Origin of the sequence: Paraoerskovia marina (genome assembly GCF_900105445.1) — a bacterium.
GTDB lineage: Bacteria > Actinomycetota > Actinomycetes > Actinomycetales > Cellulomonadaceae > Paraoerskovia > Paraoerskovia marina.
Map to the genome: position 1 here is coordinate 1,539,089 of NZ_LT629776.1, position 115,343 is coordinate 1,654,431.

The window sequence follows — 115,343 nt, forward strand, 5'->3', positions numbered from 1 at the left end:
GGCGGTTCCTCGAAGTCCCGTGGGTCCGGCTCGCGTGCCTCCGACGGCGCCACGGCGTCGGACGACGGGTCGACCGACGCCGAGGCGAACACGGACGAGGACGACGAGTCGTCGAACGACGACGGCTCCGGCGAGGGCTCGCGCCGTCGCCGCCGTCGCCGCCGCGGCGGGAGCGGCCGCAGCTCGGACTCCGGCTCACGGTCGGCACGGTCGACGAGCAGCGACGAGGTCACGGCGCTGAAGGGTTCTACGCGTCTCGAGGCCAAGCGTCAGCGACGTCGTGACGGTCGTGACGCCGGCCGCCGCCGCCAGATCATCACGGAGGCCGAGTTCCTCGCGCGCCGGGAGTCCGTCGAGCGGTCGATGATCGTGCGTGAGGTCGACGGCCGGACCCAGATCGCGGTCATCGAGGACGACATCCTGGTCGAGCACTACGTCTCCCAGCAGTCGCAGGCCTCGATGGTCGGCAACGTGTACGTCGGCCGCGTGCAGAACGTGCTGCCCAGCATGGAGGCGGCGTTCATCGACGTCGGCAAGGGGCGCAACGCGGTCCTCTACGCCGGTGAGGTCAACTGGGACGCCGCGGGGCTCGACGGGCAGCCGCGTCGGATCGAGCAGGCTCTCAAGTCGGGCGACTCCGTCCGGGTCCAGGTGACCAAGGACCCCATCGGTCACAAAGGTGCCCGACTCACCTCGCAGGTGACGCTCGCTGGCCGCTACCTCGTCTTCGTCCCCGGTGGCGGGATGACCGGGATCAGCCGCAAGCTTCCGGACACGGAGCGTGCACGTCTGAAGAAGATCCTCAAGGAGGTTGTCCCCGAGGGCTCGGGCGTGATCGTCCGCACCGCCGCCGAGGGTGCCTCCGAGGCCGAGCTCCGCGCCGACGTCGAGCGCCTGCAGAAGCAGTGGGAGCGGATCGAGAAGAAGACGAAGACCGCCTCCGCGCCGGCCCTCCTGCAGGGCGAGCCGGACATGGCGATCCGCGTGGTGCGCGACATCTTCAACGACGACTTCTCCCGCCTCGTCGTCTCGGGCGACTCGGCCTGGGACGAGATCTCGAACTACGTCGCCGAGCTCGCCCCGGACCTGCGGGACCGCGTCGAGTCGTGGACCTCCGAGCAGGACGTCTTCTCGGTCTACCGTGTCGACGAGCAGCTCGCGAAGGGCATGGACCGCAAGGTCTGGCTCCCGTCGGGCGGGTCCCTCGTGATCGACCGCACCGAGGCGATGACCGTCATCGACGTCAACACCGGCAAGTTCACGGGTGCCGGTGGCACGCTCGAGGAGACGGTGACGCGCAACAACCTCGAGGCCGCGGAGGAGATCGTCCGTCAGCTCCGGCTGCGCGACATCGGCGGGATCATCGTCGTCGACTTCATCGACATGGTCCTCGAGTCCAACCGAGACCTGGTGCTCCGGCGCCTCGTCGAGTGCCTCGGCCGTGACCGGACCCGTCACCAGGTCGCCGAGGTGACGTCGCTCGGACTCGTCCAGATGACCCGCAAGCGCGTGGGCCAAGGCCTGGTCGAGGCGTTCTCGGAGACCTGCGAGCACTGCCACGGTCGCGGGTTCATCGTCCACGACCAGCCGATCGAGAAGTCCGGCGGCTCAGACCACGACCACGGCCGCAAGGACCACAAGGACCACGGCAAGCAGGGGCGCAAGGGCGACGACGAGTCGCGCGGGCGTTCGCGACGGCGACGCTCGGGCAGCTCGGACGGGGCCGGGGCCGGGGACGAGTCGACGTCCGACGCTCCGACGGAGACCGTCCCGGTCCTGCCGGAGGACAGCGCACGGGCCGCGGTGAAGGCCACGCTGGCGACGATCGCCGCAGCCGCGGCGCACGCCCACGAGCACGAGAACGAGGCCGAGTCCGCGTCGGAACCGACGCGGGCGCAGGCGCCGGAGCCCGTGTCGGAGCCGGCCGCCGCCGGCGAAGACGCCCCACCGGCCGGTGCCGAGGGCGCCTCCTCGGGCGAGCCCGTGGCAGCACCTGCGGAGGACGAGCCGGCCGCGACCAGGCCCGCCCTCGACCTGCCCCGGGCGAGCGCGCCTGCGGAGCGCGAGCCCGCGGCAGACCTCAGCGGAGACTTCGGGATCGTCCTGCCGGACCGCTCGAGCGGCACCGCTCCGCGCAAAGGAGCCGAGGCCCGTGCGGCCTCGAAGCCTGTGGCAGAAGCTGACGGGTCGGCGGGAGAAGTAGACGGCTCCCCGGCGGGGCCATCCTCGGACGACTGACGCTGCAGACCTGAGGGCCCCGGAACCGCAATGGCGGTTCCGGGGCCCTCGTGCATCAGGACGCGGTCGGAGCCTCGGTGAGGCGGCTCGGCGTCGCGGTGCGTGCGACGGACGGCCGGCCGGGTGTCGCACCGAAGAGTCGTTCGGCGCGACCGAGCCAGGCGGCTCGACGGGCGTCACCGACGCCGCGCGGGCGGCCGTGACGGAGATGTCGGACGTGTCGCACGCCGAGCTGCCGGAACGTGCCGCGCCCGAGCATGCGGCCCACGGGGTCTCCGTACCACCACCGGAAGACCGGCACCGGCGTGGTCATGGTGGTCATCACCGTCACACCGCGCAGATGCCCGAGGCGGCCGACGAGCGTGTCGAGCGGTCCGTCGTCGTACGCGAACCCTGGCACCAGCACCTTGTCGAGGAACCCCTTGAGCCGTGCGGGCAGCGAAGCCCACCACACGGGGCTCACGACGACGAGGTGGTCGGCGTCGAGAATGCGGCGCTGGTAGTCCACGACGCGCGGGTCCGCGGTGGCCTGCCCGCGCCACGCCGCGAGATCCGCCAGTCGCATGACGGGGTCGAAGTCGTCGGCGTCGAGGTCGATCACGTCGACGTCGTGCCCGTGCGCGTCGGCTCCCCGGGCGACGGCCTCGGTCAGGGCGCGGGTGAGGCTTCCGGGGTAGGGGTGGTCGACGACGAGAAGAATCTTCACAGCGGCTCCTTAACAACGTTCAACTGAACAGTGTTCAGGCTCCTTGATCGTTGCTAGGATGTCAACTGTCCCGATCACGCGTCCGGCAGACGCTCACCCGATACCAGGCAGGCAGCAGAGGAGGGTCATGGCCGAGAGGCTCGACCGCTCCCGGGTCGCGCGTCGCGCGCTCGAGCTGCTCGACGACGGCGGTCTCGACGCCCTCACCCTGCGGCGACTCGCGGCGGACCTGGGCGTCAAGGCTCCGGCCCTGCTGTGGCACTTCCGGGACAAGGGCGACCTGCTCGACGAGATGGCCGCCATGATGCTGGCCGACCTCGTGGAGGCAGCGGACTGGACCGACGTCGGCGCGGGCTGGGAGGCCTGCATGCGGGAGTCTGCCGAGACCATGCGGGGCGAGATCGCCCGGCGGCCGGACGGTGCTCGGCTCTTCGCCCGGACCTTTGCCAACCAGGAACTCGGGCGTGCCGCGATCACGCAGCCCGTGCAGCTTCTCGTCGAGGCCGGGTTCGCCATCGAGGACTCGGTCCGGGCCTGGCGGACTCTCCTCGGGTTCGTGCTGGGGTTCGTGGTCCAGGAACAGGCCGGGGGCTCGGCGGACTCCGACGCGCAGTTCGCCTTCGGTGTCGACGTCGTGGTGGACGGTGTGGCTGCCAGGGTCGACCTTGCCGGCATTTGACCCTGGGGAGTCTGAACCGTAGTCTTGAACGTCGGTGCGTCACGTGCGCGCCGTTCCAGTGTGCCCACGTCTGGTACCGCACTCACATGCCGCGGCATGCACGAGTCGACAAGCCGGTCCGTCGTGGTGAGCACGCCGCAGATCTAGAGAGATGAGCAGCAACGTGGTGTACGCAGTCGTCAAGGCCGGTGGCCGTCAGGAAAAGGTGTCCGTCGGGGACATCGTCGTCGTCGATCGCCTGAAGGCGTCCGAGGGCGAGTCGGTCGACCTGCCCGCGCTCCTGCTCGTCGACGGGGAGAAGGTGACCACCGACGCCGAGAAGCTCGCGAAGGTCAAGGTCACCGCCGAGGTCGTTCAGGACGAGAAGGGCCCGAAGATCACGATCCTCCGGTACAAGAACAAGACGGGCTACCGCCGTCGCCAGGGTCACCGTCAGCAGCTCACCCGCCTGAAGGTCACTGGCATCAAGTGATCCGGCCCGGGTTCTCCCGGTAGACCGACTCCTCGTACTGAAAGCAGGTATCTCAGATGGCACACAAGAAGGGCGCGAGCTCCTCGCGCAACGGTCGTGACTCGAACGCTCAGCGTCTGGGCGTCAAGCGCTTCGGCGGCCAGGTCGTTGGAACGGGCGAGATCATCGTCCGCCAGCGCGGCACGCACTTCCACCCGGGCAACAACGTCGGCCGCGGTGGCGACGACACCCTCTTCGCTCTCGCCGACGGCGCCGTGCAGTTCGGCACCCGTCGCGGCCGCAAGGTCGTCGACATCGTCGCAGTCGAGGGCTGATCAGCCCTCAGGCTGAGAAACACCTCTCGGGAGGGGCGCACCTGACGGGTGCGCCCCTCCCGTGTTTCGTCTCACCACTTCCTGGGTCCGCGCGACCCTGAGAGGATCTCCTCATGGCAGCATCATTCGTCGACCGTGTCGTCCTGCATGCCGCGGGCGGTGACGGAGGCAATGGCTGCGCCTCGATCCGCCGCGAGAAGTTCAAGCCGCTGGCGGGCCCCGACGGCGGCAACGGTGGTGACGGCGGGACGGTCCGTCTCGTCGTCGACCCGCAGGTCACGACCCTCCTCGACTACCACCACGCCCCGCACCGTGACGCTCCGAGCGGATCCCAGGGGATGGGAGACAACCGGCACGGTGCGGCCGGCGGCGACCTCGTGCTCCCGGTCCCGGACGGCACCGTCGTCAAGGACACCGACGGGACCGTGCTCGCCGACCTCGTCGGAGCGGGCACCGAGTTCATCGTCGCCGAGGGTGGGCGTGGTGGTCTCGGGAACGCGGCCCTCTCGTCGCAGCGGCGCAAGGCACCGGGTTTCGCCCTGCTGGGCGAGCCGGGTGACGCCGCGGACATCGTGCTCGAGCTCAAGTCGCTCGCCGACGTCGCGCTGGTCGGCTACCCGAGTGCCGGCAAGTCCTCGCTCGTGGCGGCGATCTCGGCCGCACGGCCCAAGATCGCCGACTACCCGTTCACCACTTTGGTGCCGAACCTCGGTGTGGTCCAGGCCGGGGAGACCCGCTTCACCGTCGCGGACGTCCCCGGACTGATCCCCGGTGCGAGCCAGGGCAAGGGTCTGGGTCTCGAGTTCCTCCGGCACATCGAGCGCACCGCCGTGATCGTCCACGTGCTCGACTGCGCGACGCTCGAGCCCGGGCGTGACCCGGTGAGCGACCTCGACACGCTCGAGGAGGAGCTCGCCACCTACGCGCAGGACCTGGAGATCGAGGGCGGGCGCGTGCCCATCGCGGACCGGCCCCGCCTCGTCGTCCTGAACAAGATCGACGTGCCCGAGGCGCGTGAGCTCGCCGACCTCGTCCGCCCGGACCTCGAGGCGCGAGGTCTGCGCGTCCTCGAGATCTCGACGGCGAGCCACGAGGGGCTGCGTCAGCTGACCTTCGACCTGGCCAAGGTCGTCCGCCACGCCCGCGCCTCCGCCCCGGCACCGGAGGCGACGCGCACGGTGATCCGGCCGAAGGCGGTCGACGAGTCCGAGTTCACCGTCAAGCGGATGGAGCAGGCGGGGGAGCCGTACTTCTGGGTACGCGGGCGCAAGGTCGAGCGCTGGGTCCGCCAGACGGACTTCTCGAACGACGAGGCCGTGGGCTACCTCGCGGACAGGCTCGACCGTGCAGGGGTCGAGGACGGTCTGTTCAAGGCCGGCGCGGTCGCCGGTGACGAGGTCCGGATCGGGCCCGAGCAGAACCAGGTGATCTTCGACTGGGAGCCGACCATGCACGCGGGGGCCGAGCTGCTGACGGGCCCGCGCGGCACGGACCTGCGGATCGACGAGTCCAACCGCCCCACGCGCAAGGACAAGCGCCGCGAGTACACCGAGCGGATGGACGCGAAGACCGAGGCTCGACAGGAGCTCTGGACCGAGCGCGAGGCCGGCCAGTGGACGGATCCGAACGACGACTGAGCGCCGGTGCCGTCGCGCCGGGCGGCCGTGAGTATCCTCACGTCTGCCCGGCGCGTCGCGCTCTCGGCGTGTCACGTCGTGAAATCTGACAGGTCTGAGGGCGACTTGGGTGGATGATGGTGCGGTGACTCTCGCAGACAGATCCCACATGCCCGACGCCGAGCGCGTCGTGATCAAGATCGGCTCGTCGTCGCTCACCGGCCCCGACGGCCGGCTCGACGTCCAGGCGGTGAGAGCTCTCGTCGACGTCATCGCGGCCCGACACCTTGCAGGTGGTCAGGTCGTGCTCGTCACGTCAGGCTCCGTCGCCGCTGGCATCGACCCGCTCGGCCTTGCATCCCGACCACGCGACCTCGCGACCGCCCAGGCGGCAGCCTCCGTGGGGCAGGGAATGCTCATCGCCCGCTACTCCGAGGCGTTCGCGGCCCACGGCCTGCGCTCCGCGCAGGTGCTTCTCACCGCAGAAGACACGGTGCGCCGTGGCCACTACCGCAACGCCCAACGTTCGCTCGAGCGCCTGCTCGAGCTCGGCGTCGTCCCGATCGTGAACGAGAACGACGCCGTGGCCACCAACGAGATCCGGTTCGGGGACAACGACCGGCTTGCCGCGCTCGTCTCCCACCTGGTCCGCGCCGACGCCATGATCCTGCTCACCGACGTCGACGGACTCTACGACGGCCCTCCCGACCGCCCCGGCGCGTCGCAGATCAGCGTCGTGAACTCTCCCCAGGAGATTGAGCACATCGACATCGGGGGCACCGGAAGCGCCGTCGGCACCGGTGGCATGGTGACGAAGATCGCCGCCATGTCGATCGCCACGACCTCGGGAATCCCGACCATCCTGACGAAGGCGACGAACGTCGCCGGCGCGCTGGCCGGTGAGCAGGTCGGCACGTGGTTCGCCGTGACCGGCAAGCGCACCACCCGTCGGCGTCTCTGGCTGGGGCACGCCGCACGCGTGCGCGGTCGCCTCGTCCTCGACGACGGCGCGGTCCAGGCCATCAAGCGCGGGGGAGCGTCGCTCCTTCCCGCCGGGATCACCGACGTGAAGGGGGAGTTCGACGCAGGTGACCCGGTCGAGCTCGTGGACCCCGCCGGTGGCGTGGTGGCGCGCGGACTGGTCGCCTTCGACTCGACAGAGCTGCCCGAGCTGATCGGCCGTTCGACGCACTGGCTGCGTGAGCGCCTCGGTGAGGGGTACGACCGCGAGGTGGTCCACCGAGACGACCTCGTGCTTGCCCGCGTCCGCCTCTGACGGCGTTCCGACCGACGGAACGCCGTGACGTCGGCGGGGTCGGGCACGTACCCTCGAAGCATGACTTCGTTGGACACGACCGCCCGCCCCGCCGACAGCACGACCGCCCAGGCCCCCGGCCAGGGTGCTGTGCCACAGGATGTCCGCGCCGGTGTCGAGGCCATCGCCCGACGCGCGCAGGTCGCCTCTCGCTCGCTCGCGACCGCGACCCGAGCCACGAAGGACTCCGCACTCCTCGCCCTCGCGGATGCACTCGACGCGTCCGCCGAGCGGATCGTCGAGGCGAACGCCGAGGACCTGGAGCGTGGCCGCTCCAACAACATGAGCGAAGGTCTGCTGGACCGGCTCGCCCTGACGACCGAGCGTGTCGGCGCCATTGCCTCCGCCCTGCGCGACCTCGCCGCGCTTCCCGACCCCGTGGGCGAGATCGTCCGCGGCTCCACCCTCCCGAACGGCCTGCGCCTTCGCCAGGTCCGCGTCCCGATGGGCGTCGTCGGCATGATCTACGAGGCACGGCCGAACGTGACCGTGGACGCCGCCGGCCTCGCGCTGAAGTCGGGCAACGCCGTCATCCTGCGCGGAGGCTCGGCCGCCGCCAGCTCGAACGCCGTCATCGTCGAGGTCCTCGGCGAGGCGCTGGAGGCGCAGGGCCTGCCCGCCGACCTCGTCCAGTCGATCGACGCGTACGGCCGTCCCGGGGGCGTCGCGCTGATGCACGCGCGCGGTCTCGTGGACGTCCTCGTGCCCCGTGGCGGCGCGAGCCTGATCCAGACCGTCGTGACCGAGTCGACCGTGCCCGTCATCGAGACCGGCGTGGGCAACTGCCACGTCTTCGTCGACGAGTCGGCCGACGTCGCGACGGCCCTGCCGATCGTCCTCAACTCCAAGACGCACCGCGTCGGCGTCTGCAACGCCGCGGAGACGCTGCTCGTCCACGCGGGTGCCGCGGAGGACTTCCTGCCCGCCGCCCTCGACGCCCTCGACGCGTCCGGCGTGGTGATCCACGGCGACGCACGCGTGCAGGAGCTGGCGCCTGACGAGGTCACCGTCATCCCGGCGACCGACGAGGACTGGGGCAAGGAGTACCTCGCCCTCGAGATGGCCGTGCGGGTCGTCGACGACATCGACGCCGCGATCGAGCACGTCCGCACCTGGACGTCCGGACACACCGAGGCGATCGTCACGCGCGACGTGACGTCGTCGGAGCGTTTCATCGCCGACGTCGACGCCGCCGCCGTGATCGTCAACGCGAGCACGCGGTTCACCGACGGCGCCGAGTTCGGGCTCGGTGCCGAGATCGGCATCTCGACGCAGAAGCTTCACGCGCGCGGACCCATGGGGCTCGCGGAGCTCACGACCACCAAGTGGATCGTGACGGGGGACGGCCACGTCCGTCCGTAGGCCGGGGTCTCTCACGACGGTCGTCGTGAGAGACTAAAGTCCCTCCGGGCCCGATCGGGTCCGGTACAGATCGAACACTCCATGGAGGACACCGTGGTTGCTGCCGCTCTCGTCATTGCCCAGGAAGGCGCAGAGGCCGTCAACGAGCTCCCGATCTCGCCGATCATGTTCGGTGTGCTCGGGTTCACCGCGCTCGTCTCGCTGCTGCTGGTGACGTACGCGTTCCGCAGCGTCGGCACACGCCACTGACCTTCCCGGCCCCCATGGAGCGCAGGCCACGCATCGGTGTCATGGGTGGGACGTTCGACCCGATCCACCACGGTCACCTGGTCGCGGCGAGCGAGGCAGCTGCGCACTTCGACCTCGACGAGGTCGTGTTCGTGCCGACCGGCAGTCCGACCTTCAAGCAGGACCGTGACGTCACGGACGCCGAGCACCGGTACCTGATGACGGTGATCGCGACGGCGTCGAACCCCCGGTTCACGGTCAGTCGGGTCGACGTCGATCGGCAGGGTCTGACCTACACCGTGGACACGCTGCGCGATCTGCGTGCGCTGCGCCCCGATGCGGAGTTCTTCTTCATCACGGGCGCGGACGCCGTCGCACAGATCCTGGCCTGGAAGGATGCGTCCGAGCTCTGGGGGATGGCACACTTCGTGGCTGTGACCCGTCCGGGGCATCCTCTCGACCTTGAGGGGATCCCCGCGGACGTCGTCACGAGCGTCGAGGTTCCGGCACTGTCCATCTCGTCGACGGACTGCCGCGAGCGTGTCGCTGCGGGTCACCCCGTGTGGTATCTCGTCCCCGACGGGGTCGTCCAGTACATCGCGAAATATGGCTTGTATCGAGGTTTGAACGATGAATGATCGGCCCGGAGAGCCGGTGCGTCCGCTGACGCGCCGCGAGATCCGCGAACGGGAGCGCGCTGCTGCGGCTGCCGCAGAGGGTGCTGCGCCCGCCCCGAGCTCGACGCCGTCGCGCGGGCCGACCCCCGTCGGCCCGCAGCCCGTGGCCCCGCGCGAGTCCCGGGCGACCCCGCCCACAGCGTCGAGCACGTACTCGGCACCGTCCCGGCGCTCGTTGCGCGAGCCGGAGTCCGCGGCGACGCCTGCTCCGTCGCGCGGGGTTCGCCCCCCGGCCTCGACGGCCGGCACGCGTCGCCTCGACGAGACGGGTCACCTGACGCCCGTGCAGGCGACCGGTGAGCAGGTCGTCCGTCCGCAGCCGACCGGCGCGACCCGTGCGCCCGCGTCATGGGACTCCGCACCGGCCCCACGACCGTCGTCCTCGACGCGACCGGCCTGGCAGTCCGTCCCGACCCCGCCGCCCTCCGCACAGTCGGTGCAGTCGGCGCCGGCCGCGCCGCCGAGCGCACCATCGGCACCGGCACCCACGCCGTCACCGGCACCGCAGTCCATGCCGCAGTCGGCGCCCGGGAGGCGTGCCTCGACGGGCGTCCGGCCCGGCGCTGCCGTGCAGAGCGACGCGACGGCCTATCAGCAGCCCGTGGGGTCGACGCAGGTCTTCGGGGCAACGCCACCGGCACCGGCATCGACCCCCGCGGAGCCTTCGGCCGGGCAGGCACCCGCGGCCCCCGCGCCGTCCCTGCCCTGGGGTTCGGGCGCTCCGGCGAGCTCGCCGACGCAGGGTGCTGCGGCCCCCTCGCTGCCGACTGCTCCGCCGTCCGTCGCCCCGCCCGCCGACGACTCCGACCTGCCGTGGGCGACGACCTCGACGGAGGCGAGCGCTCCGGCCTCGATCCCCGCGTCCCACCGCCCCGCCCCGGCACGCGACCTCGACGACGAGGACGACTGGGACGAGGACGAGCCCCAGTACTCGTACACGTGGCTCCACTACCTCATCCTCGTCGCCGTCGCCTTCGTGCTCGGGCTCCTCATCTGGGAGCTGGTGCTTCGTCCCGACGAGCCCGCGGCGGCCCTGAACGCCGGAGATCTCCTCCGGACCCTGGCGACCGGCGCCGTCGGCCCGCCATCCGCCTGACTGAGAGGAAGCCGCCGTGACTGCAACCGATCGCGCTGTCGAGCTCGCCATCATCGCCGCACGTGCGGCGTCCGACCGCAAGGCCGCCGAGATCATCGCCCTGGACGTGAGCGACCAGCTCGTCCTGACCGACGTGTTCCTGATCGCCTCGGGATCGAGCGAGCGACAGGTCTCCGGAATCGTCGACGCCGTCGAGGAGGCACTCTTCGCCGTCGGCGCCAAGCCGATCCGCCGCGAGGGCAAGAGTGCGGCACGGTGGGTGCTCATCGACTTCGGCGACATCGTCGTCCACGTCCAGCACGCCGAGGACCGCGTCTACTACGCGCTCGAGAAGCTCTGGAAGGACTGCCCGGCGATCGAGCTGCCCGAGGACGCTCGCGGCGGCGACGGAGTCGTGCCTGACGACGACGAGGACGAGGACGCCTGGTTCACCGGAGCAGCGTCCGAATGACCGCGGGCACGATCGTCCTGCTCCGCCACGGACGCACCGCCTACAACGCCGCGATGCGCCTGCAGGGGCAGGTCGACATCGAGCTCGACGAGGTGGGTCGGTGGCAGGCGGAGCAGGGCGCTCGTGCGCTCTCGTCCGCGCACCGCGCGACCACCGTCGTCGCGTCCGACCTCTCCCGGGCGGCAGCGACGGCGCAGGCATACGCCGCGCAGCTCGGGGTGGAGCTCGTTCTCGATCCCCGGGTCCGCGAGCGGAGCTTCGGTGACTGGGAAGGGCTGACCGGCCCCGAGATCCGCGAAGGATGGCCCGAGGAGTACGCCGCGTGGCGTCGCGGCGACGACCCGCTGAGCGTGGGCGCCGAGGCGAAGGTCGACGTGGCCGCACGTTTCCGCGAGGCCGTCCTCGAGCACGCCGACGCCTTGGACGAGGGCGACACGCTCGCCGTCGTCTCGCACGGTGCTGCGATCACGCTCGGCATCACGGCACTCCTGGGACTCGACGCCGGGCACTGGCGCGGTGTCGCGGGCCTTCACAACGTGCACTGGTCGCACCTGCACCGCTCCGGGCCGGGCGTGACGCCGGACTGGCGCCTCGTGGCCCACAACGTCGGCGCCGGCTACCCGCTCGATGAGTGGAACGCGGGGCCGGACTGGAATTTGGAGCCTGGGCAAGAACCTGCGTAGACTAGCGGTGCTCGGGACGAGGGATTCCTCGAAACCTGAGTGCCAATCATCTGGTTTCCAGGTGTTCGGGGCTGTGGCGCAGCTGGTAGCGCACCTGCATGGCATGCAGGGGGTCAGGGGTTCGAGTCCCCTCAGCTCCACCGAAGACAAAGACGCGGGACCTCACCGAGGTCCCGCGTTTTTGTCGTCTGCTCGCGTCTGCGATTGCCGGATCTCAGCGTCGAGGCAGGATGAGCCCGAGGGGAGGAGCCCGACGTCGGGCTCGAGGGATGACAGAGACGGTGGACTTCAAGAAGGGCGACGAGTTGCGGGCGCCCCGCGGCGACTTCCGTCTGCTCGACGTGCCACCGACGCGATACCTGATGATCGACGGGGGCGGTGACCCGAACACGTCGAGCCGGTACGCGGACGCTCTCGCCACGCTCTACCCGGTCGGCTACGCCCTCAAGTTCGCGAGCAAGGACGAGCTGGGACGGAACTACGTCGTGCCACCCCTGGAGGGGCTCTGGTGGGCGGACGACATGACGACGTTCACGACGGCGCGGGACAAGTCTCGATGGCGGTGGACGATGATGCTCCTCGTTCCCCGGTGGGTTCCCGACGCGATGGTCACGGATGTCGTGCAGCGGGTGCGGGATCGCAAGGCGCCCCCGCGGATCGACGAGCTCCGCTGGGAAACGCTCGCCGAGGGCAGGGTCGTTCAGACGCTCCACGTCGGTCCGTTCGACGACGAAGGGCCCGTGCTGGCGCGGATGCACGACGAGTTTATGCCCGGGCAGGGCCTGCGACCCCGGGGACGGCACCACGAGATCTACCTCGGGGACCCGCGTCGGGTGGCTCCGGAACGGATGCGCACGGTACTGCGGCAACCTGTCGAGCCGGTCTGACGCCGGTTTCGACAAGCTCAACCGGCGTGGGTCGAGCTCAACCGGCGTGGGTCGGGCTCAACTGGCGTTGGTCGAGCCTGTCGAGACCCGGTTTCGACAAGCTCAACCGGCGTGGGTCGAGCTCAACCGGCGTGGGTCGAGTCTGTCGAGACCTGGTTTCGACAAGCTCAACCGGCGTGGGTCGAGCTCAACCAGCGTGGGTCGAGCCTGTCGAGACCCGGTTTCGACGGGCTCAACCGGCGTGGGTCGGGCTCAACCGGCGCAGTGCTGCGGCTACCGTGCCCCTATGGTGACGACGGATGTGCCCGAGCTGCTCGTGGACGATGTGGCGGCATGGCGAGGTTGGCTCGACGTGAACGAAGACTCGCACGACGGTGTCTGGCTTGTCCTGGCGAAGAAGGGCACGGTCGACCCCACGCGTCTGACCTACGCCGAGGCGCTCGACGAGGCACTGTGCAGCGGGTGGATCGACGGGCAGAAGCGGAGCCGTGACGCGGCGACGTTCCTTCAGCGGTTCACCCCGCGACGTCGGGCGAGCATGTGGTCGGCGCGCAACGTCGAGCACGTCGCGCGGCTCGTCTCCGAGGGGCGGATGCGCGCGCGGGGGACCGGCGAGGTGGACCGGGCGCGTGCGGACGGCCGGTGGGATCGTGCCTACCCGGGTTCGGCGACGATCGAGGTGCCCGCCGATCTCGAGGCGGCACTGAAGGACTCGCCCGGTGCGGCAGCTGCGTTCGGGCGGCTCAATCGGCAGGAGCGCTACAGCGTGCTGCACCCCGTGGTGTCGGCGTCGACGGACGACCTTCGCGCGGCGAGGATCCGTGTGCAGGTGGCGCGACTGGCAGAGCGGGCGCAGCAGCCGGACGCGTGACATGTCTCACGTGTGCGTTCCGAGGTGGATTTGTGAGTGAGGCGTGCCTTACCTTGGCAAGGTAAACCTCACCTGAGGGGGCGTGCACCTGCTGCGCGCCGTCCGTCACCCGGAAGGACCCCATGTCCCGCATCTCCCGGCTCGCCGCCGTCCCGGTCGCCGCTCTTCTCTCCCTGGGCCTCGCCTCGTGCGCCTCCGACGAGCCCGCGGGCGAGACCGAGGCCGCCTCGAACACGTGGGAGCCGGTGACGGTCGAGCACGCCTTCGGGACGACGACGATCGAGACCGAACCCGAGCGCGTCGCCACCGTGGCCTGGGCCAACCACGAGGTGCCGCTCGCCCTCGGTGTCGTGCCGGTCGGCATGGCGGCCTCGACGTTCGGTGACGACGACGCGAACGGGGTGCACCCGTGGGCCGAGGAGGCGCTCGCCGACCTCGACGCCGAGACGCCGGTGCTCTTCGACGAGACGGACGGCATCGACTTCGAGGCCGTCGCCGACAGCCAGCCTGACGTGATCCTGGCCGCGTACTCGGGGCTGACGCAGGAGGACTACGACACGCTCTCCGAGATCGCACCGGTCGTCGCCTACCCCGAGGCCCCCTGGTCGACGCCCTGGCGGGAGATGATCGAGGTCAACGCCGCCGGCCTCGGCATGGCGGAGGAGGGCGACGAGCTTGTCGCGGACCTCGAGCAGCAGATCGCCGACGTCGTCGCCGAGTACCCGCAGATCGAGGGTGCGACAGGGATGTTCCTCACCCATGTCGACCCGAGCGACCTGAGCCAGGTCAGCTTCTACTCCGCGAACGACACGCGCGTCCAGTTCTTCGAGGATCTCGGCATGGAGATCCCGGCGAGCATCGAGGAGGCCTCGGCCGACACCGACTCCTACTCGGTCACCATCAGCGCCGAGCAGGCCGACATGTTCGACGACGTCGACGTGATCGTCACCTACGGCGGCGAGGAGCTGCGGGACGCGCTCGAGTCTGACCCGCTCCTGTCCCAGATCCCCGCCGTCGAGAACGGCGCGATCGTGGACCTGCCCGGCGACCAGCCGCTCGGCACCGCCGCGAACCCGACGCCCCTGGCGATCTCCTGGGTGCTTGACGACTACGCCGGGCTGATCGCGGACGCCGTCGACAAGGGCGAGTGACCGCCACCGTCCTCCAGCAGCCCTCGGGCGTCGCCGCGCTGCGACGCCCGAGGGCTCGTCGTGCTGCGGGCCTTCTCGGGCTCGGGGCGCTCGTCGTCGCCGTCGTCGTCCTCTCGGTGACGGTCGGCTCTCGCGATGTCGCGTGGCAGGACGTCTGGGCGGCGCTCGGCGGGGCCAGCGACGGGTTCGACCGTGGAGCCGTCGCCAAGCGGATCCCACGCACCTTCCTCGCCGTGCTCGCCGGTGCCGCGCTCGGGGTCTCCGGCGCCGTGATGCAGGGCGTGACCCGCAACCCGTTGGCCGACCCGGGCATCCTCGGTGTCAACATGGGCGCGTCGCTGGCGGTCGTCACGGGGATCGCATACTTCGGGCTCAGCACCGCCACCGGGTACATCTGGTGGGCGATCGCCGGGGCGTGCGTGACCGCCGTCGTCGTCTACGCCATCGGGTCCGCCGGACGCGGCGGGGCGACGCCTCTCAAGCTGGCGCTCGCCGGTGCCGCCGTCTCGGCCGCGCTCGCCTCGTTCGTCAGCGCGGTCGTCCTCGGACGCAACGACATCGCCGGGGGAGTGCGGTCGTGGCAGATCGGGGGCGTCGGGGGTGGGACCGCCGAGTCCGTCTCGACCGTCCTGCCGTTCCTCGTCGCCGGGTTCCTCCTGTGCCTGCTCAGTGCTCAGGCGCTCAACTCGTTGGCGCTCGGGGACGACCTCGCCGCAGGTCTTGGGGAGCGTGTCGCCGTGGCCCGGGGCTCCGCGGCGCTCGGTGCCACGGTCCTCTGCGGCGCGGCGACCGCGGTGACGGGACCGATCGGCTTCGTCGGGCTCGTCGTCCCGCACGCGTGCCGCATGCTGATCGGACCCGACCACCGATGGTTGCTGCCGTACTCCGCGCTCACCGGTGCGGTCCTGCTCACGCTCGCCGACGTCGTCGGACGGGTCGTCGCCCGCCCCGCCGAGATCGACGTCGGAATCATCACCGCACTGATCGGTGCCCCCGTGTTCATCGCGATCGTCCGCCGGCAGAAGGTGCGCGCCCTGTGACCACCACACTCACCGCACCGCCCACCACGGCGAGCGGCCCGGACGTCGCGCGAGGCCGGGCCCGCCGCGCCGCACGACGTCGCACGGTGCTCCTGGTGCTCGTGGCGCTGCTCGTCCTCGCGTTCGCCACGACCCTCACGGTCGGCAACACCTTCTACACGCCGTCGGAGGTCGTCCGGGTGCTCGTCGGCCAGGACGTGCCGGGTGCCTCGTTCACGGTCGGCACCCTGCGGTTGCCGCGAGCGGTGCTCGGCGTCCTGGCGGGATTCGCCTTCGGGCTCGCCGGCGTGACCTTCCAGACCATGCTCCGCAACCCCCTCGCGAGCCCGGACATCATCGGGATCAGCTCCGGCGCGTCCGCCGCCGCCGTGATCGGGATCGTCGTCCTCGGCCTCGGTTCGACGCAGGTCTCGATCCTCGCCGTCGTCGGCGGGCTCGGTGTGGCGCTCGCGGTCTACGGGCTCTCGGCCACGCGGGGAGGCGTCGCGGGCACACGCCTGATCCTCGTCGGGATCGGGGTCGCCGCCATGCTCGACTCGGTGACCTCCTACGTGCTCTCGCGCGCATCCGAGTGGGACCTCCAGGACGCGATGCGATGGCTCGCGGGCAGCCTCAACGGTGCCCGGTGGGGTCAGATCCTCCCGCTGCTGGTCGCCCTGGCCGTGCTGGGCCCGCTCCTGCTCGCGCAGGCACGGAACCTCGCCGCGCTCCAGCTCGGGGACGACACGGCGGCCGCCCTCGGTGTTCGGGTGGGAGCCACCCGGCTCCTGCTCGTGGTCGCGGCGGTCGGACTCGTCGCCTTCGCGACGGCTGCCACCGGGCCCATCGCGTTCGTCGCCTTCTTGGCGGGGCCCATCGCGGCGCGGATCGTCGGGTCCGGCGGGTCGTTGTTGCTGCCCGCCGCGCTCGTGGGCGCACTGCTCGTCGTCGCCGCCGACCTGGTCGGTCAGTTCGCCTTCGACACCCGGTGCCCCGTCGGTGTCGTCACGGGTGTCCTCGGTGCCCCCTACCTCGTCTACCTCATCGTCCGCACCCACCGATCGGGAGGGTCGCTGTGACCACCGACCACCAGCTCACCGTCGACCACCTCACCCTCGGCTACGGGGACCGCACCGTCGTCACCGACTTGCAGGTGGACGTCCCACCCGGCCGGATCACGGCGATCGTCGGTGCGAACGCCTGCGGCAAGTCGACGCTCCTGCGGTCGATGTCGAGACTCCTCGCCCCGCGTGCGGGTCAGGTCCTGCTCGACGGCAAGGACGTCCACCGCATGCCCGCCAAGCAGCTGGCCCGTACTCTCGGTCTCCTCCCGCAGTCGCCGGTGGCGCCCGAGGGGATCGCCGTGGCCGACCTCGTCGGGCGCGGACGGCACCCGCACCAGAGGATCCTGAGCCGGTGGTCGCACGACGACGACGTCGCGGTCGCCGCGGCGCTGGACGCCACCGGTACCGCCGAGCTCGCCGACCGACCCGTGGACGAGCTCTCGGGCGGGCAGCGGCAACGGGTGTGGATCGCCATGGTGCTCGCCCAGCAGACGGACCTGCTCCTCCTCGACGAGCCGACGACGTTTCTCGACGTCGCCCACCAGGTCGAGGTGCTCGACCTGCTCGCCGACCTCAACGCCGCCCGAGGGACGACGGTCGTCATGGTGCTGCACGACCTGAACCTGGCCGCCCGGTACGCCGACCACCTCATCGCGCTCGCCGACGGTCGCGTCCATGCGGCCGGCGCGCCTGGCGACGTGCTCACCGAGGAGACCGTCCGAGCGGTCTTCGACCTCGAGAGCAGGGTGATCGTCGACCCCACGTCCGGCACACCGCTGATGCTGCCCGTCGGTCGGCATCACGCGGTCGCCAGGATCTAGTTGTCCGTGCGGGCGTGGACGGCTCGGCTGAGTGCCTGCCCGCGCGGGCGAACTCGTCGCACGGCCGACACCAAGAAGCCCGGCTCAGCAGCGATGCTGCTGAGCCGGGCTTCTTTCGGAGACGCGCGAGCGTCGCCAGCGATCAGAGGTTGATCATGTGCCCCTCGAGGCCGTGGAAGCCCTCCTGCAGCGCCTCCGACAGCGTCGGGTGGGTGTGCACGTTGCGGGCGAGCTCGGCCGAGGTGAGGTCCCACTTCTGCGCGAGCGTCAGCTCCGGGAGCAGCTCGGAGACGTCCGGGCCGATCATGTGCCCGCCGAGGAGCTCGCCGAACTCGGCGTCGGCGATCAGCTTGACGAACCCGGTCGGCTCGCCGAGTCCGTGCGCCTTGCCGTTCGCCATGAACGGGAAGTTCGAGACCTTGATCTCGTGGCCCTCGTCCTTGGCCTGCTGCTCGGTGAGGCCGAAGCTGGCGACCTGCGGCTGGCAGAACGTGGCCCGCGGCATCATCCGGTAGTCGCCGAGCTCCTGCGTCTCCGCGCCGGCGATGGTCTCGGCGGCGACGACGCCCTGTGCCTCCGCGACGTGAGCCAGCATGAGTTTGGCGGTCACGTCGCCGATCGCGTAGACGCCGTCGACGTTGGTGCGCATGCGCTCGTCGATCTCGATGGCGCCGCGCTCGGTGAGCTGGACTCCGGTCTTTTCCAGGCCGAAGTTCTCGACGTTCGGGGCGAACCCGACGGACATGAGGACGCGGTCGACCTCGAGGGAGGACTTCGAACCGTCCTTGGCGGTGTACTCGACGGTGACGGACGAGCCGTTGTCGGTCACGGTCTCGACCTTGGTCGAGGTGAGGATCGGGATACCGATCTTCTTGTACTGCTTGGCGATCTCCTTGGAGACGTCCGGGTCCTCGTTCGGCAGTGCGCGGTCGAGGAACTCGATGATCGTCACCTCGACGCCGTAGTTGCGCATGACGTAGGCGAACTCCATGCCGATGGCACCGGCACCGACGATCGCCATCTTCTTGGGCAGCTCGCGCTCGAGGATCTGCTTCTCGTAGGTCACGACGTTCTCGGAGAGCTGCACGCCGGGCAGCAGGCGGACCTTCGAGCCGGTGGCGATGATGACGTTCTCACCCGTGACGGTCTGCGTGGAGCCGTCGGAGCCCTGGACCTCGATCGTCTTCGCGTCGACGAACGTCCCGCGGCCGTCGTACTCGGTGATCTTGTTCTTCTTCATCAGGAAGTGCACGCCCTTGACGCGCCCGTCGGCGACCTGGCGGCTGCGGTCGAAGGCTGCGCCGTAGTCGAACGTCGCCTCCCCGCTGATACCGAAGGTCTTCGCCTGGTGCGTGAAGATGTGCGCGAGCTCTGCGTTGCGCAGCAGCGCCTTCGACGGGATGCAGCCCACGTTGAGGCAGACACCGCCCCAGTACTTCTCCTCGATCACGGCCACGGAGAGTCCGAGCTGTGCGGCGCGGATCGCAGCCACGTACCCGCCGGGACCGGCACCGAGGAGGACGACGTCATAGTGGTTCTCAGCCATGTCCACCACCTTAGTTGCCCCGGGGCGGTCGGCGCGCACTTGGGCGCGCGACGTGAGCAGACGAACACCCGGTACGTTGGGGGCGATGGCTGTGACGACGACGATGGACCTCAATGCCGACCTCGCCGAGGGGTTCGGCCGGTGGACCCTGACCGACGACGCCGCGCTGCTGGACGTGGTGACGAGCGCGAACGTCGCCTGTGGTTTCCATGCAGGTGACGCCCCGACGATGCGGCGGGTCTGCGACCTCGCGGTCGAGCGCGGGGTGAGCATCGGGGCACACGTGGCGTACCGGGACCTGGCGGGGTTCGGTCGCCGGTCGATGGATGTCCCGGCGGGCGACCTCGCGGCGGAGGTCGCCTACCAGATCGGGGCGCTCAACGTCTTCGCGCGCGCCGCCGGTGCGCGCGTCGCCTACGTCAAGCCGCACGGCGCGCTCTACAACCGGGCGGCGTGGGACGTCGAGCAGGCGGTGGCCGTCGTCGAGGGCGTGGGGCTGGCGGGAGGCGGCGGACCGCTCCCGGTTCTCGGCCAGCCCGGGTCGGCCCTGCTGGTGGCGGCCGAACGCGCCGGGCACGAGTCCGTGCCCGAGGGCTTCACCGACCGCGGCTACCGCGCCGACGGCACGCTGGTCCCGCGCTCGGAGGCGGGAGCTCTGCTCACCGACGAGAAGATGATCGTCGCCCGGACCGTCGCGTTGGCCACGGGGCAGCCCGTCCCCGCCGCGGACGGGACTCCCGTCCGCGTGGACGCCCGGTCGCTCTGTGTGCACGGGGACTCGCCGGGGGCCGTCGATCGTGCCGTCCGTCTGCGCGAGGCGCTCGAGGCGGACGGCGTCGCGCTGCGAGCCTTCGCATGACTGGTCCTCGTGCCCTGCGCGAGCGGAAGGCATGACCGTGCACGTGCACCGGGTCGGGACCGACGCGCTCCTCGTCGAGGTCGACACCGTCGCGCGGGCCGAGGCCCTGCACGCCGAGGTCCTGCGCCGGGTCGAGACCGGCCGTCTGACGGCCGTGGACGTCGTCCCGGCCGCACGGACCGTGCTCCTCGACGGGCTCGCCGATCGGGAGCGGCACGCACGGGAGATCCCCTCGTGGTCGGTCCCGGACGTTGGGGAGGCGTCCGGTCCCGTCGTCGAGATCCCGGTGCGCTACGACGGGCCGGACGTCGGCGACGTCGCGGCGGCCTGGGGTGTCGACGTCGCGGACGTCGCGCGGCTCCATCAGGAACCGACCTATCGCGTCGCCTTCGGGGGGTTTGCGCCGGGGTTCGGCTACCTGACCGGCCTTCCGCCGGACCGCTCGGTCCCGCGCAGGGCCTCGCCACGGACCGAGGTGCCGGCGGGGTCGGTGGCCCTGGCGGGCGAGTTCACGGGGGTCTACCCGCGGGCGTCGCCGGGCGGGTGGCAGATCGTCGGCACCGCGGTCGGCGTCACGCTCTGGGACGTCGCCCGGACGCCCCCGGCGCTGCTGGTCCCCGGAGCACAGGTCAGGTTCCGGGAGGTCCGATGAGCTTCGTCGTCGTGCGGGCCGGTGCGCTGGCGACCGTGCAGGACCGCGGACGCCCGGGGTACGCGCACCTCGGGATCGCGCGGTCGGGGGCGCTCGACCTCGACGCGCTGACTCTCGCGAACCGCGCGGTGGGCAACGACGACGGCGCGGCCGTCCTGGAGACGACCCTGAGCGGGGTGGGCCTGCGGGCGGTCGAGCCGATGGTCGTGGCTGTCGCCGGCGCGCACTGCGCCGTGCGTGTCGACGGGCGTCCCGTCGCCTGGGGTGCACCGGTGCTCGTCCGTGCGGGGCAGGTGCTCGACGTGGGGCCCGCGGCCCGTGGCGTGCGGAGCTACGTGGCCGTGCGCGGGGGAGTTGACGCGGCGCCCGTGTTGGGATCGCGCTCGCGCGACGTCCTGGGTTCCGTGGGCCCGGAGCCCTTGCGGGACGGTGAGCGGTACGACGTCGGTGCGGAGCCCGCGACGGACGGCGGGTGGCCCGGGCCCCTGGCCGCCCGCGACGTACCGGACGAGATCACGCTCCCGCTCGTGCTCGGCCCTCGCGCCGACTGGTTCACCGCCGGGGCGCGCCGCGCCCTGTGGGCCGCGACGTACGTGGTCGGGTCGGCCTCCAACCGTGTGGGGCTGCGGCTCCAGGGGGCGCCGCTCGAACGGCGTGGCGGGGCCGAGCTGCCCAGCGAGGGGATGGTGCTCGGGGCGGTCCAGGTCCCGCCGGACGGTCAGCCGGTCGTCTTTCTCGCCGACCATCCGGTGACCGGCGGGTACCCGGTGATCGGGGTCGTGACGGCGGAGGGGGTCGGAGCGGCGGCGCAGGCTGTCCCGGGCTCCACCGCCCGGTTCGTCCGGGCCGTCGGCCCGTGACCGGGCGGACCGGTCAGACGACGCCCTGGGCGAGCATCGCGTCCGCGACCCGGGTGAAGCCGGCGATGTTGGCTCCGACGACGTAGTTGCCGGGGGAACCGTAGGTCTCGGCAGCCTCGAGGCAGCGCCCGTGGATGTCCGTCATGATGCTCGTGAGGCGTTCCTCGGTGTACTCGAACGTCCACGAGTCCCGACTCGCGTTCTGCTGCATCTCGAGCGCACTGGTCGCCACACCGCCCGCGTTGGCGGCCTTGCCCGGGCCGAACGCGACGCCTGCCTCGGAGAACGCCCGGACCGCCTCCGGCGTGCAGGGCATGTTGGCACCCTCGGCGACGGCGGTGCACCCGTTCGCGACGAGCCTCGCGGCCGCCGCGCCGTCGAGCTCGTTCTGCGTGGCGCTCGGCAGGGCGATGTCGCACGCCACGTCCCAGACGGACCCGCCGGAGACGTGCGTGACGTCGGAGCCCCGCTCCTCGGCGTAGGCCGAGAGCCGTGCGCGGCGCACACCCTTGACGTCCTTGAGGAGGTCGAGGTCGATGCCCTTCTCGTCGACGACGTAGCCGCCTGAGTCCGAGCAGGCGACGACCGTCCCGCCGAGCTGGTGGACCTTCTCGATCGCGAACGTGGCGACGTTGCCGGACCCGGAGACGACGACGCGCTTCCCCTCCAGGTCCTCGCCACGGGCACGCAGCATCTCGCGGGTGAAGATCACCGCCCCGTAGCCGGTGGCCTCGGTGCGGACCTGGGAGCCGCCCCACGTCAGGCCCTTGCCCGTGAGGACGCCCGACTCGTAGCGGTTGGTGATCCGCTTGTAGTACCCGAACAGGTACCCGATCTCGCGGCCGCCCACGCCGATGTCGCCGGCCGGGATGTCGGTGTGTTCACCGATGTGACGGTAGAGCTCGGCCATGAACGACTGGCAGAAGCGCATGATCTCGGCGTCGGAACGGCCCTTGGGGTCGAAGTCGCTCCCTCCCTTGCCGCCGCCGATCGGCAGGCCGGTCAGAGCGTTCTTGAAGATCTGCTCGAACCCGAGGAACTTGACGATGCCGAGATAGACCGAGGGGTGAAACCGCAGCCCACCCTTGAACGGTCCGAGTGCCGAGTTGAACTCGACGCGGAAGCCACGGTTGATGTGGACGACGCCGGCGTCGTCCACCCACGGCACCCGGAAGATGATCTGGCGCTCGGGCTCGCAGAGGCGGGCGATCACGTTGGCCTCCGTGTACTCCGGGTGCTTGGCCACGACCGGTCCGAGGGTCTCGAAGACCTCACGGGCCGCCTGGAGGAACTCGAGCTCGCCGGGGTTGCGGTCGACGACGGCGTCGTACGTCTCCTGCAGGGCGGCGTGCAGCTGTGGCATGGGACTCCTCGTGCGGATCTGACGGTCGTGGGGTGCGGGACGTCGTTCAGTGAGTCGTGGTGACCGGGCACGAGTGGCGGCGGGTCCCGTTGAGGGTACTCACGGTAGAACCTATGACAGGAAAAACGAAAAGAAGGGAGATGTGTCAGGGTTTCGCAAAGCAGAAGTCTATGAGGGCCCGGGGTGGCGCGGTGAGTTCGCACCTCTCTGACCGCGCTCGAGGTGGTCGACGAGGGTCGCCTCCCTGTCATCGCCCCTGACTGCTGCGGCATCCTGACCGAGATGTGGTCCCAGGGTTCCACTATCTGTGAGGTTCGCCTAACCTATTCTCGTGACCGCATCCGACGGGCGACCCGCCTCCGACCTCGCCGCGCTGCTCGACATGCGCGACGTCGCGGTTCGCCACGTCCTGGAGGACGGTGAGACGGTCGAGGTGTCGCCGCGTGCCACTCCCGATGGTGTCAGCCTGCGCGTCGACGTCGGTGAGGTGGTGCTTCTCCTCGGCCCCTCGGGCAGCGGCAAGTCGACGCTTGCGCTCGCGGCCAACGGCCTGGTCCCGCACGTCGTCCCGGCCCGGATGGACGGCACCGTCCAGGTCGGTGGCCGCGACACCCGCACGCACGAGGTGCCCACGCTCAGCTCCGCGGTGGCGACCGTCTTCCAGGACCCCGACGCGCAGGTCGTGACCGGGTCGGTCCTCGACGAGGTCTGTTTCGGTCCGGAAAACCTCCTGCTCCCCGTCGCGGAGATCGAGCGGCGGGCCGAGCTCGCGCTGCGACAGGTTGGGCTCTGGGAGCGGCGGGCCGAGGCCCCCGAGCGACTGTCCGGTGGCGGCCGTCAGCGTCTGGCGATCGCCTGCGCGCTCGCGCTCGGGTCGCCGCTCCTGGTCCTCGACGAGCCGACCGCCAACCTCGATCCCGCCGGCAAGGAAGAGGTCTACGACGTCGTCCGCGAGATCGCCGCGTCGGGCCGCCACGGTGTTCTTCTCGTCGAGCACGACCTCGACGCGGCGGCCGACCTGGTCGACCGGGTCGTCGTCCTCGACGGGTCCGGGCGTCAGGTGGTCTCCGGCCCGTTGCGCACTGTGCTGAGCGAGCACATCGATGAGCTCGTCGCGCTCGGGGTATGGCTCCCGGTGGCCACGCTGGCCGCGGTGCGGCTGGGACTGCGCGACCGGCAGGGAAATCTCCCGGTCACCCCGGACGAGCTGGCGACGCTGCTTTCCTCCCGCTCCGCCGCGGGCCGGCTCCCCGAGCCGCGGGTCGACGCCGCGCGGTCGGTCGCTCCCGGTGCGACGGTCATCGACGTGGACGGCCTGACCGTCCGCGCCCGACGCCGCACGATTGTCGACGACGTCTCGTTCCGCGTGACGGCGGGAGAGCTGCTCGCAGTCGTCGGCGCAAACGGGGCGGGGAAGACGACACTGCTCAAGGCGGTCGCCGGGGTCACCCGTCCGCCTCGACGCACGGTCCGCATCGCGGGGCTCGACCCCGCCCGTGCCGACGTGGCCGACCTGGCCTCGCGCGTCGGGTACGTCTTTCAGAACCCCGAGCACCAGTTCGTCACGGGGAGCGTCCGCGCAGAGCTGCGGCACGGCCTGACCGTCCGGGGCATCGCTCCGGACGAGTCCGAGGTCCGGGTCGAGGAGATGCTCGAGCGTTTCGGTCTGACGGACCTCGCGGCCCGGCACCCGTTCCTGCTCTCCGGCGGCCAGAAGCGACGACTCTCGGTGGGCACCGCGATGATCTGCCGACCCGAGGTGCTCGTCCTCGACGAGCCGACCTACGGGCAGGACCGCGAGCGCGCGGCCGAGCTGCTCGGCCTCCTGGACGCCCTGCACTCCGAGGGGACGACCGTCGTCCTCGTCACCCACGACATGCAGGTCGTCGCCGACCATGCCACGCGTGTCATCGCCCTCGCCGACGGGCGGATCGAGGCCGACGGACCGCCCGGTCTGGTGCTGAGCGACCAGCCGCTGATGCGCCGGTGCCACCTGCGCGCACCGCATCTGGCGCGCGCGACGTCGCACCTGCCCGCCCCGTGGAACACCGTCACCCGACTCGCCGACGTCCCGCTGTCCTCACCCACCGCACCGCAGACCGTGGAGATCTCCGCATGAGCGCCGCCACCGTCCAGGCTCCCGTCGTCGCCGAGCACGCCGTCGTCGCCGCACCCGCCCGCGCGTCCGCGCCGAGGCGTGCACTTCTGCGGACGGCCAACCCGCTCGTCTCGCTCGCGGGGCCGTTTCCGCTGATGGTCGTCGTGTTCTTCGTCGCCGACCTGCGGGTGCTCGCCGCGATCGGGGTCGCGACGGCGGTCCTCGTGGTGGCCGGCACGCTGCCGGGGCCTCGGATGAGCGCGGCCGTCCTGCTCGGTGCGCCCCTGACGGCAGGGATCGTCACCGTCAGCTTCGGGTTCTGGGTGGACGCGGCCGCCGTCGCCTCGACACCGGTGCTGGTGCAGGCGGGCCCGTGGGCCTACCACGCAGGTCAGCTGGAGATCGGTCTGCTGACGGGTCTGCGCGTCGTCGACCTGATGCTCCTCGCCCTGCTCGGTGCCCTCGCGACGACCGGCCCCGACGTCGTCCGGGCGAGCATCCAGCACCTGCGGATCCCGTACCGGCTCGGGTACGCGGCGCTCGCCGCGGTCCGGTTCGTGCCCCGGTTCGGGCACGAGCTCGAGGTGATCCGCAGTGCGCACCGTGTCCGCGGGGTGGCGCGCGGTCGAGGTCCGGTCGCGGCCACGCGGCGCCAGGCGGGCTACGCCGTCCCGCTCCTCGCCGGCGGGATCCGCCACGCCGAGCGCGTCTCGTACGCGATGGACGCACGGGCGTTCGGCGCACACAGCACGCGGACCGAGCGCACCACGCATCCGTGGAGGCTGCGCGACACGGTCCTCGTCCTCAGCTTTTGGGCGGCGTGCGTCGCCGCCCTCGTCCTCGCCGCCGGCGTCTGAGACGTCCGACCCACCTCCTGGAGAACCGATGAAGTCCGTCACCACCCGCTACCTGATGACCTGCGCCGCGATCGGCGCGGCGGCCGGCGTCCTGCTGATCCCCGTGAACTTCCTCGCCTTCGCTTTCACGGCCACGGCCCCGATGCTCGTCGCCGTGATCGTGGGGTTCTGGCTGGTCGGGCCGGTGACGGCGCTCGCACTGGTCCGTCGGCCCGGTGCAGCCCTCCTGACGAGCGGCGTCTCGGGCGTCATCTCGATGGCGAGCCCCGCCGGGCCGAGCGCCATCGTCACCACGCTGATGGTCGGAGCAGCGCTCGAGCTCGGGTTCCTGATCACGTTCTACAAGGTCTGGAAGCCCTGGATCTTCTACGCCACCGCCACCGCGTTCCAGCTGTACTACCTCTACACCGCCTTCACGTTCTACGAGATGGAGACCACCTCGACCTGGACGCAGGTGCTCTTCTGCACGCTGATGATGGTCAGCGCCTGGGCTGCGGTCTGGGCCGGCCTGCGGCTCGCGGCCCGGCTCGCGGACACCGGTGTCGCACGCGGCCTCGCACCACGGCGGACGGCGGCCACGGCCGACACGGCCCGGGCGGACGTCTGATGGGGCGGGCGCGCGCGACGAAGCCCGTCGACCCGCAGGTTCTCATCGTCGAGGTGGTCCGTACGGCGCGGATCTCCCCGAGCATCGTCCGGGTGACACTTGGAGGCGACGGTCTGGGACAGCTCACCGCGTTGGGGCGTGACCAGTGGTTCCGCCTCTTCCTGCCCCGTGAGGGCCAGGACTCGCTGCGGCTGCCGACCCGGACGTCGGCGCTCTGGTACGCCCAGTACCTGACCACGCCCAAGGCGCAGCGCCCGCACGTCCGTGCCTACACCGTGCGGGCGGCACGCCCCGAGGAGCGCGAGCTCGACGTCGACTTCGTCGTGCACGTCGACGCCGACGGGACGAGCGGTCCGGCCGCGACGTTCGCCCTGACCGCCGCGCCGGGCGACCAGGTCGGGATCCTCGACCAGGGGATCTCGTACTACCCCGAGCACGAGCACGACTGGACCCTTGTGGTGGCGGACGAGACGGGCCTGCCCGCGGTCGCCGGCATCTGTGCGTCGCTGCCCGAGGACGCGCGGGGCCTCGTCCTGGCGGAGATCCCGACCGCGGCGGACGCCCAGGAGTTTCCCGTGCCTCCCGGGGTCGAGCTGCGCTGGGTCGTGCGGGACGAGGCCGGGCACCAGGCGGACGACGGGGTCCCGGGGCGGGCGGTGCTCGCTGCCCTGCACGCCGCGGAGCTTCCCGCCGGGACGGTGTACGCCTACACGTGCGGCGAGTCGGCCCTCGCGACGGGCGCCCGACGACACCTCGTGACCGAGCGCGGGGTGCCGAAGAACCACGTGGACTTCGTCGGGTACTGGCGCCACGGGCACGCCGCGGCCTGAGCTCGCGACGCTAGAGGTCGCTCGAGCGTGACGCCCAGAGGTTGATGCCCGGGTCACCCTCGACGCTGTCGACGGCTGCCTCGATCGCGTCCAGCTCGGCCGCGGAGACCGGGGGATCGTCCAGGGCCGCCAGACTGTCGTCGAGCTGGTCCACGGTCCGCGCACCGACCAGGACCGTGGTCACCCGCGGGTCGCGGAGCACCCACCGCAGGGCGAGCCGGGGCAGGCTCGTGCCGCTCTCCCGCGCAACGGCGTGCAGCGCCCGGATCCGGGTGAGGTTCGCCTCCGAGAGGTACTCGGGCCGCAGCGAGACGCCGGTCGCTGCACGAGAGTCCGCCGGTACGCCGTCCAGATACTTGGTCGTGAGCATCCCCTGCGCGAGGGGAGAGAAGGCCACCAGGCCCATCCCGCGCCGCTCCGCGACGTCGAGCACCGAGTCGCCCTCGTCGTCCGGCTCCTCGATCCAGCGGTTGAGGACGGAGTACGAGGACTGGTGGAGGGTGAGCGGCAGGCCGAGGTCGTCCGCCACGGCCAACGCCTCCCGGGTCCGCCGCGCCGAGTACGAGGAGATCCCCGCATACCGCGCACGCCCTGTCCGCACGGCGTGGGCAAGCGCGCCGATCGTCTCGGTCAGCGGTGTGCTCGGGTCGAACCGGTGGCTGTAGAACACGTCGACCGAGTCGGTGCCGAGGGCGCGGAGCGAGCGGTCCAGGGACGCGAGGAGGTACTTGCGGGAACCGCCGTTGCCGTAGCGGCCCGGCCAGGCGTGATATCCCGCCTTGGTCGTCAGCACGATCTCGTCCCGACGCCCGCGGAGCTCCGACCGCAGGACGTCGCCGACGAACTCCTCGGCCGCGAACGGCGGCGGCCCGTAGTTGTTGGCGAGGTCGAGGTGGACGACACCGCGCTCGACGGCGTGCAGCAGCACCCGCCGTCGATCCGCACGCGCCGTGGTCTCGCCGAAGTTCTGCCAGAGGCCCAGCGAGATCGCCGGGAGGTCGAGGCCGGAGCGGCCGGCCCGTCGGAGGGGAAGCGTCATGCCCCGACGCTAGACCAGGGTCAGGACCCCGAGCACGCCGACGGCGAGTCCGAGGACGAGCGAGACGCCGATCAGCACGGCGTGGACCGTGAGGAAGCGCGTCGCGCGTCCACTCGCGTCGCGCGACCGAGGGTCCTTGGCGATGCGCTGCCAGAAGCGCGGCCAGATCAGCAGGTTCCACGCACCGGTGACGACGAGAAGGACGGACCAGATCAGGGGGAGTTCCACGGCACCAGTATCCCGCGTCGCCAGGGTCCGAGGGGCACATGTGAGGATGAGTGCATGACAGAAGACCTCGCCGCTCTGATCGCCGACGTCGAGCAGCAGGAGTGGGACCTCGTCCTGACCTCGTTCACGTACGACGACGCATGGAACCTCGGGTGCCTCGTCGCCGAGATCGCGCGTGACCGCGGCCTCCCGATCGTCGTCGACGTCCGGCGGGGGCGGCAGCAGATGTTCCACGCCGCACTGCCCGGCTCCACCCCGGACAACGACTCCTGGGTCGAGCGCAAGGTGCGTGTCGTCGAGAGGTTCGGCGCGTCGTCGTACCTGCTCGGCCTCCGCGCGCGTCTGCGCGGCCAGACGTTCAGCGAGCAGCATCAGCTTCCGTTCCAGGAGTACGCCGCCGCCGGCGGTGCGTTCCCGGTCCGCGTCGACGGCGTCGACATCGTCGGCGTGCTGTCGGTCTCGGGCCTCACGCAGCAGGACGACCACGCGCTCGTCGTGGAGGCGCTCACCAGGTTCCGGGCCATGTCGGCCGACGCGTGAGCCGTCCGCTCACCCCGACGGTGCCGGCGCAGTACGCCGACGCCCGCGCAGGACGCCTTCCCGAGCCGTGCGAGGTCCGCGAGGGGCTGTGGTCGATTCCCGTGCCGATGCCAGGGGCCCGGCTGCCCTACAGCCTCGCCTACGCGCTGACGGACGACGGCGGGGGAGTGCACGTGGTGGACCCGGGCACGGCGTCGGACGACGGATGGGACCGGCTGGTCGCGGGTATCGCCCGTCTTGGGAGGTCGGTCGACGACGTCGCGTCGGTGACCTGCACGCACATGCACCCGGACCACCTCGGGCAGGCGACCCGCCTCGCGGACGCGTCGGGCGCCGTCGTCGCCGTGCACCGCGCAGAGGTCGCCGGGATGGAGGCACTCCGGTCCGGACGGCGCGGGATCGTCGGATCGATCGACCCCGCCTGGGGCGTGCCCGACGAGCACCGGGCGGACCTGGAGGCCGCGCACCAGGTGAGCGGCACGGCCCCCTGGATCGACGTCGACCGGGAGCTCGAGGACGGCGACCGGCTCGACATCCCGGGTCGCCGGGTCGAGGTCGTCTGGACGCCGGGACACACCGGCGGGCACGTCTGCCTGCGCGAGAGCGAGGAGAAGGTGCTGCTGACCGGAGACCACGTACTCCCCGTCATCAACCCTGGCCTCGGGCTCGGTGGCCAGACGGCGAGCAACCCGCTCGCGGACTACCTTGCGTCCCTGGACCGGGTCGCTGTCTGGGACGAGGACGAGGTGTGCCCAGGGCACGGATACCAGTTCGTCGGGGTGGCGCAGCGGTGCGCCGAGCTCGCCGCGCACCAGCGGCAGCGCCTCGACGAGGTCGAGCGGGCACTCGCGGCCGGGGTCAGGACGGCGTGGGACGTCGCGGGACGACTGACGTGGACCGGTGGGTGGGAGCGGCTCGCAGGCTTTCGCCGTGCGTCCGCGATCGCCCAGACCGCGATGATGATGCAGCACGTCCGCGGCGCCCAGGTGTAGGTGACCCCGGACGCCGCGGACGGAGACTCAGACGGTGGCCGAGACCTCGTCGGCACCAGGACCGGTCTGCTGTGCGGCCAGCTGGTCCGCCTCGTCCTCGGCGGCCCACGGCGCGAGGCCGAGGCTCGGCACCATGTGCGCCAGCGACCCGCGCCACTGCTCGAACTCGGAGGGGAAGCAGCGCTCGAGGACGGAGACCATCGCCGAGACCGCGGTCGACGCCCCGGGGGAGGCGCCGAGCAGACCCGCGATCGAGCCGTCGGCGGCGGTGATGACCTCGGTGCCGAACTCCAGCGTGCCGCCCTTGTCAGGGTCCGTCTTGATGACCTGGACGCGCTGGCCAGCGGTGATGCGCTCCCAGTCCTTCGGGTGAGCCTCCGGGTAGAAGGCCTGCAGTGCGCTGAACTTGGTCTCGGGGCGAGCTGCGAGCTGCTCCAGCAGGTATCGCGTGAGCGGGATGTTCTTGAGTCCCGCGCCGATCATCGCGCCGAGGTTGTGCGCCTTGATCGAGGTGACCATGTCGGTCATGCGGCCGCGCTTGAGGTACTTCGGCGAGAAGCCCGCGTAGGGGCCGAACATCAGGTACGACCGGCCGTCGACCACGCGCGTGTCGAGGTGCGGGACGGACATCGGCGGCGAGCCCACGTCCGCCTTTCCGTAGACCTTCGCCTGGTGCTTCGCGACGATCTCCGGGTTGCTGGTGCGCAGGAACTCGCCGGAGATCGGGAAGCCGCCGTAGCCCTTGATCTCGGGGATCCCGGACTTCTGCAGCAGCGGGAGCGCCCCGCCGCCGGCGCCGACGAAGACGAAGCGGGCGTTCACGGTCCGCTGGTGGCGGCTGGCGTTCCACGAGACGTCGCGGACGCGCAGGCGCCACGAGCCGTCCGCACGCTTGGACAGGTCGGTGACCTCGTGCTGCAGGTGCAGGTCTGCCGTGTGCGCGGTCGCGTGGTCGACGAGTCCGCGGGTGAGTGCGCCGAAGTCGACGTCGGTGCCGGACTCGGCACGCGTCGCCGCGACGGGTACCTCGGGGTCGCGGCCCTCGACGAGCAAGGGGGTCCACGAGCGGATGACCTCGGGGTCGTCGCTGAACTCCAGGTCGCTGAACAGCGGGTGGGCGCTGAGAGCGGCGTGGCGACGACGCAGGTAGTCGACGTTCTCCGCGCCGCGGACGAACGTCATGTGCGGCGTGCGGGAGATGAACGACTGGCTCGGGTCGAGGTGGCCGGCCGCGGAGAGGTGGTGCCAGAACTCGCGCGAGGCCTGGAACTGCTCGTTGATCGCGACAGCCTTGTCGGTGTTGATCGTGCCGTCGGGCATCTCGGGCGTGTAGTTCAGCTCGCAGAGCGCCGCGTGCCCCGTGCCCGCGTTGTTCCACGGGTTCGAGGACTCCAGCGCGACGTCGTCCAGCTTCTCGAAGATCGCGATCTTCCAGGTGGGCTCGAGCTCGGTGAGCATCGCGGCAAGAGTGGCGGACATGATGCCACCGCCGACGAGTGCGACGTCGACGTTCTCGTGGTTCGCGGCAGAAGACATAGGGACGAGGGTAACCCTTGTGAAGGTCTGCACTTTTGTGATGCGCATCACGCGCTCGGGTCACATCCCGGGATCTGACGCCGTGTCTGTGCAGGTCAGGCGCGCGCCCTGCGCTCGTGCCGTGATCGTCCGGCGCCGTGTGCGATGCGTCACGTCCGGCAGGGCGTGCCGGAAGGAGGTCGGAGGCGGACGAGTTCTGCCCGCCGATGGCTGCGGCGGCCCGTCGGGCCTAGCGTTCCTCCTATGCGAACCGAGATGACCCCGGAGCGCCGGGTGCTGCTCGTCGCCGTACTCGCCTCCTTCGTGTCGTTCCTCGACGGGACCGTCGTCAACGTCGCGCTGCCGGCGATCGCCGACGAGTTCGTGGGCGCGGGCGGCGACGCGCTCGCACTCCAGCAGTGGGTGGTCGACGCGTACCTCATCACCCTGGGCGCGTTCATCCTCGTGGCCGGGTCGGTGGCCGACGTCTACGGACGCCGTCGCGTGATGATGTGGGGGTTGATCGGGTTCGGCGTCACGTCCGTCGCCTGTGCTCTCGCGCCGACCGGACCCGCGCTCGTGCTGGCCCGCGCCGCGCAGGGGGTCGCCGGTGCGCTGCTCGTCCCGAGCTCGCTGGCGCTGATCGTCGGCACGTTCTCGGGCCCGGCGCAGGGCCGGGCGATCGGACGCTGGACCGGGTGGACGGGAACCGCGATGATCGTCGGTCCGCTGCTCGGCGGACTTCTCGTCGACACCGTGGGCTGGCGATGGGTCTTCGGGATCAACGTCCTGCCGATCGCCGTGACGCTGTGGCTGCTGCGGGGCGTGGAGGAGTCGAGGCCCGCCACCGGGCGTCGTGTCGACGTCGTCGGTGCGGTCCTGGCCGCCGTCGGCCTCGCAGGCCCGGTGTTCGCGCTCATCGAGTCGGCACGCTTCGGGTGGTCGTCCCCGGTCATCTGGGTCCCGCTCGCCCTCGGGACCGCGTGCCTGGTCGGGTTCGTCCTGTGGGAGCTGCGGAGCCCCGACCCGATGCTCCCGCTGCGACTCTTCCGGGAGCGCAACTTCGCCGTCGGGAACCTCGCGACCGTCGCGGTGTACGGCGCGCTCGCCCTCGGACCCTTCCTCGTCACGCTCTTCGTCCAGCAGGTCGGCGGGTACTCGGCGACCGCGGCCGGGCTCGCACTGCTGCCGGTCACCCTCGTGATGCTGGTGATGTCCGGGCGGTTCGGCGATCTCGCCGCCCGTCACGGGGCGCGGTGGTTCATGGGCGTCGGACCCCTGGTCGCGGCGGCCGGGTACCTGCTCATGCTCCGGACCGACGCGGACGCCGACTACTGGACGGACCTGCTGCCGGGCGTCCTGGTCTTCGGTCTCGGACTCGCGTGTACCGTCGCGCCGCTGACCTCGACGATCCTCGCGGCGGTTCCCGAGGCGGACGCCGGGATCGGCTCGGCGGTCAACAACGCGGTGTCGCGGATCGCAGGGCTCGTGGTCATCGCCTTCGCCGGGCTGATCGTCGGCGACGCCCTCGACGTCGACGGCCTGCACCGGGGTCTGCTGGTGACCGCCGTCCTGCTCGTCTGCGGCGGTGTCGTCAGCCTGGTCGGGATCCGCGACGACGTCCGGCAGGAGCGCTAGCCGCGATCGCGCGCCACCCGCTCGACCTCCCAGACCGGTTCGGGCGTCTCGACGACGTGCCCGTCGGCACCGAAGACGAAGAACCGGTCGAAGGAGCGGGCGAACCAGCGGTCGTGCGTGACGGTGACGACCGTGCCGTCGAACCCGGCGAGGCCCGCCTCGAGCGCCTCGGCCGAGTGCAGGTCCAGGTTGTCGGTCGGCTCGTCGAGGAGAAGCAGGGTTGCGCCCCCGAGCTCGAGCAGGAGTATCTGCAGCCTGGCCTGCTGGCCGCCCGAGAGCGTCTCGTACCGCTGCTCGGCCTGGCCCACGAGGCCGTAGCGGTCGAGCACCTTCGAGGCTTCCTCCCGTCCCATGCCGCGGCGGTGTCCCTCGCCGCGGTGCAGGATGTCGAGCAGCGTGCGTCCCTCGAGCTCGGCATGCCCGTGGTTCTGCGCGAACCAGCCGGGCCGGACCCGTGAGCCCAGCGCAGCGCGACCCGTGTGCGTCACGGGGTCGATCGCGGGCGAACCCTCGGCGGGCTCGTGCTCCCGGTCGGGGCTCGAGCCCCCGCGGGCGAGGAGCCGCATGAAGTGGCTCTTGCCGGAGCCGTTGGACCCGAGCACGGCGACGCGCTCGCCGTAGAAGAGCTCGAGGGAGAACGGCTTCATCAGACCGGAGAGCTCCAGGTCCTCGCACGTGACGGCCCGCTTGGCCGTCCGTCCGCCGGTGAGCCGGACGCGGACGTTCTGCTCGTGCGCGAGCTGCGGGGGAGGGCCGACCTCCTCGAACTTGCGGAGCCGGGTCTGTGCGGCCTGGTAGCGCGAGGCGAGGCCGTCGTTGAACGCCGACTTGTTCTTCAGCGTGTTGACGAGCTCCTTGAGCTTGGCGTGCTCCTCGTCCCACCGGCGCAGCATCTCCTCCGAGCGTTCGCGCCGGTCCTCCCGCGCTGCGGCGTAGGTGCTGAATCCTCCGCCGTGGACCCAGACCTGCGCACCGTTCGTCCCGGGCTCGAGCGTCGCGACGTGCGTCGCGGTGTTGGCGAGCAGCTCGCGGTCGTGCGAGACGTAGAGGATCGTCTTCGGCGACGCGGTCATCTCGGCCTCGAGCCACCGTTTGGTGGGCACGTCGAGCGCGTTGTCCGGCTCGTCGAGCAGGAGCACCTGCTCCGGGCCGCGCAGCAGCGACGTCAGGACCAGGCGCTTGCGCTCGCCTCCGGACAGGGTGCGCAGCTCGCGCCACTGCGCCTGCTCGAAGTCGACGCCGAGGACCTCGCTGCAGACCTTGTCCCACTCCAGCTCGGCGTCGTATCCGCCCACGTCCGCCCAGTCCGCGATCGCCTGGGCGTAGCGCATCTGCGACGGCTCGTCGTCGACCGTCATGATGAGGTGCTCCGCCGCCTGGATCTCGGCGGCGGCGGCGCGCAGGGCGGGCGGGGAGACCTCGACGAGCGCGTCGCGGACGGTGGTGCTCTCGTCGGCGCGGACGACCACCTGGCGCATGACGCCCAGGCCCCCGGTGACGGTGGCTCCGCCCCGGTGGGCGGCGAGGTCGCCGGTGACGATGCGGAGGAGGGTGGTCTTGCCCGCACCGTTCGGGCCGACGAGTGCCACGCGAGAGCCCTCGCCCACGCGGAGCGAGACGCCGTTGAGAAGCGTCCGCCCGTCGGAGAGCTCGTGGCCGACGTCGGAGATGTCGATATGACCCATGGGGTCATCATCCCCGACGCCGGCGACGCGACCGAACGATTATCGGCCGGGCGCTCCTCGCGGTCAGACCCGGACGACGATCTTCCCGACGGCGTGACCCGTCTCGGACGCCCGGTGGGCGTCGGCCGCGTCGGCGAGGTCGAAGACCTGGTCGACGCGGACCGAGAGAGCCCCGGCCTCGGCCATGCGGCCGAGCTCGTCCAGGTCGTCCGACGACGGACGCACCCAGGCGTAGATGCCGTCGTGCTCGGTGCGGGCGGTCGGGTCGGCGACGGAGACGACGACGCCGAGGTCGGAGAGCAGCTCGCTGGTCGTGTCCATCACGCCGCCGACGTAGTCGAGGATCACGTCCACCCCGTCGGGCGCGAGCTCGTCGACCCGGGCGAGCAGTCCGTCGCCGTATGCGACGGGCTCGCCGCCGAGCGAGCGCACGTAGTCGTGGTTCTTCTCCGACGCCGTACCGATGACACGCGCGCCGCGGGCCGTGGCGATCTGCACGGCGAACGAGCCGACACCACCCGCGGCGGCGTGGACGAGGACGGTGTCGCCCTCCGAGACACCCGCACGGTCGATCGTCTGCAGTGCCGTCAGGCCGGCGAGCGGAACGCCCGCCGCCTCCTCGAAGGACCACGCAGCGGGCTTCTTGGCCAGCGTGCGCACCGGGGCCGCGACGTACTCGGCGAACGTCCCGGCCTGCATCCAGTCCTTGCGGACGTAGCCGAAGACCTCGTCGCCGACCTCGAACTCAGGAGTGTCGAGGCCGACCTGCTCGACGACGCCGGCCACGTCCCAGCCCGGCACGACGGGGAAGACGGTGTCCATGAGGCCGTCGAGGTATCCCTCGCGCACCTTCCAGTCGACAGGATTGACGCTCGCCGCCTTCACGCGGACGAGGACCGAGTCTGGGCCGACCTTGGGGACCGGGAGCTCGCTGAGCTCGAGGTTGTCGGCGCTTCCGTAGCTGCTGTAGGTGATTGCTCGCATGCCGGGCCAACGGTGCGGGCGCCCGTGGCATTCCAGTTTCACCCGTCGAGGTGGACGGTGTGACGTGACGAACACGCACAGGGTGCGTTCGGGTTCGAGTCGTATCCTCCACCGGTGGACACGCCAACTTCTGAGGTCGCTGCGACGTCGGCCCGCATCCGGGACATGCGACGCCTCTTGATGACTTATCGATTCGGGCTGGACGAATTGATGACCAAGATCGTGGTCCTGCGCGACGAGTTCCGGGAGATCCGGGACTACAACCCGATCGAGCACATCGGCTCCCGGGTCAAGTCGATCGAGTCGATCATCGGCAAGGCGCAGCGCAAGGGCATCCCGCTCACCCCCGACGGGCTGCGCGAGGGGATGTTCGACATCGCGGGGATCCGGATCACCTGCGGGTTCGTCTCCGACATCACGCGCGTCCGTGACCTCCTGGTGGGGCAGAGCGACCTCACGCTCGTCGAGGAGCGCGACTACATCACCCACGGCAAGCCCAACGGGTACAAGAGTCTGCACCTGATCTTCCAGGTGCCGGTCTTCCTGTCGGACCGGGTCGAGAACGTCACCGTCGAGGTGCAGATCCGCACGATCGCGATGGACTTCTGGGCGAGCCTCGAGCACAAGATCCACTACAAGTACGGGCACGACGTGCCGAAGCACCTCATCACGGAGCTCAGGCTCGCCTCCGACGTCGCGTCGCAGCTGGACCGCTCGATGGAGCGGATCCACGACGAGGTCCTCGAGTACACGCGCCTGCAGCAGGCGAGCGGTGTTGACCCGTACGACGAGGCCTTCCCGATCCCGACGATGGCGCTCGAGGCGCTGCGTGAGATGACCGACGTCCAGCGCGAGGGGGGTGCGGGGGAGCAGTAGGGCGCGGGCGAGGTGGTGTGGCTCACCCGTCGGCCGGGCGTCGCCACCGCACCAGATCCGAGCGGTTGCTCTAGTCTTTATCAAGACTTGGTCGCACAATGGGACGATCGGGACGATGGAGTCCTGGCTGAGCTTCCGTCGGCACTCGCCGTCACTGGGGTCGGGACCGGCGGGATCCGCATCGAGGTATGCGGGAGTGAAGGGAGGCGTCGGTCGCTGTGGGAGCGGCCGGCGCTTCTGCCTTCTAGTTGCCGCCCTGGACCGCCGGCGCAGGTTCGGTGAGTCGGCCGACGAGCTCGAGAAGTTCGTCCACGCGCGCGTCCTTGGTCCTCCGCGAGCGTCGGTCCGGGTCCCAGTCACCGGTTCGTGATGCCTCGAGGTACAGCCCGTCGCCCATGAGGACGATCGCCCGGGCGATCACGGGGTCGCCGACCGCCTCCTCGACCGCGGCGTGCCACCCGGCGTGGGCGGCGGCGAGCGCATCCCGTGCCTGCGGGTAGATGTCCTGGGGGAGTCGGGTCACCGCGACGTACACGCGGTCGAACGCGGTGTCCGACTGTGCCGAGGTTCGCAGGAAGTGGTCGACCGGACCCTCGGGGACGCTCCGCATGTCGGCCACGTCCGCCGCGGCGAGCTCGCCGAGCAGCTCGAGGAGACCGTCGACGAGGGCCTGCTTGGAGGCGAAGTGGTAGAGGAGGCCGCCCTTCGAGACGCCGGCCTCCGCGGCCACGGCGTCGAACGTCGCGGCGCGTTCCCCCTGAGTCACCAGAATGCTGGCGAAGGCGTCGAGGACCTTGTCACGGGCAGCAGGTTGCGCGGGCATCTTGCCACCCTACCGTCCGGACGTTACTGTACCGTCCAGACGGTTTTACTAGACCGTCCGGACGGTTTGAAGCATCGACCGTCCCGGTCAGAAGTCTCGGCGCCACCGCGTCGTCCTGATCCGCCCCGAGAGGAGTCGCCCCATGGCCATCACCCTGCCCGCCAACCCGCTGCGCCGTCGGACCGAGGCGGCCCCCTCGCGATGGGTGGCGCTCGCCGTCCTGATGCTTCCCGTGCTGCTCGTCTCCATCGACAACACGGTGCTCAGCTTCGCCCTGCCGCAGATCTCCGTGGCGCTCGAGCCGAGCGGCACTCAGCTGCTCTGGATCATCGACGTCTACCCGCTCGTCCTGGCGGCGCTGCTCGTGCCCATGGGGTCGCTCGCCGACCGCATCGGCAGGCGGCGGCTGCTGCTCACCGGTGCGACCGGGTTCGCGGTGCTCTCGGCCGTCGCCGCGTACGCACCGAGCGCCGAGGCGCTGATCGTCGCGCGCATCGGGCTCGGGGTCTTCGGCGCCATGCTCATGCCCGCCACGCTGTCGCTCCTGCGCAACATCTTCGTCGACCGTGAGGAGCGGCGGCTCGCGATCGCGATCTGGGCGGCAGGGTTCGCGGCCGGGGCGGCGCTCGGCCCGATCGTCGGCGGGTTCCTGCTCGAGCACTTCTGGTGGGGCTCCGTGTTCCTCCTGGCGGTACCCGTGCTGCTCGTCCTCCTCCTTGCCGCGCCCGCCTGCGTGCCGGAGTCGGCGGACCCCCACCCGGGCCCGGTCGACGTGCCGTCGATTCTGCTCTCCGTCGCCGCGATGGCCCCCGTCGTCCTCGCGATCAAGTCCTTCGCCAAGGACGGCGCCACCTGGGTGGCGTTCGCGGCACTCCTCGTCGGCGTCGTCGCAGGCGTCGCCTTCGTCCGTCGCCAGCTGCACCGTCCCCGGCCGATGCTCGACGTCCGACTCTTCGCGATCCCCGCGTTCTCGGGGTCGGTCCTGATCAACCTCCTCTCGATCCTCGGCTACACCGGGTTCCTGTTCTTCGCGTCCCAGGACCTCCAGCTCGTCATGGGACTCAGCCCGATGACCGCCGGCACCGCGCTGCTGCCGGGCCTGCTCGTCATGGTCGTCGCCGGCCTCGCTGTCGTCCCGATCGTTCGCACGATCCGTCCGGCCTACGTCGTCGCCGGCGCCCTCGGTCTCTCGGCGCTCGGGTACACGATCATCGCGGTGGCGGGGGACTCCGCGGCCCTGTGGCCGATCGTGCTCGCGTTCGTCTTCGTCTCCGCGGGGATCGGCGGGGCCGAGACGGTCTCCAACGAGCTGGTCGTCTCCACGGCCCCGGCGCGTCAGGCAGGTGCCGCCTCGGCGATCTCGGAGACCGCGTACGAGGTGGGGGCGGTGCTCGGAACGGCTCTGCTCGGTGGCGTGCTCACGGCGCTCTACTCCTCGCGTCTCGTCGTCCCGGCCGGCGTCAGCTATGCGGACGCCGGGGCGAGCCGAGAGACCCTGGGCGGCGCCACCGAGGTGGCCGCCACGCTCCCGGCGGAGCAGTCGGACGCACTTCTCGCCTCCGCGCACGCCGCGTTCGGTTCCGGCGTGGTCGTCGTCGCGGCTCTCGCGGCCGTGGCCATGGTCGTCGCCGCGGTCATGGCGCTCGTCACGCTGCGTCACGCGAGGGTCTGAGCGCGCCGGTTCGCTTCGGGCGGCCAGTTCGTCCACTCTGTCCCCATGAGCACGCGACGAGTCCCGCCCCGTTGGGTCCGCTGGACCCTCGTGACGGTCCTCCTGCTCGCGTCGTGCGTGACGTTCGGGATCACGACGGCGCGGGCCGACCTGGCGCTCGGCCCTCACGAGGCGAGATACGACGTCACGTCGGACTCCCAGGTCGTCGTCGACGTCGGCCCGATCGGGACGCTCGAGATCGACTCGCCGCTGCCGTTCGGTCTCGGTATCCGGGTCACCGTCGGAGAGATCCCGGCCGACCTGCGCACGGTCGACGGCGACGACCCGCTCGGGGCGCTCGCGGGCGACGCGGAGAGCTACCTGCAGCTCTTCTCGGACCCCGAGACGACGGTCCGGCGTGTCGCCGAGGAGCTCGTCGCGGACGCCGTGCAGCGCACGATGGCCGCGGCACTCGTGGTCGCGGGTGTCGGCGTGGGCGGCTACCTGCTGCTCGGTGTCCGGCGTCGTGAGGAGCTCGCGTCGCGCCTCGTGCCGCGCACGTGGGAGATCACGGCAGGGGTCACGGTCGTCGTCCTCGTCGCTGCCGTCGTGCCGCGCGTCGTCGTGAGCTCGACGGAACAGGCTCCACCCGCCCAGGTCTTCGCCGGGACCCCGCTCGAGGGGGCGCGGATGACCGGACGCCTTGCCGGCGTCGTCGACACCTACGGCTCCATGGCCATCGACCTCTACGACGAGAACGAGGCGTTCTACGCCGGCGCCGACGCGGAGCTCGACGACGCGTGGGCGGAGCGGTTGCACGACCAGGAGATCGACGACATCGCCCGGTCGGTCGGGCTGAAGGAGCCCGACGGCGCCCCCGCGGACGACGACGTCCTCACCTTCGTCGTCGTCACGGACCTGCACTGCAACACGGGGATGTCGCCCTTGATCAGGACGACGCTCGAGCGCAGCGGTGCGCAGGTCCTCCTGAACGCGGGGGACACGACGACCAACGGCACCTCGGTCGAGGACGTCTGCGTCAGCTCGTTCGCCGACGCGGTGCCCGACGGCGTCGACGTCGTCGTCGCGGACGGGAACCACGACAGCGTGGTGACGTCCGAGCAGGAGGCCGCCCAGGGATGGCGGGTGCTCGACGGCTCGGTCGTCGACGTTCACGGCATGCGCGTCCTCGGTGACCGCGACGCGCTCGAGACACGGGTGGGCTCGGGGTCGTACACCTCGACCGACGAGACCTCCGACGAGCAGGCGGCACGGATCGAGCAGACGGCGTGCGAGGACGACGACGTCGACCTGCTCCTGATCCACACGCCGAGCGCCGGGACCCCCGCGATGAACGCCGGCTGCGTCCCGTTCCAGATCTCGGGACACCTGCATCGGCGCATCGGACCGGTGCAGATCGGTGCGGGCTTCCGCTACGTCAGCTCCTCGACGGCCGGGGCGGCCAGCGACCAGCCGACGGTCGGCCCCCTCAACGGGATCGCCGAGATGACCGTGTTCCGGTTCGACACCGAGGCGCGCCGCATGATCGACCTGCAGCTCGTCGAGGTCACGCCCGCGGGGACGGCCGCCGTGGGCGAACGTGTGCCGGTGCCCGCTCTGGCGGGCCCGGGTGCGGTCCCGGTCGAGGAGTCGCTGGAGGACCCTGCACCCGAGGTCGAGGCTGACGCGGACGGCGCGTAGCGGCACCTGCCCCGGGAGCCCGCGGATCGAGCGAAGGCAATCAGTCCGGAATAACACTATTTCGCACTGAGTGTTCCCTCGCTCGTTGTTCTCGCGAAGGGCTCCCGAGCGGGAGTTCGTCGGGCATCATTGTGAAGACAGAAATTATCGGTCTTTCCCGACAGAAAGCAACGATATCTGGGTTTCCTGTTGCGGACCTGAAAATTCGATGTGGCAATGGTGTGCATGGTGCTTGTCAGGGCTGACGGGCGCGCCGTCCACCGATGGGGGAAAGACCGTGACCAGATCGATGACTGCACGCCGTGGCGGGAGTGACCAGACCGGGCTCAGAGCGGTGCGCCGCCAGGGTCTGGCCGGCGCCGTCGGCAGCTCACTGGTGCTGACGCTCGGCCTCGTCGCCGCGCCCGTGGTCTACGAGCCGCTGGCGAACGACCTCCCGGCGGCCGAGGCCGTCCCGGGCAGCCCGGGCGTCATGGAGGCGCCGACGAACTTCTACGCGGAGAACTTCGAGAACGTCACGTGGCAGGAGCCGGTGGGCGCCGGGGGCGGGTCGGACGAGGCGGCGTGGGACGCCGACGACTACGTCCAGTCCCTGACGGAGTACCCGTTCGGTGACGACGGGACGGCGGCCGACTTCCAGCCCGGGTATGTCAACGAGAACGGTACGACGACGTACTCGGCAGACAGTCCATGGGCAGCGGGGAACAACTGCAACGGGTTCATCGTCGCCCAGCACACGAACGGGGTCGGTTTTCAGAACCTCAGCGGCGACTTCCCGATACCAACCTCGGGCCCGGCCGCGGCGTGTGGCGAGCCGCGTTCCTTCAACGGGGTGCTGCTGATGGCGAACGTGATGGGTCAGTATCACAACAACGCGAACCAGTACCCGTACTTCGACCAGGATCTCGGAAACCCTGAGAGTCAGTTCGACAACCACGTCGTCAGTTCGTACACCTCGGGATCGGCCATCGAGCCTGGGACGATGCTGGAGTTCGACGAGCCGATCGACGTGGACCCGGGGCGCTATTACCAGGCGTCGGTCGATATCGCGGCGATGAGTTGCATTCCGACGGGGAACGGCGCGATCCCGCAGATCTACCTCACGCAGTCCGACGGTACCGAGTCTCCCGTGTTCTCGAACGCGATCAACACCTGCAGTCCCGGGAGCCTGGGCGAGATCTACCAGTACGGGCCGGGCGGTGGAGCCACCATTCCTCAGGTTGGCAAGCAGCGGACGACGCGCGTCGGGACGTTCCTCGGTGATCAGGCGCTGCGGTCGACCGGCGATACCCTCGGGATCCGGATCAACAACGACCAGTCGGCCACGAACGGCAACGACAGCGCGTTCGACAACCTCGTCGTGCTCGACACCACGCCGAAGATCGACAAGGAGTTCACCCCGGAGCAGGCCCCCGTCGGGACGCCGGCCGAGCTGACCTTCACGATCACGAACACCTACGACCCGGTGTTCGGTGAGGACACACCGTCCGGCCCCAAGGAGGACTTCGGTTTCACGGACACGATCAACGACTCGAACCTGCAGCTCACCGGCACCTCGGAGACGACGTGTGGCGACGGCACGGTCACGGTCGATCCCGCGACGGGCACGGTCGATCTGGTGGGTGGCGACCTCGTCGACCCCAACCTCGTCAGCTGCACGGTGACGGTGGGCGTCACCTCCGACGTCGAGGGCACGTTTACCAACGGCCCCGATGACATGGAGTTGATCGGCCTCAACCCTCCGGGTGACACGGACATCACGTTCTTCGAGGACGGGCTCTCGTGCGATTCTGACGCCTACCTGCTGCAGAACAACCCTGCCGACCTGTCGACGGTCAATCTCGTCAACGGCGACTCGGAGGAGATTCTCTCCGACTTCTATCCCAACAACGTCAATGCGGCCGGGTACAACCCCGTCGAGGACTTCATCTACGGGATCGACAACACGGCCAGCCCTCACGAGATCGTCCGCCTCGGAGCATCCGGGCAGGCGGTGAGCATCGGGGCCCCCGACGATCCGCTGGGCATCGGTTGGCCGAACAGCGCGGGGTGGCAGACCGGTGACTTCGACACCGCCGGATACCTCTGGATCCTCGACGGCCAGCTCAACTCAGGGACACCGTGGCGGCAGATCGACCTCGTGCCGGGGTCCCCGACCTACGGCTCGATCGTCGACGGCGGGCAGGTCGCACGGCCCAGTTCGGTCAGGACGATCTCGGACTGGACCTACAACATCAATGACGGTCTCTTCTACACCTTCTCGGAGAACAGCAATCAGGTCGGGGTGTCTCTGGTGACCTTCGATCCGGCGAACCCGGGCCTGACCGTGGTGGAAGGCCTCGGAACACCGACGGCTCCGGACGGGACCAGCGGACTGATCTTCGGCGCGATGTACTCGGACGCGGATGGAAACATCTACGGGTCGCTCAACAACAACGGCGACATCTTCCGGTACTCACCCGATGGCGAGTTCAGCTTCTTCGCCTACGGTCCTCCCTCGGCCGGGAACGACGGCGCACGGTGTGTCCTCGCTCCGCTCCCGCTGGACTTCGGTGACGCGCCCGACAGCTACAACACGCTCCTGGGGTCAGAAGGTCCGTTCCACTCGGTAGTCGATGACGTCGACGACCCGCTGCTGACGATCGGTGACACGGTGACGGTCGAGTCTGATGGTCAGCCTGATGTGTCGGCGGGGCTGGATGAGGATGATGCGTTTGCGGAGGATCCGACGGTCAATATTGATGCTGCGGAGTCGACGTTGACGATTCCGATCACGAATAACTCGTCTGATGGTGCGGCGTTGGCGGGGTGGATCGACTTCGACCTCAGCGGCACGTTTGACGAGGATGAGCGGTCGGTGATCGACACGGGTCTGGCGACGGGTGATGCGGTGTTGACGTGGTCGGTGCCGGCGGATGCGGTTGTGGGTGATTCGTATCTGCGTCTTCGTGCGGCGCTGGTGCCGGGTGATGATCTCCCGACGGACACGTCGGACATCGGTCCGGGTGTGGATTCGGGTGAGGTCGAGGACTGGCCGATCACCCTCGAAGAGCTCCCGCGCGACTTCGGTGACGCCCCGGATTCGTTCGGGACGTTGGATGCCTCGGGTGGTGCGAGCCATGGGGTGATCGATTACGACGACACGACGAACACGGCTCCGTTGATGCTGGGTGACTCGACCACGGTGGATGTGGAGGAGGACGGGGTTCCGACGGTCGGTGCTGACGGGGACGACCTCGCGGACGTCGACGACGAGGCCGCGATCGCCGAGCCCGTCGTGGCGGGCCTGGACAGCCCGTTCGTGACGAGTGTGACGGCGACGAACGACAGCCTGACGGACGCGACGTTGGTCGGGTGGCTGGATGTGAACAACAACGGTGTCTTCGACACCGGTGAGATCAGCGATGTCGTGGCGGTGCCGGCCGAGTCGGGGGCGGCGGACTATGCGTTGACGTTGCCCGCTCCGACGTCGACGGATGACACGTATCTGCGTCTGCGCCTGTTCGCGGGCGGTAATGACACGCCGTTGCCGACGGGTGCGTGGACCGGTGGTGAGGTGGAGGACTATCTGGTCACGGTGGTCGAGCCGGAGCTGGCGGTGGAGAAGACCGCCTCGACGGACGAGGCTGCCCCGGGCGAGGACGTGACGTACACGATCACGGTGGAGAACACCGGTGCGGTCGACTTCACGGAGTCCAACCCGGCGACGGTCTCGGATGACCTGTCGGGTGTGATTGATGATGCGACGTATAACGACGACGCGGCCGCGACGTCCGACGTGGACGGCAACACGCCGCCTGCCCCGTCGTACACGGAGCCGGAGCTGTCCTGGTCGGGTCCGCTCGCGGCAGGGGAGACGGTGACGATCACGTACACGGTGACCGTCGCGGACCCCCTGTCCGAGACGGGGGACGGGGTGCTGGACAACGTCGTGAGCGCACCGTTCTCGAACTGTGAGGACACCCCGGACGCGCCGGAGTGCAACCCTCAGGTGCCGATCAAGTCGCTGGAGATCACGAAGTCTGCCGACCCCGGTGATGAGGTGCTGGCCGGTGAGACGGTGACGTACTCGATCACGGTCGAGAACACCGGCGGGTATGCCTACACCGCCCTGGACCCGGTCACGGTGACCGATGACCTGACGGACGTGCTGGACGACGCGACGTACGTGGACGGCAGCGAGGACGCGACGTCGAGCATCGTGGCGAACACTCCGCCGGTGCCGTCGTACAGCGATCCGGTCCTGTCGTGGACGGGTCCGTTGGATGTGGGTGAGACGGTCACGATCACGTATCAGGTCACGGTCGACGACCCGCTGTCCGAGACGGGTGACGGGATCTTGGACAACGCGGTCACGGGCCCTGAGGAGTCGACGTGTCCGCCGGACTCGACCGACCCTGAGTGCAACCCGCAGGTTCCGGTCAAGGCGCTGGACATTACCAAGGCCTCGGACGCTGATGGTTCGGTGGCTGCTGGTGACGTGGTGACGTACACGGTGACGGTGGAGAACACCGGGCAGGTGGACTATGTCGACCCGGATCTGGTGGAGATCTCTGACGACCTGTCGGCGGTGCTGGATGATGCGACGTACAACGACGACGCGGCCGCGGTGTCTTCGGACGGTGTGACGGTCGACGATCCGACGTTCGCGGACCCGACGCTGAGCTGGTCGGGCCCGTTGGCTGCGGGTGAGACGGTCGAGATCACGTATTCGGTGACGGTCGACGACCCGCCGGGCGACGGTGCGGACGGTCTGCTCGACAACGCGGTCGTGGGTCCGCCGGAGTCCAACTGTGACCCCGACCAGGACCCTGCGGACCCGGACTGCACCACGTCGGTGGCCTCGCGCTCGCTCGACATCACCAAGTCGGCCGACCCCGCCGGGGAGGTCCTGGCCGGTGAGAGCGTGGAGTACACGATCACGCTGGAGAACACCGGGGAGGCGGACTACACGGTGGCCGACCCGGCGGACATCTCGGACGACCTGTCCGGGGTGCTGGATGATGCGACGTACAACGACGACGCCGCAGCGGTGTCCTCGGACGGTGCCTCCGTTGACGACCCGACGTTCGCGGACCCGACGCTGAGCTGGTCCGGTCCGATCGCGGCCGGGCAGACGGTGACGATCACGTACTCGGTGACGGTCGACGACCCGCCGAGTGCGGGTGCGGACGGCAACCTGGAGAACGCGGTGGTGGGCCCGCCCGAGTCGAACTGTGACGAGGATCAGGACCCGGCCGACCCGGACTGCACCACGCAGGTGCCGGTCAAGTCCGTCGACATCCTCAAGACTGCTGACGGGCCGGAGACCCTGCAGCCCGGCGACACGGTCGAGTACACGATCGAGGTCACGAACACCGGCGGCGTCGACTACGTCGACCCGGATCTGGTGGAGATCTCCGACGACCTGTCGGACGTGCTCAACGACGCCGACTATGACGGCAACGCCGTGGCGACGTCGAACATCGGCGGCAACACGCCGCCGGCGCCGACGTACACCGCCCCGGAGCTGAGCTGGGCCGGTCCGTTGGAGGTCGGGGAGACGGTCACGATCACCTATTCGGTGACGCTCACGGACCCGCCGGGCCCGGATGCGGACGGTCAGCTCGACAACGCGGTGGTGGGTCCGCCGGAGTCCAACTGTGACGAGAACCAGAGCCCGCCGGACCCGGCGTGTTCGGAGACGGTCCCCGAGCCGCTGCTCGAGCTCACCAAGGAGTCCGACGCGGTGGGTGAGGTGCTGCCCGGTGACACGGTGACGTACACGGTCACGGTCGAGAACATCGGTGACAGTGCGTACACCGACGCGGTGCCGGCGTACGTCTTCGACGACCTGACGGATGTTCTGGACGATGCGACGTACAACGACGACGCGGTCGCGACCCCGGATCAGGGCGAGTTCGACTACACCGAGCCTGTGCTGACGTGGTTCGGCCCGCTCGCCCCTGGCGAGCTGGTCACCATCACCTATTCGGTGACGGTCGACGACCCGCCGGGCGACGACGCCGACGGCGTGCTGTTCAACGCGCTGGTGGCCGAGGGCTCCAACTGTGACGAGGACACCGACGACCCGGACTGCACCGACACGGTGCCGGTGCGCTCGCTCGACATCGACAAGTCCTCGGACGCCGGGGACTCGGTGGCACCGGGCGACGTGGTGACGTACTCGATCGCGGTGACGAACACCGGGTCGGTGGACTACACGCTGCTCGACCCGGCGGTCGTCGTCGACGATCTCACGGACGTCTTGGACGACGGCGTCTACAACGACGACGCGGTCGCGACGTCGGACATCGTCGCCAACGTCCCGCCCGCTCCGCAGTACGAGAACCCGCAGCTGTCGTGGCAGGGCCCGCTGGAGCCCGGTGAGACGGTGACGATCACGTACTCGATCACGGTCGACGACCCGCTGGCCGACGACGCCGACGGCGTGCTGGCCAACACGGTCGTCGGGCCTCCGGAGTCCTCGTGCGACCCTGAGCAGGACCCGGCAGACCCGGACTGCACGGTGACCACCCCGATCCGTGAGCTGGGCGTCGTCAAGACGTCCGACGCGGTCGAGTCGGTGGCCCCGGGTGACGTGGTGACGTACACGGTCGAGGTGACCAACACCGGTCAGGCCCCGTACACGGTCGAGGACCCGGCGACGGTGACCGACGACCTGTCGGGTGTCCTGGACGATGCGACGTACAACGGTGACGCGGCGGCGACGTCGGACGGGGACACCACCCCGCCGGCGCCGGTGGCCAGCGCCGTGTCCGAGACGATCACGTGGTCGGGTCCGCTGGAGGTCGGTGAGACGGTGACGATCACCTACTCGGTGACCGTCGACGACCCGCCGGGCGAGGACGCGGACGGTGTGCTCGAGAACGCGGTCACGGGCCCGGACTCGAACTGCCCGGAGGGCTCGACCGACCCGGACTGCACGGTGACCACCCCGGTTCGCGGGCTGGACGTCGTCAAGACGTCCGATGCGGGCGGCGAGGTCGCTGCGGGTGACACGGTGACCTACACGGTCACGGTGACCAACACCGGCGGGTTCGACTACACGGTTCTGACCCCGGTCGAGGTGAGCGACGACCTGACGGGAGTCCTGGACGACGCGGAGTACAACGACGACGCGGCGGCCAACCCTGACAGCGGGACGTTCGCCTACACCGAGCCGGTGCTGACGTGGACGGGTCCGCTCGCGGCCGGTGAGTCGGTCGAGCTGACCTACTCGGTCACGGTCGAGGACCCGCTGGCCGAGCCCGGGGACGGGGTGCTGGAGAACACGGTCGTGGTGCCGGGCACCAACTGCCCCGAGGGCAGCGAGGACCCGGACTGCACGGTGACCACGCCGGTGCGTTCGCTCGAGATCGTCAAGACCTCGGACAACGACAACGGTGAGGTCGATGCCGGTGAGACGATCCTCTACACCATCGAGGTGACCAACACCGGTGCGGTCGACTATGTCGACCCGGACCTGGTGGTGATCACCGACGACCTGTCCAACGTGCTCGACGACGCGGCGTACAACGACGACGCGGCGGCGACGTCGACGGGCGCTGTCCCGCCGGCGCCGACCTACACCGAGCCGGTGCTGAGCTGGACGGGTCCGCTCGCGGCCGGCGAGACGGTCACGATCACCTACTCGGTGACCGTGGACGACCCGCCGACCGGCGACCAGATCCTGTCCAACACCGTCGTGGGCCCGCCCGAGTCGAACTGTGACCCGGACCAGATTCCCGCGGACCCGGACTGCACCGCCGAGATTCCCGAGCACGCCGCGTCGGTCGTCAAGACCTCCGACGCCGGTGAGTCGGTGGTCCCGGGCGACGTGGTGACCTACGAGGTCGTGGTGACCAACACCGGTGCGATCGACTACACGGACGCGTTCCCGCTGAAGGTGGCCGACGACTTGTCCGAGGTGCTGGACGACGCGACGTACAACGACGACGCTGCGGCGGCGCCTGAGGCCGGTGAGTTCGTCTTCGCCGACCCGTTCCTCCAGTGGACCGGTCCGCTGGCGGTCGGTGAGTCGGTGACCCTGACCTATTCGGTGACGGTCGACGACCCGCCGGGTGCCGGCGCGGACGGTGAGCTCACGAACGTCGTGATCGTGCCGGGCTCGAACTGCCCCGAGGGCACGGAGGACCCGGACTGCTCGACGACCACTCCGGTGCGGTCGCTCGACATCGTCAAGACGTCGGACGCGGTCGGGTCCGTCACGGCCGGAGACACCGTGGAGTACACGGTGACGATCACCAACACCGGGACGGTGGACTACGCCGACGGTGAGCTCACGGTCTCGGACGACCTGACCGGCGTGCTCGACGACGCGACGTACAACGACGACGCGGCGGCGAACCCCGACACGGGTGTCTTCGACTACACCGAGCCCGTGCTGACGTGGACCGGTGGCCTGGCCGCCGGTGAGTCGGTCGAGCTGACGTACTCGGTGACGGTCAACGACCCCGACGAGGGCGACGCGTCGCTGGTCAACGCGGTGGTCGGTCCGCCGGAGTCCAACTGTGAAGAGGATTCGGAGGACCCTGACTGCACCGAGACGGTGCCGGTGCGCCGTGCGGAGGTCGCCAAGACCTCTGACGCGGCCGGGTCGGTCCTGCCGGGCGACGTCGTGACCTACACGGTGACGATCGAGAACACCGGGGACGCGCCGTACACGATGCTGAACCCCGCGACGATGGTCGACGACCTGACCGACGTGCTCGACGACGCGACGTACAACGACGACGCGACCGCGATGTCGTCCGTCGTGACGTCGACGCCGCCTGCTCCGGCCTATGCGCGGCCGGACCTGACGTGGACGGGTCCGCTCGCGGTCGGTGAGACGGTCACGATCACCTACTCGGTGACCGTGGACGACCCGCTGGCCGAGTCGGGCGACGGTGTGCTGGACAACGCGGTCGTCGGGCCCGAGGGGAGCAACTGCCCCGAGGGTTCGGAGGACCCGGACTGCACCGAGACGGTGCCGGTCCAGTCCCTGGAGATTGCCAAGACCTCCGACGTCGAGGGGTCGGTCGCACCGGGTGAGACCGTCACCTACACGGTGGTCGTGACGAACACCGGTGCGGTGGACTACACGGACGCCTCCCCGGTGGTCGTGGTCGACGACCTGTCCGAGGTGCTCGACGACGCGGCGTACAACGACGACGCGGCGGCGAGCCCGGCCAGTGGTTCGTTCGTCTTCGCCGACCCGGAGCTGACCTGGACCGGTCCGCTCGTGGCCGGTGAGAGCGTCGAGCTGACGTACTCGGTCACGATCGACGACCCGGTCGACGGTGATCACGTCGTGACCAACACGATCGTCGGCCCGCCGGAGTCCAACTGCCAGGACGGGTCCGAGGACCCTGACTGCGGGACCTCGGAGCCGATTCGTGAGCTCGATCTCGTCAAGACCTCCGACGGAGGCTCGGACGCGCTCGAGAGCGGTCAGGTCGTGACCTACGAGATCACGGTGACCAACACGGGCCAGGCGCCGTACACCGGTGCCGACCCCGCGGTGATCACCGACGACCTGTCGGACGTGCTCGACGACGCGACGTACAACGACGACGCGGCCGTCGACCCGGACCAGGGCCTGCTCGACTACACCGAGCCGGTGCTGTCCTGGACCGGGCCGCTGGACGTGGGCGCGAGTGTCACGATCACCTACTCGGTGACCGTGAACGACCCCGACGAGGGCGACAAGGTGCTGCGCAACTCCGTGGTCGGCCCGCCCGAGTCGAACTGTGACCCGGACCAGACGCCGGCGGACCCGGACTGCACGGAGATCGTCCCGCAGCCCGACCTGACGCTCGCCAAGACGTCCGACGCCGGTGAGTCCGTCTCACCGGGCGACACGGTGACCTACACCGTGAGTGTGGAGAACTCGGGGGCCGTGGCGTACACGGACGACTTCCCGGCCGTGGTCACGGACGACCTGACGGACGTCCTGGACGACGCGACGTACAACGGTGACGCGTCGGCCGACCCCGACCAGGGCACGTTCACCTTCACCGATCCGTACCTGGTGTGGGAGAGCGCGCTCGAGCCGGGCGACGTGGTGGAGCTGACGTACTCGGTCACGGTCAACGACCCGGCCACCGGTGACGGCCAGATCGCGAACGTCGTGACGTCGCCGGACTCGACCTGTGAGGAAGGGTCGGAGGACCCCGACTGCGGGACGAGCACGTTGGTCAAGGACCTGGACGTGACCAAGACGGTGACGCCGGAGGGTTCGGCCGCGCCGGGTGATGAGCTGACCTACGAGGTGACGCTCACCAACACCGGCGCCTACTCGTTCACCGACGCCGACCCGGCGTCGCTGGTCGACGACCTGACCGACGTCCTGGACGACGCGGTGGTGGTCGACGGCCCGACGGTCGACCCGGAGGTGGGCACGCTGACCGAGCTCGACCCGTACATCGTGTGGGTCGGTCCGCTGGCTGCCGGTGACGCGGTGGTCGTGACCTACACGGTCGAGATCAACGACCCGGTGACGGGTGACGGAGTGGTGGCCAACACGGCGTACGCGCCCCCGACCGAGCCGTGCACCGACCCCGACGGGTGTGAGTCGCTGCCGCCGATCGAGCCCCCCGAGGGCTGTGTCGACGGGTCGACTCCGGACGGGCAGCCGTGTGGTTCGACCACGACGCCGGTGCGCGAGGTCGAGATCGTCAAGACCTCCGACGCCGGTGAGCAGGCCGTGCCGGGGCAGGTCGTGACCTACTCGGTGCAGGTCACCAACACCGGCGGGGCGGACTACACGTCCGAGGAGCCGTTGACGGTGACCGACGACCTGACCGGGGTGCTCGACGACGCGACGTACAACGACGACGCGGCCGCCGACCCGGACCAGGGCTCCTTCACCTACAGCGACCCCGAGCTGGTCTGGTCGGGTCCGCTGGATGCCGGGGCGACGGTGACGCTCACTTACTCGGTGACGGTCAACGACCCGGTCACCGGTGACGGGTCGGTGGACAACGCGGTGGTCGGACCGCCGGAGTCGAACTGCTACGAGCCGATGTCGCCCGCGGGTGCCTCGATCGGCGGGGTGCTGCCGATGGCGGCCTCGATCGAGGACTGCTCGACGACCGTCCCGGTCGTCGAACGCCCGCTGGAGATCGTCAAGACGTCCGACGCCGCCACCGACGTGACCGTGGGTGACGACGTCACCTACACCGTCACGGTCACCAACACCGGCGAGGCCGACTACACGGAGACCGACCCGGCCACCGTGGTCGACGACATGACGCAGGTGCTCGACGACGCGACGTACAACAACGACGCGTCCGCCAGCCCCGCGGTCGGGGAGTTCGCGTTCGAGTCGCCGCAGCTGTTCTGGTCCGGGCCGCTCGCCGCAGGTGAGTCGGTGACCCTGACGTACTCGGTGACGCTGACCGGCGAGGGTGACGGCGACGTGCTCAACGTCGTCTTCCAGCCCTCGGGCCCGGGCTGCACCACGATCCCGGACTGTGGCGACATCACCCCGCCGGACCCGGGTGAGTGCACCGACGGGGTGGACGAGAACGGTCAGCCGTGCGACGAGCACGAGTTCACCGTCACACCCCCGACCACACCCACCCCGGGCCCCTCGCTCCCGGTCACCGGTGCCCAGATCGCCGCCCTGGCCGCCCTGGTGCTCCTGCTCCTGATCGGCGGAGCAGCCCTGCTGGGCAGCGGCCGCCTACGCCGCCGCCACGACGGGCACGACGACGCAGGAGGTGTCGGGTCGCTGTAACCCTGCCAGACGAATGAAGGACGGGCGTGGGCCCTGCCGCAACCGCGGCAGGACCCACGCCCGCGTTCGCTGCCCACCGCGGAGACTCATCGCCTAGGCTGCGGGACGTGGAGCCACCCGTGACCCTCACCGCCGTCGCCCAGGACTATCTCAAGGTCGTCTGGTCGGCCCAGGAGTGGTCGGACGAGCCGGTGACGACCAAGCTTCTCGCCGAGCGACTCGGGGTCGGGGCGTCGACCGTCTCGGAGACGGTCCGGAGGCTAGCCACACAGGGCCTGCTCGACCACGCGCGCTACGGTGCCGTCCAGCTCACCGCGCGGGGCCGGGACCACGCCGTCGAGATCATCCGCCGCCACCGTCTGATCGAGACGTTCCTCGTCCAGACGCTCGGCTACGGGTGGGACGAGGTTCACGACGAGGCGGAGGTCCTCGAGCACGCGGTCTCGGACCGGATGGTGGACCGCATCGACGACCTGCTCGGGCACCCGGTGCGTGACCCGCACGGCGACCCGATCCCCACCCGCGACGGGCAGGTGCGCCGGGTCGACGCCGAGCTGCTGGCGCACGTGTCGGCCGGCACCCAGGGTGTCGTCGCGAGGATCTCCGACGCGGACCCCGCGGTCCTGCGCACGCTCGCGGAGCAGGGGATCGATCTCGACGTCGGGATCGAGCTCCTCGCGCGCGACGAGCGGACGGGGGCGATCCACGTCCGCACCACGGACACGGACGGGACGACGGCACCCGAACCCCTGGAGCTCGGGCTCGCCGCCGTGTCCTCGATCTGGGTCTCGCTGAGCACCTGAGTGCGATGCGGTCGGCGACACGGCCGACCGGTGGAACGCCCAGCGGGTACCCAGCATGCGACGCTACCTTGACCGCGCACGCACCCGGCGTGCGATGACCGCGGGCCGACGACGCCCCCGACCGAGGAGTGCCGCGTGAGCGACGACACCCAGATCGACGAATCCGCCGCGAGCGGGTCCCGGCTCTCGACCCGCGTGTGGGCCTGGACCCTCCTGGTCGGCGGACTGATTGGCTTCTACGCCTCGTTCGAGCTCACGATCGAGCGGATCCGCACGCTCGAGGACCCCAGCTACGTCCCGAGCTGCGACCTGAGCGCCTGGGCGACCTGCGGGCCGGCGATGGGCTCCTGGCAGGGGTCGTTGCTCGGCTTCCCCAACCCGCTCGTCGGGATCGCAGCGTTCGCGGTCGTCGTGACCACCGCGGTCGTCGTCCTGACCGGCGCGACCGTGCCGCGGTGGTACCGGTTGGCGCTGCTGGTCGGAGCGACCGTCGGCCTCGGATTCGTGGTGTTCGCGATCTGGACGAGCCTGTACGTGCTCGGTGCACTGTGCCCCTGGTGCATGGTCGTCTGGGCCGTGACGATCCCGATCTTCTGGCTTCACCTCGTCTACTGCGTCCAGGAGCGCGACCTGAGCGTCGGGGAGGGGCTGCGGCGCGCTCTCGTGCAGAACCGGTGGGTGGGTCTGGCGCTGCTGTACGTCGCCGTCCTGCTGTGGGTGATGATCACGATGGGCGACGTGATCGTCGCATCGTTCTAGCCCTGCCCGCCGGTACGATTGCCGGTGTGAGTACGCCTGAGACAACCCCACGGTCCACCGACGCAGCCGGAGCCCCCGGCGAGCCGAGCTTCCGCTACACCCCGGCGATGGCCGAGGAGATCGAGCTCCGCTGGCAGGACCGGTGGGAGTCGAGCGGGACCTTCTACGCCGCGAACCCGTCCGGCGCGCTCACGGACGGCAACGGCGAGCACGCCGGCGACCGTCCGCCGTTCTTCATCATGGACATGTTCCCCTACCCGTCGGGCGCGGGCCTGCACGTGGGGCACCCGCTCGGGTACATCGCGACCGACGTCGTCGGCCGGTTCCGCCGCATGCAGGGCGACAACGTGCTGCACACGCTCGGGTACGACGCGTTCGGCCTGCCTGCGGAGCAGTTCGCCGTGCAGACGGGCCAGCACCCCCGCACGACGACCGAGGCGAACATGGTCAACATGCGCCGCCAGCTGCGCCGGATGGGCCTGGCCCACGACCCCCGCCGGACGTTCGCCACGATCGATCCCGAGTACGTGCGGTGGACGCAGTGGATCTTCCTGCAGATGTTCGGCTCCTGGTACGACGTCGACGCGGTGCGCCCGGACGGCGGCACCGGCCGCGCACGGCCGATCGCGGAGCTCGAGGCCGAGTACGCGGACGGGACCCGTGCCGTGCCGGGCGGCCGGTCCTGGGCCGATCTGGAGGCGGGGGAGCAGCGTGACGTCGTCGACTCCCAGCGGCTCGCCTACGTCTCCGAGGCGCCGGTCAACTGGTGCCCAGGTCTCGGCACGGTCCTGGCGAACGAGGAGGTCACCTCGGACGGGCGGTCCGAGCGCGGGAACTTCCCGGTCTTCCAGCGCAGCCTGCGTCAGTGGAACATGCGGATCACCGCCTACGCGGACCGTCTCGTCGACGACCTCGACCTGATCGACTGGCCCGAGAAGGTCAAGGCGATGCAGCGCAACTGGATCGGCCGGAGCGAGGGTGCGCAGGTGCGGTTCGCACTGCAGCCCTCGGCGTCCGCCCAGGACGCGGTGCCGGGTGTCGACGGGATCGAGGTCTTCACGACGCGTCCTGACACGCTCTTCGGGGCGACGTTCATGGTCGTCGCCCCCGAGCACCCGGTCGTCGACCAGGTGCCGGCCGCGTGGCCGGAGGGGACCAAGGACGCCTGGACCGGCGGACACGCGACGCCGCGGGAGGCTGTGACGGCCTACCGGTCCGAGGCCGCCGCGAAGACCGCGGTCGAGCGCCAGGCGGACGCCGGCAAGAAGACGGGCGTCTTCACGGGCCTCTTCGGCTCGAACCCCGTCGACGGGGCCGCCGTGCCCGTCTTCACCGCGGACTACGTCCTGATGGGCTATGGCACCGGCGCGATCATGGCCGTGCCCGGCGGTGACGCCCGCGACTTCGCGTTCGCCGAGGCGTTCGACCTGCCGGTGATCTACACCGTCGCGCCCGGCGGCGACGTCGACGCGCTCGACCGCGGCGAGGCCTTCACCGGTGACGGACTCGTCGTCAACTCGGCCGCGGCGTCGGACGACGGTGTGACCCTCGACGGCCTCGACGTCGCCACGGCCAAGCGGACCGTCATCGACTGGCTCGAGGCGCGGGGCGCCGGCACCGGTACGGTCACCTACCGGCTGCGCGACTGGCTCTTCTCGCGCCAGCGCTACTGGGGCGAGCCGTTCCCGATCGTGTACGGCGAGGACGGGCGTCCCCTCGCCGTTCCCGAGAACCAGCTGCCGGTCGACCTGCCCGAGGTCCCGGACTACGCGCCCCGGGTGTTCGACGCGGACGACGCGGACTCGTCGCCCGAACCTCCGCTCGGCCGCAACCAGGACTGGGTCGACGTCGAGCTCGACCTCGGCGACGGCCCGCGGACCTACCGGCGCGACACCAACACGATGCCGAACTGGGCGGGGTCGTGCTGGTACTACCTGCGCTACCTCGACCCGACCGACGACGAGCACGTCGTGTCGCCCGAGCTCGAGAAGTACTGGCTCGGTGCGCACCACAACGCCTCGTCGGGCCCTGCGGGGGGCGTCGACCTCTACGTCGGCGGCGTCGAGCACGCCGTCCTGCACCTGCTCTACGCACGCTTCTGGCACAAGGTGCTGCACGACCTCGGCCATGTCAGCTCCCTCGAGCCGTTCGGCAAGCTCTTCAACCAGGGCTACGTCCAGGCGTATGCGTTCCGCGACGACCGCGGACAGCCGGTCCCGGCCGCCGAGGTCGAGGAGCACGAGGACGGCGGCACGACGACGTACACGTGGAACGGCCAGACCGTCACCCGTGAGTACGGAAAGATGGGCAAGTCCCTGAAGAACGTCGTCACGCCCGACGAGATGTACGAGCAGTACGGCGCCGACACGTTCCGGGTCTACGAGATGTCGATGGGTCCGCTGGACCTGTCACGCCCGTGGGAGACGCGCGCCGTCGTGGGGGCCCAGCGCTTCCTGCAGCGGCTGTGGCGCAACGTCGTGGACGAGACCTCGGGCCGGACCACCGTGGTCGAGACCCCTGCGGACGCCGCGACCCTGCGCGCGGTGCACCGGACGATCGCCGACGTGACCGTCGAGATGGCCGAGATGCGGCCGAACACCGCGATCGCACGCCTGATCACGCTGAACAACCACCTGACGTCGCTCGGCGAGGTGCCGCGGGAGGCCGTCGAGCCGCTCGTGCTGATGACCGCCCCGGTCGCGCCGCACATCGCCGAGGAGCTGTGGCAGCGGCTCGGGCACGCGGAGTCGCTCGCGCACGAGCCGTTCCCGACCGCCCTGGACGAGTACCTCGTCGAGGAGTCGGTGACCTGCGTCGTGCAGGTCAAGGGCAAGGTGCGCGGCAAGATCACCGTCTCGCCGTCCATCTCCGAGGAGGATCTGCGCGCCGCGGCCCTCGCGGAGCCGAACGTGCAGCGTCAGATCGGCGACGCGGAGATCCGCAAGGTGATCATCCGTGCGCCGAAGCTCGTCAACGTGGTCGTCTGAACCGTTGAGCGGGGCGAGGTTTCTCGGGGCTCTCGCCGGGACCGAGCGGGCGTTCCGGATGCCGACGCTGGGCCTGCTGCACAAGCAGCAGGCCCCGTCCGTCGTCGCCGTGCTGGCGACCGTGTTCACCCCGGAGCGGCCGTCGGTCGCCGCCGAGCAGATGTACCTCGAGGTCGACGACCTGCTGGTCGAGCTGCACGACACCGGGCACGAGGTGGCCCTGACGGGCCCGGCCCGCGTGCTGTGCACCCGGTGGGTGCGCGAGCGATGGCTCGTGCGTTCGCTCGACGACGGCGGCGCCGAGCACTACCAGCTCAGCAGCTATGCGGCGGAGGCGCTGGCCTTCGTCGACCGTGCGCGCGGCACCCGCGCCCTGGTGAGCGAGTCGCGGATCCGGACTCTCGTCGTCGCGCTCGAGGAGCTCGCCCGGGACGCCGAGCCGGACCGCGACGCGCGGATGCGCGAGCTGCGCGGCGAGATCGACCGCGCCGAGCAGGAGCTCGGCCGGCTCGAGGCGGGGGGAGACGTCGTCGCCGTCGAGGACGACCGGCTCGTCGAGCAGCTCGACCATCTGCTGCTGCTGGTGCGCGAGCTGCCGGCGGACTTCGCCCGTGTCGCCGAGGCCGTCGTCGAGCTGCAGCGCGAGATCGTCTCCGGCCTGCGACAGGACGAGCGGGCCACCGGGACGGTCGTCGAGGAGTACCTGGACGCCTCCGAGACCCTCCTGGAACGCACGCCGGAGGGTCGTGCCTTCGCCGGTGCGATGGAGCTGCTGGGTGACCCTGCCCTGCTGGCGGCCCTCGACGAGCGCGTGGCCGTCCTCCTGGCCCACGACTTCACGGCGGATCTCCCGCCGGAGCGTCGTGCGGCGCTCCGCGGGCTGCGGACCCGCCTCGTCTCCGCCATCGACGTGGTGCTCGCCGCACAGGTCCGGTCGTCGCGGACGGTGACGGCGCAGATCCGGCACCACAACCCGCTGCGGGACCGAGAGCTCGACCGCGCGCTGCGCGAGGCGACCTCGGCGATGGCCGACTGGTTCCCGACGTCGGGGCGTGCGGCCCGGGTCGAGCCGCTGCGCTGGTTCGAGCGTGCGCGGTTCGGCAAGCTGCGGACGTCGCTGCACGACCTGCGGCCGGAGACCCCGCCCGACGGCCTCGACGACTGGACGGACGACGGCGTCGTCGACACGGATGCCGAGCTCGACGGCGTCCGGGCGATGGGCGGACCGCGGCACGCGGACGTCGACGCGCACCTGAGGGCGCTCGGTCGGCCGACGACCGTCGCCGCGGCCTTCTCCGCGGGGCCGGTCGCACTCCGGCGGCCGGTCGAGATCCTGGGGTACCTGGAGCGTGGAGCGTACGACGACGCCGGGTCGGGAGACGTTCCGGCCAGCCATCTGGAGCGCGTCGTCGCCGTCCGGGCGGACGGCAGCGAGAGAGAGTTCGTGGTGCCGCGGGTCGCGGTCACCGAGCCGACGACGGGGGACGAGCAGTGACCGACACCGTGAACGAGGACGACTCCTTCGTCGTCAGCCGTCCGATGGAGGACGACGAGCCGGCGATCTTCGCCGGGGACACCGGGACGCTGCCGCACGAGGCCCGCCGGGCGCTCGCGCTGGTGCTGCAGCGCCGGTACGTCTCTGCGGCCGACCACCCCGCGGAGTGGCGGTCGTTGCTCGCCCACCAGCAGGTGCTGGAGTCGCGGTGCCACGACATGTTCATCGACCTCGTCGTCGACCGCGACTTCGAGCTCGCGTACAAGCGACAGGTTCGCGACGACGGTCTGAGCCACGCCGTGCTTCTGCGGGACGAGCCGTACAAGCGGGTCGAGACGCTGCTGATGCTGTTCGTCCGGACCCAGTTCCGGCAGGAGCACGGAGCCGGGGAGCGGGCGGCCTACGTGGACGCGGAGGAGATGGTCGACTACGCGCTCGGTTTCCTGGCGCACGACGAGACCAACCTCGCGGCCCGACGGCGCGAGATCGACAACGCGGTCGCGACGCTCGTCCGGGAGCACGTCCTCGACGAGGTCGCGCCGGGCCGGTTCCGGATCCTTCCGGTCGTGGAGATCCTGCTCCCGGTCGAGCGACTGACCGAGCTCACCCGGTGGCTGACGGCCGCCGACGGGGAGTCCGCCGACACCGAGGAGTCCCTCGCATGAGCGCCCGGATGAACGACTCGCTCTTCGGGCTGATCCCCGCCGCCTCGGACGGGCGGCAGTGGACCGCGCACAGCATGCAGCTGGTCAACTGGGGCGGCTACCACGGCCACCACGAGGTGCGGTTCTCCGGTGGGGCGACGCTGCTCTCGGGAGCCTCGGGGTCGGGCAAGTCCACCCTGCTGGACGCGTACATCGCCCTGATGATGAGCCACACGACGCCGTTCAACGGGGCGTCGAACGGCACGACCAGCGGGCGTGCACGCGGGCGCGAGCAGCGCTCGGTCCTGTCCTACGCCCGCGGCAAGGTGGACGAGTCCCGCGAGGACGGGTCGACGTCGTCCCGGGACCGCGTGCTGCGCGGAGACGGCGTGGACACCTGGTCGGCGATCTCGATGACGTGGACGGACCAGTCGGGCAGCGCCCTCACGGCGCTGCGGGCCTGGTACGTGCCGCGCGACGCCCAGCGCAACGAGGAGTGCGTCGTGGTGCGAGCGACGGCCGACGAGGTCTTCGACCTCCGACGGCTCGAGGATCTCGCGCCCGGCCGGTTCGCCCGCCCCGGGCTGGCGGACGCGGGACTCTCGCTCTTCGACACGGACGTCGCGTTCGCCACCCGCCTGCACGCCGCCCTGGGGATCGGTGCCGCCGGCGACGGGCACAAGGCGATGCAGCTGCTCGGGCGCATCCAGGCCGGCCAGGCCATTACGACGGTCGACGCGCTGTACAAGGCGATGGTGCTCGAGGAGCCCGAGACCCTGGCTGTGGCGCAGCGGGCGGTCGAGCACTTCGACGAGCTCGCGGCGGTCCGGGAGGAGATGCTCACGGCCACCCGCCAGGTCGAAGTGCTGCGCCCGATGATCGGTCTGCGGGACCAGATCGACGAGGCCGCCGCGTCCGTGGCGCTCCTCGACGGGCTCGGTGCGGCCGGCGCGTCGACCGGCGGCGGTCCGACGCCGTTCACCGCCTGGCGGGACGCACGACGCCTCGCGCTCGTGCGGGCCGAGGAGGCGACGAACCGGGCTGCCCACCGCACGGCGCAGGAGCGGCGTGCGGCTGCGGCCGCCCGAATCACGACCGCCGAGGGCGAGCTCGACGAGGCCCGCGCGGCACGGACCCGTCAGGGCGGCGACGCCGTCGAGGGTGCGGAGCGCGAGGTACGCCGCGCCGCCGAACGGCTCGAGGCCGTCCGGACCGCTCGTGCCTCTCTCGACTCGCCGCTCGACGTCCTGGGGAGGACGGTGGGCTCCGAGCCGGAGCTGGCGCGGCTCCAGCGTGAGGGCCGGGCGTTCGTCGAGAACAGGTCGGAGCGGGCCGCGTCCCGTGAGTCCGCCACGTTCGCCGCGCGTCAGCACGCGAGCGACGTCGGCCGTCGCCTCGCCGCGCTGGAGGCGGAGAAGGAGTCGTTCTCCCGACGGCGCGGCAACGTCGGCGCCGAGGACGACGCAGCGCGCTGCGCGCTGGCCGAGGCAGCCGGCCTGGCGCCCGCGGAGCTGCCGTTCGTCGCGGAGCTGCTGGAGGTCCGCCCCGCGTACGAGCCGTGGCGGGACGCGATCGGCACCGCCCTCGGCGGGTTCGCGACGGTGGTGCTCGTGGACCACGCCCGGCTCGACCGTTTCCGGAGCGCGATCGACTCCGTGGACCTGCGACGCCGGGTGCGGTTCGAGGGGGCCGAGACGGGTCTGCCGCTGGCGGACGACGCCGACCCGGCGACGCTGCCGGGCCGTGTCGAGGTCAAGGCGGGACCGTTCGGAGGATGGCTGGCCGAGCGCCTCGACCAGCGGTTCGACCACGTCTGCGTCGACGACCCGGGCGAGCTGTCCCGACACCCGCGCGCCCTGACCAGGACGGGGCAGGTCTCCGACGGACGGCGCGGCGCGCACGGCGGCGGTCGGCGTGCGTCGGTGCTCGGCTTCAGCAACGCCGCGCGGCTGGACACGCTGACCGAGGAGATCACGGCGGCGCGCACCGATCTGCGCGAGGCCGAGGCAGCGGCCGAGGAGGCTCGTCACGGAGACGCGGCGGAGACCGACCGTGTCGTCGCCTACACCCAGTGCCTCGCCGTCGCGTGGGAGGACGTCGACGTGGCCGGGGCCGAGGCGGCCCTCGCCGAGCGCACCTCCCGGCGCGACGCGCTGCTCGCGGGCTCCGACGTGCTGCAGGCCCTGCAGGACGACGAGGAGCGGATCCGCACCCGGCTCACCGCCCTCTACCGCGAGCGGGCCGACGCCGAGAACCAGGTTCAGGCGCTCGCCGAGCAGTGGGCGGCCATCACCGACCTCGTCGACGAGGTGACGGACGCCGTCGCGCAGGCCGACGACGGCCCGTCGGTCGGGACCGCCGAGCAGACGGCGCGGCTCGACGCGGCGCTCGACGCCGTGCTGGCGGAACCCGCCACGAGCGTGGCGGCGTTCTCTGCGGCCACCCACGCCGTCGTGCGCGAGCTCGAGCGGGACCGCGAGGCGGCCGTGGAGTCCGGTCGGTCCGCGCGCGCCGCGCTCGGGGCGCTCTTCGAACGGTTCTGCGACACGTGGCCGAACCCGAACCTGGGCACGGACCCCGAGGCGTCCTACGCGGACTTCCTCCGGGTCTACGAGGAGATCGAGCACCAGCAGCTCTACCAGCTGCAGGAGCGGTGGTCGCGGACCATCGGCAGGCTCAGCGGCAACGACCTCACGCTCCTGAACTCGGTCATGACCCGGTCGGTGGCGGAGATCCGCGAGCGGATGGAGCCGGTCAACGCGATCCTCTCGACGTTGCCGTTCCGCGACGACGAGCACCGGCTGCGGATCACCGCGACGGTCACCGAGGCCGCGGACATCTCCTCGTTCCGCCGTGCGCTGCGCGACCTTGCCGCCGACCCCGGCGAGCAGACGGCGGCGCAGCGGACCCGGCGGTTCGACCGAATGGCGCGACTGATCGACCGGATCCGTCCGGACAGCCCGGAGCGGCGGCGACTCGTCGACGTCCGGGACCACGTGCGCATCAGTGCCGAGTGCGTGGACCTCGACGGCACCCACGTCAGCGTCTACGACCACATCGCGGGCAAGTCGGGAGGGGAGTCGCAGGAGCTCGTCGCGTTCATCGTGGGAGCCGCGCTGCGCTACCAGCTCGGCGACGCCGGCGCGGCACGGCCGCGGTACGCCCCGGTCTTTCTCGACGAGGCGTTCATCAAGGCGGACGCGCGGTTCGCCGGGCGTGCCGTCGGAGCCTGGCGGGGGCTCGGCTTCCAGCTCGTCATCGGGGCGCCTCTCGACAAGGTCGGCGCGCTAGAGCCGCACGTCGACGTCGTCCTGCAGGCCGTCAAGGACGACCGGGGGAGGTCTCGCCTGGTGACGCTCGTCGGGGCGCCGGAGCCGGCCCCGGCGACGGCCCTGCGATGATGGTCGCGTGACCTCCGTCGACCCCGCCGCGCGCGTCGCCGTCGTCACCGACTCGACCGCGTCGTTCCCCGACGGGTTCGACCACGGTACCGACGTCGTCCCGCTCCACGTGATCGTCGACGGCGCGCCGTTCCGGGAGAAGGTCGACGTCACCGACCACGAGGTGGCGGAACAGCTCCGGGCCGGTACGTCCGTCACGACGTCGCAGCCCTCGCCGCAGGAGTTCCTCGAGGTCTACGAGCGCGTGGCGCGGGCAGGAGCGCGGGCGATCGTGTCCGTCCACCTCTCGGGCGACCTCTCCGGGACGGTGCACGCCGCAGCCCTGGCCGCCACACGGTCGCCCGTGCCCGTGCGCGTCGTCGACTCCCGGACGACGGCGATGGCGCTGGGCTTCGCCGCGGCACAGGCCGCCCGTGCGGCACGCGGCGGGGCGAGCGCTCGTGCTGTCGAGCGGAGGGCGCTCGCCGTCGCGAGCACGAGCTCGGCCACCTTCCTCGTCGAGTCGCTCGACCATCTGCGCCGTGGTGGTCGGCTCAGCGGCCCCGCCGCGGCGCTCGGGACCGTGCTGGGGGTGCGGCCCTTGCTGGCCGTCCGTGACGGGCGGATCGTGGTCGCGCAGAAGGTGCGCACGCGGGCGGCGGCCGTCGACCGGTTGGTCTCGACCGCGGTCGAGCAGACCGAGCGGTGCTCGTACCCGCTGGTGGCCGTGCACCATCTGGGTGATCCGGACCGGGCCCACGACGTCGCGGGTGACCTGGCTCGACGGCTCGGCGTGCACGTCGAGGTCGCGTCGGTAAGCGCCGTCGTCGGGGCGCACGTCGGCGAGGGCGTGCTGGGCGTGATGGTGGCCGACGTCGGAGCCGTTCCGGGCTCTTAGCGTCGTCCACAGCCGTGCTGATCGCGATGCCCGTCCACGGGTGAACCGGGTCTCGAGGGCTTCAGGCGGAGAGCCGCCTAGCGTGCGAGCGTGAGACCCGGCGATCGACTCGACAGCATCGGCACCGCGCGGACGAGCCCGCTCGACGGCGCCGCGCGCGCCTACCGCGCGGCCTACGGCGACCCGGGAGCGCAGACGGGGTTCGACGACGTCCCTCGCCGTCCGCGGCGCGTCCGCCCTCGGCTCGGCATGGACCTGCGGACGGCGGTCTCGGCCGGGCTCGCCGTGCTGATCCTGGCCGTCGGGGTGCTCCTGCTGGACCCCGGTCGGGCCGAGCAGGTTCCGCTCGGAGAGGTGCGGTCGCTGCCCCGCGCCTCGCAGGACGCGGGCGTGGACGAGCAGGACGCGGTCGCGGCAGGCGAGGACGGGTCCCCGCCTGCCGGTCGTGTGTCCGAGTCCGCTCCTGCGGCTCCGGGGGACGACCAGCCGGTTCCGACGTCGTCCCCGCGGCCCGGACTCGTCGTGCACGTCGTGGGCGAGGTGGCGGAGCCCGGTCTCGTCGACCTCGCCGCAGGGATGCGGGTGGCCGACGCGATCGCGGCCGCGGGTGGGCCGACGTCGACGGCCGACCTGGCGGCGCTCAACCTCGCGCGGGAGATCGCGGACGGCGAGCAGATCTACGTTCCTGCACCGGGGGAGGAGGTCCCGGTGGCGTCGGGCGCGGATCCGGGTTCGTCGGCCGAGGCCGGCCGGCCGGCCCTGGTGAACGTCAACACCGCGGACGCGGGCGCACTGGAAGGGCTTCCGGGTGTCGGTCCGGTGCTCGCTGCACGGATCGTCGGGCACCGGGAGGACCACGGGCCGTTCGCCAGCGTGGACGAGCTGGTCGAGGTGAGCGGGATCGGGGACGCCGTGCTCGAAGGACTCCGGGACCTGGCCACGACGTGAGACCGGATGCACGGCTGGTCCCCGTGGCGCTCGGCGCGTGGTGTGCCGCCTGGTGGGCGGTCGGTGAGCCGACGCCCGATCCTGTCGGCCGGGTGGCGTGGGCCCTGGGTGGGCTGGCGATCGGCGCGGTCGCAGTCACCTGCGTGTTCCATCGCACCGGCCCGCCGGGGCCAGTGCCTCGGCGCGTCGGACGGGCCTGTGCCCTGCTGGCCTGCTCGTGCCTCACCGCCGCGTCGGTCCTGGCGGTCGCGGCCGTCGACCTCGCAGCACGCGGCGGGTGCGACGTGCGGGCGATCGCCGCGGCCGGAGGGTGGGTGAGCGTCGACGCGGTCGTGGTCGGTGACCCGGTGCCGACCACCGGGTTCGGCGCCACGCGCTGGCGTCGCGGTCTGGACGTCGTGGTCGTCGAGCACCGATCCGTTCGGTGCGCCGTCCGGACCCCGCTCGACGTCGTCGGCGGTCTCGGCCCTGAGGACGTGGTCGTCGGCGACACGATCACCACGAGCGGTGTGCTGGGCGAGGGGCTCCGGGGTCCTGAGCTGTCCGCCGACGGCCTCGTCGTGACCGCGCCGGCCCCCGCGCTCCTCCGCGTCGTCGCCGACGTGCGGGCGGACCTCCTGTCGGCGACCGACGGCCTGTCCCCGCAGGCTCGTGGGCTCGTCCCCGGGGCTGCCATCGGGGACACCACGAGGGTGCCGGAGGAGGTCACCGACGCCATGCTCGTCACCTCCCTGACACACATCACCGCGGTCTCCGGCGGACACGTCGCGGTCGTGGTCGCCGCCGTCGCGTGGTGCTGCGGCGGGCTCCGGCTGCGGCGCCGCGCCCGGGTGCTCGTCGCCGGCGCCGCGCTCACCGCGTTCGTGCTCCTGGTGCGCCCCGACCCCAGCGTCCTCAGGGCCGCGGCCACCGGTGCGGTCGGTCTCCTGGCTCTCGTCCTGCGGCGGCCGGCTGCCGCGGTGCCCGGACTGTCCGCGGCGGTCGTCGTTCTTCTGGTGCTCGATCCGTGGCTCGCCCGGTCCTTCGGGTTCGTGCTGTCGACCGTGGCGACCGCGGGGCTGGTGACGCTCGCCGGACCGATCGCCCGCCGGATCCCGGGGCCCCGGGTTCTCGCGTTCGCGGTCGCCGTGCCCGTGGCGGCGCAGCTCGTCTGCGGGCCGGTGCTGATCCTGCTCGAGCCGTCCGTCTCGGTGTACGCGGTCCCCGCGAACCTCCTCGCGTGCGTCGCTCTCGCCCCCGCCACGATCCTGGGACTCGCGGCCACGGCCGTGGCTCCGTGGTGGCCCGCGGCGGCGACCCTGATCGCCTGGTGCGCGGGCCTGGCGACGGGGTGGATCGCCCTTGTCGCGCAGGTCTTCGCCGCGTTGCCGGGAGCGAGCCTCACGTGGCCAGAGGGTCTCCTCGGCGCGGCGGGACTTGCCGTCCTGACGGCGGTGGGCGTCGAGGGCCTGCGCCGCGCGATACCTCCGCTCGACGAGCGTGCCGACCCGTGAGCGTCGGCCGGTCGGTGGCTCGTGGCACGCTAGTGCCATGCCCGCCGCCACCGCCCGCCGCTCGTCCGTCGACTGGCGCACCGTCGCCCCCGCACCGTTGATCCTGATCCGGGGGACCGAAGGGCTGCTCGCGGATCGTGCGGTGGCGCGCGTGCTCGAGCTCGCGCGGGAGCAGAACCCGGAGACGGACCGCATCGACGTCGAGGGCGCGACCTACGAGGCGGGGATGCTCGCCGTCGCGACCAGCCCGACGCTCTTCGACGACCCGTCGGTCGTCGTCGTGCGCGGTGCCGAGGCCTGTACCGACGCACTCGTCACGGACCTCGTCGCCTATGCGGCGGCGCCGGATGCGGAGGCGACGGTCGTCGTGGTGCACGGGGGAGGTCAGCGCGGCAAGAAGATGCTCGACGCGATCACCGCCTCGGGGGCTCCGGTCGTGACGTGCGATCCGCTGAAGAAGGACCCCGAACGGGTGTCGTTCGTCGAGCAGGAGTTCAGGGCCGCGCGGCGCAAGGCCGAGCCGGCCGCGGTCCGGGCCCTCGTCGACGCCCTCGGGAACGACCTGCGCGAGCTCGCTGCCGCGTGCACGCAGCTCGTGACCGACAGCACCGGGACGATCACCGCCGAGCTCGTCGACCGGTATCACGGCGGGCGGATCGAGGCGACGGGCTTTCGGGTCGCCGACGCGGCGGTCGCCGGAGCAGCGGGTGACGCGGTGACGATGCTGCGGCACGCCCTGGCGACGGGCGCGGACCCGGTGCCGCTCGTCGCGGCGCTGGCGATGAAGCTGCGGGCGTTGGCGAAGGTGTCCGCGATGCGCGGCGGCGTGACCGCCCGTGAGCTTGGGCTTGCGCCGTGGCAGGTGGACCGGGCCCGCAAGGAGCTGCGGGGGTGGACTCCTGACGGGCTCGCCGAGGCGATCGGCGCGGTGGCGCGTGCGGACGCGGAGGTCAAGGGTGGTGGGCGCGATCCCGTCTACGCGGTCGAGCGGGCGGTGCTGGTGATCGCGCGGAACGCCAGGGCGCGGTAGAGGCCCGGGACGCGCGCAAGGCGCCACCCGACCGGGTGACGCCTTGCGGTGTCGTGCAGGGGCCGTGCATGTCGCACGGCCGACGAGTCCGGGGACTCAGAGCGCGTTCACGGCCTTCGCGAGCGCCGACTTGCGGTTGGCAGCCTGGTTCTGGTGGATAACACCCTTGGTGGCTGCCTTGTCGAGCTTCTTCGAGGCGGCGGTGAGCGCCGTGGTGGCCGCGTCCTTGTCGCCGGCGGCGACCGCCGCACGAACCTGACGCACGTGCGTGCGCAGCTCCGCCTTCACCGAGTTGTTGCGCAGGCGCGCCTTCTCGTTGGTCTTGATGCGCTTCATCTGGGACTTGATGTTTGCCACGTTCAGAACTTCCTGGTGTGTTCGCGTGAGCGAGCGGATAGGTCGTAGAGGGCGGCCACAGCGCCGGGACTCGGGGTGGGGAACCCGTGGAGAGGAACTGTGGCGGTGCCCGCCGACCTGGGCGGACACGCAACTGCCCATGCTATCAGGCTGGCGGCGGCTCAGTGTCCGTGGCGACGGATGCCCTTGATCACCTCGTTGAACGTCCTCTCGGGCATGATCGCACCCTCGCGACGGACGGTCGACGGGTCGATGCGGATCACCCGGTCGAGGCGCACCTCGGACGGACGCCCGCGGCTGTCCCACGGTCCGGTGCCGATGTCCTGCCAGTAGCGGCCCCAGCGGGCCTCCTGGGCGGCGTCGAGGTCGTGGTCCTTGCTCGTCAGCATCAGCACGAGCAACCACGACCCGTCCCGGCCGACGACGAGGACCGGCCTGTCCTTGCCCTGCGTCGCGTCGTCCTCGTACGGGACCCAGGTCCAGACGACCTCGCCGGGGTCGGCGTTGCCGTCCAGGGCGGGGGAGTACTCGGCGCGCACGGTTCCGGTGTAGTCGCCCGGGTAGGAGCCGCGAGACGTCGTGCGAGAGCGAGGTGTCGGGCGTGGGCGCGACGTCTTGCTTCTGCCGCCCGTGAGGGCGCGCAGGACGTCGGAGACGAGGCTGAGCCAGCGAGAGGAGGACACGCGTGCACAGTAGCCGGTCGTGGGTTCTCGTGGCCCGTCCCGTCCCGTCGCCCGGCCCGGCCCCGCGCCGCGCCGCGCTACGAGGTCAGACCTGCCTCGAGGAGCGCGTCCACGGCCGACGGATCTCCCGACACCTCGAGCCCCGGTGACGAGAGGTCGATCCGGTTCCACAGGAGCAGTGCGACGTCTCGCGAGGTACCGCGGACCGTCGCGCCGGCGTCGCCGTCACCGACGACCCACCGGTCGCCGGTGTCCGTCGCGACGATCTCGACGGGTGAGGTGATCAGCGCCGCGGCGCCGCGGGCCTGGCGTGCCGGGCCCAGCACCGACACCACCTCGTCGACCGTGTCGGCCCAGACCTCGGTGGCGAACGTCGGGGCCGGAGTCCCGGCCGCTGTCGCGACGTCGTCGAGGTGGATCAGCGTCTCGTGCAGCTGGCGGCGCCACCAGTACGCGGCGACGCCTCGCCCATCGAGAGTGAGAGCCGGGGAGTCGGGGCCGGTCTCGGCGAGCGTCGCGTGCAGGTGTCGGGCGGCCCAGCGGTAGATGCGGTCGAGGGACTCGGCGTCGCGCGGTCGGTCGGGGTTCTCCGTGCGGAGCACCACGCCGACGGCCATCCCGGCCGCCCACCAGTGAACCCGCGCCAGGTGCAGGACCACGTCCGCGACCCGCCACTCGCCGCACCCGGGGACGGGCGCCTCCGGGTCGGCGGTCGACGCGACGTCGGCGAACGCCGCTTGTGCCCGCGCGAGAAGGGCCAGGCGGTCGACGGGTGCGGAGCGCCCCGCGGGGGAGTCGCCTGGGTCCGGATGCGTCGGAAGAGCACGGGTCATGGGAGAATCGTGCCTCTCCCTGCCCGCCGTCGACCAGACCGGAGCGCACTCGCGTTGTCACCGATCCCTTCCGCCACCCAGGCCGACCGCATTCGACCGTCGTCGACGCCGTCCGAGCTGCTGCGCAACTTCTGCATCATCGCGCACATCGACCACGGCAAGTCGACCCTCGCCGACCGCATGCTCCAGCTCACCGGCGTCGTCGAGCAGCGTGCGATGCGGGCGCAGTACCTCGACCGCATGGACATCGAGCGTGAGCGCGGTATCACCATCAAGTCGCAGGCCGTGCGGATGCCGTGGGCGATCCCGGACGCGGACGGCGTGCAGATCCCGCACGCGCTGAACATGATCGACACCCCCGGGCACGTCGACTTCACGTACGAGGTGTCTCGCTCCCTCGCCGCGTGCGAGGGTGCCGTGCTCCTCGTGGACGCCGCGCAGGGCATCGAGGCGCAGACCCTCGCGAACCTGTACCTCGCGATGGAGAACGACCTGGAGATCATCCCGGTCCTGAACAAGATCGACCTCCCCGCGGCGCAGCCGGAGAAGTACGCGGAGGAGATCGCCGGTCTCGTCGGCGGAGACCCCGAGGACGTGCTGAAGGTCTCGGGCAAGACCGGCGAGGGCGTGGAGGCCCTGCTCGACCGGATCGTCGAGCGTGTCCCGGCCCCGGTCGGCGACGCCGAGGCTCCCGCCCGCGCCATGATCTTCGACTCGGTCTACGACACCTACCGCGGCGTCGTGACCTACGTCCGCGTCGTCGACGGCCAGCTGAACCCGCGCGAGAAGATCATCATGATGTCGACGCGGGCGACGCACGAGCTGCTCGAGATCGGCGTCAGCTCGCCGGAGCCGCAGCCCACCAAGGGTCTCGGGGTCGGTGAGGTCGGGTACCTCATCACCGGCGTCAAGGACGTCCGCCAGTCGAAGGTCGGCGACACGGTCACCAACGCGCAGAAGCCGGCGGACGACTCGCTCGGCGGCTACCAGGACCCGAAGCCGATGGTGTTCTCGGGCCTGTACCCGATCGACGGCTCCGACTACCCGGTGCTGCGCGACGCCCTCGACAAGCTGAAGCTGAACGACGCCGCGCTGAACTACGAGCCCGAGACGTCGGTCGCGCTCGGTTTCGGCTTCCGTGTGGGGTTCCTCGGCCTGCTGCACCTCGAGATCGTCCGCGAGCGCCTCGAGCGTGAGTTCGACCTCGCGCTGATCTCGACGGCCCCGAACGTCGTCTACAACGTGACGATGGAGGACCGCACCGAGGTCGAGGTGACCAACCCGAGCGAGTTCCCCGGCGGCAAGATCCGCGAGGTGCGCGAGCCGATCGTGCGCTCGACGGTGCTGGCCCCGAGCGAGTTCATCGGCACCATCATGGAGCTGTGCCAGTCGCGTCGCGGCACCCTGCTCGGGATGGACTACCTCTCCGAGGACCGTGTCGAGATGCGGTACACGCTGCCGATGGCGGAGATCGTCTTCGACTTCTTCGACCACCTGAAGTCCCGCACGCGCGGGTACGCCTCGTTCGACTACGAGCGCACCGGCGATCAGGCGGCGGACCTCGTCAAGGTCGACATCCTCCTGCAGGGTGAGCAGGTGGACGCGTTCAGCGCGATCGTGCACAAGGACGCCGCGTACGCCTACGGGCTGATGATGGTGGGCAAGCTCAAGGAGCTCATCCCGCGTCAGCAGTTCGAGGTGCCGATCCAGGCGGCCGTGGGCTCGCGGGTGATCGCCCGTGAGACGGTCCGCGCCATCCGCAAGGACGTCCTCGCCAAGTGCTACGGCGGTGACATCTCCCGCAAGCGCAAGCTGCTCGAGAAGCAGAAGGAGGGGAAGAAGCGCATGAAGACCATCGGTCGCGTCGAGGTCCCGCCCAACGCGTTCATCGCGGCGCTCTCCTCCGACGCCGGCGGCGGCAAGGAGACCAAGGACAAGCCGAAGAAGTGAGTCCGGCGCTTCCCGACGGCGAGGACGCGCCCCGCGACGGTTCGTTGCCCGGGTGGGTGGCCGGGCCGCGCGGGTCGCGCTTCGGCGTGTACCTGCACGTGCCGTTCTGCACGGTCCGGTGCGGGTACTGCGACTTCAACACGTACACCGCCACCGAGCTCGGTGGTGGTGCGAGCCAGATCGAGTACGCACGCACGGCGCTCGCCGAGATCGAGCTCGCCGGACGGACGATGCGTGCTGCCGGCCTGCCGGAGCGCGAGGCGTCGACGGTGTTCGTCGGGGGAGGGACCCCGACCATGCTGCCCGCCTCGGACCTGGTCCGGATGCTCGACGGTGTCCGGGACACCTGGGGGCTCGCCGACGACGCCGAGGTCACCACGGAGGCGAACCCCGACTCCGTCACGCCCGAGTCGCTCGCCGCCCTCGCGGCGGGCGGCTTCACCCGCGTCTCCTTCGGCATGCAGTCCGCCGTCCCGCACGTCCTCGCCACGCTGGAACGGACCCACGACCCGGACCGGGTGCCCGACGTCGTGCGGTGGGCGCGCGACGCCGGGCTCGCCGTCTCGCTCGACCTCATCTACGGCACCCCGGGCGAGAGCCTCGAGGACTGGCGTCGCAGCCTCGACACCGTGCTGGAGACGGGCGTCGACCACGTCTCCGCCTACGCGCTCGTCGTCGAGCCGGGCACCAAGATGGGCGCTCAGGTGCGTCGTGGCGAGCTCGAGCTGCCGAGCGGGGACGACCAGGCCGAGAAGTACGAGGTGACGGACCGGGTGCTCACGAGCGCCGGCCTGTCCTGGTACGAGGTCTCGAACTGGTCGCGGACCCCGGAGGAGGCCTGTCGTCACAATCTGGCGTACTGGCGTGGGGACGACTGGTGGGGGATCGGGCCGGGGGCCCACTCGTACCTCGGGCCCTCGTCGACCCTGTCTGGCGAGCACGGCACGGAGACCGAGACCTCGGAGCCGAGCGCCGGTCTGCGGTGGTGGAACGTCAAGCACCCGCGGCGCTACGCGGCGCTCCTGGAGGCCGGCGAGAGCCCGGCGGCGGGGCGCGAGCGCCTCGACGTCGCCGACGCGCAGCTCGAGCGGGTGATGCTCGGGATCCGGCTCCGGGACGGCCTGGACCTCGCGGAGCTCTCCGCGGACGGACGGCGTGCCGTCGCCGGACACGTGGCGAACGGGTCGCTCGACGGCCGCGCGGCGCTCGCGGGCCGGGCGGTCCTCACGCTGCAGGGGCGGTTGCTCGCCGACGCGGTCGTGCGCGACCTGACCGACTGACCTGTCGACGGACTGACCGGAAAGCCCGCGCGGATCCTGGCAGTTTCGGTGAATCTCCGACAGAGTGGACGTCGATCGCACGTCCCGCAGATGCACTGAAGGAGAACGATGTCCGAGAACACGCCCGGTGGTCCGCCGCGCGACGAGAACGACCCGTACAGCTCGAGCACCAACCCCGGGATGCCGGGCCCTGGGATGCCGGGCGACAGCAGCGTCCCGCCGCAGCCGATCCCCGGTGGTGGGTTCCCGGCCGCGCCCCCGCCCCAGGAGCCGTACGGTCAGCCGTCCCGCTACGACGAGCCGGTCTCCGTCGGGCAGGCCCTTCACTTCGGCTGGGACCGCTTCAAGTCGAGCATGGGGACGTGGATCGGTGCGCTCCTGCTCATCCTGCTCATGAACATCGTCCTCGGGCTGATCTTCACGGCGCTCTCGCCGACGTACCAGTACGTCATCGAGAACTTCTCCGACCCGGACGCCCTCGCGGCAGTTCCGCAGCCGGGGTTCCTCGACGTCCTGCTCGGCTTCCTTGCCGCGGCCGTGAGCTTCGTGATCAGTTCGCTCGCGACGCACGGCGCGCTCGCCGCGGTCGACAAGCCTCGCGTGCGGCTCGCCGACTTCTTCGCGATCCGCAACGCGGGCAACATCGTGCTCCTCGGGTTCGTCGTCGGGTTCATCTCGTCGGTCCTGAGCCTGATCCCCGGAATCGGCGGCCTGCTCAGCGTCGCGGCGTACTTCTTCCTGGTCTTCTCGCTGATGTTCGTCATCGACGCGGGCAAGAACGCGTTCGCGGCGATCGGGTCCAGCGCCAAGCTGGTCGCGGGCAGCGCCGGGGTCGTCATCGTGCTGATCGTGGCGAACATCGGGCTCTCGTTCCTGGGCGTCATCCTGTGCTTCGTCGGGCTACTGTTCACGCTCCCCGTCGCGTACATCGCCCAGGCGTTCGTCTACCGCCGCCTGACCGAGAAGGCGACGGCCTGACTCCGGACCTTCCTCGCCGGTCCACGAACGCCGCAGCGCCCCGCCTTCCGGGCGCGCTGTGGCGTTCGTCGCACTAGCCTGGCGGCACCAGACGAGGGAGAAGATCATGACCGAGAATCCCGAGGACCCGAACGCGCAGCAGAGGCCGGACGGTGTCCCACCGACACCACCGCCACAGCCGGGCGGGCAGACGCCGCAGAACCCTCCGCCTCAGGGCCCTCCGCCGCAGAACCCGCCCCCGCAGGGACCGCCTCCGGGGTACGGCCCGCCGCCGGGCCAGCCGTCCGGCCAGCAGGGCTTCTCGGCCTCGGGGCTCGCGAGCGACCTCTCCGGTGACGCGAAGGGCCTGTTCGGCTCGCTCTTCGACCTGTCCTTCACGCACTACATCACGCCGAAGATCGTGCGGATCGTCTACGTCATCGGCATGGTCGTCCTGGCGCTGGGGTGGCTCGTGGCCATCATCGTCGGTTTCACGGACAGTATCGGTGCCGGGCTGTTCGTCCTCCTCTTCGGGTGGATCTTCGTCCTGCTCTACCTCGTGATGTTCCGCATCCTGCTGGAGTTCTACACGGCCGTCGTCTCGACGGCCGAGACGATCCAGAAGTACGCGCACCGTGACGGGGTGAGATAGCCGAACACCCACGACACGACCCACGACGCCGCCCCATCTCCTGACGAGGTGGGGCGGCGTCGTCGTCGGTGGGCAGGGAACAAGTTGCGCCGCACAGGGGTTAACCGGCCAGGACCACGAATCAGGACGAGAGGCGAGAACCATGCAGTTCGGGATCTTCAGCGTGGGCGACGTGACCCCCGACCCGCACACGGGGCGGGCGCCCGACGACACCGAGCGGGTGCGCGCGATGCTCACGATCGCCCGGCACGCCGAGGACGCGGGCCTCGACGTCTTCGCCACCGGCGAGCACCACAACCCTCCGTTCGTCCCGTCGTCACCGACGACGATGCTCGGATACCTCGCGGGCGTGACCGAGCGGATCATCCTCTCCACGTCGACCACCCTGATCACCACCAACGACCCGGTGAAGATCGCCGAGGACTACGCGATGCTCCAGGTGATCGCCGACGGCCGGACGGACCTGATGATGGGCCGCGGCAACACCGGGCCCGTCTATCCGTGGTTCGGCCAGGACATCCGTGAGGGACTCAACCTCGCGGTCGAGAACTACGCGCTGCTGCGTCGGCTGTGGACCGAGGACGTCGTCGACTGGGAGGGGAAGTTCCGCACCCCGCTCCAGGGCTTCACGTCGACACCGCGTCCGCTCGACGGCGTCCCGCCGTTCGTCTGGCACGGGTCGATCCGTACCCCCGAGATCGCGGAGCAGGCGGCCTACTACGGCGACGGGTTCTTCCACAACAACATCTTCTGGCCCATGAGCCACACCCGGCAGATGGTCCAGCTCTACCGACGCCGCTTCGAGCACTACGGCCACGGCCGTGCCGACCAGGCGATCGTCGGCCTCGGGGGCCAGGTCTTCATGCGTGCCAACAGCCAGGACGCGGTCCGCGAGTTCAGGCCGTACTTCGACAACGCGCCCGTCTACGGGCACGGACCGTCGCTCGAGGACTTCAGCACCCAGACGCCGCTGACCGTCGGCAGCCCGCAGCAGGTGATCGACCGGTACGGCGCGATGCGCGACCAGGTCGGCCACTACCAGCGCCAGCTCTTCCTCATGGACCACGCGGGGCTTCCGCTCAAGACCGTCCTCGAGCAGATCGACATCCTCGGCTCCGAGGTCGTCCCGGTGCTGCGCCGGGAGGCCGAGGCCGCACGCCCCTCCGACGTTCCCGCGAACCCGCCGAGCCATGCCGAGCGCGTGGCCGCACACCGCCAGGAGGTCACCGCATGAGCACCCGCTCGATCGTCGCCGTCTCGGCAGGACTGTCCACGCCGTCGTCCACCCGGTTGCTCGCCGAGCGGCTGGGCGCCGCGGCCGTCGACAGCCTCGAGATCGCAGGCGAGACCGCGAACCTCGAGGTCGTCGAGCTCCGGGACCTCGCGCACTCGATCACGGACGCCATGCTGACCGGCTTCGCCGCGGGGGAGCTCGCCGACGTCCTCGACCGCGTGGCCGGCGCGGACGGCCTGGTCCTGTCGACGCCGATCTTCGCGAGCTCCTACTCCGGCCTCTTCAAGTCGTTCCTCGACGTCGTCGACCGAGACTCTCTGCAGTCGATGCCCGTCGCCCTCGGGGCGACCGGCGGCACGTCGCGGCATTCGCTGGCCCTCGAGCACTCCGTCCGCCCCGTGCTCACCTACCTGCGGGCCGACGTCGTCACGACCTCCGTCTTCGCGGCCACGGACGACTGGGCGGGCACGGGAGGCGGCCAGGTCGGCGACGACGGCCTGGCCGCACGGATCCGACGGGCCGGGTCGGAGCTCGCCGACCGGGTCGCCGCGCGTCCGGCCCGGCGCACGGTGCAGGACCCCTTCGGCGACGTCCCGTCGTTCGAGACCCTGCTCGGCTCCTAGTCCGCCGGGTCGACCGTCACGAAGTCGATCAGCTCCTCGACACGGCCGAGCAGCGACGGCTCGAGGTCGGCGTACGAGCGCACGGTGCCGAGAATCTTCTGCCAGGCCCTCGCGACGTCGGCCTGCGACCCCGCGGGCCAGCCGAGCTCACGCAGGATCCCGTACTTCCACTCGGTCCCGCGCTCGATCACGGGCCACCGTTCCAGGCCCACACGCTCCGGGCGCACCGCCTGCCAGACGTCGACGTAGGGGTGCCCCAGCACGCGGACCGTCCCGCGCGGCACGCCGCGCAGCACCTCGTCCGTGATGCGCTGCTCCTTGCTGTTCGCCACCAGGTGGTCGACCAGGACGCCGACGCGGCGCTCGCGGTCCGGCCGGAAGTCGGCGAGGGCGTCGGCCAGGTTGTCGACGCCGTCCAGCATCTCGACGACGACGCCCTCGACCCGAAGGTCGTCGCCCCAGACCTTCTCGATCAGCTCGGCGTCGTGCTTTCCCTCGACCCAGATCCGGCTGCCCCGGGCCACGCGGGCCCTCGACCCGGCGACCGCGCGCGAGCCGGACGCGGTCCGGCCGGGTGCCACCGGTGCCCGCGAGACGGTGGGGGCGGTCAGGACGACCGGCCTGCCCTCGACCCAGAATCCCGGGCCGAGGGGGAACGTGCGGGTCCGGCCTCGGCGGTCCTCGAGGATCACCACGTGCATGCCGCCGGACTTCTCGACGCGCAGGACGGCGCCGACCCACCCGGTCTCGACGTCCTCGACGACGAGACCGGGCTCGGCGACCTGCGGGGTCGACGTGGGTCGGGTCCGGTGGTGCGAGGAGCCGGACGCGGACGGGCCGGAGGACAGGACGTCAGAGCCGTAGCGGTCGTAGTTCACGGCGGTCACCCTAGGCCGCGCGGCGGGCGACCCTGCGAAGCGACGCGCAGACGGGCGCGGCACGGGTGGATGATGGGGGTGTGAGCACCCCAGCACCTCGGCCCGAGACGTACGAACCCGACCCCGGGCGCTGGCGCACCCTCGCCGTCTGTCTGGCGGTCGGCTTCATCACCCTGCTCGACGTGTCCGTCGTGAACGTCGCCCTGCCCTCGATCGAGCGGTCGCTCGACGCGGGGCCGACCCAGCTGCAGCTCGTCGTCGCGGGCTACACGCTGGCCTTCGGCCTGGTCCTGGTCCCGGCCGGCCGGCTGGGCGACGCGGGGTGGCGACGACACCTGTTCATCGGTGGCCTCATCGGGTTCCTCCTGACCAGTCTCGCCGCGGGGCTCGCGCCCACCGACGACGCGCTCGCCGTCGCCCGCCTCGCCCAGGGCGTCTTCGCCGGGATGCTCAACCCCCAGGTGGTCGGCCTCATCCAGCAGCAGTTCCGAGGCTTCGAGCGAGGCCGCGCCTTCGGCCTGTTCGGGGCGACCATCGGGGTCTCGACCGCGGTCGGGCCGCTGCTCGGCGGCGTCATCCTCGCCGTCGCCGGGGAGGAGAACGGCTGGCGCTGGGTCTTCGGGATCAACGTCCCCATCATCCTGGTGCTCCTGCCGTTCGCCTGGAAGTACGTCCCGACGTCGGTCCGCAAGGCCGGACCACGCCACCTCGATGCCGTCGGGCTCGGCCTCATCGGGGCGGCGACCGTCTTCGTCATGTACCCGTTCGTCACGACCTCGGGGGTCGACGACGACCCTGCGCGCTGGTGGGGACTGGTCGTCGCCGCGGTGGCGCTCGTGGCCCTCGTCGCCTGGGAGAGGCGATACCAGCGACGGACGGGCGACGCCGTGCTCGACCCCGGGCTGCTGCGGACGCCGTCCTTCCGCAACGGGGCGATCCTCGGTGCGGCGTACTTCTCCGGCTTCACGGGCGTGTTCCTCCTCACCACGCTCTACCTCCAGAACGACCTCGGGTACGACCCCCTGGCGGCGGGCCTCGTCGCGATGCCGTTCGCCGTCTGCTCCGGTGTCAGCGCCTGGCTGTCGGGCAGGCTCGTGCACCGGTGGGGGCGGACCGTCGTCGTCGCCGGACTCGTCGTCGTCCTCGTCGGCATGGTCTCGACCGACCTCGCGATCCGCGTGATCGGCGACGATCCCGACGTCGCCGGCCCCGTGATGGCTCTCACCCTGGCGATCGCCGGCGCGGGCAGCGGCCTGGTGATCTCGCCGAACCAGACCCTCGCGCTCGCCGACGTCCCCGTCGAACGCGCGGGCGTGGCCGGCAGCATGATCCAGCTCGGGCAGAGGATCGGCTCCTCCCTCGGGATCGCCGCGGTCCTCTCGCTGTACTACGCGGGGTCGGCCGCCGGGCTCGGGGGAGCGGCCGCGACGGGCCGTGCGCTGCTGGTGACGATCACGCTCGTCGCCGTCGCGCTCGTGGTCTCCGTCGTCGACCTGCGGGCGCGTCACGCTGCGGGCGAACAACCAGACACCAACTCTGGCGCGACGCCCGCGTAGGATTGGCACTCGCATGCCCGGAGTGCGAACGGGAGGTGAGGGCTGTGAGCGAAGAACGTCGACTCGAGGTGCTGCGCGCCATCGTCGAGGACTACGTGACCACACGCGAGCCCGTGGGCTCGCGGATGATCTCCGAGCGACGGGGTCTCGGGGTCTCGTCGGCGACGATCCGCAACGACATGGCCGTCCTCGAGGAGGCCGGCTACATCGCCCAGCCCCACACCTCCGCGGGCCGCGTGCCCACCGACAAGGGCTACCGGGTCTTCGTCGACAGGCTCTCGACGATCAAGGCGCTCAGCAGCCCCGAGAAGCGCGCGATCGAGACGTTCCTCGACGACGCGGTCGACCTGGACGACGTCGTCGCGCGGGCCGGCCGCCTGCTCGCCCAGCTGACCGGTCAGGTCGCCGTCGTCCAGTACCCGTCCCTGCGTCGCTCCGGCCTGCGGCACCTCGAGCTCGTCCCGCTCGGTCCGACGCGGCTCCTCGTGGTCCTCATCACGGACACCGGACGCGTCGAGCAGCGCACCCTCGAGCTCCACGCCGTGCCCGACGAGGTCGAGCTGGGAGAGCTGCGCGTACGCCTCAACGTCGCCGTGGCAGGCCAGCGCCCCGACCAGGTCGACCGCGCCCTCGCCGGTGCGGTGGCGATGATGCGACCCGAGGTCGCCGAGACCGCGGCCAAGGTCTCGAGCCTCGTCGTCGAGACGCTCGCCGAGGAGGCCGAGGAACGCCTCGTCCTCGCCGGGACCGCTAACCTCGCCCAGGCCGGGATGCGGTTCGAGCACGCACTGCGGCCCGTGCTCGAGGCGCTCGAGGAGCAGGTCGTCCTGCTCAACCTCCTGACGGAGATGTCGGCCGACGGCGAGGAGGGGGTGGCCGTGCGCATCGGCCACGAGACCCGCCTCGCGGGACTCGCCGACGCCTCCGTCGTCACGAGCGGGTACGGGAGCGACGGCGACGCCGTGGCCCTCGTCGGCTCGATCGGTCCCACCCGCATGGACTACCCCGGCACGATCGCGACGGTCCGCGCCGTCGCCCGCTACCTGTCGCGAATTCTCGCTTCCTGACCGTGGCCACCGCCACGCGAACCTGCACGCTCCGACCAGAGAAGGACCTGTGACCGACTACTACGAGACGCTAGGTGTGGCCCGCGACGCGAGCCCCGAGCAGATCAAGAAGGCGTACCGCAAGCTCGCTCGTGAGCTGCACCCGGACGTCGCCGGCCCCGGTGCCGAGGATCGATTCAAGGACGTGTCGCGCGCCTACGAGGTGCTGTCGAACGCCGACAAGCGTCGGCAGTACGACCTGGGCTCGGACCCGTCCGCGCCCGGCGGGGGCGCCGGCGGCAGCTTCGGCTTCCAGGACATCTTCGAGACGTTCTTCGGCGGCGGGCAGCCGCAGGGCCCGATCCCTCGTGCACGCCGCGGCCAGGACGCGCTCGTGCGCCTCGACATCGACCTCGCCGAGGCCACGTTCGGTGCCACGCGTGAGCTGCCGATCGACACCGCCGTGGTCTGCGGGACCTGTCAGGGCTCGTGCTGCGCGCCCGGCACCTCGCCGCGCACCTGCGACGTCTGCAACGGGCGCGGCACCGTGCAGCGCGTCGCCCGGTCGTTCGTCGGCCAGGTCATGACGACGCAGCCGTGCGCCGCCTGCCAGGGATTCGGCACCGTGATCCCCGACCCGTGCGTGGAGTGCTCCGGAGAGGGCCGCGTGCGCAGCCGTCGGACCCTCACGATCAACGTTCCCGCCGGTGTCGACACGGGCACGCGGATCAAGCTCGGCGCCCAGGGCGAGGTCGGTCCCGGCGGCGGCTCGGCCGGCGACCTCTACGTCGAGATCCGCGAGCGCAACCACGAGACGTTCGTGCGCCGTGGCGACGACCTGCACTGCACGCTGAACGTGCCGATGACCGCGGCAGCCCTGGGTGCCTCGCTGAACCTTGACACGCTCGACGGCGAGAAGACCGTCGACCTCGGCCCCGGGACGCAGCCGGGCGAGACCATCACCCTCAAGGGACTCGGAGTCGGGCACCTGCACGGCAACGGCCGCGGGGACCTGAAGGTCGAGGTGCAGGTCCAGGTGCCGACGGGCCTTGACGACGCGCAGGAGGAGCTGCTCCGCAGCCTCGCCACCGCTCGTGGCGAGGAACGTCCGGAGCCGAAGCTCGTGGCCGCGCACCCCGGTGTCTTCTCGCGCCTGCGCGAGAAGTTCGCCGGTCGCGCCGGCTGATTCCGTGAGCGCACCGGTCTTCGTCGCCCCCGCGGGATCGCTCGACGCGGTCCGCGCGGGGGACGAGTACGTCCTGACCGGCCCCGAGGGCAGGCACGCCGCCGTCGTGCAGCGGCGTGGTGCCGGTGAGCGTGTGGACGTCGTCGACGGCCGGGGGGTGCGACTCGCGACGACGGTCGTCGAGGCGCGCGGCACCGACCTCGCGCTGCAGGTGCAGGCCGTCACGCGCGAGCCCGAGCCCCCGGTACGACTGGTTCTGGTGCAGGCTCTGGCCAAGGGCGATCGCGACGAGATGGCGATCGAGGCGGCGACGGAGGTCGGTGTCGACGCGGTCGTGCCCTGGCAGGCCGAGCGCTCCGTGGTCGTCTGGCGCGGTCAGCGCGCCGAGAAGTCCCGCGGCCGCTGGGGGGCGACCGTGACCGCGGCGACGAAGCAGGCGCGACGGGCCTTCCTCCCTCCGGTGGAGCAGGTGCTCTCCACGCGCGCCCTGGCCGTGCGGACCGCGGACGTCACGGCCGCCGGGGGAGTCGTCGTGATCCTCCACGAGGAGTCGCCGCTGCCGCTGGCCGACGTCCCGCTGCCCGGAGGCGGCGAGCTGCTCGTCGTCGTCGGGCCCGAGGGCGGGATCGGACAGGCGGAGGTCGACCTGCTCACGGAGGCGGGGGCACGGACCGCGAGGCTCGGACCCCACGTGCTGCGGACCTCCACGGCCGGCCCGGTGGCGCTCGCGGTGCTCTCGGAACGCCTGGGTCGGTGGCGCGAGTCGTGACCGCGCAGGCTAGCGTGTGAGCATGAGTGAGAACCAGGACCCCTGCCTCTTCTGCCAGATCGTCGCCGGCGACCTGCCCGCCGAGATCGTCGGGCAGACCGAGCGGTCGGTGGCGTTCAAGGACATCGCCCCGCAGGCGCCGATGCACCTGCTGGTGGTCCCGCGGGAGCACTTCGGCGACATCGCCCAGCTCGCAGCGGCGGACCCCGCGCTGCTCGCGGACATGATCGAACTGGCCGACAACCTCGCCGGTGAGAACGCCGACGGGCAGTTCCGGCTCGTCTTCAACTCCGGTCCACGGGCCGGTCAGAGCGTGTTCCACGTGCACGGTCACGTCATCGGCGGTGCCGAGCTCGGCTGGACACCCGCCTGAGCACCGTAGAATCGTCTTTCACCGTCCCGTACTGAAGGAGCGTTCCGGCGCGAGCCGACCCCCATGTCATCGTCATCAGCGAGTACGCCCCCGGGAGTCGCGACACAGGTGGAGCACCGTGTCGTCGTCCCGTCCCACATCGAGATGGTCGACCTGCTCGGGAGCGAGGACGTCGTTCTCCGCGAGCTCGAGGGCGGTTTCCCCCGGGTCGACCTGCACGTGCGCGGCAACGAGGTCGCGGTGACCGGAGACCCCGGTGACGTCGCGCTCGTCTCGCGCCTGCTCGACGAGCTCGTCGAGGTCATCAAGGGCGGGACCGCCGTCACGCCCGACGTCGTGCGGCGCGCCGTCGCGATGCTGACGGCCCCGACGGCCTCGCGCCCCGCCGAGGTGCTGACGCTCGACGTCCTCTCCAACCGTGGCCGGACCATCCGTCCGAAGACGGTCGGGCAGAAGCAGTACGTCGAGGCGATCGACGCGAACACGGTGACGTTCGGCATCGGGCCTGCGGGCACGGGCAAGACCTACCTCGCGATGGCGAAGGCGGTGCAGGCGCTCCAGGCCAAGCAGGTCAGCCGGATCGTGCTGACCCGCCCGGCCGTCGAGGCCGGTGAGCGGCTCGGCTACCTCCCGGGATCGCTGTCGGAGAAGATCGACCCGTACCTGCGGCCGCTGTTCGACGCGCTGCACGAGATGGTCGACCCGGAGTCGATCCCGCGCCTGCTCGAGGCCGGGACGATCGAGGTCGCCCCGCTCGCGTACATGCGCGGGCGCACGCTCAACGACGCGTTCGTCATCCTGGACGAGGCGCAGAACACCTCCACCGAGCAGATGAAGATGTTCCTGACCCGGCTCGGCTTCGGCTCCCGGATGGTGATCACCGGTGACGTCACCCAGGTCGACCTCCCCGGTGGCACGACGTCGGGCCTGCGGGTCGTGGAGGACATCCTCACCGGTGTCGACGACGTCGAGTTCTGCCGGCTCCAGTCGGCCGACGTGGTGCGTCACCGGCTCGTCGGGGACATCATCGACGCCTACGCGCGCTGGGACGTCCGGCCCGCAGGTTCGACGCGGACGGAGCGAGCACGATGAGCATCGAGGTCAACAACGAGTCCGGGTACGAGGTCGACGAGGCGGAGTTCGCCGCCCTCGGGCGCTACGTGCTCGACGCCCTGTACGTCCACCCGCAGTCGGAGCTGGCGATCCTGTTCGTCGGCACCGACGTGATGTCGGAGCTGCACGTGCAGTGGATGGACGAGCCGGGCCCCACCGACGTCCTGTCGTTCCCGATGGACGAGCTGCGCCCCGGCGCCGAGGGTGACGACCAGGAGCCGGGCCTGCTCGGCGACGTCGTGCTCTGCCCCGAGGTCGCGGTCGCCCAGGCCGAGGTCGCCGGGCACACCCCCGTCGAGGAGATGCTCCTCCTGACGACGCACGGGATCCTGCACCTGCTCGGCTACGACCACGCCGAGCCCGAGGAGGAGAAGGAGATGTTCGCGCTGCAGCGCAAGCTGCTCCTCACCTTCCTCGCGAGCCGATGACCGCCGCCGTCCTGGTCGTCGTCGCGGTCGTCGCGGGCGCGCTGTCCGGCGCCCTCGAGGCCGCGGCGTCCGCCCTCGTGCGCGTCACGCGGGCGTCGCTCGCCGACGAGGCCGACGAGGCCCGTGACCGCGGTGCCGCAGGCTCCCGCCGGCTCTCGCGGCTGCGCACCCTGCAGAAGCTCGCGGACGACGAGCACCGCTCCCTCGCCGCCGTCCGCTCGGCCCGCACCGTCCTCGAGGTCGGCGCGAGCGCTGCCTTCGTGATCGCGCTCGGTCTGTGGATCGACTCCTGGTGGGTCGTCCTGCTCGTGGCCGTACTCGTCGGGCTCGCCCTGGCGTTCGTGCTCAGCCGGGTCAGCCCCGAGCAGCTCGGGCGTTCCAACCCCGTGGGCACCCTGCTCGTCGTCGCCCGCCCCCTGGCCGTCGCGGTCGCGCTCGCGCGTCCGCTGACGCCCGTCCGCGACTCCGAGGCCACCGCCCAGGACCGTACCGACGCCGAGGCCCGCGAGGTCGCGGACCGGATGAGCGAGTCCGAGGAGTTCGACGAGGGGGAGCGCGCCATCATCCGCTCGGTGATCGAGCTCGGGCAGACGCTGACGCGCGAGATCATGGTGCCGCGCACGGACATGGTGACCACGCGGGCGTCGACGCCGTTGTCCAAGGTGCTCACGCTGTTCGAGCGGTCGGGCTTCTCACGGGTCCCCGTCACCGGCACGAGCACCGACGACCTGATCGGTGTCGCGTTCTTCAAGGACGTCGTGCGCGCGGTCCAGTCCGACCCGTCCGACGGCGACCAGCCGGTCGGCGAGTTCGTCCGCTCGGCGATGTTCGTGCCGGAGTCCAAGCCTGCCGACGACCTGCTGCGCGAGATGCAGGCCGCGTCCTCGCACATCGCGCTGGTCGTGGACGAGTACGGCGGTGTCGCCGGCCTGGTGACGATCGAGGACGCGCTCGAGGAGCTGGTCGGCGAGCTCACGGACGAGCACGACCGTCCCGAGCCCGAGGTCGAGGACCTCGGGGGCGGAGTCCTGCGCGTGCCTGCCCGCGCGTCGGTGGGCGAGCTCGGAGAGCTCTTCGACCTTCATCTCGACGACGACGACGTCGACACCGTCGGCGGCCTGCTCGCCAAGGCGCTCGGCAAGGTCCCGCTCCCCGGGGCCTCCGCGGAGGTCGAGGGCCTGCACCTCGAGGCCGAGCGGGTCGAGGGCCGACGCAAGACTCTGGCGACCCTCCGGGTGCACCGGACCGACGACGGCGCCGAGGCGACGTCCTACGACACCAAGGAGCACCAGCGGTGACATCCACACCCCCGGCACACCGGTCGGGCTTCGCCTGCCTGGTGGGCCGCCCCAACGCCGGCAAGTCGACCCTGACGAACGCCCTGGTCGGCGACAAGGTCGCCATCACCTCGGGGCGCCCGCAGACGACACGGCACACGATCCGTGGGATCGTCCATCGTCCCGACGCCCAGCTCGTCCTGGTCGACACCCCGGGGCTGCACCGCCCGCGAACCCTTCTCGGCGAGCGTCTCAACACCCTCGTGCGGGACACGCTCACCGAGGTCGACGTCGTGGCGTTCTGCCTGCCGGCCGACCAGAAGATCGGCCCGGGCGACCGTTTCATCGCGGCCCAGCTCGCGGAGACGCTGCGACGCCGGACTCCCGTCGTCGCCCTGGTGACCAAGACGGACCTCGTCGACCGTGCGCGTCTGACGGAGCACTTGCTGGCCGTCGACGCGTTGGGGGACTGGGCCGACATCGTCCCGGTCTCCGCCGTCGGCGAGTCGCAGGTGGACACCGTGGCCGACGTGCTCGTCTCGCACCTGCCGGAGGGCCCCGACCTGTACCCCGAGGGGGAGCTGACCGACGAGCCCGAGTCCGTCATGGTCGCGGAGCTGGTCCGGGAGGCGGCTCTCGAGGGTGTCCGCGACGAGCTCCCGCACTCGCTGGCCGTCGTCGTCGACGAGATCCTGCCGCGCGACGGACGGGACGACCTCCTCGACGTCCGCGTGCACCTCTTCGTCGAGCGACCCAGCCAGAAGGCCATCATCATCGGCCGGGGAGGCTCGCGCCTGCGTGAGGTCGGGACCCAGGCGCGCCGGGGGATCGAGGCGCTCCTGGGGACCAAGATCTACCTCGACCTGCACGTCAAGGTGGCCAAGGACTGGCAGCGGGACCCCAAGCAGCTGGGGCGCCTCGGCTTCTGACGGCGCAGATCGGCGTAGCATGCACGCGTGATATTTCGGACGGTAGCAACGACTGCGGCGCTCGCGCTCCTGCTGGCGGTCGTCGGCTCCGTGGCAGGTCCGCAGTGGGACCCCGAGCCCATCGACGAGCACGTGCAGCCCGCGACGGCCGACACGACCATCGGCGCGAGCGAGGGCACGACGCCGGTCCGGACGTACGAGGTCGAGGAGACCTCCGTCGTCGTGCAGCTCGACGGGGCAGAGGTCGACGGGGTGATCCGTGAACCCGTGGACGGGCCCGACTCGATGCGTGGGGTGGTCTTCGTGCACGGAGCCGGAACCGGGGACTCCGCGACCGCCTTCGCGGCGACGGCGACCCGGCTCGCGAGCGCCGGGATCGTGACGCTCGTCCCGTCCAAGCGCCTCGACACGTACAGCACGCGCCACCGCGACTACGTGGCGATGGCGGACGACTACTCCCGCTCCGTCGACCTGCTCCGGACCTGGCCGGGCGTCGAACCCGACGGCGTGGGCGTCTACGGCGAGTCCGAGGGCGGCTGGATCGCTCCCGTGATGGCGGCCGAGGACCCCGACCTGGCGTTCACCGTGCTGGCGTCGTCACCCGTGGTCAAGCCGCGCGAGCAGGGCGCGTTCGCCGCCGACGCCTATCTGCGCAACACCGGCGTGCCCGAGCAGATCTACCGGGCGATCCCGCGCGCGGTCGGCATGGTCCTGCCCGGCGGCGGGTTCGAGTACGTCGACTTCGACGTCCGGCCGTACCAGCGGCAGATGACGCAGCCCGTGCTGATGGTCTACGGCACGGCCGACGCGTCGATGCCGGTCGAGCAGGGTCCGGTCGAGGTCGCCGACGACCTCGCGGTCGCCGGGAACTCGGACCTCACCGTCCGCTACTACGAGGACGCGGACCACGGGATCCGGGTCGACGGGGAGGTGTCGGGCGACTTCTCCCGCGACCTCGCGGCATGGGTCGGGGGACTCCCGCAGACCGCCGACGCGCCGCCCCACGTCGCCGGCGCGCAGCCCGACCAGCAGTACCTGGCCTCCGCCGTGCCGACCCCCCGGTGGCTGGCGTCGGGGGAACTGCTCCTGGTGCTCGTCGTGCTCGGGTTCGGACTCGTGCTGCTCGGTCCTGCGATCTGGGTGGTCTACCGGATCGCCCGGGGCCGTGCGGCGCGCCCGCAGCTCTCCGCAGGACTGCGGGGCCCGTTGTGGGGCGTCGGTGCCGGAGCCGTCGCGACGTTCGTCGCCCTGATCGTGTACGTCGTCGAGATCGCACGGCTCGCCCTCGACTACGAGCGCAACGCCGTCGTCGTCCAGGGCGGGTGGATCGGTGTCCGCGTCCTCGGGATCGTCACGCTCGTCGCCGGCGCGATCCTGATCAACAGGATCGCCGCGCTCCGGTCCACGGGTGCGGTCGAGGACCGGGTCGGACGGTCGGTCGAGATCCGCGACGGCGCCCCGATGGCGGCCGGTCCCGTGGGCTACGTGGTCCTCTGGTCGACGCTGGCCGGCAGTGTCCTGCTCCTGGTGCTCGAGGCCTACTGGGGTGTGTACCAGCTGGGGATCTAGCCGGAAGGATGGCACGGTGGCCCGGGTGACGACCCACTCCCGGGCAGGGGATGGACGCGGTTGCCCTTCGCCCGTCGAACCCGGTAGAAACACCTCGGGCCGCTCGGCCCCACCGGCGTCGCGCCGGTGCCGAAAGGAGATCCGCCGTGACTGAACCGTCCACGACTCGTCCCACCACCCCGTTCTCCGACATCCCCGTCGCCGACTACGTCCGTGACGCGGTCGGCGCGCTCCTGCTCCTGATGTCGCTCTCGCTGCCCTGGGACGAGGGGCACCGGGCGGCGGACCACGTCGGGGTCGTGCTCTCGACGTTGCTCGCGTTCGTCGTCCTCGCCGTGCCCTACGCGGCTCGGCTCGGCATCATGCCCGCAGGCTGGACCGTTCGTTCAACCCGCACGACGCGTCTCGTCGCGGCGGTCCCGTACGCGGTCATGGTCGCCCTTGCCGTCGTCGCCGACCTGACCACGGCCGGACCCGGACCAGGCCTCGGCACGGCCGCCGCGCTCGGCATGGCAGGGGTGGCGCTCACCGCACAACCACGAGCCTGCGAGCTCGGACCCGAGGGGGAGGACCCCGCCGGACCCCGGTGGACCCGCGCGCTCGGGATCGTCGGGATCGTCGGTCTCGCTATCGCCGTCGTCGGGGTGGTCGTCGTCGCCGTCGACGGGCCCGGGGTGTGGGTCCTCCTTGCGGCCGTCGTCGTCGCCGCGTGGCTCGTGCTGCTCCTCGGCTGGCCCGTGCTCGGCTCGGTCCGCGGGCAGGAGTCCGCGCGGGTCACGACCGTCGGCGTCGGCATCGCGGTCGTCGCCGCCGCGGTGCTCGGTTCCGGCTCGAACACGCTTCCTCACCTGACGACGTTCTCCGCGCCGACACCCGTCATCCTGCTCGTGCCGGTCGCCGGTGCGATCGCGGCCAGCGCAGCGGTCATGCGCCGCACCGTCGAGGTCTCGGCGCTGGACCGGTGGGTCGGGACAGCGGTACGCGGTCTGGCCCTGCTCGTCGCCACGGCTGGGGCGGTGGTCCTCTGGGCGGCGTTCGGGCTCGCGTCCGGGGTCACGACGGTCGTCACCGTCGTCACGCTCGTCCTGGGTCTCCTCGTCCTCGCCGGCGCAATCCTCGGTTGGCGCTCGCTGTCCGCGGACGCCGTGCAGGGTCGCCGCTCGGCGCTCGCAGGCGCGGGGCTCGCCGTCCTCGCCGGTACCGTCCTGATGATCGTCGACGTCTCGCCGACCACGACCACAGGGACGGCCGAGTTCATGCTCGCGCTCGGACTGCCGGCACTCGTGATCGTCGCCCTGACCGTGCCGCGCGAGGTGCGCGATCACTTCCGGGACAACCGTCCGTCGTCGAGCACCGACGCCTACGAGTGGAAGAGCACCCGTGCTGCGTCGGAGGACGGCTTCCCGGACGCGGAGTCGGCGTCCACCCGCCCCGCCGACGAGCCGGCGGGCAGCTCCCCGGAGCCCGTGCGCCGAGCGGGCAACCGGGACCGCGCCGTCCAGGACGAGCCCCGCATCACACCGGTCGAACCGGTGCGCAGCGGGTACGCGGCGCGCCCAGGTCTGGCCGAGCAGCACACCGAGGTGCTGTCGGTGACGAGCGGACGCGAGCCGGAGACGTTCGCCGGCGGCGGGCGCGGGGCCCACGAGACGCAGGTGATGGCGCCGGCCACCGGATTCTCGGCCGCCGAGGCGGGCGACCCGTCGACGCCGCTGGAGACCCTGGCGCGCATCGCGGCGGAGTCGCCGGACCTGCGGCCCGTGATCGCCGAGAACCCGTCGACCTACCCGGCGCTGCTCGACTGGCTCGACCGCCTGGGCGACCCGGCGGTCGACGCCGCCCTGGCACGGCGTGCCGGACGCTCCTAGCGACCGCGGGCGCCCGGTGGCCGAGAAGCTGCCGGGCGCCCGTGGCAGCACGCGCTACAGTGGAATCGTGCACAGCGTTCCGCAGCTCCTCCTTCGGTGCCGCGACGAGGCTCTCTAGCCGGTCTCTCGTCGCGGTGGTTGGTGTGCCGGCTGACACCGTCGAACGCACCGAACCCTGAAGGACCCCCATCATGGAACAGCCCCAGACCACCCAGGACGCACGCCCCAACGCCCAGCAGCCGTCCGGCATGCCGGTTCACAAGTACGAGCCCTTCCACCGGCAGATCGACGTCAGTCTCCCGGACCGCACGTGGCCGGACCGCCGGATCGAGACGGCGCCACGGTGGTGCGCGGTCGACCTGCGTGACGGCAACCAGGCGCTGATCGAGCCGATGAACGCCGAGCGGAAGCTGCGGATGTTCGAGCTGCTCGTGGGGATGGGCTACAAGGAGATCGAGGTCGGCTTCCCATCGGCGTCGCAGACCGACTTCGACTTCGTCCGCAAGCTCATCGACGAGGACCGGATCCCGGACGACGTCGCGATCCAGGTGCTGACGCAGGCGCGCGAGCACCTGATCGCCCGCACCTACGAGGCGATCGACGGCGCGAAGCAGGCGATCGTCCACCTCTACAACTCGACCTCCACGCTGCAGCGCGAGGTCGTCTTCCGCACCGACGAGGACGGCATCGTCGCGATCGCCGTCGACGGCGCGCGGCTGTGCAAGAAGTTCGAGGAGACGATCCCGGGCACCGCCGTCTACTACGAGTACTCGCCGGAGTCCTACACGGGCACCGAGCTGGAGTTCGCTGCGCGCATCTGCAACGAGGTCCTCGAGGTCCTCGAGCCGACGCCCGAGCGCAAGGTGATCATCAACCTGCCCGCGACGGTCGAGATGGCGACCCCGAACGTCTACGCCGACTCGATCGAGTGGATGAACCGGAACCTGCGCTACCGCGAGAACGTCGTGCTGTCGCTGCACCCGCACAACGACCGCGGCACCGCCGTCGCGGCCGCGGAGCTCGGCTACCAGGCGGGGGCGGACCGGATCGAGGGCTGCCTGTTCGGCAACGGCGAGCGCACCGGCAACGTCTGCCTCGTCACGCTCGGCATGAACCTGTTCAGCCAGGGCGTCGACCCCCAGATCGACTTCTCGGACATCGACCACGTCCGTCGCACCGTGGAGCACTGCAACCAGCTGGCGGTGCCCGAGCGGCACCCGTACGCCGGTGACCTGGTCTTCACCGCGTTCTCGGGCTCGCACCAGGACGCGATCAAGAAGGGGCTCGACTCCATGGCGCTGCGGGCCGAGGCGGCCGGCGCCGGTGTCGACGACATCACCTGGGGCGTGCCCTACCTGCCGATCGACCCGAAGGACGTCGGGCGTTCGTACGAGGCCGTGATCCGCGTCAACTCCCAGTCGGGCAAGGGCGGGATCTCCTACCTGCTGCGCACCGAGCGCCAGCTCGACCTGCCGCGCCGCCTGCAGATCGAGTTCTCGGGTGCCGTGCAGGAGCACACCGACTCCCAGGGGTCGGAGGTCACGGGGGACGACATCTGGCGCATCTTCTCGGACGAGTACCTGCCCGTCGGCGAGGGCTCGGACCTGGAACCGTGGGGTCGGCTCAAGCTGCGCGGGACCCGCACGACGTCGGCCGAGGACGGACCGGACACGCTCGCCGTGGACGTGCTCGACCAGGGCGAGGAGCTGACGCTGGAGGGAACCGGCAACGGGCCCGTCGCGGCGTTCGTCGACGCCATTCGCCAGGTCGGTGTCGAGGTCCGCGTGCTCGACTACGCCGAGCACGCGCTCTCCGAGGGCGGCGACGCGTCGGCCGCGGCCTACGTCGAGTGCCAGGTGGGCGACGACGTCCTCTGGGGCGTCGGCATCGACCCCTCCATCACGACGGCCTCGCTCAAGGCGATCGTCTCCGCCGTGAACCGTGCGGAGCGCACGCAGGCCTGAACCTTCGACGTCGGCGGGTCGCCCGGACACGGGCGGCCCGCCGACGTCGTCTCAGGGCGTCGGCGCCGACGGACCGTCGGCCATGTCCTGACCGTACGCGACGAGGGAGCGGCGGTACCGGGTCACGAGCGACCCGATCGTCTCGACGGCGATGCCCACCGCCTCACGCTCACGCCCGGTGTCGGCGAGAGCGAGGGCGTAGAACGCGCGGACCTGAGGCTCGAGGAGGCTCTCGCCCCGGTCGAGCTCGTCCGCGAGGATCCGGACCGCCTCGTCCGCCTCGCCGATCGCGCGCAACGAGCTGGCGAGCTGGACGGCGGCCTGGCGTCGACGGTCCGGGTCCAGCCCTCCGTCGAGCGCCTCCCGGTACAGCGCGATCGCCTCGGCGGTGCGTCCGGTCGAGTCGCGTGCTCCGGCGCGCTCGAAGGCTCCCCGCGGGTCGCCGGGGTCCAGCTCCGACGCGAGCGCGTCGATCCGGGTGACCAGATCGTCGTCGTCGGGTCGGTCGTCTCCTGCTGCGTGTGTCCAGACCGCGTCGACGCGGCGCTCCCAGTCGTCCATCGGTTCATTGTCTCCTGCTCGCGTGACCGGGACGCCCTCGGCGCAGCGCTCCGGTGTGGGCGGCATGCCCGACAATGGTGACGTGCCACAGTACAGAGACGACGCCATCGTGCTGCGCACCCAGAAGCTGGGTGAGGCGGACCGCATCGTCACGTTCCTCACGCGCGAGCACGGCAAGGTGCGGGCGGTCGGCAAGGGTGTGCGGCGGACGTCGTCGCGGTTCGGCGCCCGGCTGGAGCCGTTCATGATGGTCGACGTGCAGTTCCACGAGGGACGGTCGCTCGACGTGGTGACCCAGGTCGAGACCGTCGGGCCCTACGCGCGCCGCATCGTCGAGGACTACGGGATGTACACGGCCGGGGTCGCGATGCTGGAGACCGCCGAACGTCTGGTCGCGGCCGAGAAGGAGCCCGCGGTGCAGCAGTTCTGGCTTCTCGTGGGCGGTGTGCGGTCGCTCGCGACGGGCGAGCACGACGCGGGCCTCGTGCTCGACTCCTACCTCCTGCGGGCGCTGTCGATCGCGGGGTGGGCGCCGACGTTCACCGAGTGCGCGCGGTGCGGCGAACCCGGGCCGCACCGGGCGTTCTCCGTCGCGACCGGCGGTGCGGTCTGCGGGGCCTGCCGTCCGCCGGGGTCCACGTCGCCGGCGCCGGAGACGTTCGGCCTGCTGGCGGCCCTGATCGAGGGGGACTGGCATACTGCGGATGCGTCCGTGGGTCAGCACCGGCGCGAGGCGAGCGGCCTGGTCGCCGCGTACAGCCAGTTCTACCTGGAGAGGACGTTGAGATCGTTGCGGATGGTTGAGCGGGTCGACCCGCCTGTCAGAACCACGCCCCCTGGCGAGGCGCTCGCATGAGCCGCACGACGCCGTCGCGCGGCCGTCGCGAGTTCCTCGCCCCGCCACCGCACCCGTCGGGCGCTCGCCCGCCGCGGATCCCGGCCGAGCTCGTGCCCGAGCACGTCGCGGTCGTCATGGACGGCAACGGTCGGTGGGCGAACGCCCGGGGTCTGCCGCGGACCGCCGGGCACGAGGCCGGGGAGGCGGCGCTCCTGGACGTCGTCGCCGGGGCGATCGAGGTCGGGGTCAAGCACGTCAGCGCGTACGCGTTCTCGACGGAGAACTGGAAGCGGTCGCCCGAGGAGGTCAAGTTCCTCATGGGCTTCAACCGCGACGTGATCCGGCGTCGTCGTGACGAGATGAACTCCTGGGGAGTCCGGGTGCGCTGGGCGGGTCGCCGACCGCGCCTGTGGGCGTCGGTGATCAAGGAGCTCGAGGTGGCCGAGGAGCTCACGCGGGACAACGACGTCTGCACCCTGACGATGTGCGTCAACTACGGCGGGCGCGCCGAGATCGCCGACGCCGCGGCCGCCATCGCCCGCGACGCGAAGGCCGGGCTGCTGGACCCGCGCAGGATCTCGGAGAAGACGGTGCAGAAGTACCTTGACGAGCCCGACCTCCCGGACGTCGACCTGTTCTGGCGCAGCTCGGGCGAGCAGCGCACGTCCAACTTCATGCTCTGGCAGGCCGCCTATGCCGAGCTCGTCTTCATGGACACACCCTGGCCGGACGTCGACCGCCGTTCGCTCTGGGACGCTGTCGAGACGTACGCCCGGCGGGACCGGAGGTACGGGGGAGCGGTCGACGCCCCCAGCGCGTGATCTCCGGGCCGGGCATCGGGGCCCGGCCTTCTACGCCCTCCGCCTACGTGGTGCTTCCGTCCTCCTGTGCGGGCGGTGCCTGCACGGACGGCGCCTGGCTGGCCGCCTCGTGCTCGGCCTGGGCACCGGGCGGCACAGCGCCCAGCGTCGCTCCGGCGGCCCGGGAGTGGCGGCGGTGGAGGACGACCGCGAGCGCGATCAGGACGACGATCAGCACGAGCACCGCGATGCCGGCCGGCGATCCCGTCGCAGCGGCGAGTGCCGCCGTCCAGGCTGCCCACCCCACGGTCGCGTAGATCGTGCCGTGCAGGACGCAGCCGAGCGCCATGACCGCCAGGTAGCGGCCGAACGGGACGCGGAGGATCCCCGCCGCACCGTTGACGATCGTCTTGGTGCCCGACATCAGGAACGACGCGGGGACCGCGACGAGGCCCCACCGCTCGAGGGCACGTCGTCCACGGGCTGCTCCGGGGCCGCCGAGCCACCCCTGGACACGCCGAACCCAGGCGCGCTCGGTGTGCGTGCGCTCGACCGTCCACGTGGAGACGAGGCGCGCGATCCAGTAGGTCGCGAGCGTGCGCACGAACGCGATCGACGCGAAGAAGGCAAAGAGGGGCCAGAACGACGCGCCGTTCAGCGAGTCGGGCATGCGGCTAGCGCGTCGTCGCGCAGGACTCGCAGGTGCCGAAGATCTCGATGGTGTGCTCGATGTCCACGAACCCGTGCGCGGCGCCGATGCTCTCGGCCCACGCCTCGACGGTCGGTCCGTCGATCTCGACCGTCCGGCCGCAGGTGCGGCAGACCAGGTGGTGGTGGTGCTCGGAGCGTTGGCAGCGGCGGAAGAGGTTCTCGCCGTCCTCCGTGCGGAGCACGTCGACGTCGCCCGAGTCGGAGAGCGCCTGGAGGGTGCGGTAGACCGTGGCCAGGCCGATCGAGTCTCCGCCCGTACGGAGCTCGTCGTGGAGCTGCTGGGCGCTGCGGAAGTCGTCGACCCGGTCGAGGACCGCGGAGACCGCGGCCCGCTGCTTGGTCATGCGTTGCACGTCTCGTCGCCGTCCTTCCGTGCGGTCCCGGACGGCTCGAGGTCGACGTCGTCCGGGATGTCGGGGTGCGGGTCGTGGCGTCGGCGGCGCGTGACGATCGGCGCGATCGCGGCCACGATCCCGTACGTGATGATCGCCAGCACCACGATAGTCGCCCCGGGCGACACGTTGTACCAGTAGGTGATGGAGAGCCCCACCACACAGACCGTGACGCCGACGACGGTCGCGACCTGCATCGTGCGGCGGAACGACCGGGTGGTGAGCTGGGCTACGGCGACGGGCACGATCATCAGGGCACTGACGAGCAGGAGCCCGACGACGCGCATCGCCACCGTGACGGTCAGCGCCGCGACGATCGCCACCGCGATGTTGAGGAACCGCACGGGCAGGCCCGAGGCCTTGGCGAACTCCTCGTCGTAGCTGACGGAGAACAGCGCCGCGCGCAGCCCGAGGCCGACGGCGAGCACGATGACGCTCAGGATGAGCGTGAGGACGAGGTCGCCCGTCGTGACCGTCGAGATCGACCCGAACAGGTACGCCGTGAGGTTGGCCTGGGACCCGCCGGCGATGCCCATCAGCAGCACGCCACCGGCGATCCCGCCGTAGAAGAGGAGGGCGAGGGCGACGTCGCCGCTCGTGCGGCCGCGCTCCCGGACGAGCTCGATCGCGACCGACCCGATGATCGCCGCGATCACGGCACCGGGGATCGCGAGACGGTCCTGCGGCACCAGACCCATGCCGGCGCCGACGAGCCATCCGAGAGCGACACCCGTGAGGGCGACGTGCCCGATGCCGTCGCCCAGCAGCGACAGTCGTCGCTGGACCAGGTAGGTCCCGACGATCGGGGCGGTGAGTCCGACGAGCAGCGCCGCGATCAGAGCGCGCTGCATGAGCGGGTCGGAGAACATGTAGGCCAGCTCGGACAGGAAGGTCATGACTGGTGTCCCGATGCGTTGTCGAAGCCGAGGTCGGTCTGGGGGGCGTAGAGCGGGACCATGGGCTCGTGGGGGTGCACGTGGTCGTGGTCCTGCCCGGCGTGGTCGAGCGCGGCGCGGGGCGGGGCGCCGTCGTGGACGATCCGGCCGTGCCGGAGGACGACGGCGCGGGTCACCAGAGGAGCCAGGGCGCCGAGCTCGTGCAGGACGACGAGCACGGTCAGCCCCTGCTCGACGAGGCGCGTCATGGTGGCCGCGAAGGCCTCCTGGCTCGGCTGGTCGACGCCCGCCACGGGCTCGTCCAGGATCATCACGTCCGGCCGACGCGCGAGCGCCCGGGCGATGAGCACGCGCTGCTGCTGACCGCCCGAGAGCTCGCTCGTCGCGAAGGTGGCCCGGTCGAGCAGTCCGACGGTCTCGAGCGCCTCGTCGGCGCGAGACTTCCAGTCCCGGGGGAGGCGAAGGCGACGCCCGTAGAGCAGACCCGAGCCGACGACCTCTCGAGCCGTGGACGGCACGCCGGACTGGGCGCTGACGCGCTGCGGGACGTAGCCGATCCGCTGCCAGGGGACATCGCCCGTCAGGGGCGTGCCGAGAAGGGACACGGAACCGGCGCTGGGCGTGAGGATGCCGACGATCGTGCGGACGAGGGTCGACTTGCCGGAGCCGTTCGCCCCGAGCAGCGCGACGACCTCTCCGTTCGTGACGGTCAGGTCGATGCCGCGCAGGATCCTGCTGGCACCGAGCGTGACCTCGAGGTCGGTGACGTCGATGACCGGCGTCACGAGCAGACCAGCCCCGCCTCGAGAGCCTGAAGGTTCGATTCCATGACATCAACGTAGTCGAGGGAGTCGTCGTTCTGCGTCTCCAGCGGGTCGAGCACCGCGGTGTCGACGCCGACGTCGTCCGCGAACGTCTCGGCGACCTTCGAGCTGGCGTTCGTCTCGGAGAAGACGGTCGTCACCCCGTACTCCTCGACGACGTCGCGGATCTCTCGGAGGCGCGCGGGGGACGGTTCGTTCTGCGGGTCGACCCCTGCGAGCCCGACCTGGACGAGGTCGTACCGCTCCGCGAGGTAGCCGAACGCCTCGTGCGACGTGACCAGCGCAGCGCCCGCGCAGTCCGCGAGCGCGGTCGAGTAGTCCTCGTCGAGCGCTGTCAGCTCACCGACGAGCTCGTCCAGGTTCGCGCTGTACTCGTCGGCGTTCTCGGGGTCGACGGCGCTCAGCTCGGCCTCGACGGCGGTGGCGACGTCTGCCAGCCGAGTCGGGTCGAGCCAGAAGTGCGGGTCGTTGATCCCGTGGTCGTGCTCGTCCTCGGTCTCCGAGCCCGACTCGGTCGTCGCCTCCGCCTCGTCGGCGTGCTCCGCGTGCTCCTCCTCGGTCTCGCCGGAGTGGTCGTCGTCCGCCTCGTCGACCTGCTCGGCGGCGTCCGTCGCGGCCTCCCCGTTCGGGGAGGACTCGAGGTGTGCGCTCTCGGCCGCGTCGAGGGCGTTCGCGTCCCGCGCCTCGACCGCCTCGTCGACGGCGGGCTGGAAGTCGGAGAGGTAGACGACGAGGTCGGCGTCGCCGACGCGCCGAACCTGGGCCGGCGAGAGCTCGAGGTCGTGCGGCTCCGCGGCCGGGGGTGTGAGGTTGGTGACCTCGACGAGGTCTCCGCCGATCTCCTCCGCGACGTACTGCAACGGATAGAACGACGCGAGCACCTGCACGCGGTCCGGGTTCTCCGGTGTCTGGTCGGCGGCCGCCCCGCACGCCGTGAGCGTGAGGGCGAGGCTGGTGGCTGCGGCGATCGTGAGGGTCGTGCGACGGGCGGAAGGCATGGGGACAATGCTCCGCTAAATGATAATCAGTGTCAAGAAGGTTCGCGCGGTGGGGACCAGTAGGCTGGGGGATCGCCCCGACGAAGCCACGTCCGGGGTACACACGACCTTCTGGAGTGATCAGCGTGGCCGCAGCGCCTTCCCGTCTCGACAACGTCGTCGCCCTCGCGAAGAGGCGCGGGTTCGTCTTCCCCTCGGGCGAGATCTACGGAGGTACGCGGTCCGCCTGGGACTACGGGCCGCTCGGTGTCGAGCTCAAGGAGAACATCAAGCGCCAGTGGTGGAAGGCGATGACGCGTCGCGACGACGTCGTGGGCCTCGACTCCTCGGTGATCCTGCCCCGCCAGGTGTGGGTGGCCTCGGGCCACGTGGGAGTCTTCACCGACCCCCTCACGGAGTGCCTGAGCTGCCACAAGCGGTTCCGCGAGGACCAGATGCTCGAGGAGTTCGAGGAGAAGAAGGGCCGCGCCCCCGAGGGTGGCCTCGCCGAGATCGCCTGCCCCAACTGCGGCAACCGTGGCCAGTGGACCGAGCCGCGTGACTTCAACATGATGCTCAAGACCTACCTCGGCGCGGTCGAGGACGAGTCGGGCATGCACTACCTGCGCCCCGAGACCGCCCAGGGGATCTTCGTGAACTTCGCCAACGTGATGGGGGCCTCGCGCCGCAAGCCGCCGTTCGGCATCGCGCAGATCGGCAAGTCGTTCCGCAACGAGATCACGCCGGGCAACTTCATCTTCCGTACGCGAGAGTTCGAGCAGATGGAGATGGAGTTCTTCGTCGAGCCGGGTACCGACGAGGAGTGGCACCAGACGTGGATCGACCTGCGTCACGACTGGTACACCGGGCTCGGTATCGCCCCGGAGAACCTGCGCCTGTACGAGCACCCGAAGGAGAAGCTGTCCCACTACTCGACGCGGACCGTCGACATCGAGTACCGGTTCGGGTTCACCGGGTCCGAGTGGGGCGAGCTCGAGGGCATCGCCAACCGCACCGACTTCGACCTCAAGACCCACGCCGAGCACTCCGGCAAGGACCTGTCGTACTTCGACCAGACCAAGGACGAGCGGTGGGTGCCCTACGTCATCGAGCCGGCGGCCGGCCTGACGCGCTCGCTGATGGCCTTCCTCGTCGAGGCGTACACCGAGGACGAGGCGCCCAACGCCAAGGGCGGGGTGGACAAGCGCACGGTGCTGCGTCTCGACCCGCGGCTCGCGCCGGTCAAGGTCGCCGTGCTGCCCCTCAGCCGCAACGAGAAGCTGTCGCCGAAGGCCCGCGGTCTGGCCGCGGACCTGCGTGAGCACTGGAACGTCGACTTCGACGACGCCGGTGCCATCGGGCGCCGCTACCGCCGCCAGGACGAGATCGGCACGCCGTTCTGCATCACCGTCGACTTCGACACGCTCGACGACGACGCGGTCACCATCCGTCACCGTGACTCGATGGAGCAGGAGCGCGTCGCGCTCGACCAGGTCGTGAGCTACCTCGCGGGGCACCTGGTCGGCTGCTGAGACCTGCGTAGACGACAGCCGACCCCGGGCTCTCGGGGCGTCCCGTGAAGGCGACGCCCCGAGAGCCCGGGGTCGGCTGTGTACGTGGCCCGGAGCCCTAACCGACCTTCTTGCCCCCGCGGTTGACCAGGACGAGGACGACGCCGACCACCATCGCGATGATGCCGAGGTAGATGAAGAACTGCCCGAGACCGGCGAGGCCGAGAACGAGCAGCACGAGACCGGCGATGATCAAGACGAGCCAGAGGGCCATGAGAGTCCTTTCGTCAGCGATGCGCACCGTTCGGTGCGCCACAGGTCCGTGACCCTAGGGCGGTACGGACGGACTCGCACGTCGGAGACCTGCCGCTGCCGAGGAATGGGAGAATGGGCGCGTGAGTACCAGCGCATCCGTCCAGCCCGTACCCGGCCAGCGGCTTCTGCCGCCGCTCCAGGTCGGGCCGCACACCATCGAGACCCCTGTCGAGCTCGCCCCGATGGCGGGCGTGACGAACAAGGCGTTCCGGACCCTGTGCCGTGAGAACGGTGGCGGGCTCTTCGTCGCCGAGATGATCACGAGCCGTGCTCTCGTCGAGCGTAACCCGGTCGCGCTGCACATCCTCACGTTCGACGAGAGCGAGTCCCCGCGCTCCGCCCAGGTGTACGGCGTCGACCCGGCCACCGTCCGCGAGGCGGTGCGGATCATCGCCAGCGAGAACCTCGCCGACCACGTCGACCTGAACTTCGGCTGCCCCGTGCCGAAGGTCACCCGCAAGGGCGGTGGCGCCGTCCTGCCGTGGAAGAGAGACCTGTTCACGTCGATCGTCCACGCGGCGGTCGACGCTGCGAAGCCGTACGACGTGCCGGTGACGATCAAGATGCGCAAGGGCATCGACGACGACCACCTGACGTACCTCGAGGCGGGTCTGATCGCCCAGAACGCGGGCGTCGCGACCGTCGCCCTGCACGCCCGGACCGCGGCCGACTTCTACAGCGGCACGGCCGACTGGGAGTCGATCGCCCGGCTGAAGGAGACGGTCACCGAAATCCCGGTGCTCGGCAACGGCGACATCTGGTCGGCCGAGGACGCGGTGCGGATGGTCGAGCAGACGGGGTGCGACGGCGTCGTCGTCGGCCGTGGCTGTCAGGGCAGGCCGTGGCTGTTCGCGGACCTGCAGGCGGCGTTCGAGGGGCGGCCGGAGCGGGTGACCCCCGGGCTTGGCGAGGTCGCCGACACGATCTACCGGCACGGTGAGCTGATGGTCGAGTTCTACGAGGACGAGTCGAAGGGCATGCGGGACCTGCGCAAGCACATGGCCTGGTACCTCAAGGGCTATGCGGTCGGGGGAGACGCGCGCCGCGCGCTGGCGATGGTCAGCACGCTCGAGGAGCTGCGGGGGCACCTGGCCGCTCTGGACCACGACGCGCCCTACCCGGGTGCGGACGCCGAGGGTCCGCGCGGGCGTGCGGGAACGCCGAAGAAGCCGCACGTCCCCTACGGGTGGCTGGACTCGCGCGACCTCGACCCGGAGTTCGAGGCGAGCCTGCGCGAGGCCGAACTGAGCGTCTCCGGCGGCTGACCCGCGCCCGCCCCCCGCGCGGACGGCGGACGCACGAACGCCCCGGGTCGCCGAACTGGTCGGCGGCCCGGGGCGTTTGTGTGCGCTCGAGTCAGACGCGGAACCAGACGGTGGTGTCGCGCGGGACCGTCGCCCCCGAGTCCTCGGTGGCGACGGCGTGCTCGCCCGAGGCCACCAGCACGTCCGCGCCGACCGGGAGCGTGACGGCCTCGGTACCGAGGTTCGTCAGCACGACGACGTCACGGTTGAGCAGGGCGACGACGTCGGACGATCCCTGGTACTCGTCGACCCAGGCGAGGCTCCCCGAGCCGAGCTCGGCCTCACCCCGTACCTCGAGCGCCCGACGGTACATCTCGAACGTGGAGCCCTCGACGTCGCGCTGCTGGTCCGCCGCGTACGTCCCGTACGACGGAGGCTGGGGGAGCCACGTCTTCCCGGTCGGCCCGAAGCCGTATCCGGGGGCGGCGGCCTCCCACGGGATCGGGACGCGGCAGCCGTCGCGGCCGATCTCCTCGCCGTTCGTCCGGAAGAACGACGGGTCCTGCCGCGCCTCGTCCGGGATCATGATGTGGTCCGGGAGGCCCAGCTCTTCACCCTGGTAGACGTACGCGCTTCCGGGCAGGCCGAGCATGAGCAGCGACGCGGCGCGGGCGCGCTTGATGCCGAGCGCCTCGTCGGGCTGGGGGTCGGTCGGCTTGATGCCTGCGGTGCCGGCCGGGCGCTGGGAGGCGTCCTCGTAGCCGAGGCGCGAGGCGTGCCGGGACACGTCGTGGTTCGACAGCACCCAGGTGGTGGGTGCACCGACGGAGTCGGACATCTCCAACGACTCGGCGACGATGTCGCGCAGGCGCGAGGCGTCCCACTCGGTCGTCAGGAAGGCGAAGTTGAACGCCTGGTGCATCTCGTCGGCGCGCACGTAGCGCGCGAGGCGCTCCATCGGCTCGACCCAGGCCTCGGCGACCAGGCAGCGGTCCCCGTCGTACTCGGCGAGAACCTGGTGCCACGCGCGGTAGATGTCGTGCACCCCGTCCTGGTCGAACATCGGGCCGTTGACCGAGGTGTCCACGAGGCCGTCCTCGGGTGCGCCGGGGTCGACCACCTGTTCCGCCGGCTTCTCGGTGCCCTCGACCATCGAGGTCTTTCCGCTCCAGTCGGGCAGTCCGTCGGCCTTGACCATGCCGTGCGCGACGTCGATGCGGAACCCGTCCACGCCCTTGTCGAGCCAGAACCGCAGGACGTCCTCGAACTCGGCCTTGACCTCGTCGTTGCTCCAGTCGAGGTCGGGCTGGCTGGTGTCGAAGAGGTGCAGGTACCACTGCGGCCCGGCGGGGCCGTCGTCCTCCGAGGCCGGCAGGCGGGTCCACGCCGGTCCGCCGAAGATTGACTGCCAGTTGTTCGGCGGCGTCGAGCCGTCGGCCCCCTTGCCGTCGCGGAACATGTACCGCGCGCGGGCCGGGCTGCCGGCGGGCGAGCGGAGCGCCTCCTGGAACCAGACGTGCTGGTCCGAGGTGTGGTTGGGCACGAGGTCCACGATGATCCGGATGCCGCGCTCGTGCGCCTGCTCGAGCAGCACGTCGAAGTCGTCGAGAGTGCCGAAGAGCGGGTCGACGGCGCGGTAGTCGGCGACGTCGTATCCCGCGTCCTTCTGGGGGGAGCGGTAGAAGGGCGAGAGCCACAGGGCGTCGATCCCGAGGGCGGCGAGGTGGGGAAGTCGGGAGGTGATGCCCGGCAGGTCACCGATGCCGTCGCCGTCCGCATCGGCGAACGACCGGGGGTAGACCTGGTAGATGACCGCGTCGCGCCACCACTCGGAGGGCTCGTGCGACGCATGGACCACCGTGCTGGCGGAAAGAGGCTTCGTGGGCGACGAATCGATTCGAGTCATGGTGAGTGCTGTCCTTTTCGTGGCGTCGTCGAGGATTAGGCACCGAGCGGCGATGCCCTTGGGACGTAGTGTAAGCGCTTACGGCGTGGTGTCGACAGCGGCAGGGGCGGGGCCCGTGGACTCACGGACGACGAGCTCCGTGCGGAACAGCAGCTCGCTGCGCGGCGACGCGGTGCCCTGGATCTGGCCCAGGAGAGCGCTGACGGCTGCCTGTGCCATCGAGTCGACGGGCTGGCGGATCGTGGTGAGCGGCGGATCGGTGAAGGCGATGAGGGGGGAGTCGTCGTACCCGACCACCGAGACGTCGTCGGGAACCCTCAGGCCACGGGTCCTCGCCGCACGGATGGCCCCGAGCGCCATCAGGTCCGACCCGCAGACGATGCCGGTGTGGCCCCGGTCGATCAGGTCGGTGGCTCCGGCCTGACCTCACTCGACGGTGTAGAGCGTCGTCGAGATCGACTCCTCCGCCTCCGCCCGGTCCGTCGCGAGCCCGTGGTCGACGAGAGTGTCGACGAAGCCGTCGATCTTCCGCCGTGCCGGGACGAACCGGGCCGGACCGATGACGAGCCCGACCCGGCGGTGTCCGAGCGACGTCAGGTGGCGGACCGCCGCCCGGGTCGCCTCGACGTCGTCGGGCGAGACGAAGGGGACGTCGAGCTTGTCGGTGTACCCGTTGATCAGCACCACGGGTACGCCCGTGTCGGTGATCCGTTCGTAGCGGCTCATGTCGGTCGACGTGTCGGCGTGGAGGCCGGAGACGAAGATGATGCCGTTGACGCCGTGCGTCAGGAGGGTGTCGACGTACTGGTCCTCGGTCGTCCCACCGGGGGACTGCGTGCACAGCAGCGGCGTGTAGCCGTGCTGCGCGAGCGTCGCCTCGATCGCCTGGGCGAGAGCGGGGAAGACCGGGTTCGTGAGCTCCGGGATCACGAGCCCGACGAGGCCCTCGGAGCGGGTTCGCAGCCGCTCGGGGCGCTCGTACCCGAGCACGTCGAAGGCGGCGAGCACGGCCTGGCGCGTCGCGGCGGAGACGTTCGCCTTGCCGTTGAGCACGCGCGAGACGGTCGCGGTGCTGACGCCGGATTGCTCGGCGATGTCGGAGAGTCGGGTGCGCACACGAGCAGCCTAGGGGAGGATCTGGCCCGGTGCTGCAAGCGTTACATGAATGTTGCAGCAAGCGCTTGCATATCTCGCTCGCCCCGGCCTATCGTCATCACGTCCCGGCGGCATCTGTCGCCTCACGCACGAACACTGGGAGTGACGATGCGACGGAGCATCATGATGGCCGGCGCGGTCGGCCTGACGCTGACACTGGCGGCCTGCGGGTCCGACGCCAGCGAGTCCGAGGAGAGCACGGAGACCACGGCGGCGGCCGAGGAGACCGGCACGCTGACCGTCTGGGTCGACGAGACCCGACAGGCTGCCGTCGAGTCCGCCGCGGCGTCCTTCGAGGAGGAGACCGGCGCGGACGTCGAGCTCGTCCTGAAGAACTTCGAGGACATCCGCACGGACTTCATCGCGCAGGTCCCGACGGGCGAGGGCCCCGACATCACCGTCGGCGCGCACGACTGGCTGGGCGAGCTGCTCACCAACGGCGTCGTCGCCCCGGTCGAGCTCGGCGACATGACCGGTGACTTCGAGGACGTCTCGGTCGAGGCGTTCACGGCCGACGGGCAGGTCTACGGACTGCCGTACGCGATCGAGAACATCGCGCTCATCCGCAACACCGCGCTCGCCGACGAGGCACCCGCGACCTGGGACGACGCCATCGCCGCCGGCGAGGAGTCGGGCGCCACGTACCCGCTCCTGATTCAGACCGGGACCGAGGGCGACCCGTACACGTACTACCCGTTCCAGACGTCGTTCGACGCTCCGGTCTTCGAGCAGAACGAGGACGGCTCCTACTCGCCCGAGATCGCCATGGGTGGCGACAACGGCCACGCGTACGCCGAGTGGCTGCAGGAGCAGGGCGAGGCCGGCCTCCTCAGCACGGACATGACCTACGACATCGCGGTGGAGGCCTTCGCCAACGGCGAGTCGCCGTTCATCATCGGTGGCCCGTGGATGATCGAGTCCTTCGCCGACCTTGACCTCGCTGTCGACCCGATCCCGACGGCCGGCGACGACGTCGCGCAGCCCTTCGTCGGCGTGCAGGGCTTCTACGTCAGCGCGCAGAGCGAGAACACGCTGCTCGCCAACGACTTCCTCGTGAACTACATGTCCACGGACGAGGCCCAGACGGCGCTCTTCGAGTCCGGTGCGCGTCCGCCGGCACTCACCTCTGCGGCCGACGCCGCGTCGTCCGACCCGATCGTCGCGGGCTTCCGCGAGGTCGGCGCCGAGGCCGTCCCGATGCCGTCGATCCCCGAGATGGGTTCGGTCTGGGCGTTCTGGGGCGTCACCGAGGCCAACATCATCAGCGGTACGTCCGAGCCCGTCGAGGCCTGGGACAAGATGATCTCGGACATCGAGGGAGCGCTCGACTCCTGATCCGACGAGGGCCGCGGGGACCAACCCGCGGCCCTCGCACACTGCCATCGCAGCGTCGACGAGGTCCCCGGAAGGCAAGATGTCGATCCAGAAGCACACCACCGGTCCGTCCACCATGACGGCCGAGGACGCAGCCGCACCCCCGCCCGGACGGCGTCGGAGGATGCGTCCGGACGAGTCCCCGGCGCGCAGGTTCGGCCCCGGGTTCCTCGTCAAGCTCGCCCTGATGGCCGTCGTCAACGCGTTTGGCGTGTACGTGATCATCTCGGCGTGGACCGCGGAGTCCTGGGTGATCCTCGGGGCGATGGCGGTCATGCTGGTCGTGGCCGACTGGGTCTACTTCTCCCGGCGCACGGTCCCGCTGAAGTACATCTTTCCCGGGCTCGTCTTCCTGCTGGTCTTCCAGATCTTCACGATCGCCTACACCGGGTGGGTCGCCTTCACGAACTACGGCGACGGTCACAACTCCACCAAGGAGCAGGCGATCGAGGCGCTCCTCGTCCAGAACGAGCGGCGCGTCGAGGGTGCTCCGTCGGTCCCGCTGACCGTGGTGGAGGACGGCGACGAGCTGGGCTTTGCCGTCGTGCGCGAGGACGGCACCGTCGAGGTCGGCTCCGCCGACGAGCCGCTCGAGAGCGTCGAGGCCACCGTCACCGGTGGCCAGGTGACGGACGTCGACGGCTGGACCGTGCTCGACCGCAACGACGTCCTGGCCCGCCAGGGCGAGATCACGGACCTGCGCGTCCCCGTCTCCGACGACCCGAACGACGGCTCGATCCGCACCCAGGACGCACGGACCGGCTACGCCTCGACGTCGACGCTCGTCTACGACGAGGCCGCGGACACGATGACGGACACCACCACGGGCACCGTCTACACGCCCAACGACGACGGCGAGTTCGAGGCCGCGGACGGCTCCACCCTCTCGGTGGGCTGGCGGGTGTTCGTCGGGCTCGACAACTTCACGCTCGCGTTCAGCGACTCGCGCTACGCGGGACCGTTCCTCCAGGTCGTCCTCTGGACCTTCGCGTTCGCGATCGCGTCGGTGGCGACCACGTTCCTGCTCGGCCTGTTCCTCGCGAGCGTCTTCAACGACCCGCGTCTGCGCGGGCGCAAGATCTACCGGACCCTGCTGATCCTGCCGTACGCGATCCCCGGGTTCGTCGCGCCGCTGCTCTGGTCCGGCCTGCTCAACCGCAGCTTCGGGTTCGTCAACCAGGTTCTGCTGAACGGTGCGAGCATCCCGTGGCTGACCGACCCGTGGCTCGCCAAGCTCTCCCTGATCGGTGTGAACCTCTGGCTGGGGTTCCCGTACATGTTCCTCATCTGCACGGGCGCGCTCCAGTCCCTGCCGACCGACGTCATGGAAGCCGCGAAGATCGACGGCGCGACCCGGCTGCGGACATGGCGCGAGATCACGCTGCCACTGCTCCTCGTCTCCACGACGCCGCTGCTCATCTCCTCGTTCGCCTTCAACTTCAACAACTTCGCGCTCGTCTACATGCTGACGGGCGGTGGTCCACGGTTCGACGACGCGTCCGTCCCGCTCGGGCACACGGACATCCTCATCACGATGGTGTACTCCGTGGCCGGCCTCGACGGGAACGCCCCCAAGAACTTCGGGCTCGCGAGCGCGCTGTCGATCGTCATCTTCGTGATCATCGCGACCATCTCGGCCATCGCGTTCAAGAAGACCCGCTCGCTCGAGGAGATCAACTGACATGTCCTCCACCACCACGGTCGCCCCGCGCCGTCGCATGTCCGCCGGACGCTGGTTCACCGAGCTGGGCTGGCGCCACGTCGTCGGCGTCGTGTTCGTGATCTATGCGGTCTTCCCGATCGTGTACATCATCTCCGCGTCGCTCTCCGAGGGCGGGACGCTGACGGGGTCGAACGACCTGTTCAGCTCGATCTCGGGCAGCAACTACGCCGCGCTCGGTGACACCAAGTTCTGGTCGTGGGCCGCGAACTCGGTGCAGATCGCCGTCGTCACGAGCATCGGGACGGTGCTCATGGGTGCGGCGGCGGCCTACGCCTTCAGCCGCTTCCGCTTCACCGGTCGCCGTGTGGGTCTGACGACCCTGCTGATCGTGCAGATGTTTCCCCAGATGCTGGCGTTCGTCGCCATCTTCCTGCTCCTCATCAGCTTCGGCCAGGTCGTTCCTGCCCTCGGCCTGAACAGCAAGATCGCTCTGATCTGCGTCTACCTGGGTGGGGCGCTCGGTGTGAACACGTTCCTCATGTACGGGTTCTTCAACACCGTGCCGCGAGAGCTCGACGAGGCCGCCAAGATCGACGGCGCCACGCACTCGCAGACCTACTGGACGATCATCCTGCGGCTCGTCACCCCCATCCTCGCGGTGGTGGCACTGCTGTCGATCATCGCCACGTTCGGCGAGTTCGTCATCGCCCGTGTGCTTCTGCAGTCCGAGGGGAACTGGACGCTCGCGGTCGGCCTCTACTCGTGGGTCTCGAGCCTGCTCGAGGCGAACTGGGGGCTGTTCGCCGCCGGGGCCGTCATCTCGACGATCCCGATCCTCGCGCTCTTCCTCTTCCTGCAGAAGTACATCGTCGGCGGGCTGACGGCGGGTTCGGTCAAGGGCTGACGTCCGGCGGTATCCTCGCCGGATGCACCATGACGAGGGCACCCCGGAGGACGTCGACCGCGAGGTGCGTCGTCGGATGGACGCGCACGAGCTCTACGACGGCGCACGGTCCGCCACGCTCATGTCCGAGCAGGAGCGCGCGAAGGACCTGGAGTTCGACTACAACCACACCCGTCCGGCTCAGCGGGCAGAGCGCGCTCGGATCCTGGGCGAGCTGCTCGGTGCGGTCGGCACCGGGGTGTGGGTCGAGCCGCCCCTGCGGGTCGCCTACGGGTATCGGATCCGGCTCGGTGACGACGTGTACGTCAACGCGGGTCTGAACGTCGTCGACGACGTCGACGTCGAGATCGGGGCGCGGACGATGCTCGCGCCCAACGTCGTGATCAGCACGACCGGTCATCCTGTCCACCCGGAACTGCGGACCGGGGGAGTGCAGTTCTCCGCACCGGTCCGGATCGGTGCGGACGTCTGGGTCGGCTCCGGCGCGGTCATCCTGCCCGGGGTCGAGATCGGGGACGGTGCCGTGGTCGCGGCGGGAGCCGTCGTCGCCGGGCACGTCCCGGCCCGGACGGTCGTCGGCGGCGTCCCGGCACGCGTTCTGCGCGCGATCACCGAGGACGACCGCGAGTGGGCCTACCGGCCGCCGCGCACGCTGCCGTCGCCGGGGCCCGAACCGCACTCCTGACCCGCCGCCGGCCGTGCACCGCTCCCGCGCCGTCGTCCGCGGCCCTACGCTGGGCATGTGCCAGCCCTGAGTTCAGCCCCGTACACCGCGACCGACGTCGACCGGTGGTCCGAGGAGCCGCCCAAGAGCAAGTCACGGACCCCGTTCGAGCGGGACCGCGCGCGCATCGTGCACTCCTCCGCCCTGCGGCGGCTCGGCGCCAAGACCCAGGTGCTCGGTCCGAGCAGCGACGACTTCGTCCGGACGCGCCTGACACACTCGCTCGAGGTCGCCCAGGTGGGCCGTGAGCTCGGCAAGGCGCTCGGCTGCGACCCGGACCTGGTCGACACCGCCTGCCTGGCCCACGACCTCGGGCACCCGCCCTTCGGGCACAATGGCGAGCGCGCGCTCGCCGAGCTCACCGTCGACATCGGCGGCTTCGAGGGCAACGCCCAGACCCTGCGGCTGCTGACGCGGCTCGAGCCGAAGGTGGTCGCCGCCGACGGACGTGCGGTCGGCCTCAACCTCACGCGGGCGTCTCTCGACGCCGCGACGAAGTACCCGTGGGGCAGGGGCGAGGGTCCGCCGCGTCCCGACGGGACCCCGACCCCCAAGTTCGGGGTCTACGAGGACGACCGCGACGTCTTCCACTGGCTGCGCGACGGTGCCCCGGACAACGTGCAGTGCATGGAGGCGCAGGTGATGGACCTCGCGGACGACATCTCCTACTCCGTCCACGACGTCGAGGACGCCGTCGTCGCGGGGCACCTGGACCTGGCACGGCTCGACCACGACGGGGAGCGTGCGCGTGTCGTCTCCGCCGTCCACGCGTGGTACGGCCGCCGTTTCACCGCCGACGAGCTGGACGCCGCTCTCCTGCGCCTCGCCGCGACCGGGAACCTCGTGCGCGAGCACGACGGGTCGCGCCGGGCGCTCGCCCGCCTGAAGAACGCCACGAGTCAGCTGATCGGCCGCTTCAGCGGCTCTGCCCAGCGGGCCACCCGGGAGCGGTTCGGCGACGGCCCGCTCACGCGGTACGCGGGCTCGCTCGTGGTCCCGGAGGAGACCCACGCGGAGATCCTCGCCCTCAAGGGCATCGCGGTGGCGTACGTCATGGCGCCGCGGGAGCAGGAGCCGGTCTACCACCAGCAGCGGCAGATCATCGCCGACCTGGTCGAGGTGCTGCGTGAGGGAGCACCTGACTCGCTCGAGCGGTCGTTCGCGGCGGACTGGCGGGAGGCGTCCGACGACGCGGCTCGCTTGCGCGTGGTCGTCGACCAGGTGGCCTCGATGACCGACGTGAGCGCGCTGCACCTGCACGCGCGGCTCGGCGTCCGCTAGCCTCCGACGGCACCCACGGACCCCTGCGGCACCCTAGACTCGACCCGTGGCCGGACTGATCAAGCGCGAGGACGTCGATGCCGTCCGTGACCGTGCACCGATCGACGAGATCGTCGGTGCGCACGTCACCCTGAAGTCCGCCGGCGTCGGTTCTCTCAAGGGCCTGTGCCCCTTCCACGACGAGCGGTCGCCGTCGTTCCACGTCCGCCCCCAGGTCGGCCGCTGGCACTGCTTCGGGTGCGGCGAGGGTGGTGACGCCATCTCGTTCGTCCAGAAGATCGACGGGCTCTCGTTCACGGAGGCAGTCGAATACCTCGCAGACAAGGCCGGCGTCCAGCTGCGCTACGAGGAGGGCGGCGGGCCACGCCGCCAGGGCGAGCCGGGGCAGCGCCAGCGTCTGCTCGAGGTCCACCGCGTCGCGGCCGAGTACTACTCCGAACAGCTCTTCGGCCCGGGGGCCGGCGCGGCGCGCGCGTTCCTCGCCGAGCGGAGCTTTGAGCGGGCGGACGCCGAGCACTTCGGCATCGGCTACGCGCCCACCGGGTGGAGCCACCTCATGGACCACCTGCGCGGGCGCGGGTTCACCCAGGCCGAGCTCACGGCGTCGGGCGTCGTCAGCGAGGGGCGACGGGGCGTCTACGACCGGTTCCGCGGACGGCTGATGTGGCCGATCCGGGACCTTACCGGCGAGATCGTCGGGTTCGGCGCACGCCGGTTGTACGACGACGACCAGGGCCCGAAGTACCTGAACACCCCCGAGACCCCGCTCTACAAGAAGTCGCAGGTGCTCTACGGCATCGACCTCGCCAAGCGGGACATCGCCAAGAGCAAGCAGGCCGTGATCGTCGAGGGGTACACCGACGTCATGGCCGCGCACCTGTCGGGCGTGACGACGGCGGTCGCGACGTGCGGCACCGCGTTCGGCTCCGACCATGCCCGGATCGTGCGACGTCTGCTCGGCGACACCTCCCCGGCCGGCGGGCTCCAGCTGCGCTCCGGCACGTCCGTGGGTGGCGAGGTGATCTTCACGTTCGACGGCGACGCCGCGGGACAGAAGGCCGCGATGCGCGCGTTCAGCGAGGATCAGCGCTTCTACGCCCAGACGTTCGTGGCCGTCGAGGGCTCCGGCATGGACCCGTGCGACCTGCGGATGGCTCGCGGACCGGAGGCCGTCCGGGCGCTCGTGGACGGGCGCCAGCCGCTCTTCGAGTTCGTCGTGCGGACGACGCTCCAGGACTACGACCTCACCACCGCCGAGGGGCGGGTCGGTGCGCTGCGGGCCGCAGCCCCCGTGATCGCCGGGATCCGGGACACCGCTCTGCGGCCCGAGTACGCGCGGATGCTGGCCGGGTGGATCGGGATGGACGAGCCCGCCGTCCTGCGCGCGGTCAAGAACGCCCCGCGGCTGGCCGGACCGGACGAGCACGCCCTTCGCCCCCACCGGTCCGAGCCAGAGGCGGAGTCCGTCTCCGACGGCCCGCGTCTGCCCGAGCCGGACCCCCGTGACCCGGCAGCCCGGCTCGAGCGGCAGGTGCTGATCGGCGTGCTGCAGTACCCGCTCGCGGCGGACGCCGACACGTTCGACGCGCTCGACGCCGACGCCTTCGCGACGCCCGCCTGGCGGGCCGTTCACGAGGTGATCCGGGGTGTCGGTGGGCTCACGGCGGCTCGGGCCACGCCCGGGCGCTGGGTCGCCGACGTCGTCTCGGCCGCGCCCGAGCACGTCGCCCCGATCGTCAACCGTCTCGCCGTGGCCCCGATGCCCGAGGACCGTCCCGAGTCGATCGACGCGTACGTGCGCGACGTCGTGCGCACGCTCGTCGACATGGGGCTCGCCCGCCGTATCGCCGACGCCAAGGGGACGCTGCAGCGCCTCGACCCGTCGGACGCCGCCTACCAGCAGGCCTTCGCCGACCTGCTGAGCATCGAGAGACAGCGCCGCGAGCTGCGCGAGGCCGGGTGACGGCCGGGTGACGGCCCACGCCCGGTGGGGCTCGGAGCGGTCCAGCGACGAAAGAAGGCGCCGACCGGACGGTCAGCGCCTTCTGCGATGCTCCCGCGGTTGGATTCGAACCAACGACCGTCCGATTAACAGTCGGATGCTCTGCCACTGAGCTACGCGGGATCGCGGATCGGCCGCCTCTCCGGGCTGCCGAACGGAGAAAACTCTACCAGCCTCAGAGACCCATTCCGCACGCCGATCGTACGGCGGACTCTGTGACGTCCAACCGTCGCCGGATCGCCGGGTCGTCCACGTCGACGCCGCCGTCGACAGAGACCTGGGAGAAGAGGGAACCGTCGGGGGCGCGCCGTACCGCGACCCGCGCAGCGCCCCCCGGGAGCGTGATGCGCTCGGCGAGGACGACCGAGGTCTGGACCCGCTCGCGCAGCACCGTCGGGAAGGGTCCCGGCGACCCGCCCACCAGGCGGAGGGCCGTGGGCTCTGCGTCCACCCACGTCACCGTGATCGTCGACGTCTCGGGGTCCGCGCTGGCGCGGTCGACGGCCGACCACGGTCGGCGAACGGCACGCGCACCGGTCAGGTGCAGGTGCTGCCGGCTCGCGACCGCCCAGCCGTCGTCGAGCTCGGCGCTCGCCAGGACCTTGTCGCCCGCCGCCAGGTCGAGCGCCTGGCGGACGTCTGCGGGGAGCGTGGCGCGACGAAAGATCATCTGGCAACCGTAGCGCCAGTACGTGGATGTGTGCGCGGAGGCGATAACCTCGCCTGGTCCGATGTCAGGAGGTCTCGTGCTCGTCGCCCACCCGTCACCCGTGCGCGTCCGGTTCCGGTGCGACGACGACGGCGCACCCGTGGGTTCCGACGCCCGCGACGCCTGGCTCGCGGCGCGGCGCTCCGGCGTCACGGCGACCGACTGCACCAAGATCGTCCGCCAGGACGGTACGCCCAGCGTGCAGCGGGCCAAGCTGCTCGAACGCAAGGTCTTCGGCGAGGCGGACGCGCACTCGGCCGCCTTCGCCCACGGTCGTGAGCGAGAGCCGGTCATCGCGGCCTGGATCACCGAGAACTGGGGCATCGAGCCCAACGCACTGCTGTGCGAGGGGGAGACGCCGGGCCACCTCGCCACGCCCGACGGGATCGGCGAGGACGCGATCGCCGAGATCAAGACGTCGGTCCATCCGCTGCGCAGCGCCGTCCGTCGGTATCGCGACCAGCTCCAGTGGCAGCTGCACGTCACCGGTGCGGACCGCTCGCTCTTCGTCGTCGAGCACCGGCACACGCTCGAGCGAGAGGTCTGCTGGGTGGCCCGGGACGAGCAGCGGATCGGTGTGCTGGTCGAGCACGCCGACCGGTTCCTCGCCGACCTGCACGAGCTCGCCGACGAGGTCGAGGCGCGCCGTCGGCGCATGGCGGAACGGCGGCGACTCGCGCTGCGCTGACGGGTACGATGTTCGGCGCACGGGCCAGTAGCTCAGTCGGTCAGAGCAGCGGACTCATAATCCGTCGGTCGTGGGTTCAAGCCCCACCTGGCCCACCCGTGTTCCTGAGGGATCCCCGAGTTGTGAGTCCGGGCAGTCACCCGCGCTCGACGCAAGTGTCGAACGCCGGTGCCGACGGCCGGCAGGCCCGACAAGTGGTGTGGAACGGAATCTTTGCCACACTGTCTCCCTGCCCCGGATCGACCGGGGCGAGGGAGGGTGATTCATGAACTCGGCATCTGGTGCCGCCCAGCAGGCGAACGACAGCAAGGTCCTCCAGGGTCTGGCGCGTGCCGGCTTCGCGGTGAGCGGCCTCCTGCACCTGATCGTCGGCGGCCTGGTCGTCAAGATCGCGCTGTCCTCCTCGGACTCCGGGTCCGCTGACTCCTCCGGTGCTTTCAGTGAGATCGCCCAGACGCCCGGTGGCGCGTTCGTCCTCTGGTTCGCCGTCGTCGCCTTCGCGGCGCTCGCGCTGTGGCAGGTGACGGAGGCGGTCTCTCGCGGGCAGGAGGCCACGGACCGCGCCAAGGCTGCGGGGAAGGCCGTGCTCTACGGAGCGATGGGGTTCATCGCGATGCGGTTCGCGACGGGCAGCGGGTCGGGTGGCGGCTCGGAGGAGTCGCTGACGGCCAAGGCCCTGGCCGCGCCGGCGGGTCAGCTCCTCGTCGGGGCGGTCGGCCTGGCGATCATCGGTGGCGGCGTCTACCACGTCTACAAGGGCTGGAAGGAGAAGTTCCGCGAGGACCTGAGGTCGACGGGAACGGGTGCCGCCGGCAAGGGTGTCGTCCTGACCGGGAAGATCGGGTACATCGCCAAGGGCGCAGCGCTTGTCGTCCTCGGTGCACTCTTCGTCTGGGCGGCCCTCACGGCCGACGCCGACAAGGCCGGTGGCATGGACGACGTCTTCGCCACGATCGGCGGGCAGCCGTTCGGGGCCGTCCTGCTCGTGGCCATGGGCCTCGGGTTCGCCGCCTACGGCCTGTACTCGTTCGCGAGGGCACGGTTCGCCCGGATGTGATCCGTGGGGGTCCGGGAGACGTGGAAGAATATGGCCCATGGCCATGCGAGAGATCCGCGTTATCCCGGACCCCGTCCTGCGCACCCCGTGCGAGGAGATCACGACCATCGACGACCGCGTGCGTGCGCTCGTCGAGGACCTCGTCGAGACGGTCGACGACGACGGTCGGGCAGGTCTCGCAGCACCCCAGATCGGCGTGAGCCTCCGTGCCTTCTCGTGGAACATCGAGGATGAGATCGGCTACGTGCTCAACCCCCGGATCACCGCACTGTCCGAGGACGAGTACCAGGACGGCGAGGAGGGGTGCCTGTCCGTCCCCGGGCTCTGGTACCCGACGACACGTGCGTGGTACGCCCGGGTCGAGGGGATCGACCTCGACGGGAAGCCCGTCGTGGTGGAGGGCACGGAGCTGATGGCGCGCGCGCTCCAGCACGAGTGCGACCACCTGGACGGCATGCTCTACCTGGACCGGCTGGAGAAGTCCGTCCGGCGCAAGGCGATGCGCGAGCTGCGTTCACAGCTCTGAGCCCCCACCCTGCATGATTCTTCGGGATCATGTAAGAATGTGAGCACGAGCACGCCGCGTGCACTTCAGTACTCCCGCTGGGCGAGGACGTTGGGGAAGACGAACCTCGACCTAGGGAGGCCGACATGTCTGGTGCAACCACTCGCGGTGTTCTTTTCGTGCACTCATCTCCGCGTGCGCTGTGCCCCCACATCGAGTGGGCGGCAGGCAACGTGCTGGGCAGGCGCGTCTCGCTGGACTGGACCGACCAGCCCGCTGGCGCCTCGGTGCTGCGCGCCGAGCTGAGCTGGACCGGTCCGCAGGGGACCGGTGCCAAGCTCGCCTCGGGCCTGCGCGGCTGGGCCCACCTGCGGTACGAGGTGACGGAAGAGGCCTCGCCCGGTGCCGACGGCAGCCGGTGGTCGCACACTCCAGGTCTCGGGATCTTCCACGCCGCGACGGACGTCCACGGCAACGTCGTCGTCCCGGAGGACCGCATCCGCTCGGTGCTCGAGCACGCCGATCCGCGGCAGATGCGCGACGCCCTGGACCTCGCCCTCGGCACCGCCTGGGACGCGGAGCTCGAGCCGTTCCGCTATGCCGGTGCCGGCGCACCCGTGCGCTGGCTCCACGAGGTCGGCTGACCTCGGACCGCGGCCACGACGTCCGGGCTCGCGACGCGAGAGCAGGAACCGTTCACGACGAAGGCCGGCACCCCCGGGGAAGGGGTACCGGCCTTCGTCGTGCCCGGTCTCGCTACGCGGAGGTGACGACCAGTGCCACGTTGTGACCACCGAAGCCGAACGAGTTGTTGATCGCGGCGACGTCGCCCGTCGGGATCTCACGGGGTGTGTTCCGGACGAGGTCGAGGTCGAGCTCGGGATCCGGCTCGGTGACGTTGATCGTCGGCGGCGCCTGCCGGTCCGCCAGCGCCTTGATCGTGAAGATCGACTCGAGGGCGCCCGCTCCACCGAGAAGGTGGCCCGTCATCGACTTGGTCGCAGACAGCGAGACCTGGTCGGCGTCGTCGCCGAGGAGCGAGCGGATGCTGCGTGCCTCGACGAGATCGCCGACGGTCGTCGACGTCGCGTGTGCGTTGACGTGGCGGACGTCGCTCGTGGAGAGTCCGGCGTTCTCCAGGGCGCTGCGCATGGCGGCGATCTGGCCCCGTCCCTCGGGGTCGGGCGACGTCATGTGGTAGGCGTCGGAGCTCAGGCCGACTCCGGCGATCTTCGCGTACACGCGGGCGCCACGGGCGGCGGCGTGCTCCGCGCTCTCGAGGACGACGACGGCTGCGCCCTCGCCGAGGACGAACCCGTCGCGGGTCACGTCGTACGGGCGGGAGGCGCCCTCGGGGTCGTCGTTGCGGGTCGAGAGCGTGCGCGACGCGGCGAACGCGGCGATCGGCATCGGGTGGATCGCCGCCTCGGTGCCGCCGGCGACGACGACGTCTGCGCGACCCGTGCGGATCATCTCGAGCCCGTACCCGATGGCCTCGGCACCGGACGCGCAGGCCGAGACGAGCGCGTGCGCTCCGGCGCGGGCACCGATCTCCAGCTCGACGTAGGCCGAGGGGGAGTTGGGCATGAGCATCGGCACGGTCATCGGGAGCACGCGGCGCGGGC

Annotated in this window: 97 protein-coding genes, 3 tRNA genes and 1 pseudogene (2 of these 101 running past the window's edge); 76 read left to right on the plus strand and 25 right to left on the minus strand. The window is 71.0% G+C overall.

The annotated features are described in order from the left end of the window. Nucleotides 1-2,238, plus strand: partial view of an Rne/Rng family ribonuclease gene (locus BLU20_RS06850; protein ID WP_331713046.1) — the 3' portion only. The gene continues 1,296 nt to the left of window position 1, outside the view; the window shows 2,238 of its 3,534 coding nt (coding positions 1,297-3,534); its start codon lies beyond the left edge, outside the window; the stop codon is at nucleotides 2,236-2,238. 55 nt (nucleotides 2,239-2,293) lie between these two features. Here the strand turns inward: BLU20_RS06850 and BLU20_RS06855 are convergent, their stop codons facing one another. After that, nucleotides 2,294-2,944 (minus strand): NAD(P)H-dependent oxidoreductase, encoded by a 651-nt coding sequence (locus tag BLU20_RS06855; protein ID WP_083372058.1) that lies wholly within the window; start codon nucleotides 2,942-2,944, stop codon nucleotides 2,294-2,296. 127 nt (nucleotides 2,945-3,071) lie between these two features. Between BLU20_RS06855 and BLU20_RS06860 the strand changes: the two genes are divergently transcribed. From BLU20_RS06860 to BLU20_RS06945, 18 genes are all read left to right on the plus strand, one after another. Beyond that, nucleotides 3,072-3,623 (plus strand): TetR family transcriptional regulator, encoded by a 552-nt coding sequence (locus BLU20_RS06860; RefSeq protein ID WP_172829040.1) that lies wholly within the window; start codon nucleotides 3,072-3,074, stop codon nucleotides 3,621-3,623. 151 nt (nucleotides 3,624-3,774) lie between these two features. After that, nucleotides 3,775-4,095: a 50S ribosomal protein L21 gene (gene rplU / locus BLU20_RS06865; protein ID WP_029253785.1), complete on the plus strand. Its 321-nt coding sequence runs from the start codon at nucleotides 3,775-3,777 to the stop codon at nucleotides 4,093-4,095. 56 nt (nucleotides 4,096-4,151) lie between these two features. After that, the gene (rpmA, locus tag BLU20_RS06870) at nucleotides 4,152-4,409 is read left to right on the plus strand and encodes a 50S ribosomal protein L27 (protein ID WP_029253786.1); all 258 of its coding nucleotides are present in this window, start codon (nucleotides 4,152-4,154) and stop codon (nucleotides 4,407-4,409) included. A gap of 113 nt (nucleotides 4,410-4,522) precedes the next feature. Next, complete coding sequence (gene obgE / locus BLU20_RS06875) at nucleotides 4,523-6,046, plus strand: GTPase ObgE (protein ID WP_083372060.1); 1,524 nt, start codon at nucleotides 4,523-4,525, stop codon at nucleotides 6,044-6,046. A gap of 148 nt (nucleotides 6,047-6,194) precedes the next feature. Beyond that, nucleotides 6,195-7,301 (plus strand): glutamate 5-kinase, encoded by a 1,107-nt coding sequence (gene proB / locus BLU20_RS06880; protein WP_083372061.1) that lies wholly within the window; start codon nucleotides 6,195-6,197, stop codon nucleotides 7,299-7,301. A 60-nt stretch (nucleotides 7,302-7,361) separates the two neighbouring features. Beyond that, the gene (locus BLU20_RS06885; RefSeq protein ID WP_081829804.1) at nucleotides 7,362-8,702 is read left to right on the plus strand and encodes a glutamate-5-semialdehyde dehydrogenase; all 1,341 of its coding nucleotides are present in this window, start codon (nucleotides 7,362-7,364) and stop codon (nucleotides 8,700-8,702) included. 93 nt (nucleotides 8,703-8,795) lie between these two features. Further along, the gene (locus BLU20_RS13935) at nucleotides 8,796-8,951 is read left to right on the plus strand and encodes a hypothetical protein (RefSeq protein ID WP_172828958.1); all 156 of its coding nucleotides are present in this window, start codon (nucleotides 8,796-8,798) and stop codon (nucleotides 8,949-8,951) included. Between the two features lie 14 nt (nucleotides 8,952-8,965). Further along, nucleotides 8,966-9,568 (plus strand): nicotinate-nucleotide adenylyltransferase, encoded by a 603-nt coding sequence (gene nadD / locus BLU20_RS06890; RefSeq protein WP_029253790.1) that lies wholly within the window; start codon nucleotides 8,966-8,968, stop codon nucleotides 9,566-9,568. Beyond that, the gene (locus BLU20_RS13740) at nucleotides 9,561-10,703 is read left to right on the plus strand and encodes a hypothetical protein (RefSeq protein ID WP_157270360.1); all 1,143 of its coding nucleotides are present in this window, start codon (nucleotides 9,561-9,563) and stop codon (nucleotides 10,701-10,703) included. The genes nadD and BLU20_RS13740 overlap by 8 nt, the downstream gene beginning before the upstream one ends. A gap of 16 nt (nucleotides 10,704-10,719) precedes the next feature. After that, nucleotides 10,720-11,154: a ribosome silencing factor gene (gene rsfS / locus BLU20_RS06905; RefSeq protein ID WP_029253793.1), complete on the plus strand. Its 435-nt coding sequence runs from the start codon at nucleotides 10,720-10,722 to the stop codon at nucleotides 11,152-11,154. Further along, nucleotides 11,151-11,837: a histidine phosphatase family protein gene (locus tag BLU20_RS06910; RefSeq protein ID WP_083372063.1), complete on the plus strand. Its 687-nt coding sequence runs from the start codon at nucleotides 11,151-11,153 to the stop codon at nucleotides 11,835-11,837. The genes rsfS and BLU20_RS06910 overlap by 4 nt, the downstream gene beginning before the upstream one ends. Before the next feature lie 67 nt (nucleotides 11,838-11,904). Continuing rightward, a tRNA-Ala gene (locus tag BLU20_RS06915) sits at nucleotides 11,905-11,977 on the plus strand. Nucleotides 11,978-12,106: 129 nt separating this feature from the next. Continuing rightward, nucleotides 12,107-12,724, plus strand: a complete 618-nt coding sequence (locus tag BLU20_RS06920) for a GyrI-like domain-containing protein (protein WP_083372064.1) — start codon at nucleotides 12,107-12,109, stop codon at nucleotides 12,722-12,724. A 286-nt stretch (nucleotides 12,725-13,010) separates the two neighbouring features. After that, nucleotides 13,011-13,595, plus strand: a complete 585-nt coding sequence (locus BLU20_RS06925; protein ID WP_083372065.1) for a YdeI/OmpD-associated family protein — start codon at nucleotides 13,011-13,013, stop codon at nucleotides 13,593-13,595. 122 nt (nucleotides 13,596-13,717) lie between these two features. Beyond that, nucleotides 13,718-14,746 (plus strand): iron-siderophore ABC transporter substrate-binding protein, encoded by a 1,029-nt coding sequence (locus tag BLU20_RS06930; protein WP_029253797.1) that lies wholly within the window; start codon nucleotides 13,718-13,720, stop codon nucleotides 14,744-14,746. Further along, nucleotides 14,743-15,786, plus strand: coding sequence for a FecCD family ABC transporter permease (locus BLU20_RS06935; RefSeq protein ID WP_083372066.1), 1,044 nt, complete (start codon nucleotides 14,743-14,745; stop codon nucleotides 15,784-15,786). The genes BLU20_RS06930 and BLU20_RS06935 overlap by 4 nt, the downstream gene beginning before the upstream one ends. Then, nucleotides 15,783-16,844 (plus strand): FecCD family ABC transporter permease, encoded by a 1,062-nt coding sequence (locus BLU20_RS06940; protein WP_157270362.1) that lies wholly within the window; start codon nucleotides 15,783-15,785, stop codon nucleotides 16,842-16,844. Before BLU20_RS06935 ends, BLU20_RS06940 begins: the two co-directional genes overlap by 4 nt. After that, nucleotides 16,841-17,650, plus strand: a complete 810-nt coding sequence (locus BLU20_RS06945) for an ABC transporter ATP-binding protein (RefSeq protein ID WP_083372068.1) — start codon at nucleotides 16,841-16,843, stop codon at nucleotides 17,648-17,650. The genes BLU20_RS06940 and BLU20_RS06945 overlap by 4 nt, the downstream gene beginning before the upstream one ends. 142 nt (nucleotides 17,651-17,792) lie before the next feature. Here BLU20_RS06945 and lpdA read toward each other — a convergent pair whose 3' ends face one another. After that, on the minus strand, nucleotides 17,793-19,196 hold the full coding sequence (gene lpdA / locus BLU20_RS06950; protein ID WP_083372069.1) for a dihydrolipoyl dehydrogenase: 1,404 nt from the start codon (nucleotides 19,194-19,196) through the stop codon (nucleotides 17,793-17,795). Nucleotides 19,197-19,281: 85 nt separating this feature from the next. On the opposite strand from lpdA, the gene BLU20_RS06955 reads away from it, so the two are divergent. The 3 genes from BLU20_RS06955 to BLU20_RS06965 are packed head-to-tail and all read left to right on the plus strand — an operon-like array spanning nucleotide 19,282 to nucleotide 21,567. Beyond that, a complete protein-coding gene (locus BLU20_RS06955) occupies nucleotides 19,282-20,055 on the plus strand; it encodes a LamB/YcsF family protein (protein WP_157270364.1) in 774 nt (257 codons plus the stop codon). Nucleotides 20,056-20,086: 31 nt separating this feature from the next. Beyond that, nucleotides 20,087-20,707, plus strand: coding sequence for a 5-oxoprolinase subunit B family protein (locus tag BLU20_RS06960; protein ID WP_083372070.1), 621 nt, complete (start codon nucleotides 20,087-20,089; stop codon nucleotides 20,705-20,707). Continuing rightward, entirely contained in the window at nucleotides 20,704-21,567 is an 864-nt protein-coding gene (locus BLU20_RS06965) for a 5-oxoprolinase subunit C family protein (protein WP_083372071.1), read from the plus strand. Before BLU20_RS06960 ends, BLU20_RS06965 begins: the two co-directional genes overlap by 4 nt. Nucleotides 21,568-21,580: 13 nt before the next feature. Here BLU20_RS06965 and gdhA read toward each other — a convergent pair whose 3' ends face one another. Next, on the minus strand, nucleotides 21,581-22,930 hold the full coding sequence (gene gdhA, locus BLU20_RS06970; RefSeq protein ID WP_083372072.1) for an NADP-specific glutamate dehydrogenase: 1,350 nt from the start codon (nucleotides 22,928-22,930) through the stop codon (nucleotides 21,581-21,583). Nucleotides 22,931-23,261: 331 nt separating this feature from the next. Between gdhA and BLU20_RS06975 the strand changes: the two genes are divergently transcribed. The 4 genes from BLU20_RS06975 to BLU20_RS06990 are packed head-to-tail and all read left to right on the plus strand — an operon-like array spanning nucleotide 23,262 to nucleotide 27,322. Continuing rightward, on the plus strand, nucleotides 23,262-25,049 hold the full coding sequence (locus BLU20_RS06975) for an ABC transporter ATP-binding protein (RefSeq protein ID WP_231959133.1): 1,788 nt from the start codon (nucleotides 23,262-23,264) through the stop codon (nucleotides 25,047-25,049). Then, the gene (locus BLU20_RS06980) at nucleotides 25,046-25,885 is read left to right on the plus strand and encodes an energy-coupling factor transporter transmembrane component T (RefSeq protein WP_083372073.1); all 840 of its coding nucleotides are present in this window, start codon (nucleotides 25,046-25,048) and stop codon (nucleotides 25,883-25,885) included. The genes BLU20_RS06975 and BLU20_RS06980 overlap by 4 nt, the downstream gene beginning before the upstream one ends. Nucleotides 25,886-25,913: 28 nt before the next feature. Beyond that, nucleotides 25,914-26,492, plus strand: a complete 579-nt coding sequence (locus BLU20_RS06985; protein ID WP_083372074.1) for an ECF transporter S component — start codon at nucleotides 25,914-25,916, stop codon at nucleotides 26,490-26,492. After that, nucleotides 26,492-27,322, plus strand: coding sequence for a siderophore-interacting protein (locus BLU20_RS06990; RefSeq protein WP_083372075.1), 831 nt, complete (start codon nucleotides 26,492-26,494; stop codon nucleotides 27,320-27,322). Before BLU20_RS06985 ends, BLU20_RS06990 begins: the two co-directional genes overlap by 1 nt. Before the next feature lie 10 nt (nucleotides 27,323-27,332). On the opposite strand, the gene BLU20_RS06995 is transcribed toward BLU20_RS06990, so the two are convergent. Together BLU20_RS06995 and BLU20_RS07000 are read right to left on the minus strand one after the other, a co-directional pair. Continuing rightward, nucleotides 27,333-28,361 (minus strand): aldo/keto reductase, encoded by a 1,029-nt coding sequence (locus BLU20_RS06995; RefSeq protein WP_083372076.1) that lies wholly within the window; start codon nucleotides 28,359-28,361, stop codon nucleotides 27,333-27,335. A 9-nt stretch (nucleotides 28,362-28,370) separates the two neighbouring features. Further along, nucleotides 28,371-28,589 (minus strand): SCO4848 family membrane protein, encoded by a 219-nt coding sequence (locus BLU20_RS07000; protein WP_083372077.1) that lies wholly within the window; start codon nucleotides 28,587-28,589, stop codon nucleotides 28,371-28,373. A 54-nt stretch (nucleotides 28,590-28,643) separates the two neighbouring features. Between BLU20_RS07000 and BLU20_RS07005 the strand changes: the two genes are divergently transcribed. Then, a complete protein-coding gene (locus BLU20_RS07005) occupies nucleotides 28,644-29,129 on the plus strand; it encodes a heme-degrading domain-containing protein (protein ID WP_083372078.1) in 486 nt (161 codons plus the stop codon). Continuing rightward, the gene (locus BLU20_RS07010) at nucleotides 29,126-30,121 is read left to right on the plus strand and encodes an MBL fold metallo-hydrolase (RefSeq protein ID WP_083372079.1); all 996 of its coding nucleotides are present in this window, start codon (nucleotides 29,126-29,128) and stop codon (nucleotides 30,119-30,121) included. The genes BLU20_RS07005 and BLU20_RS07010 overlap by 4 nt, the downstream gene beginning before the upstream one ends. A 27-nt stretch (nucleotides 30,122-30,148) precedes the next feature. Here the strand turns inward: BLU20_RS07010 and mqo are convergent, their stop codons facing one another. Beyond that, nucleotides 30,149-31,705, minus strand: a complete 1,557-nt coding sequence (mqo, locus tag BLU20_RS07015; protein WP_083372080.1) for a malate dehydrogenase (quinone) — start codon at nucleotides 31,703-31,705, stop codon at nucleotides 30,149-30,151. A gap of 195 nt (nucleotides 31,706-31,900) precedes the next feature. Between mqo and BLU20_RS07020 the strand changes: the two genes are divergently transcribed. After that, nucleotides 31,901-33,274: an MFS transporter gene (locus BLU20_RS07020; RefSeq protein ID WP_231959135.1), complete on the plus strand. Its 1,374-nt coding sequence runs from the start codon at nucleotides 31,901-31,903 to the stop codon at nucleotides 33,272-33,274. Here BLU20_RS07020 and BLU20_RS07025 read toward each other — a convergent pair. Next, nucleotides 33,271-34,959: an ABC-F family ATP-binding cassette domain-containing protein gene (locus tag BLU20_RS07025; RefSeq protein ID WP_083372081.1), complete on the minus strand. Its 1,689-nt coding sequence runs from the start codon at nucleotides 34,957-34,959 to the stop codon at nucleotides 33,271-33,273. The two genes, BLU20_RS07020 and BLU20_RS07025, sit on opposite strands and share 4 nt — an antisense overlap. Before the next feature lie 63 nt (nucleotides 34,960-35,022). Then, on the minus strand, nucleotides 35,023-35,943 hold the full coding sequence (locus tag BLU20_RS07030) for an NADP-dependent oxidoreductase (RefSeq protein WP_029253828.1): 921 nt from the start codon (nucleotides 35,941-35,943) through the stop codon (nucleotides 35,023-35,025). A gap of 210 nt (nucleotides 35,944-36,153) precedes the next feature. On the opposite strand from BLU20_RS07030, the gene BLU20_RS07035 reads away from it, so the two are divergent. Next, the gene (locus tag BLU20_RS07035; RefSeq protein ID WP_331713047.1) at nucleotides 36,154-36,819 is read left to right on the plus strand and encodes a GTP pyrophosphokinase; all 666 of its coding nucleotides are present in this window, start codon (nucleotides 36,154-36,156) and stop codon (nucleotides 36,817-36,819) included. A 244-nt stretch (nucleotides 36,820-37,063) separates the two neighbouring features. Here the strand turns inward: BLU20_RS07035 and BLU20_RS07040 are convergent, their stop codons facing one another. Next, nucleotides 37,064-37,642 (minus strand): TetR/AcrR family transcriptional regulator, encoded by a 579-nt coding sequence (locus BLU20_RS07040; protein WP_029253830.1) that lies wholly within the window; start codon nucleotides 37,640-37,642, stop codon nucleotides 37,064-37,066. Nucleotides 37,643-37,784: 142 nt separating this feature from the next. On the opposite strand from BLU20_RS07040, the gene BLU20_RS07045 reads away from it, so the two are divergent. The 13 genes from BLU20_RS07045 (at nucleotide 37,785) to holA (ending at nucleotide 67,156) form a co-directional block, all read left to right on the plus strand. Further along, entirely contained in the window at nucleotides 37,785-39,314 is a 1,530-nt protein-coding gene (locus tag BLU20_RS07045) for an MFS transporter (protein ID WP_083372083.1), read from the plus strand. A gap of 45 nt (nucleotides 39,315-39,359) precedes the next feature. Next, nucleotides 39,360-40,994, plus strand: coding sequence for a metallophosphoesterase family protein (locus tag BLU20_RS07050; RefSeq protein WP_157270366.1), 1,635 nt, complete (start codon nucleotides 39,360-39,362; stop codon nucleotides 40,992-40,994). A 289-nt stretch (nucleotides 40,995-41,283) separates the two neighbouring features. Continuing rightward, the gene (locus BLU20_RS07055) at nucleotides 41,284-52,719 is read left to right on the plus strand and encodes a DUF7927 domain-containing protein (protein ID WP_172829041.1); all 11,436 of its coding nucleotides are present in this window, start codon (nucleotides 41,284-41,286) and stop codon (nucleotides 52,717-52,719) included. Nucleotides 52,720-52,838: 119 nt separating this feature from the next. After that, nucleotides 52,839-53,522 carry a metal-dependent transcriptional regulator gene (locus BLU20_RS07060; RefSeq protein WP_231959136.1) on the plus strand — a complete coding sequence of 228 codons (684 nt, stop codon included), beginning with the start codon at nucleotides 52,839-52,841 and terminating at the stop codon, nucleotides 53,520-53,522. Between the two features lie 135 nt (nucleotides 53,523-53,657). After that, nucleotides 53,658-54,281: a vitamin K epoxide reductase family protein gene (locus BLU20_RS07065; protein WP_157270368.1), complete on the plus strand. Its 624-nt coding sequence runs from the start codon at nucleotides 53,658-53,660 to the stop codon at nucleotides 54,279-54,281. Between the two features lie 107 nt (nucleotides 54,282-54,388). Then, nucleotides 54,389-57,268, plus strand: coding sequence for a leucine--tRNA ligase (gene leuS / locus BLU20_RS07070; protein WP_083372087.1), 2,880 nt, complete (start codon nucleotides 54,389-54,391; stop codon nucleotides 57,266-57,268). A gap of 4 nt (nucleotides 57,269-57,272) precedes the next feature. Continuing rightward, the gene (locus tag BLU20_RS07075) at nucleotides 57,273-58,763 is read left to right on the plus strand and encodes a DUF3375 domain-containing protein (protein ID WP_157270370.1); all 1,491 of its coding nucleotides are present in this window, start codon (nucleotides 57,273-57,275) and stop codon (nucleotides 58,761-58,763) included. Continuing rightward, nucleotides 58,760-59,428 (plus strand): DUF4194 domain-containing protein, encoded by a 669-nt coding sequence (locus BLU20_RS07080; RefSeq protein ID WP_029253700.1) that lies wholly within the window; start codon nucleotides 58,760-58,762, stop codon nucleotides 59,426-59,428. Before BLU20_RS07075 ends, BLU20_RS07080 begins: the two co-directional genes overlap by 4 nt. After that, nucleotides 59,425-62,808 (plus strand): ATP-binding protein, encoded by a 3,384-nt coding sequence (locus BLU20_RS07085; protein WP_157270372.1) that lies wholly within the window; start codon nucleotides 59,425-59,427, stop codon nucleotides 62,806-62,808. Before BLU20_RS07080 ends, BLU20_RS07085 begins: the two co-directional genes overlap by 4 nt. Before the next feature lie 7 nt (nucleotides 62,809-62,815). Then, entirely contained in the window at nucleotides 62,816-63,685 is an 870-nt protein-coding gene (locus BLU20_RS07090) for a DegV family protein (RefSeq protein ID WP_029253698.1), read from the plus strand. Between the two features lie 90 nt (nucleotides 63,686-63,775). After that, nucleotides 63,776-64,633 (plus strand): helix-hairpin-helix domain-containing protein, encoded by an 858-nt coding sequence (locus BLU20_RS07095; protein WP_231959137.1) that lies wholly within the window; start codon nucleotides 63,776-63,778, stop codon nucleotides 64,631-64,633. Then, nucleotides 64,630-66,126, plus strand: coding sequence for a ComEC/Rec2 family competence protein (locus BLU20_RS07100; RefSeq protein WP_157270374.1), 1,497 nt, complete (start codon nucleotides 64,630-64,632; stop codon nucleotides 66,124-66,126). The genes BLU20_RS07095 and BLU20_RS07100 overlap by 4 nt, the downstream gene beginning before the upstream one ends. Nucleotides 66,127-66,163: 37 nt before the next feature. Then, complete coding sequence (holA, locus tag BLU20_RS07105; protein ID WP_083372090.1) at nucleotides 66,164-67,156, plus strand: DNA polymerase III subunit delta; 993 nt, start codon at nucleotides 66,164-66,166, stop codon at nucleotides 67,154-67,156. Between the two features lie 96 nt (nucleotides 67,157-67,252). Here holA and rpsT read toward each other — a convergent pair whose 3' ends face one another. The 3 genes from rpsT to BLU20_RS07120 form a co-directional block, all read right to left on the minus strand. Then, the gene (gene rpsT / locus BLU20_RS07110; protein ID WP_029253694.1) at nucleotides 67,253-67,513 is read right to left on the minus strand and encodes a 30S ribosomal protein S20; all 261 of its coding nucleotides are present in this window, start codon (nucleotides 67,511-67,513) and stop codon (nucleotides 67,253-67,255) included. A 161-nt stretch (nucleotides 67,514-67,674) separates the two neighbouring features. Continuing rightward, complete coding sequence (locus BLU20_RS07115; protein ID WP_083372091.1) at nucleotides 67,675-68,196, minus strand: type II toxin-antitoxin system PemK/MazF family toxin; 522 nt, start codon at nucleotides 68,194-68,196, stop codon at nucleotides 67,675-67,677. Between the two features lie 77 nt (nucleotides 68,197-68,273). Beyond that, a complete protein-coding gene (locus BLU20_RS07120) occupies nucleotides 68,274-69,029 on the minus strand; it encodes a maleylpyruvate isomerase family mycothiol-dependent enzyme (protein WP_083372962.1) in 756 nt (251 codons plus the stop codon). Between the two features lie 54 nt (nucleotides 69,030-69,083). Here BLU20_RS07120 and lepA point away from each other — a divergent pair, with 54 nt between their 5' ends. The 6 genes from lepA (at nucleotide 69,084) to BLU20_RS07150 (ending at nucleotide 75,725) form a co-directional block, all read left to right on the plus strand. Then, nucleotides 69,084-70,979 (plus strand): translation elongation factor 4, encoded by a 1,896-nt coding sequence (gene lepA, locus BLU20_RS07125; protein WP_269457181.1) that lies wholly within the window; start codon nucleotides 69,084-69,086, stop codon nucleotides 70,977-70,979. Beyond that, the gene (gene hemW / locus BLU20_RS07130; RefSeq protein WP_083372092.1) at nucleotides 70,976-72,259 is read left to right on the plus strand and encodes a radical SAM family heme chaperone HemW; all 1,284 of its coding nucleotides are present in this window, start codon (nucleotides 70,976-70,978) and stop codon (nucleotides 72,257-72,259) included. The genes lepA and hemW overlap by 4 nt, the downstream gene beginning before the upstream one ends. A gap of 108 nt (nucleotides 72,260-72,367) precedes the next feature. Then, entirely contained in the window at nucleotides 72,368-73,237 is an 870-nt protein-coding gene (locus tag BLU20_RS07135; protein ID WP_083372093.1) for a DUF2189 domain-containing protein, read from the plus strand. A gap of 106 nt (nucleotides 73,238-73,343) precedes the next feature. Further along, nucleotides 73,344-73,868, plus strand: a complete 525-nt coding sequence (locus BLU20_RS07140) for a DUF4282 domain-containing protein (RefSeq protein WP_157270376.1) — start codon at nucleotides 73,344-73,346, stop codon at nucleotides 73,866-73,868. A gap of 142 nt (nucleotides 73,869-74,010) precedes the next feature. Continuing rightward, nucleotides 74,011-75,102 carry an LLM class flavin-dependent oxidoreductase gene (locus BLU20_RS07145; protein WP_083372095.1) on the plus strand — a complete coding sequence of 364 codons (1,092 nt, stop codon included), beginning with the start codon at nucleotides 74,011-74,013 and terminating at the stop codon, nucleotides 75,100-75,102. Next, nucleotides 75,099-75,725: a CE1759 family FMN reductase gene (locus BLU20_RS07150; RefSeq protein WP_083372096.1), complete on the plus strand. Its 627-nt coding sequence runs from the start codon at nucleotides 75,099-75,101 to the stop codon at nucleotides 75,723-75,725. The genes BLU20_RS07145 and BLU20_RS07150 overlap by 4 nt, the downstream gene beginning before the upstream one ends. Here BLU20_RS07150 and BLU20_RS07155 read toward each other — a convergent pair. Continuing rightward, the gene (locus BLU20_RS07155; RefSeq protein ID WP_083372964.1) at nucleotides 75,722-76,603 is read right to left on the minus strand and encodes a DUF3097 domain-containing protein; all 882 of its coding nucleotides are present in this window, start codon (nucleotides 76,601-76,603) and stop codon (nucleotides 75,722-75,724) included. The genes BLU20_RS07150 and BLU20_RS07155 overlap by 4 nt on opposite strands. Nucleotides 76,604-76,683: 80 nt before the next feature. Between BLU20_RS07155 and BLU20_RS07160 the strand changes: the two genes are divergently transcribed. From BLU20_RS07160 to leuA, 12 genes are all read left to right on the plus strand, one after another. Beyond that, a complete protein-coding gene (locus BLU20_RS07160) occupies nucleotides 76,684-78,159 on the plus strand; it encodes an MFS transporter (protein WP_197675382.1) in 1,476 nt (491 codons plus the stop codon). Nucleotides 78,160-78,203: 44 nt separating this feature from the next. Then, the gene (gene hrcA / locus BLU20_RS07165) at nucleotides 78,204-79,226 is read left to right on the plus strand and encodes a heat-inducible transcriptional repressor HrcA (RefSeq protein WP_029253683.1); all 1,023 of its coding nucleotides are present in this window, start codon (nucleotides 78,204-78,206) and stop codon (nucleotides 79,224-79,226) included. Between the two features lie 49 nt (nucleotides 79,227-79,275). Beyond that, the gene (gene dnaJ, locus BLU20_RS07170; protein WP_083372097.1) at nucleotides 79,276-80,391 is read left to right on the plus strand and encodes a molecular chaperone DnaJ; all 1,116 of its coding nucleotides are present in this window, start codon (nucleotides 79,276-79,278) and stop codon (nucleotides 80,389-80,391) included. A gap of 4 nt (nucleotides 80,392-80,395) precedes the next feature. Beyond that, on the plus strand, nucleotides 80,396-81,160 hold the full coding sequence (locus tag BLU20_RS07175; protein ID WP_083372098.1) for a 16S rRNA (uracil(1498)-N(3))-methyltransferase: 765 nt from the start codon (nucleotides 80,396-80,398) through the stop codon (nucleotides 81,158-81,160). A 22-nt stretch (nucleotides 81,161-81,182) separates the two neighbouring features. Next, on the plus strand, nucleotides 81,183-81,533 hold the full coding sequence (locus BLU20_RS07180) for an HIT domain-containing protein (RefSeq protein WP_083372966.1): 351 nt from the start codon (nucleotides 81,183-81,185) through the stop codon (nucleotides 81,531-81,533). 63 nt (nucleotides 81,534-81,596) lie between these two features. Next, nucleotides 81,597-82,625, plus strand: a complete 1,029-nt coding sequence (locus BLU20_RS07185; protein ID WP_052367136.1) for a PhoH family protein — start codon at nucleotides 81,597-81,599, stop codon at nucleotides 82,623-82,625. Beyond that, a complete protein-coding gene (gene ybeY, locus BLU20_RS07190) occupies nucleotides 82,622-83,074 on the plus strand; it encodes an rRNA maturation RNase YbeY (RefSeq protein WP_029253678.1) in 453 nt (150 codons plus the stop codon). The genes BLU20_RS07185 and ybeY overlap by 4 nt, the downstream gene beginning before the upstream one ends. Then, entirely contained in the window at nucleotides 83,071-84,372 is a 1,302-nt protein-coding gene (locus tag BLU20_RS07195; protein WP_083372099.1) for a hemolysin family protein, read from the plus strand. Before ybeY ends, BLU20_RS07195 begins: the two co-directional genes overlap by 4 nt. Continuing rightward, nucleotides 84,369-85,280, plus strand: a complete 912-nt coding sequence (gene era, locus BLU20_RS07200) for a GTPase Era (RefSeq protein ID WP_083372100.1) — start codon at nucleotides 84,369-84,371, stop codon at nucleotides 85,278-85,280. Before BLU20_RS07195 ends, era begins: the two co-directional genes overlap by 4 nt. 27 nt (nucleotides 85,281-85,307) lie before the next feature. After that, nucleotides 85,308-86,849, plus strand: a complete 1,542-nt coding sequence (locus BLU20_RS07205; protein ID WP_083372101.1) for an alpha/beta hydrolase family protein — start codon at nucleotides 85,308-85,310, stop codon at nucleotides 86,847-86,849. A gap of 146 nt (nucleotides 86,850-86,995) precedes the next feature. Continuing rightward, nucleotides 86,996-88,717, plus strand: a complete 1,722-nt coding sequence (locus tag BLU20_RS07210) for a DUF7937 domain-containing protein (RefSeq protein ID WP_083372102.1) — start codon at nucleotides 86,996-86,998, stop codon at nucleotides 88,715-88,717. 191 nt (nucleotides 88,718-88,908) lie between these two features. After that, the gene (gene leuA / locus BLU20_RS07215; RefSeq protein ID WP_052367135.1) at nucleotides 88,909-90,681 is read left to right on the plus strand and encodes a 2-isopropylmalate synthase; all 1,773 of its coding nucleotides are present in this window, start codon (nucleotides 88,909-88,911) and stop codon (nucleotides 90,679-90,681) included. Between the two features lie 51 nt (nucleotides 90,682-90,732). On the opposite strand, the gene BLU20_RS07220 is transcribed toward leuA, so the two are convergent. Next, nucleotides 90,733-91,242, minus strand: coding sequence for a tetratricopeptide repeat protein (locus tag BLU20_RS07220; RefSeq protein ID WP_172829042.1), 510 nt, complete (start codon nucleotides 91,240-91,242; stop codon nucleotides 90,733-90,735). Nucleotides 91,243-91,324: 82 nt separating this feature from the next. Between BLU20_RS07220 and recO the strand changes: the two genes are divergently transcribed. Both recO and BLU20_RS07230 read left to right on the plus strand, forming a co-directional pair. After that, nucleotides 91,325-92,098 (plus strand): DNA repair protein RecO, encoded by a 774-nt coding sequence (gene recO / locus BLU20_RS07225; RefSeq protein WP_155990727.1) that lies wholly within the window; start codon nucleotides 91,325-91,327, stop codon nucleotides 92,096-92,098. Beyond that, nucleotides 92,095-92,901, plus strand: coding sequence for an isoprenyl transferase (locus BLU20_RS07230; RefSeq protein ID WP_029253670.1), 807 nt, complete (start codon nucleotides 92,095-92,097; stop codon nucleotides 92,899-92,901). Before recO ends, BLU20_RS07230 begins: the two co-directional genes overlap by 4 nt. A gap of 43 nt (nucleotides 92,902-92,944) precedes the next feature. On the opposite strand, the gene BLU20_RS07235 is transcribed toward BLU20_RS07230, so the two are convergent. The 5 genes from BLU20_RS07235 to BLU20_RS07255 are packed head-to-tail and all read right to left on the minus strand — an operon-like array spanning nucleotide 92,945 to nucleotide 96,701. Next, nucleotides 92,945-93,550: a DedA family protein gene (locus BLU20_RS07235; protein ID WP_157270380.1), complete on the minus strand. Its 606-nt coding sequence runs from the start codon at nucleotides 93,548-93,550 to the stop codon at nucleotides 92,945-92,947. Between the two features lie 4 nt (nucleotides 93,551-93,554). Continuing rightward, a complete protein-coding gene (locus BLU20_RS07240; RefSeq protein ID WP_029253668.1) occupies nucleotides 93,555-93,935 on the minus strand; it encodes a Fur family transcriptional regulator in 381 nt (126 codons plus the stop codon). Then, the gene (locus tag BLU20_RS07245) at nucleotides 93,932-94,879 is read right to left on the minus strand and encodes a metal ABC transporter permease (RefSeq protein WP_043110008.1); all 948 of its coding nucleotides are present in this window, start codon (nucleotides 94,877-94,879) and stop codon (nucleotides 93,932-93,934) included. Before BLU20_RS07245 ends, BLU20_RS07240 begins: the two co-directional genes overlap by 4 nt. Continuing rightward, on the minus strand, nucleotides 94,876-95,670 hold the full coding sequence (locus BLU20_RS07250; RefSeq protein WP_052367133.1) for a metal ABC transporter ATP-binding protein: 795 nt from the start codon (nucleotides 95,668-95,670) through the stop codon (nucleotides 94,876-94,878). The genes BLU20_RS07245 and BLU20_RS07250 overlap by 4 nt, the downstream gene beginning before the upstream one ends. Continuing rightward, nucleotides 95,661-96,701 carry a metal ABC transporter substrate-binding protein gene (locus BLU20_RS07255; RefSeq protein WP_029253665.1) on the minus strand — a complete coding sequence of 347 codons (1,041 nt, stop codon included), beginning with the start codon at nucleotides 96,699-96,701 and terminating at the stop codon, nucleotides 95,661-95,663. Before BLU20_RS07255 ends, BLU20_RS07250 begins: the two co-directional genes overlap by 10 nt. Before the next feature lie 125 nt (nucleotides 96,702-96,826). On the opposite strand from BLU20_RS07255, the gene BLU20_RS07260 reads away from it, so the two are divergent. Continuing rightward, nucleotides 96,827-98,212 (plus strand): glycine--tRNA ligase, encoded by a 1,386-nt coding sequence (locus BLU20_RS07260; protein WP_043110025.1) that lies wholly within the window; start codon nucleotides 96,827-96,829, stop codon nucleotides 98,210-98,212. Between the two features lie 97 nt (nucleotides 98,213-98,309). On the opposite strand, the gene BLU20_RS13940 is transcribed toward BLU20_RS07260, so the two are convergent. Then, nucleotides 98,310-98,465 (minus strand): hypothetical protein, encoded by a 156-nt coding sequence (locus BLU20_RS13940; protein WP_169738973.1) that lies wholly within the window; start codon nucleotides 98,463-98,465, stop codon nucleotides 98,310-98,312. A 121-nt stretch (nucleotides 98,466-98,586) separates the two neighbouring features. On the opposite strand from BLU20_RS13940, the gene dusB reads away from it, so the two are divergent. After that, a complete protein-coding gene (gene dusB, locus BLU20_RS07265) occupies nucleotides 98,587-99,771 on the plus strand; it encodes a tRNA dihydrouridine synthase DusB (protein WP_083372104.1) in 1,185 nt (394 codons plus the stop codon). 91 nt (nucleotides 99,772-99,862) lie between these two features. Here the strand turns inward: dusB and BLU20_RS07270 are convergent, their stop codons facing one another. Both BLU20_RS07270 and BLU20_RS07275 read right to left on the minus strand, forming a co-directional pair. Beyond that, nucleotides 99,863-101,656, minus strand: a complete 1,794-nt coding sequence (locus BLU20_RS07270; RefSeq protein ID WP_083372105.1) for a glycoside hydrolase family 13 protein — start codon at nucleotides 101,654-101,656, stop codon at nucleotides 99,863-99,865. A gap of 78 nt (nucleotides 101,657-101,734) precedes the next feature. Further along, a pseudogene (locus tag BLU20_RS07275) lies at nucleotides 101,735-102,772 on the minus strand (LacI family DNA-binding transcriptional regulator). A gap of 147 nt (nucleotides 102,773-102,919) precedes the next feature. On the opposite strand from BLU20_RS07275, the gene BLU20_RS07280 reads away from it, so the two are divergent. The 6 genes from BLU20_RS07280 (at nucleotide 102,920) to dnaG (ending at nucleotide 110,720) form a co-directional block, all read left to right on the plus strand. Further along, complete coding sequence (locus BLU20_RS07280; RefSeq protein WP_083372967.1) at nucleotides 102,920-104,146, plus strand: sugar ABC transporter substrate-binding protein; 1,227 nt, start codon at nucleotides 102,920-102,922, stop codon at nucleotides 104,144-104,146. 79 nt (nucleotides 104,147-104,225) lie between these two features. After that, nucleotides 104,226-105,866: an ABC transporter permease subunit gene (locus BLU20_RS07285; RefSeq protein WP_407946452.1), complete on the plus strand. Its 1,641-nt coding sequence runs from the start codon at nucleotides 104,226-104,228 to the stop codon at nucleotides 105,864-105,866. 1 nt (nucleotide 105,867) lies between these two features. Next, the gene (locus BLU20_RS07290; protein ID WP_083372106.1) at nucleotides 105,868-106,752 is read left to right on the plus strand and encodes a sugar ABC transporter permease; all 885 of its coding nucleotides are present in this window, start codon (nucleotides 105,868-105,870) and stop codon (nucleotides 106,750-106,752) included. A 22-nt stretch (nucleotides 106,753-106,774) separates the two neighbouring features. Next, nucleotides 106,775-107,437 (plus strand): sugar O-acetyltransferase, encoded by a 663-nt coding sequence (locus tag BLU20_RS14295; RefSeq protein WP_083372107.1) that lies wholly within the window; start codon nucleotides 106,775-106,777, stop codon nucleotides 107,435-107,437. Between the two features lie 57 nt (nucleotides 107,438-107,494). Continuing rightward, the gene (locus BLU20_RS07300; RefSeq protein ID WP_083372108.1) at nucleotides 107,495-108,757 is read left to right on the plus strand and encodes a deoxyguanosinetriphosphate triphosphohydrolase; all 1,263 of its coding nucleotides are present in this window, start codon (nucleotides 107,495-107,497) and stop codon (nucleotides 108,755-108,757) included. A 46-nt stretch (nucleotides 108,758-108,803) separates the two neighbouring features. After that, a complete protein-coding gene (gene dnaG / locus BLU20_RS07305) occupies nucleotides 108,804-110,720 on the plus strand; it encodes a DNA primase (RefSeq protein WP_083372109.1) in 1,917 nt (638 codons plus the stop codon). 90 nt (nucleotides 110,721-110,810) lie between these two features. Here dnaG and BLU20_RS07310 read toward each other — a convergent pair. Beyond that, nucleotides 110,811-110,882 (minus strand) — tRNA-Asn (locus tag BLU20_RS07310). Nucleotides 110,883-110,934: 52 nt separating this feature from the next. Continuing rightward, nucleotides 110,935-111,429, minus strand: a complete 495-nt coding sequence (locus tag BLU20_RS07315; protein ID WP_083372110.1) for a hypothetical protein — start codon at nucleotides 111,427-111,429, stop codon at nucleotides 110,935-110,937. Nucleotides 111,430-111,490: 61 nt separating this feature from the next. On the opposite strand from BLU20_RS07315, the gene BLU20_RS07320 reads away from it, so the two are divergent. The 5 genes from BLU20_RS07320 (at nucleotide 111,491) to BLU20_RS07340 (ending at nucleotide 114,362) form a co-directional block, all read left to right on the plus strand. Continuing rightward, nucleotides 111,491-112,156, plus strand: coding sequence for a YqaJ viral recombinase family protein (locus BLU20_RS07320; RefSeq protein ID WP_083372111.1), 666 nt, complete (start codon nucleotides 111,491-111,493; stop codon nucleotides 112,154-112,156). 21 nt (nucleotides 112,157-112,177) lie between these two features. Further along, nucleotides 112,178-112,251 (plus strand) — tRNA-Ile (locus BLU20_RS07325). A 170-nt stretch (nucleotides 112,252-112,421) separates the two neighbouring features. Next, nucleotides 112,422-113,213, plus strand: a complete 792-nt coding sequence (locus BLU20_RS07330; RefSeq protein WP_029253652.1) for a DUF1206 domain-containing protein — start codon at nucleotides 112,422-112,424, stop codon at nucleotides 113,211-113,213. 37 nt (nucleotides 113,214-113,250) lie between these two features. After that, nucleotides 113,251-113,739, plus strand: coding sequence for a peptide deformylase (gene def, locus BLU20_RS07335; RefSeq protein ID WP_029253651.1), 489 nt, complete (start codon nucleotides 113,251-113,253; stop codon nucleotides 113,737-113,739). Nucleotides 113,740-113,864: 125 nt separating this feature from the next. Further along, complete coding sequence (locus BLU20_RS07340) at nucleotides 113,865-114,362, plus strand: DUF3145 domain-containing protein (protein ID WP_029253650.1); 498 nt, start codon at nucleotides 113,865-113,867, stop codon at nucleotides 114,360-114,362. A 112-nt stretch (nucleotides 114,363-114,474) separates the two neighbouring features. Here the strand turns inward: BLU20_RS07340 and fabF are convergent, their stop codons facing one another. After that, nucleotides 114,475-115,343: the 3' portion of a beta-ketoacyl-ACP synthase II gene (gene fabF, locus BLU20_RS07345; protein WP_029253649.1), read on the minus strand. The gene runs 376 nt beyond the window's last position; only the last 869 of its 1,245 coding nucleotides appear in the window; its start codon lies beyond the right edge, outside the window; its stop codon occupies nucleotides 114,475-114,477.

What these genes read in the sequence shown, in the direction of transcription:
- BLU20_RS07245 (WP_043110008.1), bottom strand. Translation starts at nt 94,879, where the DNA reads ATGACCTTCCTGTCCGAGCTGGCCTACATGTTCTCCGACCCGCTCATG.
- BLU20_RS07140 (WP_157270376.1), top strand. Translation starts at nt 73,344, where the DNA reads ATGACCGAGAATCCCGAGGACCCGAACGCGCAGCAGAGGCCGGACGGT.
- BLU20_RS07220 (WP_172829042.1), bottom strand. Translation starts at nt 91,242, where the DNA reads ATGGACGACTGGGAGCGCCGCGTCGACGCGGTCTGGACACACGCAGCA.
- BLU20_RS06925 (WP_083372065.1), top strand. Translation starts at nt 13,011, where the DNA reads ATGGTGACGACGGATGTGCCCGAGCTGCTCGTGGACGATGTGGCGGCA.
- BLU20_RS07135 (WP_083372093.1), top strand. Translation starts at nt 72,368, where the DNA reads ATGTCCGAGAACACGCCCGGTGGTCCGCCGCGCGACGAGAACGACCCG.
- obgE (WP_083372060.1), top strand. Translation starts at nt 4,523, where the DNA reads ATGGCAGCATCATTCGTCGACCGTGTCGTCCTGCATGCCGCGGGCGGT.
- mqo (WP_083372080.1), bottom strand. Translation starts at nt 31,705, where the DNA reads ATGCGCATCACAAAAGTGCAGACCTTCACAAGGGTTACCCTCGTCCCT.
- BLU20_RS07055 (WP_172829041.1), top strand. Translation starts at nt 41,284, where the DNA reads ATGACTGCACGCCGTGGCGGGAGTGACCAGACCGGGCTCAGAGCGGTG.
- BLU20_RS07005 (WP_083372078.1), top strand. Translation starts at nt 28,644, where the DNA reads ATGACAGAAGACCTCGCCGCTCTGATCGCCGACGTCGAGCAGCAGGAG.
- leuA (WP_052367135.1), top strand. Translation starts at nt 88,909, where the DNA reads ATGGAACAGCCCCAGACCACCCAGGACGCACGCCCCAACGCCCAGCAG.
- BLU20_RS07145 (WP_083372095.1), top strand. Translation starts at nt 74,011, where the DNA reads ATGCAGTTCGGGATCTTCAGCGTGGGCGACGTGACCCCCGACCCGCAC.
- BLU20_RS06860 (WP_172829040.1), top strand. Translation starts at nt 3,072, where the DNA reads ATGGCCGAGAGGCTCGACCGCTCCCGGGTCGCGCGTCGCGCGCTCGAG.
- BLU20_RS07030 (WP_029253828.1), bottom strand. Translation starts at nt 35,943, where the DNA reads ATGCGAGCAATCACCTACAGCAGCTACGGAAGCGCCGACAACCTCGAG.
- BLU20_RS14295 (WP_083372107.1), top strand. Translation starts at nt 106,775, where the DNA reads ATGCACCATGACGAGGGCACCCCGGAGGACGTCGACCGCGAGGTGCGT.
- BLU20_RS07185 (WP_052367136.1), top strand. Translation starts at nt 81,597, where the DNA reads ATGTCATCGTCATCAGCGAGTACGCCCCCGGGAGTCGCGACACAGGTG.
- leuS (WP_083372087.1), top strand. Translation starts at nt 54,389, where the DNA reads ATGGCCGAGGAGATCGAGCTCCGCTGGCAGGACCGGTGGGAGTCGAGC.
- BLU20_RS07240 (WP_029253668.1), bottom strand. Translation starts at nt 93,935, where the DNA reads ATGACCAAGCAGCGGGCCGCGGTCTCCGCGGTCCTCGACCGGGTCGAC.
- BLU20_RS06985 (WP_083372074.1), top strand. Translation starts at nt 25,914, where the DNA reads ATGAAGTCCGTCACCACCCGCTACCTGATGACCTGCGCCGCGATCGGC.
- BLU20_RS06920 (WP_083372064.1), top strand. Translation starts at nt 12,107, where the DNA reads ATGACAGAGACGGTGGACTTCAAGAAGGGCGACGAGTTGCGGGCGCCC.
- BLU20_RS07255 (WP_029253665.1), bottom strand. Translation starts at nt 96,701, where the DNA reads ATGCCTTCCGCCCGTCGCACGACCCTCACGATCGCCGCAGCCACCAGC.
- def (WP_029253651.1), top strand. Translation starts at nt 113,251, where the DNA reads ATGGCCATGCGAGAGATCCGCGTTATCCCGGACCCCGTCCTGCGCACC.
- lpdA (WP_083372069.1), bottom strand. Translation starts at nt 19,196, where the DNA reads ATGGCTGAGAACCACTATGACGTCGTCCTCCTCGGTGCCGGTCCCGGC.
- BLU20_RS07280 (WP_083372967.1), top strand. Translation starts at nt 102,920, where the DNA reads ATGCGACGGAGCATCATGATGGCCGGCGCGGTCGGCCTGACGCTGACA.
- rpmA (WP_029253786.1), top strand. Translation starts at nt 4,152, where the DNA reads ATGGCACACAAGAAGGGCGCGAGCTCCTCGCGCAACGGTCGTGACTCG.
- BLU20_RS07040 (WP_029253830.1), bottom strand. Translation starts at nt 37,642, where the DNA reads ATGCCCGCGCAACCTGCTGCCCGTGACAAGGTCCTCGACGCCTTCGCC.
- BLU20_RS07025 (WP_083372081.1), bottom strand. Translation starts at nt 34,959, where the DNA reads ATGGGTCATATCGACATCTCCGACGTCGGCCACGAGCTCTCCGACGGG.
- BLU20_RS06995 (WP_083372076.1), bottom strand. Translation starts at nt 28,361, where the DNA reads ATGACGCTTCCCCTCCGACGGGCCGGCCGCTCCGGCCTCGACCTCCCG.
- BLU20_RS07285 (WP_407946452.1), top strand. Translation starts at nt 104,226, where the DNA reads ATGTCGATCCAGAAGCACACCACCGGTCCGTCCACCATGACGGCCGAG.
- BLU20_RS06960 (WP_083372070.1), top strand. Translation starts at nt 20,087, where the DNA reads ATGACCGTGCACGTGCACCGGGTCGGGACCGACGCGCTCCTCGTCGAG.
- proB (WP_083372061.1), top strand. Translation starts at nt 6,195, where the DNA reads ATGCCCGACGCCGAGCGCGTCGTGATCAAGATCGGCTCGTCGTCGCTC.
- BLU20_RS06965 (WP_083372071.1), top strand. Translation starts at nt 20,704, where the DNA reads ATGAGCTTCGTCGTCGTGCGGGCCGGTGCGCTGGCGACCGTGCAGGAC.
- gdhA (WP_083372072.1), bottom strand. Translation starts at nt 22,930, where the DNA reads ATGCCACAGCTGCACGCCGCCCTGCAGGAGACGTACGACGCCGTCGTC.
- BLU20_RS07315 (WP_083372110.1), bottom strand. Translation starts at nt 111,429, where the DNA reads ATGATCTTTCGTCGCGCCACGCTCCCCGCAGACGTCCGCCAGGCGCTC.
- BLU20_RS07085 (WP_157270372.1), top strand. Translation starts at nt 59,425, where the DNA reads ATGAGCGCCCGGATGAACGACTCGCTCTTCGGGCTGATCCCCGCCGCC.
- BLU20_RS07320 (WP_083372111.1), top strand. Translation starts at nt 111,491, where the DNA reads ATGTCAGGAGGTCTCGTGCTCGTCGCCCACCCGTCACCCGTGCGCGTC.
- BLU20_RS07270 (WP_083372105.1), bottom strand. Translation starts at nt 101,656, where the DNA reads ATGACTCGAATCGATTCGTCGCCCACGAAGCCTCTTTCCGCCAGCACG.
- BLU20_RS07290 (WP_083372106.1), top strand. Translation starts at nt 105,868, where the DNA reads ATGTCCTCCACCACCACGGTCGCCCCGCGCCGTCGCATGTCCGCCGGA.
- BLU20_RS07120 (WP_083372962.1), bottom strand. Translation starts at nt 69,029, where the DNA reads ATGACCCGTGCTCTTCCGACGCATCCGGACCCAGGCGACTCCCCCGCG.
- BLU20_RS07235 (WP_157270380.1), bottom strand. Translation starts at nt 93,550, where the DNA reads ATGCCCGACTCGCTGAACGGCGCGTCGTTCTGGCCCCTCTTTGCCTTC.
- BLU20_RS07050 (WP_157270366.1), top strand. Translation starts at nt 39,360, where the DNA reads ATGAGCACGCGACGAGTCCCGCCCCGTTGGGTCCGCTGGACCCTCGTG.
- BLU20_RS06990 (WP_083372075.1), top strand. Translation starts at nt 26,492, where the DNA reads ATGGGGCGGGCGCGCGCGACGAAGCCCGTCGACCCGCAGGTTCTCATC.
- BLU20_RS06980 (WP_083372073.1), top strand. Translation starts at nt 25,046, where the DNA reads ATGAGCGCCGCCACCGTCCAGGCTCCCGTCGTCGCCGAGCACGCCGTC.
- BLU20_RS07180 (WP_083372966.1), top strand. Translation starts at nt 81,183, where the DNA reads ATGAGTGAGAACCAGGACCCCTGCCTCTTCTGCCAGATCGTCGCCGGC.
- BLU20_RS07195 (WP_083372099.1), top strand. Translation starts at nt 83,071, where the DNA reads ATGACCGCCGCCGTCCTGGTCGTCGTCGCGGTCGTCGCGGGCGCGCTG.
- BLU20_RS07035 (WP_331713047.1), top strand. Translation starts at nt 36,154, where the DNA reads ATGACCAAGATCGTGGTCCTGCGCGACGAGTTCCGGGAGATCCGGGAC.
- BLU20_RS07150 (WP_083372096.1), top strand. Translation starts at nt 75,099, where the DNA reads ATGAGCACCCGCTCGATCGTCGCCGTCTCGGCAGGACTGTCCACGCCG.
- BLU20_RS07330 (WP_029253652.1), top strand. Translation starts at nt 112,422, where the DNA reads ATGAACTCGGCATCTGGTGCCGCCCAGCAGGCGAACGACAGCAAGGTC.
- BLU20_RS06955 (WP_157270364.1), top strand. Translation starts at nt 19,282, where the DNA reads ATGGCTGTGACGACGACGATGGACCTCAATGCCGACCTCGCCGAGGGG.
- BLU20_RS06910 (WP_083372063.1), top strand. Translation starts at nt 11,151, where the DNA reads ATGACCGCGGGCACGATCGTCCTGCTCCGCCACGGACGCACCGCCTAC.
- BLU20_RS07230 (WP_029253670.1), top strand. Translation starts at nt 92,095, where the DNA reads ATGAGCCGCACGACGCCGTCGCGCGGCCGTCGCGAGTTCCTCGCCCCG.
- ybeY (WP_029253678.1), top strand. Translation starts at nt 82,622, where the DNA reads ATGAGCATCGAGGTCAACAACGAGTCCGGGTACGAGGTCGACGAGGCG.
- BLU20_RS07340 (WP_029253650.1), top strand. Translation starts at nt 113,865, where the DNA reads ATGTCTGGTGCAACCACTCGCGGTGTTCTTTTCGTGCACTCATCTCCG.
- BLU20_RS13740 (WP_157270360.1), top strand. Translation starts at nt 9,561, where the DNA reads ATGAATGATCGGCCCGGAGAGCCGGTGCGTCCGCTGACGCGCCGCGAG.
- BLU20_RS13940 (WP_169738973.1), bottom strand. Translation starts at nt 98,465, where the DNA reads ATGGCCCTCTGGCTCGTCTTGATCATCGCCGGTCTCGTGCTGCTCGTT.
- BLU20_RS06930 (WP_029253797.1), top strand. Translation starts at nt 13,718, where the DNA reads ATGTCCCGCATCTCCCGGCTCGCCGCCGTCCCGGTCGCCGCTCTTCTC.
- BLU20_RS07020 (WP_231959135.1), top strand. Translation starts at nt 31,901, where the DNA reads ATGCGAACCGAGATGACCCCGGAGCGCCGGGTGCTGCTCGTCGCCGTA.
- rplU (WP_029253785.1), top strand. Translation starts at nt 3,775, where the DNA reads ATGAGCAGCAACGTGGTGTACGCAGTCGTCAAGGCCGGTGGCCGTCAG.
- BLU20_RS07045 (WP_083372083.1), top strand. Translation starts at nt 37,785, where the DNA reads ATGGCCATCACCCTGCCCGCCAACCCGCTGCGCCGTCGGACCGAGGCG.
- BLU20_RS06885 (WP_081829804.1), top strand. Translation starts at nt 7,362, where the DNA reads ATGACTTCGTTGGACACGACCGCCCGCCCCGCCGACAGCACGACCGCC.
- nadD (WP_029253790.1), top strand. Translation starts at nt 8,966, where the DNA reads ATGGAGCGCAGGCCACGCATCGGTGTCATGGGTGGGACGTTCGACCCG.
- holA (WP_083372090.1), top strand. Translation starts at nt 66,164, where the DNA reads ATGCCCGCCGCCACCGCCCGCCGCTCGTCCGTCGACTGGCGCACCGTC.